Raw genomic sequence first — 115,343 nt, 5'->3', positions numbered from 1 at the left:
GCAAGAATCAAGGTCACTTTACGATCTACATCCGCTTGAATAAATGCTGCTTTTTCTTTACCTTGAGAACGGTGTTCACGCGCGACTGCATCACGTTCTGCACGCATACGTTGATAAATTGAAGAAGATACTTCATCTGGTAAATTAATTTGTTTTACACGCACATCAATCACTTCAATACCCAATTCCGCCGTACTATCTTGCCCTGAATTTAAAGCTTTTTTTGCACCTTCCATTAATTCACCACGCGTACCAGAAACGATATCTTTAATGGTTCTTGTACCAATTTCAGAACGCAAACGGTCATTTACTTTACGACTTAACAAGCTTGAAGCTTGGGTATAATCGCCACCACCAGTAGATGTGTAGAATCGACCAAAATCACTAATCTTCCATTTCACATAAGAATCTACTAGCAAGTCTTTTTTCTCAACAGTAACAAAACGTGTTGCCGAACCATCTAAAGTACGAATACGTGCATCTAAAACTTTAATGCTATCAATCAAAGGCACTTTAAAATGCAAGCCTGGTTCATATACAACCACTTTGTTATCTGCATCACGTTGTACTTTGTTGAATCGCAACATAATACCGCGAGTACCTTCCGTCACGACCACGACACTGGAATACACCACTGCCGCAATGACAAAAATAGCTGGTAATAAAAATTTACGCATTAGTTAAATCTCCCTTGGCGAATCGGCTCAACAGTGCTTGGTAGTTGGCTTGAAGAATGATTAATACGCTCTGGCTGTGATAAAACAGGTGCAGATTCTACCGCTCTTTCTGTTACGGCTGGCGCTTTAGCTGATACTTTTTTACCCATAATTTGTTCTAAGGGTAACACGGTTAAATTGTTACCATTATTGCCATCAAGCATCACTTTTGGCGTATTTGCCATGACTTTTTCCATGGTTTGAATATATAAACGCTCACGCAGTAAATCTGGTGCAGCTTTAAATTCAGGCAACAAACGCTGCAAACGTTCCACTTCACCTCGTGCATCTAACACGATACGATCTTTATAAGCTGTCGCTTCTTCAATAATACGTTGTGCATCGCCACGCGCAATCGGCTCTTTCTCTCGGGCATAGGCTTCTGCTTCACGAATGAAACGTTGTTCATCTTCCTGCGCTTTAATCGCATCATCAAACGCATCTTTTACTTCTTCAGGTGGACGCGCAGATTGGAAGTTCACATCAATAACCTCAAGTCCCATGTCATAGGATTTGATAATGTCATTTAACGCTTTCCACGTATCTTCACGAACAACCGCACGGCCTGTTGTTAAAATATCATTCATTGACATATGGCCGATCACATAACGCAATGCACTGTCAGTCGCTTGACCTAAACTATCATCCGCATTCGTCACGCTAAAACGATATTTTGCAGGATCTTGCACACGATATTGCACGGTCATTTCTACTCGAACCATATTTTCATCTTTAGTCAGCATTGAACCTTGTGTGCGAAGTTCTTTAACTTGCTCTACATTCACTGGCAATACTTTATCTACAAATGTTGGTTTCCAGTTCAAACCTGGTTGAACAATAGAATGTAATTCACCAAAACGAAGCACTACACCACGCTCAGCCTCTTTAATAGTGTAGAAACCACTTACGCCCCAAATAATCGCACCAATCGCCACGGCAAGCGGCACCACTTTTCCAAAATTAAATGGCGTATTGTTTTGAGAACTACCATTATTTTGACCGCTCTTTTTATTTCCACCACCTAATTTTCTGAGAAGGTTATTAAAAATCTCCTCAATATCTGGCGGAGACTGTTCTTGATTCCCACGATTTTGATTGTTATTCCATCCATTATTATTGGATGAATTTCCCGGCTGTTGGTCATTGCTTTGCCCTGGTTTACTCCAAGGATCGCGATCTGAACCGTTCTGTGACATTTCATTCTCCATTTGTCAAAAAATTGTTAAGAGTTTAGCTAAATAAATGGGGCGCGTCTATGAAAATACAAGGCTTTTTAGGCAATAAAAAATCCTTGATTTTACATAAGGATTTTCTTGATTAATTCACATCATAAAGAACGCATTTTTGAAGTTCTTTTATCTGTAAACTTTCCCCACTCCATTCATAAAAGTGCGGTAATTTTTCTTGATGATTGACAAAAGCAGCTAAATAAACAGGGAGTTCGTCAGTAAACCACAACTGCCCCTGCGGACAATAATCTGAAAAAATTTTTTGTTGTTTAGGGAAATGACGAACATTGTATAATTTTACGATCCCAAATCCTTGAGATTTCAATACAGCCTCTCTCAAACACCAACAACGATAAAAAGCGTTCAAAGAATCCTGCTGATGATGAAACCAATCAATTTCTTCTTTTGGTGCAATATGTTCCATCAACGCCGTAAAATTTCTTATTTTAGGAAATTCAATATCAATTCCCACCGCACTTTTTTCTTCATTTCTAATATCTAATATTACCGCCACCCAATCACCAGAATGGCTAATATTAAAATCTATTCGCTCATCAAGAAAATAAGGTCTGCCACTTTCAGTACGATGAATTTGAGATAAAAGTGCGGTGGATTTTCCTGATATTTTTAGAAGTTGGAAAAGTAATAAGTGAGCAAGCCGACGGCACTGATGACGCTGAAAAACACGCGAGCTATCCGTTTCAATTTGATACAGATTTTCTGGAATCAGTTCATCGGGTAACGACTCCAAAGAAAAAGGTTGATTTATATTGCCGTAGGCGATGTAGGTTGTCATAAAATAAAAGCACCATTCAAAGGTGCTTTTATATTAAAAGGATTTAGTTTGTGTGTAAATTAGCGAATCACTAATTCCGCCACAGAAACACCGACCAAGCAAGCAACAACAACCCCAATTAAACCTGGCACCATGAAACTGTGGTTAAAATAATATTTACCAATTTTCGTTGTACCCGTTACGTCAAAGTTTACTGTTGCAATGTCTGATGGATAATTTGGAATAAAGAAATAGGCATAAGTTGCAGGCATTAAACCAACCAAGATTGGCGCAGGAATACCTAAGCCAATACCCACAGGTAATAACATGACTGCAGTCGCAGCTTGGCTATTAATTACGACAGAAACTGCAAATAATGCCAATGCGAACGTCCAAGGATAAGTTTGAACCATATCAGTAATCGCGGCTTTAAATTCTGGCATTGCGTATTGGAAGTAAGTATCGCTCATCCAAGCAATACCATAAATCGCAATAGCAGCTACCATACCTGACTTAAATACCACGCCATTTGGCACGATTTGAGGATTCGTTTTCGTTGCAAGTAAAATCACACCACCGAAACAAAGCATCATCATTTGGATGATTAGCGACATGGAAATCGCTTTTCCGCTACCGATAGTACGAATTTCAGGAATCATCGCAATTGCAACAATCACCACCAATGCTAATAAGAACAAATACACTGATTTTTTAGCACCTTGTGGAAGGGTTTCATTCAATGTTGTGCTTGTGGTATTTAAAATACGTTCGCTCCATACAGGATCTTGTAAACGACGTTGATATTCAGGATCCTGTTCCAACTCTTTACCACGACGCATACTGTATAAGGAAAGCGCTATCGTACCCGCTAAGGTTGCAGGAACTGTCACACAAATAATATCTAACAAACTAATATGCTCAAAACCTGGCATAGCAGTAATTTTACCTAGATAGAAGACAACGGCTGCAGAGAGTGGACTAGATGTGATCGCTAATTGAGATGCTACCGAAGACGCTGCCATTGGGCGCTCTGGACGGATTTTGTTTTTCAATGCAACATCACCGATGATTGGCATAATTGTGTAAACAGAGTGACCAGTACCAAGCATAAACGTTAATAAATACACGACCAATGGGCCTAGTAAAGTGACACGCTTTGGATTTTTACGAAGAATGCGTTCAGCAATTTGTAACATAAATTTCAAACCGCCAGCTGCTTCAAGTATGGATGCACAAGTTACCACTGCAAGGATGATGAGCATTACATCAATTGGTGCTTTCCCTACTGGCATACGGAATACGAAAACTTCGATAGCAAGACCGATACCAGACACGACACCTAAACCGATACCGCCGTAACGGCTTCCCATATAAAGCATTAATAATAAGAATAAAAATTCTAAATAAAGCATAAGTACCTCAAAAATAAAAAAACTGTAAAAATAATACCCTTTTTGAGGAATAAAACTAGATATTTTTTAAATTTTAGAGCAAGAATTGAATTAAAAGGTAATTCAGATCAATTTTACAATGCAGGAATAAGAGAAAAGTGCGGTGATTTTAAAGAGGATTTTTGGGAAAAAATTAGGCGACTTAAAAGTCGCCCAACTTGAAATTATTGATTGTTTTGCACGTAGTCAATCGCAGATTGAACAGTTGTGATTTTTTCAGCTTCTTCATCTGGAATTTCGATATCGAATTCTTCTTCTAAAGCCATTACTAATTCAACTGTGTCTAAAGAGTCCGCACCTAAATCTTCAACGAAAGAAGCTTCAGATTTAACATCTTCTTCTTTAACACCTAATTGTTCAACGATGATTTTTTTCACGCGTTCTTCAATACTCATTTGTTTTTCCTATTTTGTTGGTTTTAACTCATAAAAGAGCGGTTAGTGTATGTATTTTTTATCAACTTGCAACTATTTTATAGGCTGGTCGCACCACAAAATGGGCAATCTGAATACACACATTAAAAATAGTTACGTACCTTTGCATACGCTCAAGGCGTAACCAAGCTACACTGCGAATGGGATTCTAACATTATCTAAAATCTTTGGCTATGATTTTGTGTTTAGAACGCCACTCAAGTCCAAATAAAGAGAAATGCTGATTTTCAGCATTAGCTCATATATAAACCACCATTTACATGCAACGTTGTGCCTGTAATGTAAGCTGCATCATCAGAAGCTAAGAAAGCAACAGCTTTAGCTATGTCTTTTGCTTCGCCTAAACGACCAGCTGGAACATTAGATAAGATCCCCGCTTTTTGTTCATCGGTAAGCACTTCTGTCATATCCGTTGCAATAAAACCAGGTGCAACTACATTTACAGTAATACCGCGCGCAGCCACTTCTTTCGCTAAAGATTTAGAAAAACCAATCACACCCGCTTTTGCCGCACAATAGTTAGTTTGACCGGGGTTCCCCATTGAACCGACCACTGAACCAATATTGATGATACGACCAAAACGTTTTTTCATCATTGAACGTAACATGGCTTTAGAAAGATGATACACCGAAGTTAAGTTAGTTTGCATAATATCAAACCACTCATCATCTTTCATACGCATCAATAAGTTATCGCAAGTAATACCTGCGTTATTCACGAGAATATCAATATCGCCAAAATCATTTTTGATTTGCTCAAGTGCTGCTTCGATGGATTCTTTATCAGTTACGTTTAACACTAAGCCTTTACCTTTATCCCCTAAATATGCAGAAATTGCCTCTGCACCTTTTTCAGATGTTGCAGTACCAATTACAAATGCACCTTTTGAGCTAAGTTCTTCTGCAATCGCACGACCGATACCACGAGTAGCCCCTGTCACTAAAGCAATTTTACCTTGCATTTTTTTCTTCCTTTTACGCTAAAAATTCTTCTACAGCATTGAATGATGCAACATCATTTACAGATATAGCTTGTAAATCACCCACAATGCGTTTGGTTAAACCATTTAATACTTTACCTGGTCCCACTTCAACAAGTGCTTGAACGCCATCTTGCGCTATTTTTTCAACTGTTTCAGTCCAACGAACTGGGCTATATAACTGACGAACAAGTGCGGTACGAATTTCTGCACCTTCAGTTTCAGCTTTCACATCAACGTTATTTAATACCGAGGTTGTTGGTGTATTAATTTGAATATTCTCAAGTGTTACCGCTAATTGCTCCGCTGCTGGTTTCATCAAGGCACAGTGAGAAGGTACGCTCACGGCTAATGGCAATGCACGTTTCGCCCCCGCTTCTTTACATAATGTAGCTGCACGCTCAACTGCAGCTTTCGCGCCAGCGATAACGACTTGGCCTGGTGAGTTGAAATTCACCGCTGATACAACTTCACCTTCTTCCGCTTGTTTACAAGCATTAATAATCGCTTCATTATCCAAACCAATGATTGCATACATTGCGCCAGTGCCTTCAGGCACAGCTTGTTGCATTAATTTTCCGCGCAATTCCACTAATTTAATCGCATCTTGGAAATCCAACACACCAGCACAAACTAACGCAGAATACTCACCTAAGCTATGGCCTGCCATCACTTCTGGTTTTAATTGAGGAAATTTTTCTTGCCATACGCGATAAATAGCGACTGAAGCTGCCAAAAGTGCGGGCTGAGTTTGCCATGTTTTATTGAGTTCTTCAGCAGGGCCTTGTTGAACAAGATTCCATAAATCATAACCAAGCGCATCAGATGCTTGTTTAAATGTTTCAGTAACGATTGGATATTCAGTGGCAAGATCAGCAAGCATACCGACAGTTTGGGAGCCTTGACCTGGGAAGACCATTGCGAATTTTTTCATTATGTTGTTATCCTATGTTTTAATTAAAAATATTTTTCGTTAATTGAAGTCAGGATTTCGCCTGACACTTAACACAAAAAGTGCGGTCAATTTTTACCGCACTTTAAAATCATCAATAATTATATCAAATCAACTAAAATCTCACTAACGCTGAACCCCAAGTCCAACCACCGCCAAAGGCCTCTAATAATAGTAACTGCCCACGTTGAATACGGCCATCTCGAACAGCCTCATCTAAAGCGACAGGCACAGTTGCAGCACTGTTGTTAGCGTATTTGTCTAACGTTACCACCACTTGCGACATATCCATTTCTAATTTTTTAGCTGTCGCTGTAATAATACGTAAATTTGCTTGGTGTGGCACAAGCCAGTCTAAATCTTTTTTATCCAAATTATTTGCTAAAAGTGTTTCTTCCACCACATTTGAAAGTTCACGAACTGCCAATTTGAAGGTTTCGTTACCTTGCATCTCGATATATCCAGATTTTTCTACGCCACGTTCAGGTTGAGCTAAAACAAGGGCATTATGTTTATCTGCTGAAGCATGTAAATGAGTCGAAATAATCCCTTCTTGTTCACTCGCTTCAAGAATTACTGCTCCCGCACCATCACCAAATAGAACAACAGTGCTGCGATCAGTTTCATCTAATTTACGAGAATTGAGATCTGAGCCTATCACTAAGGCTTTTTTCACCTTGCCGGCACGAATAAATTGATCGGCTACGCTCAAGGCATAGACAAAACCAGTACAAGCTGCAGCTAAATCAAAAGAAATCGTATCATCGATATTTAATAAACCTTGCACTTGGCAAGCCGCACTTGGATAAGCGTGTGAATGACTTGTTGTTGCAACAATAATCAGTTCAATATCTTGAGGATTAATCTGGGCAGCTTCGATCGCATTTTTTGCCGCTTCAAATCCCATTGTTGCAACAGTTTCATCTGCCGCTGCGATACGACGTTCACGAATACCGGAACGAGTGACAATCCATTCATCTGATGTATCAACCATTTTTTCCAATTCCGCATTGGTGCGGATGTAGCTTGGTAAATAACTACCAGTAGATAAAATTCTGCTATTCATAATAAATAAAAATTAAGTCATTAATAACGAGCAAGCCCTGCCAAAATTTTTTCTGGAAGTTGCAGGCGGGCTTGTAAGGCAGCATCGGCAATGGCGTGCGCAAAAGCATTCACATTTGCGCTACCGTGACTTTTTACCACCACAGCTTTTAAGCCAATAAGTGATGCGCCATTATATTCATCAGGGTTAATGCGTTTCAAGCGTTGATAACTTTGTTTGAAAAAATATCGCATTATCCACGCCAAAATCGGTTTTAAACGTGATACCTTCGATTGATTTTTAAATAAAGACAACAAATTTTTTGCTGCCCCCTCAAGGGTTTTTAACGCGATATTGCCAGCAAATCCCTCACTAACAATAACATCCACGCGACCATTCAACAAAGCATCACCCTCAATAAAACCAACATAATTAAGTGCGGTAGATTTTTCTAACAAATTTGCGGCTTCGCGAATAGATTGATGTCCCTTAATGGCTTCTACACCAATATTTAATAAACCAATGCGCGGATAAACAAGATGAAGATGATTTTCTGCAAAAATTGCGCCCATTTGTGCAAATTGATAAAGATTTTGCGCATCACATTCCACATTTGCGCCTAAATCCAACATCACAGATTTTTCACCGTTCATTGTTGGAATAAAAGCCACTAATGCCGGACGCGCAATGCCTTGTAAAGGTTGCAACAAAATTTTTGATAATCCCATTAACGCCCCTGTATTGCCAGCACTCACACAACCTTGCGCCTCACCACGTTGCACGCTTTCTAGTGCTAAACGCATAGAAGTTCCCTTGCTATGGCGCAATGCATAAGAAATAGCTTGGTTATTATCAATTTTGTGAGAACAATGTTGAATATGAAGACGATCTAAAAGTGATTGAGGGCTGTTTTCAAGTAAAGGGGAAATTTGTTGCTTATCGCCAAACAGAATAAGAAAAAGCATTGGATCTCGTTCCAACGCCAAAAGGGATGCGGGGATAGTAATACGGGGACCAACGTCCCCGCCCATCACATCTAACGCCAAGGTTAGACGGTTCAAGTGAACACCTATAAGTAAAAATTACTTATTGATCACTTTACGACCACGATAGTAACCGTCTGCAGTTACGTGGTGGCGTAAGTGAGTTTCACCGCTTGCTTTATCTACTGATACAGCAGCAGTTGTTAAAGCATCGTGTGAACGACGCATATCACGACGTGAACGAGATTTTTTGTTTTGTTGAACAGCCATTGGCTATACTCCTAAATTTAATTTACTTTTGCTTTAAATTAGCTAATACAGCGAACGGGTTCGGTTTTTTTGCCAATTCTTCAGGCAATTCGCCAAAAACCTGTTCCTGCGCGGACACTTCACAGTGTTCAGATGAATGCATTGGGACAAGCGGTAGAGCTAAAATAAGTTCGTCTTCCACTGTACCAATTAAATCTATTTCGCCAAACGCATTAAATTCGATTGGTTCATAAATTTCGGGCAAGTCATCAGCTTGATCCCAATTAGCCACTGGACTATAAATAAACTCACACTCCAATGTTTGTTTGTAAGGCAAATTACAACGCTGACATTCAAGCTCGACATCAACCTGTACTTTACCTTTCATCACCACTAATTTTTGTGGATCAACATAAAACGATAATGTTACCTGTGCATCGCTGAGCACGTTTACCACTGATTCCGCCAAACGCTCAAGCTGATTTGCAGCATAATAGCCAACATAATCAAGCCGTCTTTGAGCATCTTTTATGGGATCAACAGTGAGGGGTAGTTTTACCTTTTGCATAGGGCGTGAATATTACCTGTTGTTTCGAAGATAGTCAAAGAGAAATCGTGGATTTTCTAAAATTTACGCTGTAGCAACCGCACTTTTGACTCAATTTTATAATTTTCATCTTAGTTCACGTCGATTTCATTTACAAGAACGTCCAGAAGCAACGCGATTAACGCGATTAAAAAAACACCGCAAACAGCTCAAAAAAAAACAATTAAACTAAAATAGGATAAAAAACATACACCGCAAACATAAAAATGATCTAACATAACAAAACCTTTTTTAGCGCATAAAATAATACCCCAAAGAATATCCTACTGAGAACGGTTATCAATGAATAGCCTATTAGTACATCTCAACTAAAAAAATCAAAAGGAACAAAATAACTATGAAATATAAAAAATCGTCGTTTCTCTTTGTTATTTTACTTCTCGTTCAAGCGACAACTGGTGAATCTGCTACTGCGGATGGACAAGTTCTTGAAAAACAAAGGTTCACAGCGGTAGTAGCCACAAAAAATCAAGAAAATAAAGGAAAAGTATTAGATTATAGTGCAAAGGATGAACCAATTAATGCCTTGGTTGTTGCAGCTTATGAAGGGAAAAATGAAGTCACTGTTAAGGGAAATGGAACAATCAGTGATACTATTGCTAACCAAACCGATGTAGCAGCATCAAAATGGAAAAATTTTGATGGAACGGAAGTGAAAGCACCAGCACACTGGACGATAGTCAAAGACAAACCTATAGGCTATGTGAGCGCAAATAGATATAGGTTACAAAGTGCTGCTGAAAATGCAGGTTTTCTATTAGCCGATAATAGCTATAAGGGGCATAATGATATTACCTTAGAAAATGTGTCGATTAAAACCATAAATTCTAGGCATTCTATCTTTGGAAACCAAACGTTGACCACAGATGGTAAGGGAATGTCTGACACGACGATTACTTTTAAAGGGACGAACTATCTCTTTACAGATGGATCTAAGGTGACTAATAATCCGGAAATGAATGGCATTGAGTTGTTAAAAAGCGATAACACCTTAATGAATGCACCAGGACAAAAAAGCCATACCCATATCAAATTAGAGAAGGATTCTACCCTTAATATTTATACAGTATCTGGTACGACAAAAGCGCGTGGGATTGGTACCACCCACTATAGAAATGTAAATATAACAAATACGGGTCCTAGGAGAACTGTTATTAATCAAACGGAAATGGATTTTTATGGAGCTGTAAATATCAAGGTAGACCGTGGTAACAAGATGAATGCAGAAAATTACGGTGTTTATGTAGGGGGGTTACCGAAAAAAGGTCCGAGAAGTGATGAGGAACCTGATGAATCTTACGATCGTGTTACTTTCTATGGTGATGTGAAAATAGATGTGCAACCTGTACTTGATGAAAACGGAAAACAAAAATCTATCGGGGATGCATTAAATGTAGATGGGAAAAATAGTAAAGCTGAAATTAAAGGAGATGGAAAGGTACAAATCGACGGAGATATTCACGCTCTGAATGGGGGTAAAATTGAATTAAACTTAAAAAATAAAGATTCTTACTTCCACGGAGAAGCTCATATTGGTAAACAAAGATATACTGGTGATCCCGATGATCCTAATAATCTGCCTCATGGACAACCTCTGTTTGAAGAAAACCGTGATGGTCCAGATCCTGATAAAGCTAATACTAAATTTAATTTTACTATGACTAATGGAGCACGATGGGATGCTACAAATACATCAAAATTGAATAACTTTCATATCTCCAATGGTGCTACCGTAAACTTTGGCAATCCTAAGCGGAATATTAATATCTCTGTGGAAAATTTGAAAGGTGATGGTGGTACTTTCAATATGCAAGGTGACATTATGAAAGGCACTGCGGATAGACTGATTGTCCGTGATTCCAGCGAAGGTCATCATAAGGTTAATTATAAAGACGATGGCAGTGCGCCTACCAAGGGAGATGAGCATCTATTACTCGTAGAATTTAAAACACCAGACAAATCAAAAGTCAAAGGGGATTTTGCCTTAAAGACAGGTACTACCGACCAAGGGGCTTATGAGTTTACTTTGACAGATCCAAGTGGTTCCAAAATTGTAAACATCCCTGCCGGTAAAGACTATTACCTAAATCCTACAGGTCGTTTAAGCACTGGTGCACAAGGTGCGGTAATTTTAGGCGATATTATTTATCAATCTAATTTGACTTTAACTGAAAGTTTACATCAACGCTTAGGCGAAATTCATTTCAATAAAAATATCACCAAACAAAGTCAGATTTGGGCAAAAAATATTGATGGCCAATACGTTAGTAAAGGAAGTATTAAAGTTAGCGGATATACCAATAACTACCTAGGCTTAAAAATTGGCTATGATTGGATAAACGCAAGAGGAAATTGGATAAATTATAATGGTCTCTCATTTGGATATATCAGTTCCGCTGCAAAATCACAAACATATCCAGGCAAAATTAAACTTAATGGCACAGAATTAGGCTTATATTCTTCTTGGTTAAACAAGGAAAACGACTGGTATTTTGATTTCTTTACGAAAGCAATAAGTTATAGTGGCGGTTATGACTTAGTTAGCCCGTCAAAAAAATCGGTTAAATCCCCGACAATACGCACTTTTACTTATATACTTTCCGCAGAAACAGGGAAACGTATTAACTTAAGTGAAACAGCTGAACGTGTAATCTATTTACAACCAGAGGCTCAATTATCCTATCATGCTACAAAAGGATATGATTTCACAGTATCAAACAAGCTAATGGTTGAAACGGAAAAAGTAAGAAGTTTAGTAGGACGAATTGGCTTTAGAGCTGGATTAGATTATTTCAACGAAAAAGAGATTCACCCTTATATTAAACTCATGTATAGACGAGAATTTCTTAGTGAAATGAAATATACGTTTAATAAAGTGGCCGTTGAGAAAATATTAAATAAAGGTAATTGGCTAGAATATGGATTAGGCTTGTCTTATATGAATAAAGCTAAAAATACCCAAGTTTATTTTGAAGCACAAAGCTCAACAATTCACCGCTTCAAACAAAATTGGCAAGCTCATATTGGCATAAGATACTTGTTCTAACTAATATTTTACTGTGGCACACGCTTTCAACGTGTGCCAATTTTTTTACCTAGGCTATTAAAATAACGCCCCCAAAACCACCAAAAAAGTTGGCACATTGATAAAAATTGCTATAATCACGCCTCTTTTTTTAACAAGGAAAGATAATGATGACTTCAAATTCTTATTGGCAACGCTTGAAAGTGGCATTTCAATATGTCATGCCGCAAATTTATTTAACTCAAATTGCAGGCTGGTTTGCTAAACAAAAATGGAGTGTGCTAACCCATGTTGTAATTAAAGCTTTTGCGAAAAAATACAACATTGATATGAGCATTGCGCAAAAAGAAAAATTTTCTGATTACGCAAGTTTTAATGAATTTTTTATTCGTCCGTTAAAAGAAAACGCGCGTCCAATCAATCAAAATCCTACCGCACTTTGTTTACCAGCAGACGGTCACATTAGCGAGTGCGGTCATATTGACGATAATCTTTTATTACAAGCTAAGGGGCATTTTTTCAGCCTAGAAGACTTACTGGCAGAAGATAAAGAATTAGTGGAAACCTTTAAAAATGGTGAATTTGCCACTACTTATCTTTCTCCTCGTGATTACCACCGAGTGCATATGCCGTGCGATGGTACACTACGCAAAATGATTTATGTGCCGGGTGATTTATTCTCTGTGAATCCATTTTTAGCCCAACATGTACCGAATTTATTTGCGCGTAATGAACGCGTGATTTGTGTATTTGATACTGAATTTGGCACAATGGTACAAATTTTAGTCGGTGCAACCATCACTGCAAGTATTGGCACAACTTGGGCGGGCGTAATTAATCCACCTCGCCACAATGAAGTGAAAACTTGGACTTATGAAGGCGAAAGTGCAGTCAAATTATTGAAAGGTCAAGAAATGGGTTGGTTCCAACTTGGTTCGACAGTAATTAATTTATTCCAAACAAATCAAGTCCGTTTAGCTGATCATTTAAGCGTCAACGAACCTGTTCGCATGGGCGAAATCTTGGCATATAAAAAATAATTTTTTAACGAAAGGAAAATATCAAATGAATTTTGAACAAGTAAAATTAGAAAGCGTTTCTGAAAAAGGTAGCTACGGTATTGGTTTGCAAATTGGCCAACAATTAGCGGATAGCCAAATGGGAATCACCATTGAAGCTGTAGCGAAAGGTATTTTTGACGCATTAAATCATAATCAACCAGCATTAGACATCAATGAGTTAATGCATTCGGTTCAGGCACTTCAACAACAAGCCGCAGAAGCACAACAAGCACAATTTAAAGCCATTGAAGAAGAAGGCAAAAAATTCTTAGAAGAAAATGCGAAAAAAGCGGGCGTAAACGTAACAGACAGCGGTTTGCAATACGAAATCATGACTGAAGGCAATGGCGCAAAACCATCTGCAACAGATAAAGTGCGTGTACACTACACTGGTACATTACCAGATGGTACGGTGTTTGATAGCTCTGTTGCTCGTGGTACGCCAGCTGAATTTCCTGTAAACGGCGTAATTCGTGGTTGGGTTGAAGCATTACAAATGATGCCGGTAGGTTCTAAATGGAAACTCACTATTCCACACGAACTTGCTTATGGTGAACGTGGCGCTGGCGCATCAATTCCGCCATTCTCGACACTCGTATTTGAAGTAGAATTATTAGATATTCTTTAATCTAAAATAAAAAGGAGGATATTTTTATCCTCCTAAATAAACAATCTGAACGTTCTCACTCTATTCCGCAATCGCCATTGCACAAGCATAAGCCGAGCTCCACGCCCACTGGAAGTTATAACCACCGAGCCAGCCTGTTACATCCAATACTTCACCAATAAAATACAAGCCGCTTACTTGGTTGCTTTCCATTGTTTTAGAAGAAATTACTTTAGTATCTACACCGCCCATTGTCACTTCAGCCGTTCGATAGCCTTCCGTGCCATTTGGAGTAAATTCCCAGTGATGAATAAAATCCACCAGATTTTTTACCCGCACTTTGCTGATGTTAGCAATAACTTCATCTTGCATAAGCCCTTGTTCAATCCAAAGCTCGACCAATTTTTTCGGCAATAATCGAACCAAGATGCTTTTCAACATTTGTTTTGGTGAAGATTGTTTTGCTTGATTAATTTCTTCTTCCAAATTGTGGTTCGGTAATAAATCGATTTCCACTGACTCAGTGGGCTGCCAATAATTAGAAATTTGCAACACCGCAGGGCCTGAAATACCACGATGAGTAAACAAAAGCTGGTTGTGAAACGATTTTCCGCACTGGGCTGTGATCGTGACTGGCAAGCTAATGCCTGAAAGTGCGGTTAAAAATTTATCTATTTCTCGATAAGTAAAGGGCACCAAACTCGCGCGTGGAGGAATAACAGGAATGCCAAATTGTTCCGCGATTTGGTAGCCAAATGGCGTTGCGCCAAGCCCCGGCATAGAAAGCCCACCTGCCGCGACAATCAAATTTTTACATTGCCATTGGGTTGAATTTACCTGTAAAACAAACCGCACTTTTTCATCATTTTGAATCCGTTCAACTTGAGAAACTTCGCTACGCAATAAAATCTTAGCACCATATTTATCGCATTCAGATATCAGCATTTCAACGATTTGTTCTGCGCCATTATCGCAAAATAATTGCCCCAATTCCTTTTCGTGATAAGCAATCCCCTGCTCCGCCACTAAAGAAATAAAATCCCAATTGGTATAACGAGCAAGGGCAGATTTGACGAAATGAGGATTTTGTGAAAGATAATGAGCAGGCGTAACCTCTAAATTGGTGAAATTACAAAACCCTCCGCCTGACATCAAAATCTTACGTCCGATTTTTTTGCCGTTGTCGAAAACTGTCACCGACTTGCCTAGCTTAGCCAACTGTGCGGCACAAAATAATCCTGCCGCCCCTGCACCAATAATAATATTTTCAGAATATTGGCTCACGGATTTTGCCCTTTTTCACCACGTTGTAAAAAATCCAACATCTTCATTCGTTGAATAACGGAACGACGCTCCACTGCCGCATTACCAGAATCTAACAATTGCTGTAAATACGCACTGGCTTGTGGATATTGACGATTTTCTAAGGCAATTGTCGCCAACAAAGAAAGGCTAGATACTTCATTTTTATCTTTTGCCAACGCTTCATTCAAAAGTTGTTCTACTTTTGGGGTCATTTGCTGGCCTGCTTGATAATAAAGTGCGGTGGCTGCCAAGCCTAAAATATTAGGTTTACTGCCTGATATTTTTTCTGCATTAGAATAAGCAACAAGCGCACTATCAAATTCATTATTCTGCACATAGGCTTCCCCAAGTTGAAGCCAAGTTTCCGCATTATTCGGATCAGTTCGCAGTTTATTTTGGATCTTCTCAATCACATTTTCATTTTTGTGTTCATCATTCATTTCAACATTTTGATTATGTTGCTCAATCATTGATTGCTCGCCTTGTTGAACACGACTAAAACGATCAAGAGAAAAATAATAAACGGTTGGAATAGCAATTAATAAAAAGAAAACCACAAAAGAAAGTTTATGATTACTTTTCCCAAAGAAATCTGTCCTTTCTTCCTTTTGCTTAGGATCCAAATGAGGCTCAGCATTAACAGAAAAATATCGCTGTTCTTTTTCCAACGCACTTCCCTTCTCGACTGAAGATAAAGCCGATTTTTTTCTATTTGAGAAATAAAGCAATGCGGCAGCTAAAATTAAAAGAGCGATTGGCAACAGCCACAATAACGCAGTATTCCATTTGAATGGCGGTTTATAATTCACAAAATCACCAAATCTAGCGGTCATTTGATCGATAATTTGCTGATTAGTTTTTCCTTCGTCCACCATTTTGTACACTTCAAGACGCAAGTCATAAGCAATTGGAGAATTAGATTCCACCAAATTTTGGTTTTGACATTGCGGGCAGCGTAAAGATCTTGCCAACTCTACGGCGCGAGTACGATCATCTTGATTTTGGAATTGATAGGTATCCACCATTTCCGCTTGAGTAAACAAGGAAAATGCGAATAAAAGTGCGGTTGCAAAAACAAATGTTTTTTGAACTCGAGTAAAAATATCTAATAGGCTTTTCATTTGTTCTTCAATGCTTCAATTTTTGGCAAAAATACCGTTTGCCAAGTTTCTTTATCCAGTAAACCAGAATGGCGATAACGAATCACACCATTTTCATCCACAAGATAAGTTTCTGGCGCACCATCTACACCTAATTTTAATCCCAATTCCCCATGGCTATCATCAATGGTGAAGACGAACGGATTGCCCATTCGCTTAAGCATTTCAATGCCATTTTGAGGATTGTCGCGATAATCCACGCCCACAATAGGCAACGTTTTTGCAATCTCAATTAACAACGGATGTTCTTCTTTGCAATAACCACACCAACTACCCCACACATTTAGTAAAAATGGCTGTTTAGGAAAATCTTTCGGGCTTACGATTTGCGATGGCTCATGTAAATTAGCCTGATAAAACTCTGGCACAGGTTTATCAATTAAAGCCGACGCAATTTTTTTCGGATCTTGATTTAACCCTGCAATTAATAATACGCACACGCCTAAAAGCAAAAAGAGCGGTGCAAAAAAGATAAGTTTTTTGTTCATTATTTTTCCTGTTTTCTGCGTAATCCGAAAACGCTACAAAGTGCGCCAAAGGCCATTAAAATACCGCCAGCCCAAAGCCAACGAATCAGCGGTTTATAATGTAAGCGGAAAGTAAATTCTCCTTTGCCGAGAGAATCACCCATCACAATATATAAATCCCCCCAGAAACCGCCATCAAGCCCCACTTCACTCATCGTCATTGTTCGCACATCGTAATAACGGCGCTCTGGGATAATTTCTGCATAAGGTTTGCCATTTTCAGTTACATCAAAAAAGGCAACTTCTGCCGTAAAGTTTGGACCGATTTCATTAGAAAATTGACGATAGTGAAATTCATATTGTCCCAGCGTTTGACTTTGTTGCGGTGCTAAACGCACACCAATTTCACTGCCAAAATAACCGCTCATCACCGCACCAATGGTCACAATCGCCACACCACAGTGCGCTAAAATCATACCAAATTGAGACAAACGAATTTGTCGCCAATTTTGCCATAAAGTGACGAACAAAAGCCAAATCGCAAGAGTCAATAACACAAAAGCGAAAGCATGAAAATTTAATGCAGAATTATTGCGTAGCTGTTGCCAAATCATCAAGCCTGCAAGAATTAAAGACGGAATCAACAACCATACACAACGTATCAATAATACGCGCTCAAATTGCACCCAACGAATGGTAAGGGAAATCACCATCAAGATTAAAACTACCGTAATAATTGGGAAGAAAATACTATTAAAATAAGGACTTCCCACTGAAATTGAGCCCCAATTCATTGCTTGGAATAACATCGGGTAAAAGGTGCCTAAAAAAGTAGAAACAGTGGCAATGGTAAGCAAAATATTCAGCAATAAAATGCCACCAGATTTAGAAACGAACTGAAATTTCATCGCACTTTCTGATGAACTGCCCGCTCGTAAAGCAAATAAACCAAAGGCTAACACTGTCAAAACAAAGAAAATTAATAACAACACATAACCGCGCGTGTTATCCAATGCAAAAGCGTGCACAGAAGTGAGTGCGCCAGAACGAACAATAAACGTGCCTAATATGCTAAAGGCAAAAGCAAGCAGAGAAAAAAGCGTTGTCCAATAACTAAATACGCCTTGTTTTTCCGTTGCCATTAAACTGTGTAATAACGCCAAACCAAGCAACCAAGGCATTAAAGACGCATTTTCTACGGGATCCCAGAACCACCAACCGCCCCAGCCGAGCTCGTAATATGCCCACCAAGCACCAAGCACAATGCCAATGGTTAAAAATAACCAAGAAAACAACACCCAGCCACGCATTGAACGTGCAATTTTCCGCGCTGACTGGTTATAAATCAACGCACTCAAACTCATTGCAAAATTCACCGCAAAGCCCACATAGCCAACATATAACAATGGTGGATGGAAAATTAATCCCACATCTTGCAACATTGGATTAAGATCGCGCCCTTCTGCTGGTGCAGGGAAAATACGTCCAAATGGATTGGAATAAAATAAGATAAATGCTGCAAAACCGAAGCAAATCAATCCCAATAAAGATAAAGATTGAGCGGAAAAAGTGCGGTCATTTTTTCGATTAAAAAAAGCAAAAGCAGCAAGCCATAAACTCAATGAAAATAACCAAAACAACATTGAACCTTCATGCCCGCCCCAAGTGGCAGCCACTTTAAAAAATGTAGGTAATTGGGAATTAGAATGTGCCGCTACATATTCAAGGGTAAAGTCATCTACCGCAAAAGAATAAGCAAGCAAACCAATTGAGAATGTCGTCGCAAGGGTAAAAATATAACTAAGCGGCCAGGCGGCATTAATTAAAGTAGGATTTTTTTTGAATAACCCAAATTGAGGCACTAACGCAAGAAAAAACGCGCTAGCTGTTGCGAGTAAAAGAAGGAAAAAGCCAAGTTCTGGAAGCATAATGTCGTCGTTTTTTTCGTTGATGCGCAGATAAAGTCGCTAATCAAGTATGTTTCATTAATAAAATTAAAAATAGCACCTTAAATAGGTGCTATTGTGCTTATAAAAATTAATGATTAAATTCAGCACCTAAACAAGGACGAATTTTATTTAACATTTCTTTTATTACGCGTGATGGTGCAGCGATAATATTGCCACTGCGTAAGTAGCCGTTACCTGCATCAAAATCACAGACTAAACCACCCGCTTCACGCACGATTAAATCGCCAGCTGCGCAATCCCATGCTTTTAAGCCCATTTCAAAATAACCATCAATACGGTTTGAAGCCACATAACATAAATCTAATGCAGCAGAACCAGTGCGACGGAAATCCGCGGCATCTTCAATTAAGGCATTCATCATTGCAAATTGAGTTGGCATTAATTTTGGTTGTTTGAATGGGAAACCAGTCGCTAAAATTGAACCTTGAATTTCGCGTTTACTATCTACACGCAAACGTACTTCGTTTAATTTTGCGCCTTCACCACGCACAGCGGTAAATAATTCATTACGGATTGGATCGTAAACAACCCCGACTTCAGTGCGATTTTTTACACGAATTGCGATAGACACGGCAAAATGAGGAAGGCCCGTCATAAAATTGCGGGTACCATCTAGTGGATCAATCACCCATTGTACATCGCTATCTTTGCCTTCAAGCGCACCTGTTTCTTCGCTAATGATGGTGTGGTCAGGATAAGATTTACGAATAATTTCAATGATTTCTGCTTCTGCCGCTTTATCAACGTTTGTCACATAATCATTAATACCTTTTTGTGTGCTTTCGATAGCATCACGGCGTTCATAATTTTTAGCAATCACATTGCCCGCTTTTCGTGCCGCGCGAATGGCGATATTTAACATTGGATTCATATTTCCACCAGATTTTAAAGAACAGAAAAATTCCGCGCCATTATAGCGAGATTTGCCAAAATAACCAGTTGAAAATTATAAAACAATGGTTTTTATAGGTTTTCAGGAAAAGTTTGCGATACAGATCGCAAAAATAGCATGAAGTGATTTTTCCATTAATTATTTACCATTAAAGTGCGGTAGAAAATTGGAGAGTTTTATGCAGAAAGGTGTGACATTAGTGGAATTATTGATTGGGTTAGCAATCATCAGCATTGCGCTGAATTTTGCCGTGCCATTATGGCAAACAGATTCACCTAAAACGATTTTAGCCAAAGAGCAACATCACCTATATTTATTTCTACGCCAAATTCAAGCACGGGCTGAAAATTCATCGGAAGTGTGGTTTTTACTTATCAATCGTAACCTTGCGACACAACAATGGTGCTTAACGGCACAAGTAAAAAATGATCAAACTTGCGATTGTTTAAACCCAACAAACTGCCCGAAAGAGGTTTATGCTCATTTTTACTATCCTTATTTCCCTAAAAAAACGATGATTCAAAGCCAGTACCTTTATCCTAAAGAAATTACAAGATTTTATGGGGCTCGTAATACGAGTGTTACTCGTTGTTTTATTCTACAAGCGGAAAATGAACGTACATTATTTTCATTTTTCAATGTTGGCAGTATTCGTTTGAAAACCAATCAAGCGGCTAGTGCATGCAATCAATCATGAAAACATTATTAAAAGGGCAAACCCTATTAGCACTAATGATTTCTATGGCGTTATCGTCTTTATTATTGCTGAGCATTTCGCATTTTTATGTGCAAATACAAACGCAAAATCAACAGATGTTATTGCATTTAAAACTACAAGCAGAATTACAACGAACATTACAGCTTATTGGTAAAGATCTTCGTCGATTAGGATTTAGAGCATTAAATACAAAAGGAAAAGAAAGCAATTTATCTTTATTTGAATTAGATGAACAAGGCACGTCCATTTTCATTAGCCAAGAAGATAACGCCCCACTTAATAGTTGCGTGTTGTTCTTTTATGATTTAAATAAAAATGGCTGTATTGGCAAAGATTCACCGAAAACCTGTATGAAAAATGGGAAAAATACATCTAAAAACAGTACAGAAGAATTATTCGGTTATAAAGTGAGTAACAAAATGATAAAAACCAAACTGACTTATCAAAGTGTTATTCCAACTAATTGCACAGCAGAAACTTGTAAACGAGCTTTTCAACAATCGGCTTGCAACGCTGGGGGAGGTTGGACGGATTTATTAGACAATAATGAATACGAAGTCACTACCCTACAATTTAATTGGTTAATCGAAGGAAAAGGATTAGAAATTAAGCTGAAAGGAAATTTAAAACAAACCCCAAACATCAGTTATGAAACCTCCCTTGTCGTTGCGCTCTGGAATCAAAAACAATGACAATACAAAAAGGCATTATTACGCTGACTATTCTGATTTTTATTTCAGGTTTATTAACCGTAATCTTATTGTTGGATGACAGTCATTTAAGTTTTTTTCGTGCGCAACAAAATCAACGAAAACACTATGTAGAAAGAACATTACAACTGCAAAAAATGACAGAGGAGAAAAAACAAACTGCCTGTCTTAATTTACCGTTAAATAATAATGAAAGTGTAAAGCAAATCAGCATCACTCTTGATGGTGCCACCGATGCAATTCAATATTTTCTTTGGTGTGAAAGAATGAGCCTATTTAAAAAATCGCCCACAAAAGGCGATAATCAAGGTGCATTGAAAGATTTTATTCACACAGAAAAACTAACGGATTTTCGACCGCGCTTTTCTTCCCCTCCCAGAATTTTAAACGTGAATAAAACACCTAAGCTTTATTGGTTTTCAGATTCTCAAGTGGAAGTTGAAATTAATGGCACTGTGTCTGCTGTATTAATTGCAGAGGGAGATTTAAAACTAACGGGCAAAGGGAGGATTAGTGGCGCGGTGATCACCAACGGAAATCTAACTTTAGATGGGGTGACTTTGGCCTATGGAAAACCTGTCGTAACAACCTTAGTGCAACAATATAGTCAGTGGCAGTTGGCAGAAAAAAGTTGGAGTGATTTTAATGTTCCAGATGAATAAAGGCATGTCGCTCACTACCCTATTATTTTCTTTGGCTTTATTTAGCGTTTTATTTATTGCTTTCAATCAATGGACGGCAAGCCAAAGAAAAAGTGCGGTGAAAACTTATCAAGATTTTCAGGCGATACAGGTTGCGGAGAATCAAGCTCAACGCCAATTTTTAGGATTAGCTTGTGAACAATTAATACAACAAAATGGCTTAACTTTTCGCGTTCAATGTGAAAACGAACGCGTCATTGTGCGTTATCCTATGGGTGAAATTTCGATAAAAACTAAGTAAAATGTGGCTTGTCTTTTTCTAAATCAAATCCTCAAAAGGTTGCCATTGTGTTCATTGTTTACTACTCTAATCAACTCGAAAAACAAAAAGAAATTCTTTCTTCCTTATTCAAATCTTTACCTCCAGAAGATCCTTTTCAGCAAGATATTATCTTGGTGCAAAGCCCGGGTATGGCGCAATGGCTGCAAATTGAATTAGCGAAAGAAACAGGCATTTCAGCTAACTTAAAATTTCCTATGCCAGCAAGTTTTATTTGGCAACTTTATGCTCAAAATTTACCCGCAACGGCATTAGAAAACCCTTTTGATAAAGATTCAATGACATGGCGTTTAATGCGATTAATCCCGACTTTTCTCGAGAAAGAAAGTTTTTCACCTTTACGCAATTATTTAGCGTCCTCGCCACATTCTGAACAATACAAACTTTATCAACTCAGCAGCAAAATTGCTGATTTATTTGACCAATATTTAGTTTATCGACCAGAATGGATTTTTGCTTGGGAAAAAGACGAAGATGAACAAATTACTGCTCAAATACAAAAACAACAACCTAACCTCAACAATACATTGTTTGAGCAAATTCAAGGCAATACACAATGGCAAGGTGAGTTATGGCGTGCATTGGTTGTCGATGTTAAATCGGATGTTGGTGATGCCACACATCGAGCGGCCTTGCATAATCAGTTCTTAGCCTTGCTTGCCGATAAAAAAGCACCGAAAAAATTACCCTCACGCATATTTATTTTTGGTATTCCTGCGCTTCCAACTGCTTATCTCAATATTTTGCAAGCCATGTCATTAGAAGTGGATATTCATTTATTTTTTAATAATCCCAGCCAAGAATATTGGGGTGATATTAGCGATTTACGCCTTAATTATTTGCGTTCTCGCAAGCGTTATCAATTCAATAAACAAGATGAAAATCAACCGCTCTTTTCCGAGAATCAACTTTCTCAACTAGAAAACGCTCAGTTTGATGTCACTTATCAAAAAGAAAACCTTCAAATAGGTAATCCGTTACTGGCTGCTTGGGGAAAAATGGGGCGAGATTTTCTCTATACATTGGTGAGAGATGAAGAACATATTCCAACTTATCCCGTCAATGCTTATCAAGAAATTAAATCGAACCGTTTACTTGGACAATTGCAATCTCAAATTCTGCATTTAGAAAATAAACCGCTAAATATCGCAAAAAATGACCGCACTTTAACCCTACATTCTTGCCACAGTGCTATGCGGGAAGTGGAAGTCTTGCACGATTATTTACTCGATTTATTCAATCAAGATCCTAACCTTACGCCAAAAGATGTGGTTGTTATGGTGGCAGATATAAATCAATACACGCCTTATATTCAGGCAGTTTTCGGGCAACAAAATGGAAATGCCCCACAAATTCCATTTTCACTTTCAGATAATAAACTTTCAGAAAGTGATGTGTTGGTATCAAGTTACTTAACTTTATTACGCTTAAAAGAAAGCAATTTTAGTGCGGAAGATGTGTTAGCGTTGTTGGATATTCCTGCGATGCGAGAACGATTTAATATTTCTCTTGCTGATTTACCATTAGTGCGAGAATGGGTGGCGGATTCAGGAATTCGTTTCGGTCTGCAAAAAAATCAAGATGGCATCAATTTCAATTCTTGGCAGGCTGGATTAGAACGAATGATTTTAGGCTATGCGATGCGTGAAGAACACGGCATTTGGCAAGATAGTTTGGGGTTAAACAGCAGCTATGGCTTAAAAGGTGAACTTGCTGGAAATTTATCTCACTTTTTCACCACACTTTCCTCGCTGCATGAAACCCTGCAACAAGCACATTCCATCGAAAAATGGCAAGAAATTTTAACCGCACTTTTATCAGATTTCTTCGTACAAAATGAAGACACAAGTGACACGATTTTCTATATTCAAGAGAAAATTAATGAATTAGCTGAGCATCTAAAAACGCTCCATTTTACTGAAGAATTACAAGCAGACGTGATTGCCGATGTCATCACAATGAAATTGGAAGATGCGCCAAATAGCCTCAAATTCCTTGCAGGAAAAGTAAACTTCTGCACCTTATTACCAATGCGTTCAGTGCCATTTAAAGTAGTTTGTTTACTTGGAATGAATGATGCGGATTACCCAAGAACACAAACACCAAACAGTTTTGATTTAATGCAATATCATTATCAAAAAGGCGACCGTGTTCGCCGTGATGATGATCGCTATTTGTTCTTAGAAGCCTTATTAGCCGCACGTAATTATTGCTATATCAGCTATGTTGGGCGTTCCATTACAGATAATCAACCGAAAGAACCATCCGTATTGGTAAGCCAACTGTTGGATTATATTAATCAAGGTCAAAGTGAAAATGTCCTTACTGTCATTGAACATCCAATGACCGCATTTAGCCCAGATAATTTCAAAAACAACGAAAAATTTACCCGCTCTTTTGCGACAAAATGGTTGCCAATAGCACAATTTGACGCAAGTGTAAGTAATTCGGAATTTGCGGTCACGATGACAGAAAACCCAGAAAAAATCGAAGAAATTGAACTGGATCGTTTAGTCAGCTTTGTGGAAAACCCAGTGAAATTTTTCTTTGAAAAACAACTTGGTGTTTATTTCCGCGATGAAGATGATCATATTGCTGACAGTGAAAACTTTACCTTAAATGGCTTGGATAATTATTCGTTTAATAATGATTTAATCTATATGGATGAACAAAATTTTGCTGATTATTTTAGACAAGCAGAAGTAAAAGGCGTGTTACCTCGAGCTGAATTTGGAAAAGTTTATGCTGAAAATATTCGAGACAATGTTTTGGAATTTAAAAAGAAAATAGCGGATCTTGGCGAAGCCAAACATGCTTCTATTGATTTAAATATTGCCGTAGATTGGCAAAATAAAAATCAAGAAATTCGTCTATTTGGTTATATGGAGCCTTTATTTGGCGATGATTCACAAGTCATTCAGTGGCATTTTGCAAAATACAAAGATCGCTATTGTATCCGTCCTTGGATTTATTATTTGATTCAATGTGTCACACAAGAAAATGCGGTGCCAGCAAAATTAATTACGCAAGATAAGGTTATCGAATTACCGCCTATTGAGCGTGAAGCCGCTCTCGCTCAATTAAAAATTTACGTAAAAGATTATTTACAAAGCCAAATAGAAATTCAATTGGTGCCAACAGTAAGAAATATAAGTGATTTTATTGTAAGTGATGAAAATTCCGTTTCTGAAAAACTTCAGGAATTAACTGAAAGTAATGGTTTCGGGGCAAAAGCTGATCCATATTGGTCACGCATATTGGCGCAGACCTCAAGATTTGAACAACCTGAAAATATTAAAAAATTATTAAAACAAACAAAAGATTGGTTTGGCTTATTATTCGTACAAAAGAAAACAAGAAAGGCATAAAGCTAATCGTCAAAGAACCGATTTTTTGCTAAGATAACGGCCCTTTTTACGGAGAATTGTCTATGCGCTGTCCATTTTGTTTTACAGAAGAAACCAAGGTAATTGATAGCCGTTTGGTATCGGATGGCTATCAGGTTCGCCGCCGTCGTGAGTGCGGTCATTGTCATGAGCGTTTTACCACCTTTGAAACAGCCGAATTAATCGTACCAAAAATTATTAAAACTGACGGCACTCGAGAGCCGTTCAATGAAGATAAATTACGCAGTGGTATTCAGCATGCGTTGGAAAAACGCCCTGTAAGTGCGGATGATGTTGAACAAGCAATTAACCATATAATTTTTCAATTACGTGCGACGGGTGAACGTGAAGTACCAAGTAAACTGGTTGGAAAACTCGCGATGAATGAGTTAAAAAAACTCGATAAAGTGGCTTATATTCGTTTTGCATCGGTCTATTTGAGTTTTGATAACATTAATCAATTCACCAAAGAAATTGAGAACCTAAAGGATTAATCATGAGCGAATTTTCCGCACAAGATCGCAAATTTATGCAACGCGCCTTGGATTTAGCCGCCAAAGGACAATATACCACCACACCGAATCCATCGGTGGGATGCATATTGGTAAAAAATGGTGAAATTGTGGGGGAAGGCTTCCATTTTAAAGCGGGGCAACCTCATGCTGAACGTGTTGCCTTAGCTCAAGCTGGCGAAAATGCAAAAGGTGCAACCGCTTACGTCACCTTAGAGCCCTGCTCTCATTATGGTCGCACACCGCCTTGTGCATTAGGATTAATCGAGGCTGGTATAGTTAAAGTCATTGCAGCTATGCAAGATCCGAATCCTCAAGTCGCAGGGAAAGGTTTGAAAATGTTGTCTGATGCAGGTATCGAAAGTGCGATGAATTTATTAAACGATCAAGCGGAAAAAATAAATAAAGGCTTTTTAAAACGAATGCGTCAAGGTATGCCTTTTGTTCAACTCAAACTCGCCATGAGTTTAGATGGACGAACAGCAATGGCAAGCGGAGAAAGTAAATGGATTACGGGCCCTGATGCTCGTTCGGACGTTCAAAAAATGCGTGCAAAATCATCCGCACTTTTATCCACTTCTGCGACAGTACTTGCAGATGATCCAAGTCTGAACGTACGCTGGGATGAATTTCCTGAAAATCTTAAAACAGAATATAAAAAAGAAGATCTTCGCCAGCCTGTGCGAGTCATTTTAGATTCACAACATCGCATTCAGCCGACTCATAAACTTTTTTTAACTCATTCTCCCGTTTGGTTAGTCTCTAGTGAAACACGAGATTTAACAGGCTTTCCTGATTTCTGTGAACAAATTATTCTTCCAAAAGAAAATTTACTAAAAGAATTAATGCGAGAACTGGGAAAACGACAAATCAATACCCTTTGGGTAGAAGCTGGAGCAAATTTAGCGGGTAGTTTAATTGATGCAAAATTAGTAGATGAATTGATTATTTACGTTGCGCCCAAATTACTTGGCGACAATGCTCGTGGTTTATGCCAATTACCGAATTTAACTAAACTTGCCGATGCACCATTATGGCAACTCAATGAATTAGAACAAATCGGTGACGATATAAAATTAACTTACACACCGAAAGGAATCTAAATGCTTAAAAAACTTTTCCATTCCGCGCTTTGGGGCTTGGCTGCTGCGGGCGTGATTTTGTTTGCGGTTCCAAGGCTGAATAACAGCAATATTTTCACTTCAGACGATATTATATCGTTCAAAAATGCAGTGCGTATTGCTTCTCCAGCAGTAGTGAATGTTTATAACCGCTCTTTTTCTTCCGCCAGCATTAATGATAATGATCAGCTACAAGTGAATAACTTAGGTTCTGGCGTGATTATGAGTAAAGATGGCTATATTCTGACGAATAAACACGTTATCCAAAATGCGGATCAAATTGTAGTAGCGTTACAAAACGGGAATATTTTTGAGGCTAGTCTTGTCGGTTCAGATAACCTCACCGATCTCGCTGTTCTCAAAATTCGTGCAAATAATCTTTCAACTATTCCACAAAATTCAAATCGTCAGGCTCACGTTGGTGATGTGGTATTAGCAATCGGTAATCCCTACAACTTAGGGCAAAGCGTATCACAAGGTATTATTAGCGCCGTGGGACGTAATGCCGTAGGTGATTCTGTTGGCAGACAAAACTTCATCCAAACCGATGCTTCAATTAACCGCGGCAACTCAGGTGGCGCATTAATTAATTCTGCAGGGGAATTAGTTGGAATCAGCACGCTAAGTATTGGCAAAACCGCCAATGAAATCGCAGAAGGGCTAAATTTTGCCATTCCAATGGATATTGCAAATGATGTTTTACAGAAAATCATACGAGATGGACGTGTGATTCGAGGTTATTTTGGCGTGCAAAGTGACATCAGTTCAAGTAGTGAAGAAGGCATTGTAATCACTGGCGTAAGCCCGAACAGCCCAGCAGCGAAATCAGGTATTCAAGTTGGCGATGTGATTTTGAAATTAAATAATCAAGAAGGCATTTCAGCCCGAGAAATGATGCAAATTATCGCAAATACAAAACCTAATTCAAAAGTTCTCGTCACCATTCTACGATTAGGCAAAATCTTACAACTTCCTGTTGTCATCGAAGAATTTCCAGTAAATTAAAGGTGGATAAAAATCCACCTTTCCAAACAATTCAATAATATAAATTAGAAGCGATAAGATACGCCTAAATTATATCGAATATCACGATAATTATGGGTTCCCATGTAATAACCTACATTTGTCCATACGGAAAGATTATCTGTGATATGCCATTTATCAATCCCGACCTCAATATTTTTCAGATCTTTTATCCCTTTAATTGAAATCGCTTTTTCATCAGTGACTACACTTGTTTGATTTGTATGATGCCACCAATTTAATGCCAAATAAGGTTCGCCATGATTTGGGTGTTTTAATGATTGTTGGTAAAAACGCACACCTAAACGTGTAATGAAATAACGAGGGTTTAACACAGCCAATTCTTCACCCATATCTGGTTTATGGAAGTGATTGTAAATAACCTGACCTTGTGGCTGTACGTAATAAGTATAATTATCCGTTTGCTTTAATAACTTATTGTATCCAGCCTCTAATGAAGCCTGAAGTGCGGTCGTTTTATAATCCGATCTTCCATCACTTGTATTCACTTTAGTTTTTAAGCGATTCACTTGGATCCAGCTATCCACATACCAGTTTGGTTTTTCCCATGTTGCGTAGAGCCCTAGAGAATATCCCTTTGTGCTACTACGTACTCTTTCATCATCTTCAACCAAATAAGTTTCTGATTTTTGATGACCTAAACTCACATAGGCACCTGCTGTAAATTTGCTGGTTCCCTTGTTATATTTCAACGCATCATATCCCAACTGTAGGGTATCTGAATGAGCATCGGCTTTTGAATCTACACCATTAAGCTGATATTTCATATTGTGATGATAAACTCTCACCCAAGCTGTATGCTCCTCTGGTAATTTATCTTTCGCTACGCGATCATGGAATGTGTGAGTAAACAAATTCTGACTTGCAGCAAAGCCCGATACAATGCCTGCCACTTCCTTACGGAAAGTCGGGAGTTGTTCTAAATACCAATTACTATAGCCATCCGTATCATTTGCCACATTATAAAACTTATACTTGTAGCGACCATATTTTGATTCAACGAGAGAAAACGCATTTTCATCCGATGATTGGGTTTTAACCAATTTCACTCGATTTTTCATTTTAGCCACTAACTTTGTCGGATCCCTAAACTCAATTTTAGTCGTACCACTTGCTTTTCCACCGACATCAAGTAAATCGAATTCACTTTTGCCCGCACTTGCGTCCACATTCATTTTTAATAGGTTTTTTTCTCCTGCGCCAGTATAGTCCCCTGAAATCACAAGTTTTGTGCCTTGAAGACCATTATTAAATTCAATGGTGCCGCTATTTTCAACATTGCCTGAAGTAGTTAACGTACCTTTTAAATGTACTGTTCCCTGATTTGTAAAATTTCCTTTTACGTCAGCGTTAGACGTAACATTAATAGCACTATTTTCTGAATTTTTTACTTCTGGACTATCTAATGTTCGACCTGCCAACTCAACATTTGCATTATCAAAAGCGATAGATTGATTGAATTTAGCATCATATTTCTTAATATCCCATTTCCCTTGCATTTCTAAATGCTCGAAACCAACATATTTATTGGCTTCAAAATTATGAATTTCATTCTCTTCGTTATCTTTATCTCTGCTTACGACAAGGGTTTCATTGGTTCCATACGCTTCTAAAATATCTTCAATAATTGTTTTTTCATTGACGATAACACGAGTTTCAGCTTGCTTTCGGTCAAGAGAAGAATTCTTTAAAAGTGTAGAATCTTTTAAATCCACTGTTAATTTTTGTGCACCACTATAACTATATATATTTACTAATGCTTTACCGCGATTAACAAATAAGCCCTTATTAGCCGTAAGGAGAAGCCCATCAATCTCACCTGAATTAATAAAATATCCGTCCTTAAATGTCATTTGTATAAGGCCACTTAGCTTTCCACTATTTACTCCATATAAGTTATTTGCGCTAATACGAGGATATTCTCTAAGTTGATCAGTCATGAAGTTTATCAAATCTTCATATGATCTAAAAACTTCATTGAGCCCAGCATTTATATATTCTCGTTTTGATATTGGACGCCCCCCACGAGTATTATTAAACTCTCCCGTATTAGAAAAAAACAAATCGCGCCCCCAAATACTCAGGTCATCTAATTTACCGCTATTTAAGATAGCGGTCTTACGCCCTGAAATATCATGCTTAGATAAAGAGCTTTTATTTTCTAATACCATTCTTCCATTCGTAGCTATCGTCCCTTGAGCATTTGTTGTTATTTTTCCATTATTTTTAAAATAAAAATCATTTTCAGAAATAAAATGTATTGCAGGTTCATTACTTCCTGTTCCTTTTCCAGTAATATTTCCATTATTTTCAATATAAGCGAGATTATTTACGCCAGAACCATATTGTCCATTTTTTACCCAACGCGTAGAAAAAACTTCGGTATAAGATGAAAGATCTGTATTGTTAATCAACTTCAAATTATTAACATTGGGGAACCCACTTCCTATTTGAAATAAATAATAACCTACATTTTCCGTAGGCGTATTATAATGTGAAAATACACTATGAGTTTCATCCCAATTAACATTAGGTCTTCCTTCAGTCTCAAAGTCATATTTAACTTCTTTTTCTTTTTTCTTAATATCCTCAACAGCCTTATTTATATTATCTGTAATAGATTTTTTTCTAGCCTCATACCCTTCCTCGTTAAGAGGTAAAGGTTTATTTTCTTCCGAATTAGAATCCTGAGAATATGCAGGAAAGGAAAGGAAAGGAAAGGAAAGGAAAGGAAAGGAAAGGAAATTTTCACAAATTTCACTATTAATAATCTATTTAATTCCATAATTTTTTTATCCTTGTTTACTTTAGAGAAAGGCTGGAATTATGACTAAATTTCATACAATAATCAATAATGCTTTTGAACTTTATCCTAAGATTTTTTCTGACATTTCGGGCAAAAGAAACTATTACGTTGCCGTATGACTAAACTTTCAATTTTTGTACCGCACTTCGGACAAGGTTTATCTTTATTGCCATATACCAATAACTGTTGTGCAAAATACCCTGGGCGCCCATCTGGCTGCAAGAAATCTTTAAGTGTGGTTCCACCTTGAATAATGGCTTTTCTCAATACATCTTTAATCGTATTCACTAAGGAAATACATTGATTACGGGTCAAATTTTTAACGAGTTTAAGTGGATGAATACCACAAATAAACAAACTTTCATTCGCATAAATATTACCAACGCCCACCACCACAGCGTTATCCATCAAGAAGGTTTTAAGTGCGGTTGATTTTTGACGAGATTTTTTGAATAAATATTCTGCATTAAATTCATCAGAAAGCGGTTCAGGCCCCAGCTTTAAGAAAAGATGAAAGTCATCTAAATTCTCCGCCCACAACCATGCACCGAAACGACGAGGATCGTTATAGCGTAATAATTTGCCATTGTTCATCACAATATCAATATGATCATGTTTATCTATTGCGCTATCCTGTGGCACAATTCGCACCGAACCTGACATGCCCAAATGCCCGATGATATAACCTTTTTCCGTGTGAATAATCAAATATTTTGCTCGACGAGTGAGATCGACAATTTTTACATTTTTTAGCGTTATCAATTCCTCCGATACGGCCCAGCGCAATTTAGGCTGGCGCACGACAACTTTCTCAATCGTAAAATTCTTAAGATAAGGGCTAATACCACGTAGTGCAGTTTCGACTTCGGGAAGTTCCGGCATGATTTGTTCCTTAATAAATCTGGGATACAAAAAAACCCGAACAATGTCGGGCTTTTTCTAAATAAGCAAAATTATTTGATTTTTGCTTCTTTATAAATAACGTGTTTACGCACTACTGGATCAAATTTTTTGATTTCCATTTTTTCAGGCATATTACGTTTGTTTTTATCAGTTGTGTAGAAGTGACCTGTCTCTGCAGTAGAAACTAAACGGATTTTCTCACGAGCGCCTTTAGCTGCCATTTTTTAGCTCCTTAGATTTTTTCGCCACGAGCACGGATTTCAGCTAATACTGCATCAATGCCTTTTTTATCAATAATACGCATACCTTTCGCAGTTAAACGTAAGGTTACGAAACGGTTTTCACTTTCAACCCAGAAACGGTGAGTGTGAAGGTTTGGAAGAAAACGACGACGTGTCGCATTCATCGCGTGTGAGCGGTTATTACCCACAGCTGGACGCTTGCCTGTTACTTGACAAACTCTAGACATAATAATCTCCAATAATTAAATATAAGCTCGAGCTTACGGTTCGGATTGTTTAAAGCCAGTTAAAACTAGCTTGCTACCTCGTCAGGTCGCGCTAATCCGACCCGCTTACTATATTAAAGGTCGCAAATTATACTGGCTTTGTTTTCATTTCTCAAGTGCAAATGCGATTTTCCTGAATGTAATCGGTAAAAAAATGGTCAACATTATAAAAATTTATAATAAAAAGTTCTCTGCAAAAGAATAGCAATCTGTTTTCCCGACAATTAGGTGATCAAGCACTCTGATTTCCATTAGTTCTGCTGACTCCTGAATTTTTTTAGTAATAAGCTGATCCGAATAACTCGGCTCCGTTATACCCGAAGGATGATTATGCGCCAAAATTAAAGCAGCTGCGTTACAATAAAGCGCCTCTTTAATTATTTCCCGAGGATAAACCGCTGATACATTAATTGTACCTAAAAATAACCGCTCTTTTTTAATCAGACGATGTTGATTATCTAAAAATAAAACCATAAACACTTCCCTTTCCTCATGTTGCAATTCTGTGAGTAAAAAAAGTTTTACCGTTTCAGGATCATTAATAATCGGAGTACTCAACATCTCTTGCTTTAAATACCGTTTGGTCATTTCCGTAATCGCTTGCAATTGAATAAATTGCGTAATGCCTAAGCCTTTTACGGAACAGAAGGCTTTTTCATCTGCAGAAAGTAACGCATGCAAGGAACCAAAATGTGATAAGACATTTTTCGAAAGCTGAATGACTGGGCAGCCTTTTATCCCAGTTCGTAAAAAGATCGCCAGCAATTCATAATCAGCGAGAGTTTCTACACCAAATTTAAGCAATTTTTCCCGTGGCATTAAATCATCATTGTTTTCCATAAAATATTAAACACAAAATAGAAAAAATTTTGACCGCTCTTTCCTTGTTTTACGAGTAACTTATACAAAGTCTGCGATATATATCGCAAAAATAGCATTGGGCATTCAATAAAATTAAAGTAAAATAACGAAATTGTGGCTAAGTACTAACAAAGGTTGAAACATGAAATTAAACGGAAGGCATATTGTAGTCGGCATAACTGGTGGAATTGCAGCCTATAAAACAATAGAGTTGATTCGTTTATTACGCAAAGCAAAAGCCGAAGTTCGTGTAGTATTAACCCCTGCTGCGGCAGAATTTGTTACGCCTTTAACTCTTCAAGCCATTTCTGGCAATGCTATCGCACAATCTTTACTTGATCCACAAGCTGAGCTGGCAATGGGTCATATTGAACTTGCCAAATGGGCTGATGCCATTATTATTGCGCCAGCTAGTGCAGACTTTATTGCCCGTCTTACTGTAGGCATAGCGAATGATTTACTTTCAACAATTTGTCTTGCGACTGATGCGCCAATTTTTCTTGCCCCAGCGATGAATCAGCAGATGTATCGCCAAGCCATTACTCAACAAAATTTGACGACTCTTCAAACACGTGGGATTACGCTTATTGGTCCCAATAGTGGTTTTCAAGCTTGCGGTGATATGGGGAAAGGGCGTATGTCAGAACCAGAGGAAATTTTTACCGCACTTTCTGACTTTTTCTCTCAAAAACAGGATCTACAAGGATTAAATATCGCCATTACAGCTGGCCCAACTCGTGAGGCAATCGATCCTGTTCGTTATATTTCTAACCATAGTTCAGGCAAAATGGGATTTGCAATTGCTGAAGCATTTGCCGAGCGCGGGGCGAACGTCACGCTGATTTCAGGGCCAGTGAATTTAACAACACCAAAAAATGTAAATAGAATTAATGTCATCTCAGCACAAGAAATGTGGCAAGCCTCTCTTGAAAGTGCGGTAAAAAATCAAATTTTTATTGGCTGTGCGGCAGTTGCTGATTACAGAGTAGCTGAAGTTGCTGACCAAAAAATCAAAAAATCCGAGGATGAAATATCTATCAAGTTAATTAAAAATCCCGATATTATCTCAGATGTAGGTCATTTAAAAACACATCGTCCTTTTACTGTTGGATTTGCGGCCGAAACCCAAAATGTTGATGATTATGCAAAAGATAAACTTGAACGCAAAAACCTTGATATGATTTGTGCCAACGATGTATCTGGCGGACAAGTTTTTAACGCTGATGAAAATGCCTTGCAGCTTTTTTGGAAAAATGGTCATAAAAAATTATCGCTAAAATCAAAAGTAGAACTTGCCGCTGATTTAGTCAATGAAATCATCGAACGCTATCAAAAAACCTTATAATTCCAACCGCACTTTTACCTAAAAATGAATTTCAAACGGAGTATTACATGAAAAAAATTGACGTAAAAATTTTAGATTCTCGCATTGGAAATGAATTTCCTCTGCCAACTTATGCAACTGAAGGTTCTGCAGGTCTTGATTTACGTGCATTAATCGATGAAAGCTTTGAAATTCAACCCGGTGAAACCAAATTAATTCCGACGGGGCTATCAATTTATATTGCGGATCCAAATTTAGCAGCAGTGATTTTGCCTCGCTCGGGTCTTGGCCATAAACATGGTATTGTACTTGGCAATCTAGTGGGGTTAATTGACTCCGATTATCAAGGGCCATTAATGGTATCAATGTGGAACCGTGGAAATGAACCATTCAAAATTGAAGTCGGCGATCGCATTGCTCAACTTGTTTTCGTGCCAGTAGTACAAGCTGAATTTAATATTGTAGAAGATTTTCAACAAACCGAACGTGGTGAAGGCGGTTTCGGTCATTCAGGTAAACAATAATTTATGGTAGAAGAACAATTATCTTTATCAGGCGTGGAAGAGATTGCGCCTAAAATTGAAACACCAAAAATTGAAAAAAGAACGGTAAAAGAACGTCGTCAACAAGTGCTTACTGTGTTGATACATATGCTTCATTCCGAACGTGGCATGGAGCGTATGACAACGGCTCGTCTAGCAAAAGAAGTTGGAGTATCTGAAGCTGCGTTATATCGTTACTTTCCAAGCAAAACAAAAATGTTTGAAGCCTTGATCGAGCATATCGAAAATACTCTATTAAGCCGTATTACCGCTTCTATGCGTAACGAAACCCAAACAATGAATCGCATTCATGATATTTTACAAACGATCTTAGATTTTGCCCGTAAAAATCCTGGGTTAACTCGAATTCTAACTGGTCATGCATTAATGTTTGAAGATGCGCAATTGCAAGTTCGAGTCGCACAATTTTTTAATCGTCTTGAAATGCAGTTTGTTAATATTTTACAGATGCGAAAATTGCGTGAAGGACGAGGCTTTAATGTGGATGAACGCATAATTGCTTCACATTTAGTGACATTATGTGAAGGACAATTTATGCGCTATGTTCGTACTAATTTCCGTCTGAATGCAAGCCAGTCTTTCGAACAACAATGGCGTTTTATCGAGCCACTTTTTGCCTAATTGACTTTACCGAGTAAATATATGATTATTCCTTGGCAAGAACTAGAAGCAGAAACATTAGATAATATCGTAGAAAGCGTAATTTTACGCGAAGGAACCGATTACGGTATAGAAGAACTTTCACTCAACCAAAAAAAACAACTTTTACTGACTCAAATTCGCAATGGAATTGCGGTGATTGTATGGTCTGAATTGCATGAATCCATTGACATCAAAAATAAAACGGAATTTTTGAAACAGGAATGTAAGGAGCACGAATGTCAAATGAATTAACCGAAATTGATGAAGTTGTAACCTCCTCTCAAGAAGAAGAGACAACTCAACGAGATCCAGTTTTAGATTGGTTTCTTACTCACTGCCATTTACATAAATATCCCGCAAAATCGACTTTAATTCACGCAGGTGAAGATGCAACGACACTTTATTATGTCATTAAAGGCTCTGTAATGGTGTCAGCAAAAGATGATGAAGGTAAAGAGATGATTCTCACTTATTTGGGGGCAGGACAATTCTTTGGTGAAGCTGGATTATTTGATGAAGGTTCAAAACGATCTGCTTGGGTAAAAACAAAAACAACATGTGAAATTGCTGAGATTTCTTATAAAAAATATCGTCAATTAATTCAAGCAAACCCAGAAATCTTAATGTTTTTAACCGCACAACTGGCTAGACGTTTACAAAATACTTCACGCCAAGTCAGTAACCTTGCATTCTTAGATGTGGCAGGCCGTATTGCTCAAACGCTAATGAACTTAGCTAAACAGCCTGACGCAATGACACATCCTGATGGGATGCAAATCAAAATTACACGTCAAGAAATAGGGCAAATGGTGGGTTGTTCACGAGAAACTGTAGGACGCATTATTAAAATGTTAGAGGATCAGAATCTTATCCACGCTCATGGAAAAACAATCGTTGTATATGGCGCAAGATAATTTTTCATCATAATTTATTCAAAATAAAACCACCCAAAAATCAATTTGGGTGGTTTTTATTTAATTAGAAATAATATTCAAAACATTAATTGACAATTAATATAAAGGATTCTATCATTACTCAAATTCTTACAAATATAGTGGGAAGACAGGATTGGTCTCCTGATATAGTGGCTTTTAAAGGTTTATAACCTTATTGCATAGTTTTATGCCGCAAAAGCTAGAACACCAAGATGCATTTTCTAATCTATGGTGGGCTAGGTAGAAATCCCGCAGGGATGCGTGCAGTAAGCCACTTGCTGTTAAGACCAATTCTGCTTAGTTCCACCACCCTTCTTTCAAATTCCCTAGCTTTTTCTATCTCACCTTAATTAATCTTTTTTCTTTCTAGTAAAACTAATACTTCATAGTGAGATGTTTGCGGAAACATATCAAAAAGTTGAATTTTCAATGGTTTATAACAAGTGAGATACTGTAAATCTTTACCCATTGTCACGGCATTGCAGCTGGAATACAAGATAAAGTGCGGTTGAATTTGGTTAAGAAATTCACTTAATTCCTTTCCAATTCCACGACGAGGCGGATTTACAATCACAAGGTCTGGCTTATTCTCATCTTGATTTTTCATCACACTCGCCGCATCGAGAGATTGGAAATTTACATGTTCTAACCCCAATATTTTGGCGGAATGAGTCGCTGCAAAAATAGCGGATGAGGAGATTTCAATTCCAGTTAACTCAATACTTTTTCCCCATTTTTCCTGTAAAGCTTTAGCGCAATGTAAGCCAAATCCTCCCACACCACAAAATAAATCCCAGACTTTATAAATTGGTAATTCTCTTACCCATTGCTGAGCGGTTGCATATAATCCCGCCGCCACTTTAGGATTGGTTTGAAAGAAACCTTGTGGGCGAATAAAGAGCGGAATACCGTTGAAATTCTCTGGCAAAAATTGTTGTTCTGTCAGAAAAATTTCTTGTTCACCTTCTAAAATGGCCGCGTGCTGTGGTTGTAAATTAATGCTAACTACTTCTAAGTGCGGTAATTTTTCCAATAATTTAGGTAATTCTCGACGAATTAATGGCAATTTATTTTCTGTGCGCAACACAAAGCGCAACATTAATTTTTTTGTTGCAATACTTTCTGTCAGCAAAATATATTTAAGCTCGCCTTTTTGCTTAGCAATATTATAAGGCACTAAACCAGCACGACCGATAAAATCCTTCAGAATAGGAAAAACGAGTGAAAACCGAGTGGGATAAAGGGAACAACCACACAAATCAATCGCACTTTGTGGATCATTAGGATTTTTTAAAATGCCAAGTATCGGGCGTTCAACACTGCCACTAACAACCATTTTAGCTTTATTACGAAAGCCATGTTCATCAGATTCAAAAGGAGCCAACCACTGAGTTCCATCACAATTAATAGGAATCAATTGCTGTTTTAAATGATGTTGTTTTTCAGTTAGCTGCTGACTATAAGGTATTTCAAGCCATTGACAAGAACGACATTTATTTTGTTGATAATATCGACAATCAATCATTTTCTTGCAGCCTGAATATCTAGCCAACGGCTTTGAATATCTGCGAGATTTCGGTGATTCAGTTTCCAACGTAGATCTGAAACCAGATCATTCCAATCGATCACTCTACGTTTAAATAAATTTTGTAAGCGAGCTTGACGAGCCATAAAGTGCGGTTCATTCTCATTAATTTTTAGATTATCTAATACTTGAATGACACCTTCACGTTCATTGCACAGTAACAAAAGATCACAACCTGCATTGAGTGCTTTTTTGCTACGCTCTACAAAATCGCCCATTACGCCAGCACCTTTCATACCGAGATCATCGGAAAAAATTGCACCTTGGAAATTTAATTGTTTTCGTAAGATTTCTTTCAACCAATATTCTGAACCACTTGCTGGTTGACTATCACATTGTCTATAAATGACATGCGCAGGCATAATGGCATCGAGTTTATTTTGTGAAATCAACTGTTGGAAAGGTTGGAGATCGCCACTAAAAATTTCGTCTTTTGCGCGATCATCATAAGGTGTTTCTAAATGAGAATCAGCTAATACATGGCCATGACCGGGGAAATGTTTACCTGTAGATGCCATACCTGCTTGATGCATACCATCAATAAAAGCGGTTGCTAAATTTACCGCACTTTTTACATCAGATGAAAAACTGCGATCACCAATCGCTCGACATTCATGCCCCAAATCCAACACGGGCGCAAAACTCAAGTCAATATCCAAGGCAATCATTTCTGCTGCCATTTGCCACCCCGCTTCTTTAGCAAAACTCACTTGTTCAGTTGTTGACAGTGTTTCTTGAAAAGCCTGCATTGAAGGCAACATCGTGAAGCCATCACGGAAACGTTGAACTCGTCCACCTTCTTGATCCACCGTAATCAATAACGGCTTTTTCACTCGTTGACGAACAGAACGAATTAATTCTTGAATTTGTCCTCTGTCTTCAAAATTTCGAGTAAATAAAATCAATCCCGCAACAAGAGGGTGCGAAAGTAACTCAACTTCCTCTTGTTCCAACTCTTTTCCTTTTAAATCAATTAACAACGTGCTCATAAATTATTTTAAATAAAGGCGGTAATTTTTACTTTCTACAGTGGGTTTAATTAAATCGATCGATTTCTCTTCTTGTGGTTTTAGCAACACTTGAGCGGAATAGCTTTCTTGCTGATTTTCCCAAGTTTGGGTTACCCCTAAATGATCGTACCAATATAAGTAGTAACTTATATTCAAAAGTTGCTGACTTTTGTTTTTTATAAGCGCTGATTTTTGGCTTGTTTCAACTTGAATTAAAGGTGAAAGATTAGATGTGATATTCAAAATCGGCTTCGTTGAATAAGTTAAGTTTTCTACTGAACTTGAACAAGCAGCGAGCATAAGGCTCGCCAAAATTAAAAAATATTTTTTCATTATTTAACTAACATTCTACCTAAAGATTCACCACCGACTAAATGCATATGTAAATGGAATACTTCTTGTCCACCATGTTTATTACAATTCACAATTAGGCGATAACCGTCTTCCGCAATACCTTCTTCTTTAGCGAGCTTAGCCGCCACGCTAAATAATCGACCTAGAGCTACTTCATCTTGCTCCGTTACATCATTCACTGTTGGGATGACTTTATTTGGAATGATCAAAATATGTGTTTTAGCTTGTGGTGAAATATCACGAAACGCAGTGACTAATTCATCTTGATAGACGATATTTGCAGGAATTTCTTTACGGATAATTTTGCTGAAAATTGTTTCTTCTGCCATTATTTGCTCCCTATAAAAAAGTGCGGTGAATTTACCGCACTTTTTATCAAAATTTATCTGAGATTGCAATTTAATCAATTATTGCTGTGCTTCATCATCTTGATTGATGAAAGAATCATTTACTTCAATTTTTGCTCTCTCACGCAATCCTTGCATTAATTGCGCTTGAACTTCAGCCTGACTTGTACGTAATAATTGAGCACTAAATTGGCTTAATTCTTTATCGTTAAGCACGCCGTCTTCTACTTTATTTAGAGCAATAATAACTACATCGCCTTTCTCATTAGGAGCAACTTGGTAAACCGTTTTACCTGATTCTGGTTTAGCAATTGAGAATACGCCATTTGTTAAAATTGGATCTTTATTTTCACTTAAAGTAAAAGTTTGCTCACTTGAGAAATTAATTCCATCCACTTTCGATTCAGCATTTTCGCTTAATGCTTTCACCGCTTGTTGTGCTTTTTCGTTAAGCACATTTTCAGCCTTCTGGCGTTTTAAGAACATTTCAATATCTGCTTTCGCATCTTCCAATGTTCTCACACCTTCAGGTTTGTGCTCTAACACACGTACTACAATAGCGTGATAATCGCCAACATTCAAAGGTTCTGAATTAGCACCACCGTTGGCAATATCAGATTCAAAAACGGCAGAAACTACATTAGGGAAATTTAATTCTGCAGGTACATTTTGACGAGAAAAATAACCGCTCTCTTGAACTTTAACACCTGCAACTTGTGCCGCGGTATTCAGTGATTTGCTATCCTCAAAAGCCTTATCACGCACTTGCTTTTCAATTGCGTAATAACGATTTTCTAACAAGGATTTACGAACTAAATCTGCAACCTGTGCTTTCACTTCATCTAAAGTTTGAGCTTTACGTTCTTGCACTAAAACAATATGGTAATTGCCATCCACATTGATTGGTTGGCTATATTGACCTACCTGCAATGCAGCTGCAGCATCTTCAAAAGCTTTTGGTAATTCATTCGCATTTACCCAACCTAAATCACCACCATTCTCACCAGAAACTTTATCTAAAGATTTAGCTTTAGCTACATCAGCGAAATTTGCGCCTTTTTGTAATTCATCATAAGCAGACTTAGCATCTTGCTCATTTGCAAATTGAATATGTGCTAAACGCTGAGTCATAAATTGAGCTTTATTATCTTGATAATATTGCGCAATTTCTACATCTTTAACTTCGATACCTTTTTCGATTTGGCTACCAGAGAGATCAATATATTGAACCTTCACTTGTTCTGGCTGAACAAAAGATTTTTGATTAGTTTCGTAATAAGCTTTAATTTCATCATCAGATACCGATTGCTTTGCCATTTCATCTGTAAGAGATAATGTTGCTAAACGAGCTGAACGCTTTTGAAAGAAAACTTCCGCGGTATTTTTTGCTTGGGCAGGCACGATAAATTCACTGTTAGCAACACCACTTTGCATTTGTTCAAGGGTTAATGCGCTACGCAAAATAGCCGCATAACCATCTGACGTTAAGCGATTTTGTTGTAATACTTGTTGATAAACACCGTTATCAAATTTGCCATTAACTTGAAAATTAGGATCTGTCACGATTGCTCGTTTAATCATTTCATCGCTCACGCCTAATTTTAATTCTTTCGCATATTGACGAAGCAACTCTTGATCAATCATTCGATTAATGGTGCTTTGACGAAGTGCGGTAACAAATTCAGGAGAATCTGACTGAGCCATAAATGCTTCGCCTTCGCGTTGTGCACGAGCCTCAAATTCTTGGTTGTAGCGATTTAAAAAATCTTGTTGCGAAATCACTTCACCATTAACTTTTGCAGCATAAGTATCATTTGAACTAAAAAGATAGCCAGACATACCGCCGACTAAAAACGATAAAGTAATCAAACCCAAAATAAACTTAGCTACCTTTGAATTTGATAAATTGTGCATTTTTTCAATTAACATTCTATAACCCTTGTTATAAACATAAAATTTTCCCCGATTATAATCTAAACGTAGAAAATTAGCATCTTAAAAAGTGAAAACACCGTGCTCATAAAGCAAGCTAATACCAATTCCAATCAGCACTATGCCACCAAAAATCTCCGCTTTTGATCTCAATTTTTGCCCAAGAAGATGATTGCTCTAGATCTCCTATTTTCCAATGCAGAAAGAGCTAAAAATATTGCCGAGTAAATCATCGGATGTAAATTGACCAGTAATTTCACTTAAATGGGTTTGTACTAAGCGCAATTCTTCCGCTAAAAGTTCTCCTGCATGAAATTCTGTGAGTTGAACCAAACCGATTTGTAAATGCTCTGCAGCTTTCTCAAGTGCATCTAAATGACGACGACGAGCTAAAAAACCCCCTTCCATGCCAGTTTGGAAACCCATTGCTTGTTTCAAATGTTCACGTAAAAGTTGTACACCATCATGCGTTTGAGCGGAAAGACTAATTATTTGATAACCGCCCTGTTCGCTTTCATTTGCTTGCTCACCATTTAAATCAATTTTGTTTCGAACAATAGTGACAGGCAACGTTGTGGGTAATTTTGCTAAAAATTCTGACCGCACTTTGCTTAAATCTGCACTTTCAGGATCGCTACTATCTAACATCAAAATGATACGATCGGCTTGTTCAATCTCCGTCCATGCGCGAGAAATGCCAATGCGCTCGACTTCATCGGTTGCATCTCGAAGACCCGCGGTATCAATAATATGCAATGGCATGCCGTCAATATGAATATGCTCACGCAGTACATCGCGAGTTGTACCTGCAATATCCGTTACTATAGCTGCTTCGCGGCCAGCAAGCGCATTCAGCAAGCTCGATTTACCTGCATTCGGACGACCGGCAATCACCACTTTCATGCCCTCACGTAAAATAGAACCTTGTTTGGCTTCAGAGCGAACATCTTCCAACTGATTAATAATACCGCGTAAGTTTGCTTCAATTTTTCCATCCGCTAAGAAATCAATTTCTTCATCAGGAAAATCAATGCTCGCTTCTACATAGGTGCGCAAATAAATCACAGAATCAACTAATTCATTTACTTTCTTTGAAAATTCACCTTGCAAAGATTTTAATGCTGAGCGTGCGGCTTGTTCTGATGTTGCATCAATTAAATCCGCAATGGCTTCCGCTTGAGCAAGATCCAATTTATCATTCAAAAAAGCTTGTTCAGAAAACTCACCCGGTCTCGCTAAACGGATTCCATCAATTTGTAGAATACGTTTGAGTAATAAATCTAATACAACCTGCCCACCGTGACCTTGCAATTCCAATACATCCTCACCAGTAAATGAATGTGGTGATTTGAAGTAAAGGGCAATCCCTTGATCTAAAACAGTGCCATCAGCATCTTTAAAAGGGAGATAATCAGCCATTCTTGGCTTAGGACATTTTCCCAACACCGCTTGTGCAACTTCTATTGCTAAAGGCCCAGAGACTCTTAAAATCCCAATACCACCACGACCTGGCGCAGTAGCTTGAGCAACGATTGTTTCTTTCATAAAAAACTCTTTAAAATCTAGCCGCACTTTTAATTTAGAAGGATAACGCTTATCCCTGTTTCTTCTAAAAAGAAACTCTATCTCTACAAAATGCGGAATATATTAAGATCAAATAATAAAGAAAGGCACTATTCGTGCCTTTCTTTTTGCCAGTTAGTGACTATTTCTTACGGGAATGTAACCCTTTTTTCTCTAACCCTCGATAAATTAATTGTTGTTGAACAATAGTGATTAAGTTAGATACCAACCAATACAACACTAAACCAGCAGGGAACCATAAGAAGAAGAACATAAAGACTAATGGCATAAAGTTCATCACTTTTTGCTGCATTGGATCAGCCACTGGCGTTGGCGACATTTTTTGCAACAAGAACATTGAGATCCCCATTAAAATAGGGAAAATATAATAAGGATCTTGTGCTGATAAATCTTGAATCCAACCAAAGAATGGAGCATGGCGTAATTCAACAGCTTCCATAAATGTCCAATATAATGCGATAAAGATTGGCATTTGAAGAAGAATTGGTAAACAACCACCGAGTGGATTTACTTTTTCTTCTTTGTAAAGTTTCATCATTTCTTGGCTCATACGTTGACGATCATCACCAAAACGTTCACGCATTTCTTGCATTTTAGGTTGCAACATACGCATTTTAGCCATTGATGTATATTGTGCTTTCGTAAGTGGATACAAAATTGCTTTCACAACGATTGTTACACAGATAATCGCTAAACCCCAGTTAGATACAATCCCTTGAATAAAGGTTAATAACCAGAATAACGGTTTAGCAATAAACCAAGCCCAACCGTAATCAACGGTTAAATCTAAGTGATTTGCCACAGTAGCCATTTGATTTTGAAGTTTAGGGCCAGTCCATAATGAACTTGTAATTGTCTCTTGACCACCAGCAGGAATAGTGACAACAGGACCACGATAACCAATTGAAGCGACATTATTTTTAGTATCTGTAATTGTGTAAAGTTGATTATTTACATCTTGATTAGGAATCCAAGCCGATACGAAATAATGCTGTAATACTGCAACCCAACCGGCTTTAGTATCAATAGAAAGATTATTATCCTTCATATCGCCAAAACTATATTTTTTATAGTTTGTTTCTGAAGAAGAATATGCGCCACCAGTATAAGTTGGCATTGCGACATTACCAGAGCTTTCAACAATAGAATGTTTTAATTGACCATAAGGCTCTACTTCAATAGCTTGACCACTTTGGTTATCAATCTTGTAATCTACGCCTAAATCATAGCTACCACGTTTTAATACGAAGATTTTTTGATAAGTCACACCATCTTTTTCAAAAAGAAGAGGCACTGAAAGAGATGCTTGACCATCTGCTAATTTAAAATTATCACCTTCAATTTGATATTGCGCACGACCAGAACGAGTATCGATACCGTTTTTACCAATTAAACCACTTTGTGCAATATACACATGTTCTTTGGTGTCTTTTAATAACTCAAACGGTGTTTTTGAATCCAATTCAGCATCATATTTTAGTAATTCAGAACTAATTACATCACCGCCTAAAGTATCAACTTTCAAACGGAATACATCGTTTTCAAGGGTAATAATACGGCCATGAGTTTGAGAATCTGCTACAACTTGTGAATTAGAATAAGGAGAACTTGCCGGAACATCAGAATTGGCAGTCATTGAAGTTGTTTGTTCAGTTTGCACAGGTGGATTTTTATCCAACTGCCATTGCTGATAAACAAGGAAAGAAATAAAAATTAGCGCTAACACTAATAGGCTACGTCTTGAGTCCATTATTTTTTCTCATCGTTATTATTGATTTTAGGTGGAACAGGATCGAATCCACCAGCGTTCAAGGGGTGACATTTTAATACACGTTTTAGAGTAAGCCAACTACCTTTTAACAATCCATGTGTTTTTAACGCTTCAATGCCATAGCAAGAACAAGTAGGCACAAACCGACAACGCGGCCCGATAAGAGGACTAATAACAAGTTGATAGAAACGAATAAATCCAATTAAGATTTTTGCACCAAACGAATGTGTCGTTGCCATAATTTTTCTAAGATTTGCACAAAAGAGCTATTATCAAGCTTACCAATACCACCTTTTGCAACAAAAACAAAATCACATGCTGGTAAACAATGTTGCGATAAACGAAAGCTTTCTCGCACTAAGCGTTTAATACGATTACGATCATGAGCTCGTTTTAAATGTTTTTTAGCGACAGTTAAACCTAAGCGAGGGTGCTCAAGATTATTTTTTCTGGCAAGGATGGTTATTTCTGGAGTGCTAGCTCTGAACGGTTGTTCGAAGACATTTTTGAATTGAACGGGAGTTAACAAACGTAACTCCCTTGAAAAGTTCAGCTTAACCACTAAGAACGGTGATTATGCAGATAAACTTTTACGACCTTTAGCACGACGACGCGCTAAAACTTGACGGCCATTTTTAGTTGCCATACGAGCACGGAAACCGTGAGTACGACTACGTTTTAATACAGAAGGTTGAAATGTACGTTTCATTGTAATCTACCTAAATCCAGATTATGAGTTAATAAAAATAGAGCGCAATTTTAATCATAAAATACGCGTTCGTCAAATAAGAAACGGAAATTTTTCGGGAAAAACTCTCGGACTTCCAAAATCGGGGGATTATACGGATTTTTATATAAATCTCAAGCCGATTTTTTAGAAGATCTTTCCACGTATTTATTGTAAAATCTCCGCCAATTCTTACCGCACTTTTCTCTATTACAAAAACAACAAGGATCCTTTTGTGAATCTCTCAAATCTTTGGCAAAGTTGCCTGTTACAACTTCAAGATCAAGTTTCAGCCAGTGATCTCAGCACTTGGCTTCGTCCTTTACAGGCTGATGTGGTGGCAGATAACCACATTGTTTTATATGCTTCTAATATGTTTGTGAAAGGTTGGGTGGAAACTCATTATCTCGCACAAATCCAGCAAATTTGTCAAACACTTGCACAAAATCCCGAACTGCGTATTTCTTTAAAAGAAGGGGTCAAACCTGCACCTAAAGTAGTAGAAAGTGCACCAAGTGGCAATCCTAAAACAGAAAGTGCGGTAGATTTTCAAGCTGAATCTAGTGCTTCAGTAAAATTTGAATCGCATCTCAATACTAAACACTTATTTGATAATTTTGTTGAAGGTAAATCGAACCAGCTCGCACGCGCAGTCGGTCAAAAACTTGCTCAAGCACCAGGCGAACCTTCGGCCAATCCTTTCTTTTTATATGGTGGTACAGGCTTAGGTAAAACTCACTTGTTACACGCGATTGGCAACGGCATTTTAGCCAATAAGCCGAATGCGCGTGTGCTTTATATTCACGCAAATAACTTTATGCAACATATGGTAAAAGCAGTGCGTGATAATAAAATGGATCAGTTCAAAAAATTCTATCGTTCTCTCGATGCACTTTTAGTGGATGACATTCAATTTTTCGCTGAAAAAGAAAAAACTCAAGAAGAATTCTTCCATATATTCAATAACTTATTTGAAACTGGTCGGCAAATCATCTTAACATCAGATCGTTATCCTAAAGAAATTGAAAAAATTGAAGAACGTTTAAAATCACGTTTTGGCTGGGGCTTAACAACAGCCATTGAGCCGCCCGATCTTGAAACTCGTGTAGCGATTTTATTGAAAAAGGCGGAAGAACATAATATGAACTTGCCAGAAGAAGTTGCTTTCTTCATTGCTCAACGCTTGCGTACCAACGTGCGTGAACTCGAAGGTGCGTTAAATCGCGTAAAAGCAATGCAAGACTTCAAAGGTGGCGACATTGATATTGATTTCGTGCGTGACACCTTAAAAGATATTTTGGCTCTGCAAGAACGTCTGGTTACTATTGAAAATATTCAAAAAGTGGTGGCTGAATATTATCGAATTAAGGTTTCAGATTTAAAATCAAAAAGCCGTGCACGTTCAGTCACTCGTCCACGCCAAATTGCAATGGCATTAGCAAAAGAATTAACAAACCGCAGTTTGCCTGAAATCGGTCGCGCCTTTGACCGTGATCACACAACCGTATTAAACGCTTGCCGCGAAGTACCAAAATTCCGCGAGCAAGACAATAGCATTCAAGAAGATTGGGCGAATTTAATCCGCACTTTGTCCGCATAAAAAGGAGAACGCAATGCAATTTAGTATTTCAAGAGAAAATTTATTAAAACCGTTGCAACAAGTATGTGGCGTATTGAGTAATCGCCCAAATATTCCAGTATTAAACAACGTGCTGTTGCAAATTGAAGATAATCGATTGACTATCACGGGCACAGATTTGGAAGTCGAACTCTCTAGTCAAACTCAGCTTTCATCGTCTTCTGAAAATGGCACCTTTACGATTCCAGCAAAAAAATTCTTAGATATTTGCCGCACTTTATCTGATGATTCAGAAATCACGGTTACTTTTGAAGAAGACCGTGCATTAGTACAATCTGGGCGTAGCCGCTTTACGCTGACAACCCAACCTGCCGAAGAATATCCCAACCTCACGGATTGGCAGTCTGAAGTAGATTTTGAACTACCGCAAAATACCTTGCGCCGTTTAATTGAAGCCACTCAATTTTCCATGGCAAACCAAGATGCCCGCTATTTCTTAAATGGTATGAAGTTTGAAACAGAAGGCAATTTATTGCGTACAGTGGCGACAGATGGCCATAGACTTGCAGTCTGCACCATCTCGCTTGAGCAAGAATTACAAAATCATTCTGTGATTTTACCGCGTAAAGGCGTGTTAGAACTGGTTCGTTTATTAGAAACAAGCGATGAACCAGCACGTTTACAAATCGGTACTAACAATTTACGTATTCATCTAAAAAACATTGTATTTACATCAAAATTAATTGATGGTCGTTTCCCTGACTATCGCCGAGTGCTGCCTCGTAATGCAACGAAAATTGTCGAAGGCAGCTGGGAAATTCTTAAACAAGCCTTTGTTCGCGCATCAATTTTATCGAATGAGCGTGTGCGTAGCGTGCGTTTAAATTTAAGCGAAAACCAACTAAAAATTACCGCCTCCAACACCGAACATGAAGAAGCGGAAGAAATCGTGGATGTCAATTACAATGGCGAAGAATTAGAAGTGGGCTTTAATGTCACCTATATTCTTGATGTGCTAAATGCGCTTAAATGCAATCAAGTTCGCATGCGCCTAACTGATGCCTCTTCTAGTTGCTTAATCGAAAACTGCGAAGACAGCAGCAGCGAATATGTAATTATGCCAATGCGTTTATAATATGGCGATTTCGCGCTTACTGGTCGAAAAATTTCGTAACTTAACAGCCGTGGATCTTGATTTTGATCCCGGCTTTAACTTTTTGGTCGGCAACAATGGCAGCGGGAAAACAAGCTTATTAGAAGCCATTTTTTATCTTGGTCACGGACGCTCATTCAAAAGTGCGGTAACAAATCGCATCATTTCTTACGACGAACCTCACTTTACCTTATTTGGACAAATCCAAGAAAGCCAACATCAATGGTCTGTGGGATTACAAAAACTTCGTCAAGGCAACACGTTAGTAAAAATTAACGGAGAAGATGGCAATAAAATTTCCGATCTTGCGCATCTTTTGCCAATGCAATTAATCACCCCAGAAGGCTTAACCTTACTCAATGGTGGACCAAGTTATCGCCGAGCATTTTTGGATTGGGGACTTTTTCACCATCAAACAAGTTTTTATACTGCTTGGAGCAATCTTAATCGATTACTCAAACAAAGAAATTCAGCGCTTGCACAAAATCAACCCTACTCCGCTATTAAAGTTTGGGATGTCGAGCTTGCCAAACTCGCGCATCAAGTGAGTCAATGGCGTGCCGACTATGCAGAAGCGCTACGCCCTGAAATCGAGCAAACTTGCCAACTTTTCCTCCCTGAATTAGAAATTAATGTCAGCTTTCATCAAGGCTGGGAAAAAAATACAGATTACGCAGAGGTTCTTGAGCAAAATTTTGAACGAGATCGCGCTTTAAATTACACATTTTCAGGCCCTCAAAAAGCCGATTTTCGTTTCAAAGCGCAAGGATTGCCAGTAGAAGATGTACTTTCTCGTGGACAGCTTAAACTTTTAATGTGCTCATTAAGACTGGCTCAAGGCGAGCATTTAATGAAAGAAAAACAACGCCATTGTATTTTTTTGATCGATGATTTTGCATCAGAATTGGATCAATATAAGCGAGCACTGTTGGCAGAACGATTACAACAAAGTGGATCACAAGTATTTGTTACCGCCATTACTCAAGAACAATTAAAAGAGATGCAAGTCGAAAACAGAAAAATGTTTTCAGTCGATAATGGAATCATTAAAACCTTAGATTAGCTCCCAAAGTGCGGTGAAAAATAATTGAATTTTTAAAAGTTAGACATAATTATCATTAGCCAGTAATTTATTGGTGAATATAATTCACTTTTTGAACAAATTATGGTAGAAAAGCGCCCCTAAAATAAAACTGACAAATTAACACCGCAACACATCTTCAAGATTTGAATCACCTCATAGCCGTATATAAAACTGGTCCTATCAAATCTACTTTTTAAAATCAATTTATAAGGACAGCCAACATGCTAAATAAAAAATTCAAACTTAACTTTATTGCCCTAACTGTCGCCTATGCGCTAACCCCTTATACAGAAGCCGCATTAGTTAGAGACGATGTGGATTATCAAATATTCCGTGATTTTGCAGAAAACAAAGGAATGTTCTCTGTGGGGGCAACAAATGTGCTGGTAAAGGATAAAAATAATAAAGATTTGGGCACTGCCTTACCTAACGGTATTCCGATGATTGATTTTAGTGTGGTAGATGTAGATAAACGAATTGCCACGTTGGTGAATCCACAATATGTAGTAGGCGTGAAACACGTTGGTGGTAATGTGGATGAACTTCATTTTGGGAATTTAAATGGAGAGAGAAGGTATGGAAACTCCATTCAACATCGAGATGTATCATCAGAAGAAAATAGATACTTGACCGTTAATAGAAATGATTTTCCATCCACTCCTAATGCAAAAGATGAGCAAAAACGTCGTGAAGATTATTACATGCCACGATTAGATAAATTTGTAACAGAGGTTATACCTATAGAACCTTCAACTTCGAATAGCACTAAAGGCGAATATAACAATACAGAAAAATACTCATCTTTCGTTAGAATTGGAAGTGGAACACCTTTTGTCTATAAAAAGGGAGCTAATTATAGCTTAATTTTAGACCATCGTGAGGTTGGAGGTAGCGACTTAAATTTAGTTGGTGAAGCTTATAGATATGCTATCGGCGGAACACCTTATGAAGTTAATCACGAAAATGATGGACTAATTGGATTTGGAGTTGCCAATAGATATAGGGATCCTAAGACCTTATTATCACAAGATCCACTGACCAATTATGCTGTTTTAGGAGACAGCGGATCCCCACTTTTTGTTTATAACAAAGATAAAGGTAAATGGCTTTTCCTTGGAGCCTATGATTTCTGGGGGGATATAACAAAAAATCTTGGCAAGAATGGAATATTTATAAATCTGACTTTGCTAAAACTGTTTATAGCAGAGATACTGCAGGTTCATTGACCAATCCTAATACAGAATATAATTGGAAAACTATAAATAACAAATCAAGTGTCATTTCTAATAGTTCTGAAACGTTGAATGTTGATTTATCTGATGGAAAAAATAACCCTAATCATGGCAAAAATGTTACGTTTAATGGAAGTGGAACAATTACCTTAAACAATGATATTGATCAAGGTGCTGGCGGATTATTTTTTGAAGGTGATTATGAAGTTAAAGGCACTTCAGATAATTCTACTTGGAAAGGAGCGGGTGTATCTGTCGAAAAAGGAAATACCGTTGTATGGAAAGTGCATAATCCTCAATATGATCGATTAGCTAAAATTGGTGAAGGTACTTTAGTTGTACAAGGAAAAGGAGAAAACAAAGGGCAACTAAAAGTAGGAGATGGAAAAGTTATCCTAAAACAAGAGGCTGATTCTTCGGGAAAAGTTAAAGCTTTCTCTATGCTTGGAATTGTAAGCGGTCGCCCAACTGTTGTTCTCACAGATGAAAAACAAGTAGATCCTAGCTCTATTTACTTTGGATTTAGAGGGGGACGATTAGATTTAAACGGTAATTCACTTAAATTTGATCACATTAGAAATATTGATGAGGGAGCTAGATTAGTTAATCACAATACCAGTAAATCCTCTAATGTAACTATTACTGGGGATAATTTGATTACTGAACTAGGCAAGATAACTATATATCGCCCACAACCTGAAGAGGTAGAACAACCTTTTCTTAATCGAACCGCGAAATATGGACAAAACCTTTATTACAGTAATTATTGCTATAAATATTACACATTAAAAAAATCAGGTAGCCTCCGCGCTGAAATGCCTTGCAATGGAAAAGAAAGTAATCAAGATTGGCTATATATGGGTGAAAATGAAACAGATGCCAAAATAAATGTAATGAATCATATCAACAATGAGCGTATGAATGGTTTTAATGGCTACTTTGGTGAAGATGATGGTAAAGGTACAAATGGTGAATTAAATATCACTTTTAGCGGTAAAACCGATCAAAATCGCTTTTTATTGACAGGCGGAACAAACCTTAACGGTGAATTAAAAGTTGAAAAAGGTACATTATTCCTTTCTGGCAGGCCTACACCACACGCAAGAGATATTGCTAATATTTCTTCAACGGAAAAAGATCAACACTTTACTGAAAATAATGAAGTGGTGTTAGAAAATGACTGGATTGACCGCACTTTTAAAGCAACCTCAATGAAAGTGAGTGGCAATGCCACCCTTTATTCAGGACGCAATGTTGCAAATATTACGTCTAATGTCACAGCCTCAGATAGTGCGCAAGTGCATATTGGCTATAAAGCTGGCGATACGGTTTGTGTACGTTCTGACTATACGGGCTATGTGACTTGCCATAATAGCAATTTATCGGAAAAAGCCCTCAATAGCTTTAATGCCACCAATGTATCTGGCGATGTTAATTTAACTGGAAGTGCAAACTTTACCTTAGGCAAAGCCAATTTGCATGGCTCAATTCAGGCAGGTGGAAACAGCCAAGTACGTTTAACCGAAAATAGTAAATGGTATTTAACTGGCGATAGCAATGTTAATCACTTAAATGTAGACGATGGACATATTCATTTAAATACAGCAGAGAATGAAAACAGTGTGAAAAAATATAACACGCTGACTGTGAATAACTTATCAGGCAATGGGCATTTCTATTACTTGACTGATCTTACTGATAAGCAAGGCGACAAAGTAGTGGTAAAAAACTCTGCTTCAGGTGATTTTAAATTAAATGTGAAAAGTAAAACAGGAGAACCTAATCACAATGAACTCACGCTTTTAGATGCTTCAGATGCTCAAAAAGATAATTTAAATGTGTCATTAGTTGGGAATACCGTTGATTTAGGTGCTTGGAAATATGAATTACGTAAAGATAATGGAATTTATCGCTTATATAATTCAGAAGTTGAAAAAAGATATCAAACCACAAAAGCTACTCAAGTAGATCATAAAAATGAAGAAACAGTTAATGTTGTTGATACTCCTCTACCCACTCCAAATTCTGCGACGACCACAAATGTAGCCCCAAAAAATCAAGATAACGATTTTAATAGAACTGACATAGGACATTCAATTGTTATTGATATACCTGAGCAAGTAATGATTACACATCAAAGCCCAGATGGGGAAATCTTAGCAGAATACGTTGTATTAAAATCTGCATTTAATAATTCACTTGATAAAAATAAAAAATCTTTTAATGGATTAATTGCGACCGAAATGAAATCGAGCGGAAAAAATGCTTATATTATTACTTACAAAAAAGTAGAGGCTGTTGAACCGCAAAATAAACCTGAAGAGACTGAAACTTCCTCTCAGTCTGAAGTAAATAAATCAGAAACAGCTCAACCTGAAAATACAACGGCAGAAACAGTAACGCCTGAAAAACGCCCTGAGGAAACCGCTCCACCAGAAGTGAGTGTGACTGATAATTCTACTCAGCCTGAAGCAGGCAAATCAGAAAAAGCTCAACCTGAAAATACAGCGGCAGAAACAGTAACACCTGAAAAACGCCCTGAGGAAACCGCTCCACCAGAAGTGAGTGTGACTGATAATTCTACTCAGCCTGAAGTAAATAAATCAGAAACAGCTCAACCTGAAAATACAACGGCAGAAACAGTAACGCCTGAAAAACGCCCTGAGGAAACCGCTCCACCAGAAGTGAGTGTGACTGATAATTCTACTCAGCCTGAAGTAAATAAATCAGAAACAGCTCAACCTGAAAATACAACGGCAGAAACAGTAACGCCTGAAAAACGCCCTGAGGAAACCGCTCCACCAGAAGTGAGTGTGACTGATAATTCTACTCAGCCTGAAGCAGGCAAATCAGAAAAAGCTCAACCTGAACTGCGAGATCTCATTAGTAAAAACACCAATGCTGTACTTTCTGACTCAATGGTAAAAGCACAATTTATTGCATTAAATGTTGGAAAAGCGATTTCTCAACATATTAATCAACTAGAAATAAATAATGAGGGGCAATATAGCGTTTGGGTATCTAATTCTTCGATGAACGAAAATTATTCCTCAAGCCAATATCGTCGTTTTAATTCTCAAAGTGTAAGAAGCCAATTAGGCTTAGATAAATCTGTGACGAGAAATATTCAACTAGGTGGTATATTGACTTATGTTCGGAATAGTAACAGCCTTGATGAGGCAACAAGTAAAAATACTCTAGCACAAGTTAATTTCTATTCTAAATATTATGCGGATAATCATTGGTATTTGGGCATTGATTTAGGCTACGGCAAGTTCCAAAGCAACCTACAAACCAATAATAATGCTAAATTTGATCGTTATACCACACAAATAGGCCTAATAGCCGGCAAAGCGTTTAACATAGGGAATTTTGGGATTAAACCAAGTGTAGGTATTCGTTATGGCTACTTATCAAGCTCTAATTTTGCATTAGGTCAAGATCGCATTAGAGTAAACCCTATATCCGTCAAAACAACCTTTGCTCAACTTGATTTAAGTTATACCTATAACTTCGGCGAGTTTTCCATTACACCAATTTTGTCTGCTCGATATGATGTAAATCAAGGCAACGGAAAAATTAATGTAAATGGATATGATTTTGCTTACAACGTTGAAAATCAACAACAATACAATGCTGGCCTTAAATTTAAATACCATAATGTAAAATTAAGTTTAATTGGCGGATTAACAAAAGCGAAACAAGCAGAGAAACAAAAAACTGCTGAAGTAAAACTAAGTTTTAGTTTTTAATACGCCTCTTTGAATTAGCGTTCTAGATGGCAAAGCCCTATGTATGATTTGCACCCCAAAAGTTGAACGAAACAATCAACTGATTAAGGTGCAAATTTTTTATGGTTAAATCCCCCGTCATTTAAACAATAAGTGATCAATTTTTGATCTTTAACACAGTAAAAATTGCTTTCAGTGTAAAATAAAAGGACTAAGCCCTGTGAGTTACAGAACTCAGTCCTTAATTTAACAATCTAACTTTTTGAGAGTTAATCAGTTATACACCTTTATTGTATCGAGTAAAACTTATCCTGTGAAATTGGCAAACCACCCTAAATTTGCGCCGACTTGTGCCACAATGTTTAACACACCGAATAAGATCACAAAGCCAATCATAAAATTACTGCCATACACTTTATAAGTCGCATTTGGGAATTTTTGGCGACTTGCTTTAACAAGCAGTGCCGGCACGATTGCAGCCCAAATGGTTGCAGCTAATCCCGCATAACCAATGGCAATCACAAAGCCATAAGGGAATTGTAAACTTAACAATAGCGGTGGTAAAAATGTCACTAATGTGGTTTTTGTTCGTCCTAACAAGCTATCGTCAAATTTAAACAGATCCGCAATATAATCAAATAGGCCTAAAGTTACGCCTAAGAATGATGTGGCAATCGCCATATAAGCAAAGAAATTTAATGCGACGGCAAGGTATTCTACTTCAATATATTTATGTAATGCCTCTAGTAATGCGGAAACATCGCCGCCTTTTTCAATTACCGGAGCAAATTCATTGCGAGGTAAATTACCTTGCACAGCAAGTTGCCATAAAATATAAATTACGAGTGCTAATCCCGTACCGATGAAGATTGATTTCATGACTCGGCGACCATCACGGTTGTAATATTTTACTAAGCTAGGCACATTTCCGTGGAAACCAAAGGACACTAAACAAACTGGAAGTGCGGTGAATAAATAAGGTAAATATGTTTGTTCGCCTTCAGTAACGGTATTGAATAAAACTTCTGTTTTTACAGAGCTTAATAAACCGGTAGTAGAAAGGAAAAAAGCGACCACCATCCCGACAATTAACACGGTTGTGAAACGGTCCACAGCTTTGGTTGAAAGCCACACGAAGGCTGCAAGGATAAGGCAGAAAATTAAAGATCCTGAAGTTCTTCCAATATCCACCGCACTTTCAGCAGAGCCGAATGCTTGGTTGAGCAGATTTTGAGTAATGCCTCCGCCAGAGGTGATGTAGGCATAAGTCAGAATATACAAGACGAAGGCAACGGAAAGACCATTGATAATATTCCAACTTTTTCCTAATAAATCTTTAACGATGGTGTCAAAACTTGAACCTGTTGGATAATGTAGATTAGCTTCTAGGATCATTAATCCTGATGTTGTCATACAAAACCAAGTATAAATTAAAGCGAGAATCGAACCAATAAACCATACACCAGCCGTTGAAGTTGGGTTAGCCAGCATGCCTGCACCAATAGCTGTACCCGCGATGATCATCGCGCCGCCTAAGAGAGAAGGTAATTTTTGTTGTGTCATAAAATGCCCCTAAAATAAACTTACACTATTATAGTAGTGCAAAAGGAAAGTTCAATATATTTATATCGACAAAAAATAATAAATTCATATAATCTGCGTTAGTTCAAAAAAGGATCACTTATGAAAAAACAACTTAAAAGTTTTGCTTTTACGCTATTAGCTAGTTCACTTATCACTGCTTGTGCTGATTCGGCTTCTATAAATCGAGAGGCAGCGAGTAGTTATGCACAAGAAATGGGAAAAATTCGTACTCAGGGGGCAATTGATACTTCATCAAATACCGCAAAACGAATTCACCATGTGTTTCATAAAATGGTGAATTATGCAAACCAGGCTAATGAGACTGGACAGCAATTTAACTGGCAAATTAATGTGATTAAGTCAAAAGAATTGAATGCTTGGGCTATGCCTGGCGGTAAAATGGCGTTCTATACTGGGTTAGTTGATACCTTACAACTTAATGATAACGAAATCGCGGTGGTAATGGGGCATGAAATGGCTCATGCATTAAAAGAGCATGGTAAAGCTAAAACTAACTTTGGAACCGTTAGTAATATTGTTGGGGCCATTGGAGGGACAGCATTATCCATTGCAGTTGGGACAGATGTGACTGATTTGGTTTCGCTTACTAAAGATTTTGCTTTAGACAAACCTTATTCTCGTAGTGCTGAAACTGAGGCAGATGAAGTGGGATTAATGTTAATGGCTCGTTCTGGATACAACCCACAGGTAGCGCCAGGATTGTGGCAAAAAATGGCAAAAGTGTCTGGTGGTTCTCGAGGTGCTCTTGATGTGTTAGCTTCTACTCATCCTAGCGATCAGTCTCGTCAAGAAAACTTACAACGTTTATTACCTGAAGCAATGGAGCTTTATAAAGCCGCTAAAGATAAAAATGGCTAAATAAATTTAGTCAAAAAAATGATCTGCCCCAAAATCTGGACGATTAATTCAAGGACTGACAACGATATCGTATCGGACTCCGTCCTTTTAATTTCAGTTGGATCCGACGGTGGTTATAATAGTCCAAGTAATCCCTTACCTATTCACCTATCTATTCTTTCGTTTTATTGAGTTATACCCTGCTCAGCAAGTATTCTACGATAAGCACTCATCTGATACTGCCAGCCTTGGTCTGAATGTTAAATCAAGCTCTCAACCTTATTCTGGCGTTTGCCCGCCATGTTTAACATTGACTTGTGCCCCATCTTTTGCTTTACCGTTACCCATTTTTGATTCGGGGCAATATGGCCTATTGTGCCTCGATAGGTCATGAATTTCTTGCGTTTTCTTAACCGCACTTGGCGTCCGAGTACCGCATTAGAAGTTGGATTTTCTTGTGATTTATCGTTGCCAGACAGGCTGAACACTTCGGTAGCCATAATCAGGATGATTGGCTTTGATGCGTTTAATGGCCTTTTCAGCTGCGCCCCCTTATCCAGTTTAATCTGAAGTTTAGCAAAAAATGCACTACGTGCTAACCGTACAAATCCTAAAAGCCATTTTAATGGGTAATGCGTTCTTAACCTTTGGATAATTTCCTTTACTCGGTTTCGTCCTGAAATCTGCTCCTTCTCAATTCATTTAGGTAGGCTTCAAGCTGTAAAATTCTCAGGCGTAAACGCTCTTCTTCAGTTTTGGGTGGCGGTGGCATTTTTGCATATTTGGGTTTCATCGGCGGTCGTCCTGATGGTTTACGGAGAATAAGTTCTTTTATGCCACTTTTTTCAAACCTTTTTAACCACGTCCCGACTAGGGCGTTGGAAGGAATATTGTAAAAACGCGCAGCTTCTCTAATACTCATTTTTCCATTCAAAATAGGGTGGAGAGCCTGTAATTTAAATTCTATTGTGTAATGTTTACCCATAAAAAAATCTGCACCTCAATTGTTGGTTGTTGAGACCAACTTTTAGAGTGCAGATCAAATTTTCACCGTTCTTTTTTCTTAAATAGAATTAGATTTGTGTTAAATCTACGTTTTTAGTTTCTTTTGACGCTAATAATGCCAATAGCGTCATGAGTGCATTGATTGCTAAATAAATACCTACGCCCATCACGCCAAATGATGCATTAATTTTTAAAGAAATCATCGCCGCAATCGTTGCACCAATAATTGATGCTAAATTATAAGCAAGAGATGCGCCTGAATAACGGACTTCCGTTGGAAATAATTCTGGCAATAGCGCAGCCATTGGACCAAATGTCATCCCCATGATCGCCATACCAATTACTAAAAATGCAAATACGCTCATTGGGGTACCATTTTCTAAGAAGAATGGCATGGTTAAACCGAGCACACCAACAGCCACCGTCACCCAAATCAACCATTTACGGCGACCAATTTTATCGGCATAAACACCAGAAATACTGATAAAAATACCAAATACAATAGCACTAATTAATAACAAGCCAGTAAATGTATTTGCTGGGATACCTAAGCCAAGCGCATAACCTGCTTCAGAAAGCTTTGGTGCTGTTCGAGAATATGCCTGAGCAAAAGCCGTCATAATGTAAAACAGAGAATAAGTTGCCACCATGATAAATGTGCCAATAACCATTGGTTTTAAGTGTTTAGTAAAAACAACACTCACTGGTGCATTCAATTTTTTCCCTTTTTGCTCCGCTTCCACAAATACATGGCTTTCGTGTAAAGTTAAGCGAACATATAAGCCGACAGCGACCAATAAAACGGAAGATACAAACGGAATACGCCATGCCCATTCCACAAGAGCATCTTGCCCGAGGAAATAGCTGACTAAGAAGAATGTTGCATTTGCTACAAATAAGCCGATTGGCGCACCTAATTGAGGGAAAGTACCGTACCAAGCTCGTTTGCCTTCTGGCGCATTTTCTGTGGCGACTAAAGCTGCACCACCCCATTCGCCCCCAAGTCCAATACCTTGACCAACACGGCATACGCAAAGCAAAATTGGCGCCCAGATACCGATTTGAGCATAGTTAGGAAGTAAACCAATTACTACTGTTGAACCGCCCATTAAAACAAGGGAGGCAACCAAGGTTTTTTTACGACCAATTTTATCACCAAAGTGACCGAATAATGCAGAACCAATTGGACGTGCAAAGAATGCTAAAGCAAGCGTAGAAAGAGAAAGTAAATCATTAGAAAGCGGATCATCGCTATGGAAGAATTGCGTATTGAAAACTAATACAGCGGCAGCCGCATAGATATAATAATCAAAAAATTCGATTGCCGTACCGACCATCGAGGCTAACGCCACTTTCATCGGATTATTACGAAGTTGTGTAGACATTGTGTTTCCTTAGTAGTTTATTATAAAGAGAAAGGATTGAATCCTAGCATTTTAACTAAGGTCTAGCAATTTTTAATACACAATTTTCTATTTTTTCAGAGAAATATTCTGAACTTTCTAAATGTGAGTTATGCCCAGCGGAAGGAATGGTTACTAAATTAATTTGATTTTCTTTGGCTAAAACTTGGAACTTATGATCTCGTTCGCCACAAAAATAAAAAAATGGCAAAGAACTTAACCGCACTTTTTCACTAAAATCAGGTTGTTTGGATAGACTTGTCGCCAGCAGCATCTTGCCAATATTTTCACCGCAATTTGATTTTCGTTTTTCAACTAATTGCAGTCTTTCTTCTTCAGTTAAATGAGAAAACACGGGCTGTTGATACCAATCATTTAATACATTTTCTGGCGATTCTTGCATAAAACGTTGAGCCCAAGCAAAATCATGTTGAAAACGAATTTGCTTTTCTTCGTCAGTTTTTAAACCTAGATTCGCGCCTTCTAAAATAACACCTTGCAAATTAGATCGTTCCACCTGAGCTTGCAGTGCATAATACAAAGCAATCCTTCCACCTAGAGAATACCCAACAAGAAAATACGGTTCATTTTTCACCGCACTTTTAATTTGCTGAGCCAAATACTCCGCCGTATCTTCAAAATTTGTGACTTCAATATCTTTAGCTTGCCCGTGAAAAGGTAAATCTAGCGCAATACAATTAAAGAGCGGTAGATTTTCAATGACTTTTTGCCAATCGTTTTTTGTACCAAGAAGTCCGTGAAGAAAAATGATGTTTATCATTGAAGGGATTATTGATAGAAAATAATAAAATATGGCGGACTAAAGCCCGCCTACAGAATACTTAAGCACCAATTACTGCGTGACTAATTTGCTCGATTAAGCGTTTATACAAACTGCTGCCATCACTCGGATTCGTTTTAATTTCAATTAACGTTGCCTTGCGACGACTATAAGCCTGTTTAATAACGGAATTGAGATCCGCCCAAGTATAAGGATGAGCGTATTTGAGATCGAACATTGCCGCGATTTGAGAAAAATCGCCATTATGCGGTAATCGATAGAACTGATCTTTGACTTGTTCATCCACAGGTAACATATCAAAAATCGCACCACCATTATTATTGATCACAAAGATTACCGTTGGTTGCATAACGTTTTTGAATAATGCGAAAGAATTTAGATCATATAAAGTGGACGTATCGCCAATCACCGCAACAACAGGTTTATTTGAACCAATACCTATTCCCGCAGCAGTAGCCAACAAACCATCAATTCCACTCGCGCCACGATTGGTATAAACAGGATAGCTTTCTGGTAATTGCGTTAGCGCATCAACCAGACGAACAAGTAAACTATTACCTAAAAATAAAACACCGTTATAAGGTAAAAGTGTTGGTAAACGTAATGCAAGCGAGGCTTCCGTTAAATTTCCACCTACTTGCTGTTCAATAAAGGTCGCACAGAACTTAGATAAAGCTAACGGCTCAAGCAACCAAGGCTTTTGGCGTAAAGGTGGATGCGCACGCAACCAATGATGTGCTTTAGCGTTGAATCTTGTCAATGAATGATGGTAAGGATCTAATGCTTTGCCGCTTTGTTCAACCAACCAAAATTCACCTTTAAACGCCTGTAAGAATTGATTAATTCGTTTACTGATAAAGCGTGCACCAAATTGAATCACAATATCAGCTTGCAGAAGTTTTTCACGAACAGTTTGGTTTGCGAGCCAAATATCTTCATAAGGCGTCGTTGGAACAACACCAGATTGAATATCCGTCAGTAACACCCAGCCCATGGCACTTGCCCAAGAGTTAATGCCCATCGCTTGTTCTGCAGGTAATTGACCAACCACAACGACACCACGTTTGGTACGCCAATGATCCCAGTTCTCATGCATTAATACTTCGTTCTGTTGCGCTTCCACATTCATCCAAGGCTTAGTTTGAATTAACCAGCGCTGTAACGACAGCAGCCAAGGGTGAGAATCTACTTCCTCATCAGTTGCATCATAAAGTGGCTCGGCAAATGGCACATTAATATGAACAACGCCACCTTGTGTTTTTTGTTGAAAGGCAGCCTGTTCAAGTAAAGAAATCAACCACTGCGCAGAATAATCTGCGTTCGGTTTAGGTAAATTAACATTTGCAACTGGATACTGACCAAACATATTTTGCTGCAAAATGGCCTGATTTGCACCGCACTCCCAAAGTTCTGGTGGACGATCAGCAGTTAAAACAAATAAATTCACACCCGTTTGGCGTGCTTCAATAATGGCAGGATAAAGGTTTGCAGTCGCCGTGCCTGATGTCACAATAATGGCAACAGGTGATTGAGTTGCTTTGGCAATACCAAGTGCAAAAAAACCTAAACCGCGTTCATCAAAATGTGTATGACAAGTGACTGAACCCGCATTTTGCAAACGTACGGCTTCAAGAGTTAAAGGTGTCGAACGCGAACCTGGCGCGATACAAACGTGAGAAACGCCTTGGCGCACCAAGGTTTCTAAAATCACTTTCGACCAACAACGATTAAACACGCTTACCGACATTTTTTTCTCCGTTATCATTTTTCTTCTGCAAACAAGGAAATTAACCCTGCTGCTTTACGTTCAATTTCTTTCCATTCTTCCAATGGCTGCGAGCCTGCCACAATGCCCGCGCCAGCAAATACACGAATACGATGACCTTCAATAAAGGCAGAACGAATCGCTACACAAAACTCTGAACATGCATCGCTCATCACGCCCAATGTTCCCGCATACCAGCCTCGATCAAAGGTTTCAATTTCTGACAAAATCATCTTGGCTTGTTGCTGTGGCAAACCCGATACCGCAGCTGTAGGATGAATCGCTTTTAATATATTTACATCTGCATAATGTGCGGTCAAATTTGCACGAATTTTACGAATCAAATGTTGCACTTTACGTAACGGTTTCAATTCCACATTGCTTACATCAAAACTTTCTACTTGCTTACGTAAATTCTGCGAAATATCTTCTACAACCAACCAATTTTCTTTTAAATTTTTCTCGTCATTTAACAACCAATTAGCTTGAGATTGCGTCTCTTCTTCGCTTTCAGAAACCGATGCTGTCCCCGCCAAAGCTTCGGTTAGCAACAAGTTATACTCACGAGCAAATAGGCGTTCTGGTGTAGAACCAACAAAAATCGAATGAGGATGTTCAGCCCATAAAAAATGATAACAACCTTGATTTTGTTTTTCGCTTTCTGCTAAAAAATCGTACGCATTAATCACTTGCTTTAAATGAAAAGTGGTTTCATTGGCTAATACAATTTTTGTCAGTTCCCCACTTTTAATTTCTACCAAAGCCTGATTTACCCAATCACACCAAGTTCTTTCGTTAGCTCGAGGCTCTGTATGCAAAGGAATCTGTTTTGGCAAAGCAGAAAGTGCGGTGATATTTTCAAAAGTTTTGAGGTGGACTAAAGTATCATTCGCACTTTGCTTATCTTTCACAAAAAATGATACCAATGCACCTTTCTCATCCTGTTCAACAAGCATTTTAGGTAATACAAATTGTGCAGTGCCTTGAAATTGCAAACCGCCTACCAATGGGAAACCACTTTCTTCAATAAACTCTTGCGCTAAATTTAACTGTGAAAATGACTGAGCTGACCCAAAGGCAGCCAAGGATTTTGCTTCATCACGAAAATGTAAATAAAATTGTGGATACGCAGATTGACCTTTCAGCCACGCCAACAAATCGACCTTGTCCAGTTTCACCTGAAAACGGACAAGTTCATTCGTTGATTGCTGTAAATATGCGTGAATTTGCGATTTTAACTCGCCTATTGCCTGCGCTAAATAACTCATTAGATTTTGTTTTAAATACACAAAAAATTAGCCGTATTCTACCGCAGATTGTTAATGACAAAAAATTTTTTTACAAAATCTTTTCAATATTGAAAATTCAGCGTAAATTAACCGCACTTTTCTCGAAAAATTTATTAGAAACAAAAGGATTTCACTATGCGATTATTCCCAAAATCCGACAAATTAGAACACGTATGTTATGACATTCGCGGGCCTGTGCATAAAGAAGCACTACGCTTAGAAGAAGAAGGCAATAAAATTTTAAAACTTAATATCGGCAACCCCGCACCTTTCGGCTTTGAAGCACCCGATGAAATTTTGGTTGATGTATTACGTAATTTGCCGTCAGCTCAAGGCTACTGTGATTCAAAAGGGTTATATTCTGCTCGTAAAGCCATTGTTCAATATTATCAATCAAAAGGTATTCACGGTGCGACAGTCAATGATGTGTATATTGGTAATGGCGTATCTGAGCTTATCACAATGGCCATGCAAGCATTACTCAATGATGGTGATGAAGTACTTGTGCCGATGCCTGATTATCCGCTTTGGACTGCTGCGGTAACACTTTCTGGCGGCAAGGCTGTTCATTACCTTTGTGATGAAGAAGCAAATTGGTTCCCCGCTATTGATGATATTAAAGCGAAAGTGAATGCGAAAACTAAAGCCATTGTTATCATCAATCCAAACAATCCAACTGGCGCTGTGTATAGCAAAGAATTATTACAAGAAATTGTAGAAATCGCTCGCCAAAATAATTTGATTATCTTCGCTGACGAAATCTACGACAAAATTTTATACGATGGCTCGGTACATCATCACATTGCCGCGCTTGCTCCTGATTTATTAACGGTTACGTTGAATGGTTTATCAAAAGCTTATCGAGTTGCGGGATTCCGTCAAGGTTGGATGATTTTAAACGGCCCAAAACATAATGCGAAAGGTTATATTGAAGGCTTGGATATGCTGGCATCAATGCGCTTATGTGCTAACGTACCAATGCAACATGCAATTCAAACCGCACTTGGTGGCTATCAAAGTATTAATGAATTTATTTTACCAGGCGGCCGATTACTTGAGCAACGCAATAAAGCCTACGATCTCATCACTCAAATTCCAGGCATTACTTGCGTGAAACCAATGGGTGCGATGTATATGTTCCCAAAAATTGATGTGAAAAAATTCAATATTCACAGTGATGAAAAAATGGTGCTGGATTTACTCCGCCAAGAAAAAGTGCTACTAGTGCACGGTAAAGGATTTAATTGGCATTCGCCAGATCACTTCCGTGTTGTTACTCTTCCTTATGTAAATCAACTTGAAGAAGCCATTACAAAATTAGCAAGATTTTTGTCGGATTACCGTCAATAATGTATGCTTTGACAAAATTATAAATAGGACAAATAATCTGCTCCTAAAGTTGGACTAAATAACCAACTCACTAAGGTGCAGATTTTTTTATTAACTAAATATCTTATCTTTCAAACAACAAGTGAAGGATTTTTATCTTCAACATAGTAAAAATTGTTTTCTCATCTAAACATATTTTCAACCGCCCGAACAAATATTAAATCGTCGAATTCTCCTTAATGTCCAATATATTTATCATACGTTGGACTTTCTTATGATTGATGTTGAGGAAGACTTAGAGCTAGAGTAATAAGAGGATAAACGTAACATTCATGATTATCACGATAATCCGTATAATTTGTTGTGATATCGTCTTATCTTTATCGATTTGTTCTTTCAAATGATAAAAGAAAATACTGAATAATCCCCCCATTAAATCAAGCAATATCTGAAGTGAAAAGCCATTATTCAATAATTGGACAGATTTTATTGCACTGTAGCGCAACCAAAGAAGGTAATATCAAATGAGAGGTTATCAATAAATCCTATTGAAAAACGGTATTCAACAAAGTATGTCGAGAAAAAGAAATTGTTTAGATAATACGGTGGCGGAGAGCTTCTTTGGGCAGTAAAAAAGGAAGACTACAATGGAAAACAATTTGATACTTTTGATCAACTAGAAAAATAATTCATGAGTGCATTCATTATTACAATCATGAGCGTACTCAGTGTAAACTAAAAGGACTAAGCCCCATGGAGGATAGAACTCAGTCCTTAATTTAATAGTCTAACTTTTAGGGTTAAATAAAAATCACCGCACTTTTATCTTTTTTAGCGCAAGAACGCTGGAATGTTTTTCTCGTATTCTGAGATTTTGTCTTCATGTTGGAGGGTTAAGCCGATGTTATCCAAGCCGTTTAACAAACAATGGCGGCGGAATTCATCCAGTTCAAAGTGATAGACTTTGTCACCTACAGTGACGGTCATCGCTTCCAAATCCACATGGATTTGTTTGCCTTCATTTGCCCACACCCATTGAAAGATTTCCTCTACTTCTTCTTCGCTTAAACGAATCGGTAACATGTGGTTGTTTAAGCTGTTGTTATAGAAAATATCTGCAAAACTTGGTGCGATCATCACTTTGAAACCGTAATCAGCTAACGCCCAAGGTGCATGTTCACGAGACGAACCACAGCCAAGGTTTTTACGTGCTAATAAAATGGTCGCACCTTGATATTGTGGATAATTCAATACGAAATCTGGATTTGGTTTAGTGCCTTCTACATCCAAATAACGCCATTCGTGGAATAAGTGTTTGCCGAAACCCACGCGGGTAATGGCTTGTAAAAATTGTTTTGGAATAATCGCATCCGTATCCACGTTTGCCGCATCCAATGGCACTACTAAGCCTGAAAGTTGTTTAAATCCTACCATTTTCTGCTCCTTAGTTTAATGTGATGTCACGAATATCAACGAATTTACCGAACATGCCGGCAGCTGCCGCCATGGCAGGGCTTACTAGGTGAGTGCGACCATTACGGCCTTGGCGACCTTCAAAGTTACGGTTCGAAGTAGAGGCACAACGTTCCCATTCGCCTAAACGGTCATCGTTCATCCCTAAGCACATGGAACAGCCCGGATTACGCCATTCTGCACCCGCTTCGATAAAGATTTTATCCAAACCTTCTTTTTCCGCTTGTTCTTTCACTAAACCGGAGCCTGGTACCACTAAAATACGTTTTACGTTATCGGCTTTTTTGCGGCCTTTCATGACAGCCGCTGCCGCACGTAAATCTTCGATACGAGCATTGGTACAAGAACCGATAAATACTTGATCTACAGGGATATCTTTTAAATCAGTGTTAGCGTCTAAGCCAATATAATTCAAGGCTTTTTCTGCTGAAGCACGAGTCACGGGATCGGTCATTTCTGCTGGGTTTGGCACTGGCTGATCGATACCGATTACTTGGCCTGGGTTTGTTCCCCAAGTTACCTGTGGCGCAATATCTTTCGCTTCTAATGTGATGACCGTGTCAAATTTCGCATCATCATCGGATTTTAAGGTTTTCCAATAAGCAACTGCATCATCCCAATCTTTCCCTTTCGGGGCATGTGGACGGCCTTTTAAGTATTCGAAAGTGGTTTCATCTGGTGCGATTAAGCCAGCTTTCGCGCCCATTTCGATTGCCATGTTGCACACCGTCATTCTGCCTTCCATGGAAAGATCGCGAATAGCCTCACCACAGAACTCCACCACATGGCCTGTGCCGCCTGCCATAGTGGTTTTACCGATAATGGCAAGAATAATGTCTTTGGCGGTAATGCCCGGCGCCACTTTGCCTCGCACTTCAATTTTCATGCTTTTTGCACGGGCCTGTTTTAAGGTTTGTGTGGCTAAAACGTGTTCTACTTCGGAGGTACCGATACCAAATGCCAAGGCACCGAATGCACCGTGGGTAGCGGTATGGGAGTCACCACAGACAATTGTCATACCTGGCAAAGTTAAGCCTTGTTCCGGTCCCATCACATGCACGATACCTTGTTCTTTCGTGGTCATGTCGAATAATTGAATACCGGTCGCTTTCGTGTTTTTTGCAAGTTCCAATACTTGAATTTTTGCTTGGCCTTCAAGTTTGTTCACATCGCGTACTTGGGTAGAAATACTGTGATCCATAGTGCCGTAAGTTTTACTTACTTGACGTACTTGACGGCCTGCGACACGTAAACCGTCAAAAGCTTGCGGACTGGTCACTTCATGGATTAAATGACGGTTAATATACAAAATCGGCGTTTCGCCTTCCGCTTCGTACACCACGTGGGAATCGAATAATTTTTCGTAAAGAGTTTTTGCCATAATTTTTCTCAATTCGTTAGAGGCTTTTGTTAGAGTAAGTGCGGTCAAAATCCGAGGTATTTTTAAACCGCACCTTCATTGTTTTTTTATTAGATTGCGTTAGCAATTAATGTACCCATTTCCGCAGTTGAAACAGGCGCGGAATCATCAGCTAAATCTCCCGTACGGTGACCGCTTGCTAAGACTTTTTGCACAGCATTTTCAATCGCATCTGCCGCATCATTTAAGTTGAAGCTATAACGCAACATCATCGCGGCAGAAAGAATTTGTGCGATTGGGTTAGCAATGCCTTTGCCTGCAATATCTGGTGCAGAACCGCCAGCAGGCTCATATAAGCCGAAACCTTCTTCGTTGAGGCTGGCAGATGGTAACATTCCCATAGAACCTGTGATCATCGCTGCTTCATCAGAAATAATATCGCCGAAAATGTTAGAGCAAAGTAAAACATCAAAAGATTCTGGTGCTTTGATTAATTGCATTGTGGCGTTATCGATATAGATATGCTCTAAAGTCACTTCAGGATAGTCTTTTGCCACTTCGGTCACGGTTTCACGCCATAAGATTGAAGCTTGTAATACGTTGGCTTTATCCACAGAAGTGACGTGTTTACGACGTTTCATTGCCGCATCAAAAGCCGCACGCGCAATGCGTTCGATTTCATATTTGTAATAAACTTCGGTATCGAATGCTTTGGTTTGTGCACCTTCACCTTCACGGCCTTTAGGCTGACCGAAATAAATCCCACCCGTTAATTCTCGTACAACCACCATATCAAATCCTTTTGCCGCAATATCTGCACGTAATGGACAGAATTTTTCGAGTCCTTTATAAAGGGTTGCAGGACGAAGATTGCAGAATAATTTGAAATGTTTACGCAATGGTAATAATGCACCACGTTCTGGTTGTTGATCTGGTGGTAAATTTGTCCATTTCGGACCACCCACAGAACCAAACAAAATCGCGTCAGCATCATCACAACCTTTTAAGGTTTCGGGTGGTAATGGGCAACCACAATGATCAATTGCAGCACCGCCCACATAAAACTCATTGAAGTTAAGTTTAAAACCGAATTTTTCTTGGACTTTGTTTAACACTTTAATAGCTTCAGCCATCACTTCCGGGCCGATACCGTCTCCTGGTAGAACTGCGATGTTGTATGATTGCATATTGTTTTTCCTATTTTTTCACACTAAAGTGCGGTTAATTTTCTTCATATTTTCTCCTCTCTTTTGTAAAGAGAGGAATTGGGTTAATGATGTTTGTGGCTTTTAATGTCTGCCACTTTATGTGCGCGATAAATGGCATTAATCGCATGCACTAACGCTAACGCGGAAGATTCAACAATATCTGTTGCTAAACCAACACCATGGAATTTACGGCCTTCATGTTCCACCACAATATCCACTTGCCCTAATGCTTCTGCGCCCTCGCCTTTAGCGGTTAAGTTATAGTGAGACATTTTGATTTCTAAACCCGTTAAATTTAAGATGGCATTATAAACCGCATCCACTGGGCCATTACCGCCAATTGAAGACGTACTTAATTTTTCGCCATCTAACTTCAATTGAACAAAGGCTGTGGCTGGATATTCTTTCGTTGAGTGTGCAGAAAGTTTATCTAATACCAAACGATCTTCATCGCCCTGTTGCATATCAATAAACGCCAATGCTTCCAAGTCATAATCAAACACTTGACCTTTTTTATCCGCCAATTTTAAGAACGCGTCATACAATTTATCCAAATCGTAATCTTGTTCGTTATAGCCCATATCCGTCATATGACCTTTTACCGCTGCGCGACCTGAACGTGCGGTTAAATTCAATTTTTCTTTTTTCAAACCGATCGTTTCTGGAGACATGATTTCGTAGGTATTTTTGTTTTTCAACATACCATCTTGATGGATGCCAGAAGAGTGCGCAAAAGCATTTGAACCCACAATGGCTTTATTCGGTTGAATCGGCATATTGCAAAGCTGGCTGACCATTTGGCTCACACGATGAATTTCTTGGGTATTAATACGAGTATCCACGCCCATAAAATCCTGACGCACTTTCATTGCCATGACCACTTCTTCAAGAGAGGTATTGCCCGCACGTTCACCAATTCCATTAATGGTACATTCAATTTGGCGCGCACCATTTTGTACTGCTGTTAAAGAATTAGCGGTTGCCATGCCTAAGTCATTGTGGCAATGCACAGAAATCACTGCTTTATCGATATTCGGTACACGATTGCGCACTTGAGCAATAATGTTGCCATATTCATTTGGTAAGCAGAAACCTACCGTATCGGGAATATTTACCGTAGTTGCACCCGCATTAATTGCGGCTTCAACAATACGGCAGATATTGTCGATACCGGTACGGCCGGCATCTTCGCAAGAGAACTCAACATCATCCGTATAATTACGTGCTCGTTTCACTGCTGCAACGGCCATTCCTACCACATCATCAAAAGAACGTTTTAATTTCGCTTCAACATGCAATGCAGAACTTGCAATAAAAGTATGAATACGGAATGCTTCAGCAACTTTCAATGCTTCGTATGCGGCATCAATGTCTTTATCTACGGCTCGAGATAACGCGGCAACACGAGCGTTTTTAATATGGCGCGCAATGGTTTGAACAGACTCAAAATCCCCTTGAGAAGAAACGGGGAACCCCACTTCCATTACATCCACGCCTAAGCGTTCAAGTGATAAAGCAATCTGCAACTTTTCTTTTACCGTCAAACTTGCTTTTAACGCCTGTTCCCCATCACGCAAGGTGGTATCAAAAATAATAACGCGATCTGTCATAACAATGTCCTTACTAAATATCCTTCTGAAATCACTCCAAAAGTGCGGTGCATTTTCCTGTATTTTTTAGACAAAAAACCCGCAACTTATAAAGTGCGGGTTTAAAATTGGGTATTTACATCTGACTGTTTTTCATCCACAACTTAGCCGCACACCGAATGTGAGAGCAGCAGGTTGAGAGATAAAGAAACAATATGATACATAAATAAAAATCCTTCTGTGTAAAACGTTTTCCATATTACGAATAAAAAACTGACTGTCAAACTATTTTTTAGCGTTTTATATCAAAAATAATCATTAATATACAATATGAAATATACATTTAACTAACAAATCTAAAATAAAAAGAATATTCAACCAAATCAATTGCAATCAGCGAATTTTTATTATTGAATTTTTTACATTTTCAAAATAAGAAAAATTTTGCAATTTTTTACTCATCAAAAAGAATTTTTGCGATCTACATCGTAAAATGCTTTCAAGTTAATCGTTTCTTTCACTCGTTTTTTCCATACTAAATTTTCAAATCAAAAAGGAAAAAGCATGCAAGATATTACCTACACACTACTCCGCCTAATGCAAGTCCCTAAACTTGGCGGAGTTGGCATTGATAAAATTTTATCCAATATTACGCTAGATGAGTTGCTCAATTATGATGATGTTGCTTTCCGACAAATGGGATGGGGAGCCATTCAAATTCGTCGTTGGTTCAAGCCTGAAGCAAAATTTATTGAGCCTGCGCTAGAGTGGTCTCAAAAAGAGGGGAATCATTTGGTAAATTCTTTTTCCCCCTTTTATCCCTTTCTATTGAAACAGATAGCAAGCTTTCCTCCTCTGCTATTTGTAAAAGGAAATTTGACCGCACTTTCACAACGTCAAATTGCGATGGTGGGAAGTCGCTACTGCACGGCTTATGGTGAATATTGGGCTAAATATTTTGCTACGGAACTTTCATTGGCTGGCTTTACGATTACCAGTGGACTCGCATTGGGAATAGATGGGCATTGCCATCAAGCAGTTGTTGATATTCAAGGACAAACCATTGCAGTTTTAGGAAGCGGATTAGAACAAATTTATCCCGTAAAGCATCGCAAACTTTCAGAGCTCATTTTGCAAAACAACGGTACATTAGTTTCTGAGTTTTTACCAAACCAAGCACCTATTGCGACAAATTTCCCTCGTCGTAATAGAATTATTAGCGGGCTTTCAGTCGGGACATTAGTGGTGGAAGCCACAGAAAAAAGCGGCTCTCTGATTACCGCTCGGTATGCATTGGAACAAAACCGAGAGGTTTTTGCTGTGCCAGGCAATATTCAAAGTGAATTTAGCCAAGGTTGTAATCGCCTCATCAAACAAGGCGCAATGTTGGTGGAAAATGCAAAGGATATTTTGGAAACTCTCTACCAACATTCTATCCATAGCCAAACTGAAATCGATTTTGACCAGATCGCTGTGCCTAATTACACGCCTCCACCCGATCCTCGGCGATTAGTAGAAGCACCAAGTCACCCGAAACTTTACTCGCGTATCGGTTACACGCCTGTGAGCATTGATGATTTAGCTGAAGAATTTAACTTGAGTGTAGATGTTTTACTTGTTCAGCTGCTCGATCTTGAATTGCAAGATCTCATCATGAGTGAAAATGGGCTATATAAACGCGTTTAGTGTAAATTTTTATGCTAATATACGCCCATTCTTTTTTCATAAAAGGACGATTATGTTAGCCATTATCTCCCCTGCAAAAACCCTTGACTTTGAAAGTGCGGTAAAAAATTTTCCTGTTTCTCAACCGCACTTTACTGATTACAGCGAACAACTTATTGAGGTTTGTCGTAAACTTTCTCCGCAAGATCTTTCATCGCTTATGTCTATCAGCGATAAGTTAGCCGGTCTAAATGCCGCACGCTTTGCAGAATGGACAAAATTTCACAATGAAAACAATTCCCGCGCTGCATTATTTGCATTTAAAGGCGATGTTTATACTGGTTTAGATGCAGACTCACTTTCGGAAGATGATGTCCTTTTTGCGCAATCCCATTTACGTATGCTTTCTGGCCTTTATGGACTTTTAAAACCACTTGATTTAATGCAACCTTACCGATTAGAAATGGGCACAAAATTAGCCAATCCGAAAGGAAAAGATCTGTATGCCTTTTGGGGAAATGTGATTACCCAAGCGGTTCAACAAGCTATAGATGAACAAGGTGATAATGTTCTGATAAATTTAGCCTCTGATGAATATTATAAATCTGTTAAAGAAAACCAACTTAAAGCCAAGATAATCAAGCCTGTTTTCTTAGACAATAAAAATGGAAAATACAAAGTAATCAGCTTTTATGCTAAAAAAGCTCGAGGCTTAATGTGCCGTTATCTTATTCAAAATCGTTTAACCAACATTGAACAATTAAAAGAATTTGATTTAGGTGGTTATTGGTTTGATTCAGCATCATCCACTGAAACCGAATTTGTATTTAAGCGAGATATCAATGAATAAAATTTTTGTTATATTGACCGCACTTATACTCTCTGGCTGTGCAACTAAACTGACTCAATTAAATGTTCCTACGCAGTTAGAGCACAATGGTAAAAATTATGCCCTTACCGGCAGCCAAGATTTAGAAACCATTGCTCGCTATGTTTATATCGCTAAGCCAGATACGCTAGAAAATTGGCAATCTGAAATTGAAATTCTCTTTGATCGCAATCAACCAGCGCGTTCAATTAAAGAGCGGATCGCATTAAGAGAACGCATTTATCGTAATACAGGCGTAAAAGATTTCCATTTCGATGCTATTCCAGAAAATTCGACGAATCCAAATGAATTAAATGGATATGTCATCTATTCGCCAACAAAGGAAAATCCATCTTGGCAAGTCAATGTGATGAAAGGACGACAATTACCACAATGTGGCTTTGTTCAGTATCAATATTCACAAAAAGTACAGCAACCAACACTTTCTAAACATTTATCCGTCAATAAAGTGCAACAACATTTGCAAAAATACGTTGTGGATATAGAAAGAAAGCACTTACAAGATTTGAAGTGGCAACTATTCTGTCAGAAATAATGTAAAAAATTATGCCGGATCAAAATCTCATCAGATTTTACTAGAGCAGATACCTCTAATGATGTAATCTTATGCCAGTTTCCAATTACGGTTAAAAGTAGGTAAATATGATTAAAAAAATTGCAGTTTTAACAAGTGGTGGTGATGCGCCAGGTATGAATGCCGCAATTCGTGGCGTAGTACGTTCTGCACTTGCAGAAGGATTAGAAGTATTTGGTATCTATGATGGTTACCAGGGCTTATACAACAATAAAATCAAACAACTAAACCGCTACAGCGTATCAGATGTGATTAATCGTGGCGGTACTTTCTTAGGTTCTGCACGCTTTCCTGAATTTAAGGATCCCAATGTTCGTGCGAAGTGCGCAGAAATTTTACGTTCTCACTGCATTGATGCACTTGTGGTTATCGGCGGTGACGGTTCTTATATGGGCGCAAAATTGTTAACCGAAGAACATGGTTTCCCTTGTGTTGGCTTACCTGGCACGATTGATAATGATGTTGCAGGTACTGACTATACCATCGGCTATCAAACCGCATTACAAACTGCAGTCGATGCTATCGACCGTTTACGCGATACATCAAGCTCACACCAACGTATTTCCATCGTTGAAATTATGGGGCGCCATTGTAGTGACTTAACAATTTCTGCAGGCATCGCTGGCGGTTGTGAATATATCGTCGCATCAGAAATTGAATTTAATCGAGAAGAATTAATTCAACAAATTGAACGTAGCATTATTCGTGGTAAACGCCATGCAATCATTGCAATCACTGAACTTTTAACCGATGTTCATTCTCTCGCAAAAGAAATTGAAGCTCGCGTTGGGCACGAAACTCGTGCAACTGTTTTAGGGCATATTCAACGTGGCGGTTCTCCTTGTGCATTTGACCGTATTCTTGCTTCACGTATGGGCGCATACGCGGTAGATTTATTGCTACAAGGTAAAGGTGGCTACTGCGTAGGCATCCAAAATGAACAACTTGTTCACCATGATATTATTGATGCAATTAATAATATGCATCGTGAATTTAAGGCTGATTGGCTTAAAGTGGCAAAACGTTTGGAATAATCGTTTATTCACTTTATATAAATCACCAAAACTTAATTCATCTTTTTTATCTCACTTAAACAGACACAGCAATGTGTCTGTTTTTTCTTACAAAAGTGCGGTGATTTTTTCTTGAATTTTCTATAAATCATTTCACTTTTAAAGTTTGAAAATAAACGCGACTGTCAGTTCTCCCTAGATGATCTTTTTTGCTATAAAAATAGATATCCGATAAAATGCGCCAAGAAAAATAAGGTATAAAAATTATGACAAAGAAAAAAGTAAAACCAGGATCAAATACTATCGCACTGAATAAACGTGCGAGACATGATTACTTTATAGAAGATGAAATTGAAGCAGGTCTTGAACTACAAGGCTGGGAAGTCAAATCCATGCGAGCAGGCAAGGCAAACATTAGTGATAGTTATGTCATTTTTAAAAATGGAGAAGCCTTTTTATTCGGTGCAAGCATTCAGCCATTAAATGTTGCATCAACGCATATTGTTTGTGATCCAACTCGCACTCGTAAGTTATTATTAAATAAACGCGAATTAGCATCCCTATTTGGCAAAGCAAACCGAGACGGTTTTACCATCGTAGCGCTTTCTCTTTACTGGAAAAGTGCATGGGCAAAAGTCAAAATTGGTTTAGCCAAAGGTAAAAAACAACATGATAAACGCGATGATATTAAAGAGCGTGAATGGAAAGTAACAAAAGATCGCATTATGAAAAATGCACATCGAGGATAATATATAGCAAAAAGCCCGAAATTATTCGGGCTTTTTATTCATATCCTATGACTATTTAACAGTCGGAACTTTTAATTCTGGCTCATCTGGTTTTTCAATTGGTGCAAAGGTTTTATCTTTATTCGCATCAATAATCTTTTGGGTATCATTGGCTAATGCTGTTAACCCCATTTTTTCATACGCTTCTTTCATCAAAGATAAACCTTCATAAGTTGCTTTAGCATCAGGATATTGTTTCAACATTCCAACTACACGGTTTGACACTGCAACCCAAGCATCACGTTTTGCATAGAATTTTGCAATATCTAACTCATGACGAGCAAGCGCATCTTTAATATAAGCCATACGCGCTAAAGCATCTTGAGCATAAGGGCTATTAGGGAATACACGAACTAAATTTTGGAAATTAGAAAAAGCAGTACGCATAGAAGTGGTTTCACGTGTCGCACGATCAATTCCAAAGAAATCTTGAATGAAATTATCACCTGTTGCGGCATTGGTTAACCCAGCCATATAGACTGCATAGTCTTGGTTAGGACTTTGTGGGAATTGATGTAAAAAGCTATCTACCGTCAATAATACTTGCGTATAATCTTGCGCTTTATAGTTTGCATAAATTAAATCTAGCATCGCCTGTTCTTGATAAATACTACCAGGAAAACGTTCAGTCGCTGCTTTTAAATAACGAATAGCTTCAGAATAACCGCCTTCTTGTAATGATGTAACACCTTTAGTGTACAACTCATTTACTGATGCTTGCTCCACATCTTTTGAACCACTTGAACATCCAACAACCAATGCTGCCACGGCAAGCAATGCCAAAGATTTTATTTTACGCATTGTTTTTTCCTTAATTTTTACGAAAATCAATAAATAAGATACAATTGTCTGCTATTGTATAGAACATTAATCAATAAGCCAACTTTTAAAATTTTTGAGAGCTATTTATGCCACAAATTACCCTTTCGGCTGAAGTGCAGCCAGAACAAATGGGACAGCGTTTAGACCAAACACTTGCAGAGTTGTTCCCTGAATATTCTCGCTCCCGATTAAAAACGTGGATTGAAGCCGATCTCGTAAAACTTAATGATCGCATTGCCAATATTCCGCGTGAGAAAGTGCTCGGAGGAGAAAAAATAGAAATCACCGTAGAAGTGGAAGATGAGACACGTTTTGAACCAGAAAATATTCCATTGAATATCGTGTATGAAGATGACGACATTATTGTGATTAACAAGCCCAAAGATCTTGTCGTACACCCTGGTGCTGGCAATCCAAATGGAACCGTGCTTAATGCGCTACTCTATCATTATCCGCCGATTGCAGAAGTACCGCGAGCAGGAATTGTGCATCGGTTAGATAAAGATACGACAGGCCTAATGGTTGTTGCGAAAACTATTCCAGCACAAACTAAGTTAGTACGCGACTTACAAAAACGCAAAATTACGCGTGAATATGAAGCAGTAGCATCAGGCATTATGACGAAAGGTGGCACAGTCGATCAACCTATGGCTCGTCATGCAACCAAACGTACTTTAATGGCGGTTCATCCAATGGGAAAACCAGCTGTCACCCATTATCGTATTATGGAGAATTACCGTAACTACACCCGTTTACGTTTACGTTTAGAAACGGGTCGTACGCATCAAATCCGTGTTCATATGGCACATATTGCCCATCCATTACTAGGCGATCAGACCTATGGCGGACGCCCTCGTCCACCAAAAAATGCGAGTGAAAACTTTATGGAAGTATTGCGTAATTTCAAACGCCAAGCTTTACATGCGGTCATGTTACGCTTAGCTCATCCCATTACAGGTGAAATGATGGAATGGTATGCACCATTGCCTGATGATTTCGTTGAATTGCTTAATGCACTCAAAGCCGACTATCTCGAACATCAAGATGAGTTAGATTATTAATATGCAAGTGATTAACCCAAATTGGAACGTTCCAAAGAATATTCATGCCTTTACCACCACTCGTGAAGGGGGCGTGAGCTCGACGCCTTATTTTAGTTTCAACTTAGGCGATCATGTCGGTGATAACAAAAGTGCGGTAAAAACTAACCGCACTTTATTAGTAGAAAAATTTGGTTTGCCACAAACACCTATATTTCTAACTCAAACACACAGTACTCGAGTGATGCAATTACCTTATTCAGGACAAAATATTGAAGCGGATGCAGTTTATACAAATGTTCCTCATCAAGTTTGTGCTGTTATGACTGCAGACTGTTTGCCCGTTCTATTTACTACAGCATCTGGAAATGAAGTGGCCTCAGCACATGCTGGCTGGCGTGGTTTATGCGATGGCGTATTAGAAGAAACTGTCAAATGCTTTCAGACCAAACCTGAAGATATTATCGCGTGGTTTGGTCCTGCAATTGGCCCAACAGCATTTCAAGTTGGCATTGATGTTGTAAAACAGTTTGTTGCGGTAGATGAAAAAGCCAAACTCGCCTTTCAACCTGATGCAATAGAAGAAGGTAAATACCTAGGTAATCTTTATAAAATCGCGACTCAACGATTAAACAATCTAGGCATTACGAAAATTTATGGTGGAAATCACTGTACATTCAATGAAAAAGAATTGTTCTTCTCTTATCGCCGTGACAACCAAACGGGCCGAATGGCAAGTGTCATTTGGTTTGAATAAATAGTCTAAAAGCGCATAAAATGCGCTTTTAGTATCTTTGTTTTATATTCTTTCTTCGATAATACCACCGCCCAAACAAACTTCACCAAGGTAAAATACAGCAGATTGTCCTGGTGTGACGGCTGATTGAGGTTCATCGAAAATCACTCGAATAGTTTCATCATCAATAGGTTCAATCACACAAGGAATATCTTGTTGGCGATAACGCGTTTTCACCGTGCAACGTAATGACTCTCGAATTGGTTCGCGATCAACCCAATGTAATTGGCTAGCAATCAAACCTTTTGAAAATAAACGAGGATGGTCATGCCCCTGAGCGACAATAAGTTCATTATTTTCCACATCCTTATCTACCACATACCAAGCCTCATCACCCGCATTTTTTAAACCACCAATGCCTAATCCTTTACGCTGTCCCAACGTGTGATACATCAAACCATCATGGCGACCAATAATTTTACCCTCAACAGTACGAATATCACCAGGTTGAGCCGGTAAGTAACGAGCTAAGAAATCCTTAAATTTACGCTCACCAATAAAACAAATACCGGTAGAGTCTTTTTTCTTTGCCGTAATTAAGCCAAGATCTTCAGCAATAGCGCGAACAATGGGTTTCTCAATTTCACCAACGGGGAATAAACTTTGTCCCACTTGTTTATGGCTTAAGGTATAAAGAAAATAACTTTGATCTTTATTGGCGTCTAGACCACGTAATAATTTTGCATTTTCATCATCACCAGCTCTACGTACATAATGCCCTGTTGCAATGTAATGGGCACCAAGATCTTCAGCGGCATATTCTAAAAATGCTTTAAATTTAATTTCTTTATTACACAGAATATCTGGGTTCGGCGTGCGCCCTGCTTTATATTCAGTTAGAAAATGCTCAAAGACATTATCCCAATATTCTGCAGCAAAATTAATTTTATGTAGTTTGATACCCAATTTATCACATACAGCCTGAGCATCTGCAAGATCAGCAGCGGCAGTACAGTAATCCGTATCATCATCTTCTTCCCAGTTTTTCATAAACAGGCCTTCCACCTGATAGCCTTGCTGTTGAAGAATAAACGCTGACACAGAAGAATCCACTCCACCAGACATACCACAAATGACTTTTTTTGTCGCATTTCTCGCAAGCTGCTCTTGCGTCAATTGAGGAAAGTGTTGATTATAAGTATTTGAAATTAACATAATTCTCCCGTAACTTCGGTTAAGGCGAAGCACATTGGTAATTGAATGAGAAAACGGCAAAATAATTTTGCCGTTAAGTTTATTTTGCACATAAAGTGCGGTCATTTTTGAGCAAGTTATTTCACTTCATAAAATTGCGAATCATCATCTTTTTTCGCGAATTTTTGCTCATATTCAGCTTTCGCTTGTTCATCGCCCGCATCTAATTTTGATTGAAGCGTGTCACACGGTTTATCACAATCACAAGCTTTAGCAATACCAAGGGTAGATAAACCACCGCAGCTGCCTTTTAAACTTTGTTTTTTGATAATAAATCCGATAGACATCAACAATATAATTGCGACGAAAGCGATTAAAGTAAAAAATAAAGTTTGCATAACTATTCTTTTGTTTCTGTTAATTTTTTGAAAGCAGAGGATGATTTTGTGACAAAACCATTATCTGTTTTAATGATTAAGTAAACAGCAAGATTATTTTTCTCTGCCACTTCTAACGCCTTGTCTTCACCCAGCACAAATAACCCTGTTGATAAGCCATCTGCAGTCATTGAGGTTGGTGCAAGTACCGTAATTGAGGCTAAATGATGCTGAATTGGATAACCTGTTTTCGGATCAATTTCATGAGCAAAGCGTTTACCATTTTCTTCAAAGTAAATACGATAATCGCCAGAACTTGCCATTCCCATATTGTCTAATCCAATGACAGCTTCAACCGCTCTTTCACCTGTTGTAGTTGGTTTTTCAATTGCGATCTGCCAAGGTTTGCCTTCAATATTTTTTCCTTTCACACGAATTTCACCGCCGATTTCAACCATGTAATTCTGAGCATTTAGTTGTTCTAACTTTTCAGCGACCTGATCAACGCCAAAGCCTTTAGCAATCGAGGACAAATCGACATAAACTTGAGGAAGTGCTTTGCTTAATGTCGGTTTTGCACCACTCATATCGAGGGCAATTTTATCAATACCAACCCAAGCTTGGCGCTCAGCTAATTGTTCTGGTGTAGGTTGTTTTTCTGGACGTTTTTCAGGGCCAAATCCCCATAAATTCACAACTGGGCCAACAGTTACATCCAATGCACCTTCAGTCACTTTATTTAAACGAATCGCTTCGGCCAATACTTTGGCAAAATCTGCTGAAATCTCAATCGGTGTATTCACTTGGGTATTTTGATTGAAACGACTCAGTTCCGAATCTTTTTTGTAAGTGGACATTTTCGCGTTCACATCTTTTAAGATAGCTTCAATTTCTTCATGCGTCTTTTCAGATGTTGCGTTCATTGAGCCTTCATCAAGGTATTTAACATGATAAGTTGTTCCCATTGTTTTACCACTTAATGAGATAACTTTTGTTTCTTTTTGACAGGCTGCAAGACTTAATGCCATTGCCACCGCCACGATACCGCTTATTAATTTTTTCATCTGGATTTCCTACATCTGTGAATTACTGGCAAACTCAACAAAACTTACCTGTAATCATAGATAATTTTCTAAAAACACCTTAAATTTTGACCGCACTTCATCACAAAGTGCGGTCAGTTTTTATGATGAATTGATTAACTAAAATCAACCACCAAAATCATCTAATAAAATGTTTTCATCTTCAACACCAAGATCCTTCAACATTTTAATTACAGCTGCATTCATCACTGGAGGTCCACACATATAGTATTCACAATCTTCTGGTGCTTCATGATTTTTCAAGTAGTTTTCATAAAGTACATTGTGAATAAAGCCTGTATAGCCAGTCCAATTATCTTCAGGCAATGCGTCCGATAATGCAACATACCATACAAAGTTTGGATTTTCAGCTTGTAATTGGTCAAAATCTTCTTGATAGAAAATTTCACGTTTAGAACGTGCACCATACCAGAATGACATTTTACGTTTAGAATGAAGACGTTTTAACTGGTCAAAAATATGAGAACGCATTGGCGCCATACCCGCACCACCACCGATAAATACCATTTCTGCATCAGTTTCTTTCGCAAAGAATTCCCCAAATGGACCAGAAATAGTAACTTTATCACCTGGTTTTAATGACCAAATGTAAGAAGACATTTGACCAGGAGGTGCATCTGGTTGACGTGGCGGAGGCGTTGCAATACGTACGTTAAGCATAATGATGCCTTTCTCTTCTGGGTATGAAGCCATTGAGTAAGCACGAATAATATGCTCGTCCACTTTAGAGACATAACGCCATAAATCATATTTATCCCAGTCTTCATGGTATTCTTCAGGAATATCGAAATCCTTATAGTTCACCACATGTGGATCAGCTTCGATTTGAATATAACCACCCGCGCGGAAAGGTACTTCTTCGCCTTCAGGAATCGCTAATTTAAGCTCTTTAATAAAGGTGGCTTTGTTATCGTTAGAAATAACGGTACATTCCCATTTTTTCACGCCGAAAATTTCTTCTGGAAGTTCAACGTCCATATTGCCTTTTACATTCACTTGGCAAGCTAAACGATAGCCTTCTTTTGCTTCACGTTTATTAATATGAGAAAGCTCAGTTGGGAGAATTTCACCACCGCCACTTTTTACTTTCACAATACATTGGCCACAAGAGCCACCACCACCACAAGCAGAAGAAACGAAGATACCTTTACTTGCTAAAGCACCAAGTAATTTGCCGCCAGCTGGTAAAGTGATCGCTTTTTCAGGATCGTCATTAATACCGATAGTAATATCACCAGAATCGACTAATTTTGATTTCGCAAATAAGATGATCGCCACTAACACTAATACAATAACCGTGAATGCGGCAATACCGAGTGCAAGAATTACTGAATCGCTCATGGATTACACTCCTTATAATTGAATACCAGAGAAAGACATAAAGCCTAACGCCATTAAACCAACAGAGATAAAGGTAATACCTAAACCTTTTAATCCTGCAGGAATATCCGCGTATTTCATTTTCTCAGTTAAGCCAGCAAGCGCAACAATCGCTAACATCCAACCTAAACCTGAGCCAAAACCGTACACGATAGATTCAGGGAAATTGTAATCACGTTGAACCATGAAAGATACCCCACCAAAAATCGCACAGTTTACTGCGATTAACGGTAAGAAAATCCCTAATGCGTTATAAAGAGATGGCATAAATTTATCTAACACCATCTCAAGAATTTGTACTAAACCAGCAATAACCCCAATGAAGGTAATGAAGTTCAAGAATGATAAATCTACACCTTCAATTAAAGCATTTTCTTTTAATACATTTGCATAAATTAATTGGTTTACCGGCACTGCGATACCAAGAACGAAAGTTACCGCAATACCAAGACCAAACGCAGTTGATACCTTTTTAGATACCGCTAAGAAAGTACACATTCCCAAGAAGAAGGAAAGTGCCATATTTTCAATGAAGACTGCCTTAACGAATAGGCTAATATAATGTTCCATTGATTACTTCTCCTGTTGCTCTGGTTTCCAAGTTCTTAATCCCCAGATAACAAATCCAATGATAAAGAATGCACTTGGTGCAAGTAGGAATAAACCATTTGCTTGGTACCAACCACCATTCTGAATGGTTTCAAAAATAGTCATACCAAATAATTTACCTGAACCGATAAGCTCACGGAAAAATGCTACGATAATTAACATCGCACCATAACCTAAACCATTACCGATACCATCTACAAAACTTTCAACGGGAGGCGACTTCATCGCAAATGCTTCAGCACGTCCCATTACGATACAGTTAGTAATAATCAAACCAACGAATACCGAAAGTTGTTTAGATAAACCATAAGCGTAGGCTTTTAATATTTGGTCAACAACGATTACAAGTGATGCAATAATCGCAAGTTGCACAATAATACGAATACTGTTTGGAATGTAGTTACGAATCAAAGAAACAAAGAAACTTGATAACCCTGTTACCAAACTCACCGCAATCGCCATTACAACAGCTGTTTCTAATTTTGTTGTTACCGCTAATGCAGAACAAATACCCAAGATTTGTAATGCAATTGGGTTGTTCTTAACAACCGGAGCTAACAACAGATCTTTATAATTTGCTTTTTCAGACATTAGTTTGCTCCCGCATGAAGTTTTTCAAGATATGGACCAAAACCGTTCGCACTAAACCAATAATCAAACGTACCTTGTACACCGTTACCAGTTAAAGTCGCGCCTGATAAACCATCAATACTATGCTCATCTTGTGGAGCTTGCCCTTTCACGATATGAATTGCAGGTTGATGTTGTTCATCAAACAATTTTTTACCTTTAAATAAACTTGCCCAGTTTGGATTTTCAATCTCACCACCCAATCCTGGTGTTTCACCATGTTGGTAGTAAGTGATTCCATTAATAGTATTACCATCTGGTTGAACAGATACTAAACCATACATCACTGACCACAAGCCTGTTCCATAAATAGGTAAAATAACTTGTTGAATTTTACCTTGTTCATCTTTTACAAGATAAACTTCAGTCGTTTTGCTACGAGAACGAATACGTGCTTTATCGGCATCAGCAGGAATAGCTTGTTGGCTATCATCTGCTTGTTGTGTGTATTCACCCGTTGCTAAATCAACGAAACGAGGCTCGATAAATTTTGCATAAGTTTCTTTTACATTAGTGTTTTCTTGTAAAAGGCCAGCTACATTTAAGATATTTTTTTGTTTATCGAGTAACTTTTGTTCTTCTTGTGCAGGCTTTAACATTACTGCGGAACCAGCAACAATAATGGAACAAACTAAACTCAGTAGCAATACGACAAGGATTGTGCCGCCTACGCTGTCTTTATTAAACTTAGCCATTTGTTCTTGCTCTCCGACGTTTGATATTTGCTTGAACAACGATGTAATCGAAAATTGGTGCAAATAAGTTTGCAAATAAAATCGCTAACATCATGCCTTCCGGATAAGCTGGGTTTACAGTACGAATTAATACAGCCATTACACCAATTAATGCACCATACCACCACTTACCTGCATTGGTAAAGGATGCTGAAACAGGGTCTGTTGCCATAAATACCATACCTAATGCAAATCCACCTAAAACAAGGTGCCAATGCCAAGGCATTGAGAACATTGGGTTAGTATCAGAACCCACTAAATTGAATAGAGTTGAAGTTGCAATCATACCAATCATCACACCAGCAATGATGCGCCATGCCGCAATACGAGTGAACACAATCACTGCGCCACCAATTAAAATTGCAAGCGTAGAAACTTCACCCATTGAACCAGGTAAGTTACCAACAAAAGCATCCATCCAAGTGATTGGAGTACCAGTTACCGTATGTTGTAATGCACCTTGACCACCTTGTGACCATTGTGAAAGTGCGGTTGCACCAGAGAAACCATCAGCAGCAGTCCAAACAGTATCACCTGAAATTTGAGCTGGATAGGCGAAGAACAAGAAAGCTCGGCCTGCAAGTGCAGGATTCATAAAGTTACGGCCTACGCCACCAAAAATTTCTTTTGCAACAACGATACCAAAAGTGATACCTAATGCTGCTTGCCATAATGGCAATGTAGGTGGAACGATCAACGCAAATAAAATGGTTGAAACGAACATCCCTTCATTTACTTCATGACCTCGCACCACTGAGAACAATAATTCCCAAATTGTACAAACGGTAAACACCACTAAGTAAATTGGTAAGAAGAAGATCGCTCCCAGCGCCATTTTAGAGCCCCAAGTTGCATTGGCAGTTAAATCTAAACCTAATGAACTTGCAAGTGCATAGTGCCAATCGTTAGCAATTAGTTGTTCTAAATTGCCTAATTGATTTAACGCTGGAATCGCTTGGTTACCCACATTGTACATCCCGTAGAAAATCGCAGGGAACAACGCAAGGAAAACCGTAATCATCATACGTTTTGAGTCTAACGCATCACGAACGTGAGTGTTTTTGTGCGTTACTGTACCTGGTGTATAAAGCAAGGTATAAATCGATTCAAAGATCGGATAAAGCTTGCTGTATTTACCACCTGGTAAAAACGCGGGTTCCATTTTTTCAAAAAGATTCTTCAAACCCATTTTTAACCTTCCTTCTCAATCTTATCTAGTACTTGACGCAAGATTGAACCGTATTCATATTTGCCTGGGCAAACGAAAGAGCATAATGCTAAGTCTTCTTCGTCTAATTCAAGACAACCTAACGCTTGAGCTCCATCGGTATCGCCCACGATTAAATCACGTAATAATAATGTCGGTAAAATATCCAACGGCATAACACGCTCATAGCTACCAATTGGTACCATTGCACGCTCACCACCATTTTCAGCCGTAGTGAAGTTGAATAACTTCTTACCGAAGTGACCTAACACTGTACGAGTAATTGAATATTTATTTGATTGCGGTGTAATCCAGCCAAGGAATTCTTTCTCATTACCTTCAGCAATTACCGATACTTGCAATGCATAACGACTTAAATAGTCATGAGCACCTTTTGCAGTTTGGCCACAAAGCACTGAACCAGAAATTACGCGATTTTCACCCGCACTTAATTCATTTTGGGTTAATTGAGAAAGATTAGCACCAATTACAGTGCGAATTAAACGAGGTTCTTTCACTTGCGGACCTGCAAGAGAAATAACACGTTCAACATAAAGCTCACCTGTTGTAAATAATTTACCCACTGCGATCACATCTTGATAATTGATGTGCCATACAGTTTTACTTACACCAACAGGATCAATAAAGTGGATATGAGTACCAACAAGACCTGCAGGGTGAACGCCACCAAAATCATGAATCTGTAAATTTTCAAGATCAACGGTTGGGATATTCGTATCACCTGCTTTACACAAGTGTAACGGTTTTGAAGGGAATAAACGACTTAATACCGTTAAACCGTTCGTGAAATCTTGCCAAAATTCTTTTAGCACGATTGCAGGATCTGCGGCTAATGGATTGGTATCCATTGCATTCACGAAAATTGAGGCTGGTTCACTATCAATCGCAGGCACTTTGCTAAATGGACGAGTACGTAATGCAGTCCATAAACCTGATTCAACAAGGTTTTGTTTTACTTGTTCAGAAGAAAGCGTATTCAATTGTTCTGCACTATATTTTGCGAAAGTGATTTGCTCATTTCCTTCCACATTAATTACGACAGATTGTAATACGCGCTTCTCACCACGATTGATTACAGTGATAGTACCACTTGCAGGGGCTGTAAAAATCACACCTAGATTTTTCTTGTCTTCAAAAAGCACTTGGCCTTTCTTTACAACATCGCCTTCTCGCACCTTCATCGAAGGACGCATCCCCACATACTCCTCACCTAGAATCGCAACTTGATTCACAACATTTCCGTTGTGGATTACTTGTGCTGGTTTTCCCGCAATTGGGAGATCCAAGCCTTTCTTAATTGTAATCATACTGTTTGCACTACTTTTCAAGGTTAAAAATACAATTGCAAATAAGCAAGTTAAATGCAATCTCGTGTTTGAGCGTGGCAAAATGCCTATAAAAAGACATTAATGCCACAAAAATAAAAAACTCAAATCGGTTAACTTCACGATAAACATCCTTATCGAGAAATTGAATTTGGATAAAATTAAACGCCTTATTCTAGCGAAAATCTGCTTTTTTCGCTACTTAAACGCCTACTTTTTTGTAAAAACCTTTTGCGATATATCAAAAAAATGTTACATCTTCATAACATAAAAAATTAATGTCCAACGCCTGCGCATTTCGTGGAAGCGGGAATTTTCTCATTTAACTCACCCCATTCCTCTACGGTAAATAAGTGCAACGCTAACGCATGAACACCGCTATTAAGCTCATCTGCAAGCAATTGATAAACACGTTGATGACGCTGTACTTTACGCATTCCTTCAAAAACATTACTCACAATCACACATTTAAAATGAGATTCCGTACCACGACCAGAACTATGTAGGTGACTTTCATTTTCTACACTAAAAAAGTGCGGTTGAAATTCTAGTTGAATTTTTTGTTCGATAGTTTGTTGAACAGACATCATAAATCTCCACAAAATCACAATGAAACGCTATACATTAGCAATGAAGTTTGCAAGAATAACACAGTTTTAACTGGCTCATTGGGGAAATTATGACATTATCAAACAAAATCAAAACATTATCAGCAGTAAGTATTGCAGCCGCTACGCTGTTCCTTGCTGGCTGCCAAGCACAATCAAATACATTAACGTTCACACCACCAGCACCGAATGCCACAATGAACATTAATCAAAATGCGATTGTGTATGTAACAACGAAAGATAGCCGCACAACGCAAGATATCGCGAGCTATACCAAACGTGGAGAACTCATTAAATTAAATTCATCACCAAGTGTTACACAATTATTCCAACAAGTGATGCAACAAAATCTTATTAGTAAAGGTTTCAGAATTGGGCAATCCAATGGATCAAATGCGTGGGTAACTGTGGATGTGCGTGAATTTGCTACGCAAGTAGAACAAGGTAATCTTCGTTATAAACTCAATACCAAAATTCAAGCGACTGTTTATGTTCAAGGCGCGAGAGGTTCATATAACAAAGCATTTAATGCTACTCGTTCACAAGAAGGCGCATTAAACGCGGATAATGACGAAATTCAAAAAGTTCTATCTCAAACATTTAACGATATTGTGAATAACATTTATCAAGATCAAGAAGTATCCGCTGCGATTAACCAATATGCTAATTAATCACATAGCTAATTAGATATGCTCTTAAGTGGGGAAGGTTAATATAACCTTCCTCATTTTTTATATTAGCGAAAAATAACATTGATGTAATTAACGGTTTCGGAAAATTTGTCGATGCGCATACTATTGAAGTAACACTTGCTGATGATACAAAAGAGCAAGTAACCGCAGATCATATTTTAATCGCAACAGGTGGTCGCCCATATCATCCAAACATTAAAGGACAAGAATACGGCATTGATTCAGATGGTTTCTTTGCATTAACCGAATTACCAAAACGCGCTGCTGTTATTGGGGCTGGCTATATTGCCGTTGAACTTTCAGGTGTATTAAACAGCCTAGGCGTGGAAACGCATTTATTAGTACGTCGCCATGTGCCAATGCGTAATCAAGATCCATTAATCGTAGAAACATTAGTGGAAGTGCTTGAGCAAGATGGTATTCAATTACATACCAATTCTACGCCATCTAAAATTGTTAAAAATGCAGATGGTTCTCTTACAGTAAAATGTGATGGTCAATCTGATGTTATTGTGGATTGCGTTATTTGGGCGGCCAGTCGTGTTCCTGCGACAGATAAAATTGGCTTAGAAAATACCGGCGTAGAAACGAATGAGCACGGCTATGTCAAAGTAGATAAATATCAAAATACCAATGTGAAAGGCATTTATGCGGTAGGCTATATTATCAAATATCGGCCTTATTTTTTACCTATCATTTTGCATAAAATCTAAAGAATACTTTATTGCGTCAATAATTGAATCCCCGTGATTTTTGTTCGGGATCCATTTAAATGCTGCATGATTGCCTTGGGCTTGTAATTTTTCCGCTAATTGTTGAGCATTAAATGGTCGCATCTTCTTTCGTTGCTCAATGCGTTGTTGCTGCTCCTCTGTCATTTTAGGATCTTGTTCCGGATATTCTTCATATTTGCCTAAAGTGATTAAAATATGCTTAGGATGAGATGTAATCCAAGATTCATTTTTAGACAAAAACGCACCGTTTCCCCACCAAAGTGATGGACTCGCCAAGGTGTAATATTGGAATAAATCCGGCTGATGAAACAGCACGTAAAGACCAAATAATCCCCCAAAGGAATGCCCAAAGAAATATTGTTTTTTAGGATTAATGTCGTAATTTTTCTCAATACTCGGTTTAATTTTAGTTTGGATAAAACGTAAAAAATCTCCCGCGCCACCACCTTGCTTAAACTCATCACCTTGTGCTGGAAATGTGTAATCTCTTTGACGCTCTTCAATGGCATAGGCTTTTTCTGAAACATAGCCAATGCCTACAATCAACGGTAAAGGTAAATTAGCATTCACTGCATTTACCGCTAAAGGAAATTGCGCATTGCCATCAAGTGTATAAAGCACCGATAAATTATGCTGTCGTCTTTTCGGCTCGGCGATAAATAAACGATAACGTTTATTCTCAAACACTAAATCTTGTTGATGAATGTGATAAAGTGCGGTTATTTTCGGATTTATTTTAGAAATAGAAAAATCAGGTGCAGCCATAGCTATATTGATCGCCCCTAAATAGAAAAAAAGAATTTTAAATAAAGTACTCATAAGAAAAAGAAAGCTACATTTAGACGGTGCTAAATGTAGCTTATTTTCGTGCTAATTAGAATGTAACATTCAGATTCGTCCAAAAACGTCGGCCTTCTTCAACCGTCCAGCTTCCCCCATTCGTATTCACGCGTTCACCAATTTCATTGCCAATATTAAGCACTGCTAAGCTTAAGGATACATTAGGGTTAAATTTGTAAGTTGTCCCTAAATCTACTGTGGTGTAAGCTGCGCGGGTTCGATAGTGATTTTTGCTATCGCCATTACGTGGGTTTGCCCATATTTGTTTGCCTTTATAAGCAATACGCGTATAAGCACTCAAGGCATCATTCATTTGCCAGTTTAATTTAGCACTCGCTGCATGTTTTGGTGTATTATCAAGCGGTAAGCCACGTAGGCTCATTTTGGATGCAGAAATATCTTCATCAGATTGGCGTTTAGAGTGTTGATATGTGTAACTCATATCAACATTCCAATGTTCATTGAATGGAATATGAGTGGCAATTTCAGTGCCTTTAATATTCGCACGTCCAACATTAGCATACTCATAAAGTTTTGCCTTCATAACTGGATCAGTTAAACCGGTATAATGGCTCGTTAATTTATTTTTAAAATCCGTATTAAATAAGGTAATGCTCGCATTATAACCATTATCATTGGTGTAAACTAACCCAATTTCTTCGTTCACACTGGTTTCCGGTTTTAAATCTTTATTACCATAAATAACCCCTGCGCCAGCCTCTGTGGATGTCACATAACTTTCACTGATTTCACGAATACTTGGTGCTTTAAAAGCTTTACTTACACCGCCCTTTAACGAGAAATTATCATTGATATGATAAACAGCATAAACTCTTGGGCTCCAATGTGAACCATATTTTTCATGATGATCAAGGCGAGATCCCAGCGTTAATAAAATGTCTTTGCCAATATCAATGCGATCTTCTAAGAAAAGTGCGGATTGCTTTACGCTATTTTTACTACTTTCAAATACGGCCCTTGAGGCTTTACGGCCACTTGGTAAAGTTTTTGTTACAACACGTGTTACCGAGTCATCTTGTAATTTAGCTTGTTGAACCTGTCCGCCAAATACAAAGAAATGATTGGATAAAGGCAACATAAATTTTGCATCAAAGACATTATTTTCGATTTCTGGTTTACGGGTATTCATCACCCCATTAACGCTGACTTCGCGTTTTGCAATTTCTTGTGAAAAACTTAATTCTGATGTCATCACATCCCAATCAGCTTGATGTGTGATAGACCAATGATTACGGCTTGCACGAGTAGAACTTGGATTATTAGGCGTGACTGTTGTGCCACGTGTTGTGGTCAAATCAATAGTTTTCCCCGGTGTTTCATCTTTTTCTAAACGATGGCGCCCCGCCTCAAAAATAAAGGTTTGTTTATCAACCGGCGTAAAAGTCAATTTCGCATTCAAATTTTGATCTTTATTTTTATTCGATGCGCCAATCAAGTTATCTTCTTGACGATAGTTCCCCCCACCATAAACCTGAAGACCTAATATATCCTTAACAAGTGGACCTGACACAAAGAAATCACCATGATAACCATCACCAAAGTCTGACTTATCATGTACGGTAAATCCTGTCGAAATCGATCCTGTCCATTCTTTTGCTGCATTTTTCGTGATGATATTTACCACGCCCCCCATCGCATCTGAGCCGTAGAGCGATGACATTGGTCCACGAACAACCTCAATTCGTTCAATTGCACTAACAGGCGGAATAAATCCCCCTTCAAATCCGCCATTGCCATTTGGGCGGGATTCACGCGTATTTTGACGACGACCATCCACCATAATTAAAGTGTAGTCCGCCGGTAAGCCGCGAATAGCAATATCGGTTCGGTTTGCATTACTCCCACTTACATTTACTCCAGGAATATCTTGCAACGCGTTCTCTAAGCGATTAGAAGGATGCGATCTTAATTTCGCTTGATTCACCACGCTAATACTTGCCGGTGCATCACGTAATTCTTGCGTCGTACCTGAGGCTGTAACCACAATCGCATCAAGGTTTTCAGTATTTTGCTCCGTAGCTGCCGCATTGGTTGCAAGGGCAGCAAGAATTGACAGACTTAAAAGTGAAAGTTTTATTTTGAATGGGTTCATAGTTTGTCCTTAAATTTGTGATGATTAATGTTCAAAAACAATGGGAAAATCGACCGCACTTTTGCGACCGATTTTGCCTAGAATGTCCAATCGAGTTTCATCATAACTGTGCGTGGGCGACCATAGAAATTGTTCATCCCACGAGTGCGGTTGTAATTGTTCTCGAAATAGATTTTATCCGTTAAGTTCGTCCCAATTAGGCTTAACTTAGCGTGCGGATTAAATTCATATTGAATATTCGCATCCCAAAGCGCGTAACCAGCTTGATGGATGCCATATAAACTGCTTGTTGGGCTTTGTGCAGAAGCACCACCACCGATGGTTAATTTTGTATTTGGGATATGATAAGAAGTCGCCAAGCGGAACATTTGAACCGGTGTGAAGTTACTGAAGTTATAAGGATCCGCTTTTGTGTTTTTCTCTAGACGTTCAGCATTCACTTCTTGAGCATTTTTATATTTGCTCTTGTTGTAAGTGTAACCTAAAAAGAGTTGCCAGTTTTCGGTGAGATTGCCTGCAGCTTCGATTTCAAAGCCCTTGCTTTCAACTCTTCCTATTGGTTTCGCAATAGTTTGGAAAGAGCCTTGTCTACCAGTAGAATCAGGCACAAAACCAAAATCGACAACGGTTCTATTCTTTTGCTCTAAGGTAAATAAAGCCAATGACGCATTTAAACGATTGTCCAAAAATACTCCTTTCCAACCTACTTCGTAATTTGTTCCAACAAGGGGTGGCAAGGTTGTTTTTGTTGTGACATCAACATTATCTTGTTGCTTAAAGATTTTGGTATAACTCACATAAATGCTGTGATTATCAGTAAGATCATAAGTTATCCCCAAATAAGGCGTAAACTTATGCCCCGTCATACTGGCTTTATAATGTTCATTATCCGCTTTAACATTACTGGCTGACTGGAAGTTTGTGATAGGTTCACCATAACGAACAGGCATTTCTTTCTGCTGTGAAGTGGTGAAATGTACAAAACTTAACCCAGTTAAGACATGCAATTTATCTGTGGCATTAAAGCGGTTACTTGCTGTAATGGTGTGAGTTTGATTTTTGTTAAAATATTTAGCGTAATTATATTGTGCCAAAATATGATCATCTGGAATTTTAACGTGTTTATAAACAGGCGTAGTACCTGAAAAACCAACAAAAATAGGATCGCCTTTTTCATCAACTTCCTGAATCTTGTTGCCATTGGCATCAAGTTCATAAACTGGCTCTAAAGCAGGTACTTTATTACCAAAATCATCAATTTTATAAATTTGTTTGCCACTGGCATCAAGCATAGGTTTATATTTGGTTTTAATGGCATTTTTACAATCCGGTTCATAGATACTCACATTTCCATATTCATTATATTTATCCCAATCCGGCTCACGATTTCCTTTTTCTGTTGGTAGTTTATTGCTACCTAATGGATGTACTTCACATAAGCCATCAAATTGGGAATGAATAGTTCCGGTACTTGGACGTACTCTATATTTCTTTTGGAAAATTTCAAGGTAAGTTGATTCTATATTTTCATTGTTATAAGCATAACCAAGATAAAAATCGTGGCTTCTATCAAAGAGTTCATAACTGCCTTTTAAATTTAATTTAATACCATATTGTTTATCCTTTTTTTGATATCTCATTGGCATATAGTTAAATCGACGATTTATCACATCTCGATTATTATAGGCTGAATCATATAAACGATTAGGGAAGCGTTCATTTGCATTATCACTAATTCCCTGAGCGGCAAGCACTTTATTAATAAAATCTTGTTTGTATTCTTCATCAGTCAAGGCAGGATAATAACCATCGCAGAAGAAATCCAATGTTCCCTCATCAATACATTGCTGGCGTAGTAAAGCGCGGTCATTTATACGTTTATTTTTATATTGCAAAATCTTGTTGATTAAAACCATTCTTTAAATAATCTGCTTTTTTAGATTCAAACTCTGCTTTGGCGTCTTTACGATATGAAGCTAGTTTTTCCAATGCTTTATCTTTAGGTTCAAAGGGAATTACTTCGCCTTTTTCAGTTAAAAAGCTTGTAGCATCTGCGCCAGAAACCCCTGCAGCATGTTCATCTTTAATAAAATATTGCCCCACTTTGGCATCGGAATTATTTTGTGTATAAGAAAGTTCTAAACTTAATTCCCAATCATTATCTAAAAATAATTTTGTTTCAGAGAAAAGATTATATTTATCGCCTTTTAATCGAGACCAATTTTCGCCTAAGTATGTACTTCGTGGAAATTTAAGAGGATCTTGGCAAGCTGGGCGAGAAGAAAATGCCGCAACTTTTGGATTCTCACAAGGCAACATAACACCGGCAAAATCCGGTACTTCATTAATTTTTTGATACATACCGCCAAGGGTAAATAAACCTTTATCACGGATATTGCTCTCAAATACGCCATAAACCATTTGTTTACTGCCTTTTACATCTTGCTTGAAAGAATATGATTTTTCATCCACGCCCACTAAACGCCCACGTACGTTTTTTTCTTTATTCATTGGACCTGACACATCAAGCATAGTGCGAACACTGCCACGGTGATCTACGGTAATTTCACCTAAATGTTGGAATTTATCTGTTGGGCGTTTGCGAATAAGATTAATGGTTCCGCCTGGTTCGGAATTGGATTGAGTTAAACCAGTTGCACCGCGTACTACTTCAATATGATCGTAAACGGCTAGGTCTGTGCTCGGCACCACATCAATTTTAGCAGTATAACCTGAACGCCCGCCTACATTGGTAGTGATACCATCTTCACCAATTTGATCCACATAGAAACCACGAGAGAGAAAACGGGTTTGTAAACCAGAATCATGCACAACATTCACACCAGTAGTGTTTTTCATTGCGTCTTCAAGGGTATGAATCGCGCGATCATCAAGTTGTTTTCTTGTTACCACACTCACAGATTGTGGCGTGTCTTTACCAGAAATACGCAAGCCAGTGGCTGTATTCATTGATTTGATAGTATAGCTTTTACTGCCAGCTGTGGAGTTAACAGGGCTTTCATCAACAACATTGATTTGCTCTAAGCTTTCAGCCTGAGCAAAGGGATGAAAAGCAAATATCGCTAAAGAAATGAGGCTTAAAGAAAAGCCTTGGATAGGGAGGGGATTTATTTGTTTGTCAAAGACTACATTATTCGGCATAACTTACTCCTGTTGTTTTCTTGTGTTCCATACATTTCTCCATTTGCTTACGTCACTGAATAATTATAAAAAAGAAAGAATAGAGAACAGCCTAAAATTACATTAATGATAATGATTTGCATTACCTTAGTAAAGTGTAAATTTAGATTTTTGAGTGAAAAAGAAAATCGGCGACTAAAAGAACCGCCGACTTATCAAAAAAGAAAAATATTGCGTTTATTTCACCGCTTTTTCAAGCTCCGCAGCAATAATCTCCATGGATTCCAATCCTCCAAAAGCCAAATACCAATTTGCGGCATCTAAATACACGATGTGGTTGTTTTTAAAGGCTTTTGTTTGTTGGATGAGGGAATTATCAAGCACTTTTTGTGCGTTGTTTACTTTGTCGGTGACTGCCGCTGTGCGATCCACCACAAGTAAATAATCCGGATTTTTTTCTAAAATATATTCAAAACCAACGCTCATTCCGTGAGTGGAAGATTTAATGTTCGGATCCGCTGGTTTAAAACCAAATTTTTGATACACCATGCTGTAACGCGAGTTGTCGCCAAATACGCTGATTTTGCTTTCATTTACTAACACGAGCAACGCCGTTTTGCCTTTCACATCTTTTGCCACTTGCGCTACTTTGTTTTCTAAAGCATCCAATTTTTCTTTTGCCACGGTGTCTTTATTGAAAATTTTACCAAGCGCGGTCACATTTTCTTGGAAACTGGGATAGTAATTGGCGTAGTCATTTTGTACATAGAACACCGGCGCGATTTCTTTCAATTTATCCAACAATCTTTGTTGGCGCGACGCGGCGATAATTAAATCCGGATTGAGTTCGTTGATGGCTTCAAATGCCGGTTCAGGTAGGGTACCGACGTTTTTGAATTTGTCCTGGTTGAACTCAGCCAAATACACTGGAATATGCCCTGCTTTCGGGAAGCCCACGATTTGACCAGCATCACCTAAGGCACGGATAGTATCCGCTACACCGAAATCCAGCACCACCACTTTTTGTGGATTTTGTGGCACTATTTGTTCACCGGCTGCATTTTTTACGGTGATCTCTTGTGCGTTTGCCGTTGCCGCTGCGAAAACTGCAATGGTAAGTGCGGTGAGTTTTTTCAATGTTTTCATAGTGTTTCCTTGTGTAATGTTATTAAGGTAAAGAATACCTCGCTCACCCTGTTTACAGAGGATGGGCGCAAGTTGAGAGGGGAACCCTATATGGCCCCTTCCGCTCTTTGGGCACGTTATTTGCTACGTTCATCCCATAGGGATCGTTGGCAAAGCCAACGCTCAAAATGCTATGTATTTTGTCCCCCACAAGCAGTGGGATGGCAAGATAATTTTTATTTAATAAAAGATCATTCCTGACGAAAATAAACCGCAATCCTTCTCCCTTCAATTTCTTGAATCGGAATCGTCATTTCGTAAATATCCTGCAGCACTGGTGATTGCATCATTTCTTCCACAGAACCTTGCGCAACGAGCTTACCTTGTTTCATGGCGATAATGTAATCAGAATAACAGGACGCAAAATTGATATCATGAATCACAATCACGACGGTTTTATTCAGCTCCGTAACGAGTTTATGCAGCACCTGCATAATTTGCACGGAATGTTTCATATCCAAATTATTGAGCGGTTCATCGAGCAAAATATAATCTGTATCCTGCGCTAAAGTCATCGCAATATAAGCGCGCTGGCGTTGTCCACCACTTAGGTTTTCAATGTATTGATGGCGAATTTCATCTAAATTCATATAAGCAATAGCGTTGCTGATAAAAGTGCGGTCGTTTTCGGTGAGATTTCCTTTAGAGTAAGGAAAACGACCGAATGCCACCAATTCTTCCACGGTAATGCGCAAATTAATGTGATTGGATTGTTTTAAGATGGCTAATTGGCGCGCAATGTCAGTACTTTTTTGTTCATTCAGTAACTGATTATTCAGATACACTTCGCCGCTATCGGCTGCTAACAATCGGCTGATAATGCCTAGAAGGGTGCTTTTTCCTGCCCCATTCGGGCCGATAAAAGATGTAATTTTCCCAGTGGGAATGGTGAGTGATACATCATCCACCACTTTTTTTGAACCGTAAGATTTATAAATATGTTTGATTTCTATTGCCATTTTTTATTTGCTCTCAATAACAGAGAAAGGAAATATATGCCGCCCACAAAATTAATGATCACGCTCAGTGGTGTGCTGAAAGTAAACACTTGCGCCAATAAAAATTGTCCGCTTACTAAGGTAAAAACGGAAAGTAACATGGCTGCCGGAATAAGGAATTTATGACGATAATCACGCATAAATTCAAAGGTCACATTCATCACCAGCAAGCCTAAAAACGTCAATGGTCCCACAAGTGCGGTGGAAACAGACATTAAAATTGCCACAATAATCAGTAGTTTTTTTATCATCGGTTGATAATCCACGCCCAAATTAATCGCCTGTTCGCGCCCTAGTGCCAGCACATCCAAGTATTTCCAATAACGCAAGCTAAACAGTATGACGACAATCAAAATCACCAACGCTAACCAAAGAATATGAGTATTGATTCGGTTGAAACTAGCAAAGCCAATATCTTGCGATATTTGGAATTCATTGGGGTCAATCAATACTTCTATAAAGGTCGTCAGACTGCCAAAAAACGTGCCAAACACAATTCCGACGAGCAATAAAAAGAAAATATTCTGTGATTCCTTTTTGAATAGAAAATGATAGAGCGCAAGCATAAAGCCAATCATTACGCCGGTGCTGCCGAGAAAAAGCGTAATCGGATTGAGGGAAAGTAGTGTGTTTGAACCGAATAAAAATAAAATTCCTGTTTGGATTAATAAATACAGTGAGTCCACCCCTAAAATGCTCGGCGTGAGAATGCGATTATTTACCACTGTTTGGAAAAGCATCGTAGCTAATGCAATCGCAATGCCTGTCACGATAATCGCCGTTACCGATAAAGCGCGATTGGTTAAAGCATATTGCCAGCGGTTTGGTAAATGATAGCCAAGATATAAGGCAATGCTCACGAGCACCAGAATCCCTAAAATCACTAAATGAAGGAACGATGATTTACGCATAACGCTCCCGTTTCAGTAAGAAATATAAGAAAATGCCGCTGCCAATCACGCCAACGACAGCATTAATAGAAATCTCGTAAGGGTAAATTAGGCTGCGCCCCAAAATATCGCAGAACAACACAAAAACAGCACCTAAAAGTGCGGTGTGAGAAAGATTTTTTTTCAAGTTATCACCCAAATATAATGTGACGAGATTCGGCACAATCAAGCCTAAAAAAGGAATTACCCCGACAGATACAATAATCATCGACGACACCGTTGCCACAATCATCAGGCCAACATAAAGCACTTGGTTATAATTTAAGCCGAGATTGGTAGCAAAATCTTTCCCCATTCCGACGATAGAAAAACGATGCGCAAACAGATAAGACACAATCAACATAGGGATGCTGAAATAAAGCAACTCGTAGCGGCCGCTCATGACAAGAGAAAAATCTCCTTGTAACCAGCCAGAAAGGTTCTGCAACAAATCTTGTTGATAGGCGATAAAAGCAGTGATCGAACTAATGATATTGCCGAACATCATCCCTACTAAAGGTACAAAAATCGTATCTTTGAACTTCAGGCGGGATAGGATCATCATAAATAACAGCGAGCCAAGGAAAGACACCAGTACCGCGATAGTGGTTTTCAGCAGTATCGAGGCACCTGGAAAAAATAGAATCGCCAGCAAAATCCCAAGACGCGCGCTATCCATTGTGCCGGCGGTTGTTGGCGATACAAAACGATTGCGGCTCAGTTGCTGCATCACCAAGCCACAAATACTCAACGACGCGCCCGCAATCAAAATACTCACCAAACGCGGTACGCGACTATCAAGAAAAATCTGCCATTGATTACCTTTAAAATGCAGCAAGCCCTGTAAATTAACCGTACTTATGCCAAGAAAAAGAGAAATAGCGGAAAGTAAAACTAATAGAAAAACTAAGTATCGCCGTTTAAACATCTTAAAATGAGAATGATTCGTAATGAAAAAAGGATAACATATCAAAGTTAAAAAAGAAAAGAGGATAGTACGATTATTAATAATAACCAATTACATCAATTTATAGCATTCTTCATAAAAATTAGGCAAAATACGGAAAATTTTTAAGTTCAAAAAAGGATCAAGCTATGACTAAACATTATGATTACATCGCTATTGGCGGTGGCAGTGGCGGTATTGCTTCTCTAAATCGTGCTGCAAGCTATGGAAAAAAATGCGCAATCATTGAAGCCAAACATCTTGGGGGCACTTGTGTAAATGTAGGTTGCGTACCTAAAAAAGTAATGTTTTATGGTGCACATATTGCAGAAGCAATTAACAATTATGCGCCAGATTATGGTTTTGATGTTGAAGTGAAAAAATTTGATTTTTCAAAACTGATTGAAAGTCGCCAAGCCTATATTGGTCGTATTCATACATCTTATAACAATGTATTAGCGAAAAATAACATTGATGTAATTAACGGTTTCGGAAAATTTGTAGATGCTCATACTATTGAAGTAACACTTGCTGATGGTACAAAAGAACAAGTAACCGCTGATCATATTTTAATCGCAACTGGTGGTCATCCATATCGTCCAAACATTAAAGGACAAGAATTCGGCATTGATTCAGATGGTTTCTTTGCATTAACAGAATTACCAAAACGCGCTGCTGTTATTGGTGCAGGCTATATTGCCGTTGAACTTTCTGGTGTATTAAACAGCCTAGGCGTGGAAACGCATTTATTAGTGCGTCGCCATGCGCCAATGCGTAATCAAGATCCATTAATCGTAGAAACATTAGTGGAAGTGCTTGCGCAAGATGGAATTCAATTACATACCAATTCCACGCCATCTGAAATTGTTAAAAATGCAGATGGATCTCTTACAGTAAAATGTGATGGTCAATCTGATGTTATTGTAGATTGCGTTATTTGGGCTGCAGGTCGTGTTCCTGCGACAGATAAAATTGGCTTAGAAAATGCTGGCGTAGAAACGAATGAACGCGGCTATGTCAAAGTAGATAAATATCAAAATACTAATGTGAAAGGCATTTATGCGGTAGGCGATATTATCGAAAACGGCATTGAATTAACACCAGTTGCAGTTGCAGCGGGTCGTCGCCTTTCTGAGCGTTTATTCAATAATAAACCGACTGAACATTTAGATTACAATTTGGTTCCAACCGTTGTATTCAGCCATCCACCAATCGGCACTGTAGGTTTAACTGAACCTCAAGCTATTGAACAATATGGTGCTGAGAATGTTAAAGTATATAAATCCTCTTTCACAGCAATGTACACTGCAGTCACTCAACATCGCCAACCGTGCAAAATGAAATTGGTTTGTGTGGGTAAAGATGAAAAAGTTGTGGGTTTACATGGTATTGGTTTCGGTGTAGATGAAATGATTCAAGGATTTGCCGTAGCAATCAAAATGGGCGCAACAAAAGCTGATTTTGATAACACCGTGGCTATTCACCCAACGGGTTCAGAAGAATTCGTGACCATGCGTTAATCTTTAGAGCAAACAAAAAAGGGTTGTAAATTATCGCTCAGCCCAAAAAGTTAAACTATTAAATCAAGAAGAACTAAGCTCTCTAATTAATGAGCTTAGTTCTTTTAGTTTACACTGAATACGCTTATGATTGTAATCATGAATCGTTTTTCGACCAGCTCAAAAGTATCAAATTATTTTACATCGCAGCACGCTGTTTTTAACAGCCCCAAAAGTTCTCTATGGCCACATTATCTGAACAATTTCCTTTTATCGACATACTTTGTCGAATACAATTTTCAACAGGATTTCTTGATAACTTCTCATTTGATATTGCCACACTTGAGCAAAATGTAAAATAGGTATTGTTCCCTAAAGTCTTGATAACGCTTTCTATATCATTCAGATAATTTGCTCAGAATTAAGGCTCATTAATAAATCATTAATTGTCAATAAATAAAGCTTACCTTCGATACCTTTAAATTCACGGAGGTTTGTTACCCATTTTTAATTCTGTCAGCTTGTAGCAATTTTCTCTCTTATATTTCTCTTAATGTCCAATATATTCATCATACTTTGGACTTTCTTATGATTGATATTGAGTTTTTAGTGTAAAGTAACACAAGATAACCATAACATTCATGATTATCACGATAAATCCGCATAATTTGTTGTTATATCGTTGTATCTTTATTGATTTTTTCAAATGATAAAAGAAAACATCGCGTGCTAAACCCAATATCTGAAGCGGAAAGTTCCACCTTAATGCCTTTACGACAGAGACTTTTTCTGTATTTTTTGTTGGTTGAGAGCCTACAACTTTTTAGAATCGTATTCTCCGTACGGAGTTTAAGGTTCTCTAATTCCAACATCATCTCTCATATTTTGGGCTTAGGTGGCATTTTGGCGTAGTTAGGTTTCATACTCGGACGAGCTTTAGATTTCGGCATTAAGCCGTTTATATCTTGTCTTTCAAAGGGAGGAGCATGAGTGATTATACTTGAATTGGCAATACAGATTGGCACATTCCGTATTGAACCGCTTGAATAACTGTGAGTTTAAACTCTGAGAATACATTTGTTTCTCACTCACTACTGACAATCCATTGGTTCCACTATGATTAGATTGTTTAATCCAGTGTCTTAATGTTTTATCAGCAAAATAAAAATATTTTTGTAAGTGAACTATTTTTACCACTTTAAATATAAAAATCACTCACCTGTTGTTTGAAGGATTAGTTGTATTTAGTCACGAAAAATCTACACCTTAATCAGTTGGTTGTTTAGCCCAACTTTTGGGGTGCAGATCAAATCAAGGATTTAGTCTTATATTCGATAAATTGAATTAAAACTTTTGTATTTAAGTACAAACAATTTTAACTGCAAGTCCGCCTTGAGATGTTTCACGGTACTTGGCGTTCATGTCTTTGCCTGTTTCATACATTGTTTCAATCACTTTATCCAAGGTTACTCTTGGATTAGTGGTACGGCGTAAAGCCATACGTGATGCATTGATTGCTTTAACTGAAGCAATCGCATTGCGTTCGATACAAGGTACTTGAACTTGACCACCGACAGGGTCGCAAGTTAATCCTAAGTTATGTTCCATTGCAATTTCAGCAGCGATGCATACTTGCAGTGGATTACCACCCAAAATTTCAGCTAGTCCTGCAGCAGCCATTGAACAGGCTACCCCCACTTCACCTTGACAACCCACTTCGGCCCCAGAAATCGAGGCATTCATTTTATAAAGTGAACCAATCATTCCTGCTGCTAATAAATAGCGTTCAATGATTTCAGGTGTTAATGGTGAGATGAACTTCTCATAGTAAGCTAATACTGCTGGAATAATCCCACATGCGCCGTTTGTCGGTGCTGTGACTACACGTCCACCTGCTGCATTTTCTTCATTGACAGCAAGCGCAAACATATTGACCCAGTCGATCACACGCATTGGATCGTTGGACAAATTAGTATTTGCTTGCAACATACGATAAAGAGATGCGGCACGACGTGGCACTCGTAATGGCCCAGGTAAAATCCCTTCAGTATGAATACCGTGTTCAATACAAGCTTGCATCGTCTTCCAGACATTCTCTAGATGAGCACTGACAGCTTCTTTGCCATGCAAGGCAACTTCATTTTCCAACATAACAGTCGAAAGCATTAAGCCGTTATCACTGCAATGTTTTAAAATATCTTCTGCATTTTTGTAAGGATAAGGCACTTGGACAGTGTTTTTTTCTTCTTGACCAAAATGGGCTTCATCGACAATAAAACCACCACCGATCGAATAATAGGTTTGGCGATAAATTTCTGTGCGATTTTCATCAAGAGCGGTAATTGTCATGCCATTTTCGTGCAATTTTAAAAAAGTGCGGTGGAAAATGAGATTATTTTCAAAATCAAATTTTACCGTTTTTTGACCAACATTAATTGGTAAAAGCGCAGTTTGTTTCACTTTCTCGATGAAACCTGAAATCATATCGATATCCACATTATGTGGTAAATAACCCGCTAACCCCATAATGATGGCGATATCTGTACTGTGACCTCTTCCTGTCATCGAAAGAGAACCATACACATCCACATGAATTTCAGCGGTTTGTTCAAACTGATTTCGTTCAATTAAGTCGTCTATAAATTGTTTGCCGGCTTTCATCGGGCCGACAGTGTGGGAACTGGATGGCCCAATTCCCACTTTAAACATATCAAATACGCTAATCATAAATTTCTCAAAATTCGCTAAACTTTAAAGGGCGCTTATAATAATCCATAAACAACCGCAGAGATAGCGATTAATCCCATAATCGTTACAAAAACATTACTGAAACGTCCGCTGTAGCGTTTCATTGCTGGGATTTTGCGAATCGCGTACATTGGCATGATAAACAAAATCATCGCAATGATTGGGCCGCCAAGAGATTCGATTAAGCCTAAGATACTAGGATTAATAATCGCAACGCCCCATAACGTTAATAAGAAGAAAAGTGCGGTCGCATAATTGAGTTTTTTACGATTTACAGATTCACCTTTCATTTTCAAATATAAGCCTTCTAAGCCTTCACGTGCGCCCATATAGTGACCGAAGAATGAGCTAGTAATCGCTAAGAATGCGACAAGCGGGCCAAAATAAGAGATATATGGATTATCAAATTTATTCGCTAAGAAAGACAAGATACTGATATTTTGTGCTTTTGCTGCTACTAATTCTTCAGGTGTTAATGTTAATACACAGCTAAATACGAAGAACATTACGAAGAATAACAAAATTGTTGAGGTGCCTTTTTCTGTATGGCCGATATGGCGTTCTGCACCATCGAACGTTTTGTATTCACGGAATTGTGAGCAAGTAAAAGATGAAATTGCTGGTGAATGGTTAAATGAGAATACCAATACAGGAATCGTAAGCCACAATGTGGTGACAAAACCGCCTGCTGTTGGGAATTCATGTAACATCGCGCCATTCCATTCCGGAATTAAGTAAATAGAAAGTGCGAATAAAATTAATACTAACGGGTAAACAAGCCATTCCGTGATTTTTAACATCACTTTTTCATTAAATAGCATGACGGAAATCAATACTGCAATTAATACAAAAGAGAGAATAGCTCGGTTTGGTGATGCCATACCAAGTTGATTCACAATGAAAGAATCGACTGTGTTAGTAATACCATTTCCGTAAATTAAAAGAATGGGAAAAATCGCGAAGAAATAAAGTAGGGTGATAAGTTTACCCGCTGTTTTACCAAAGTGTTCTTCCACTACTTCAGTAATATCGCTGCCAGGATTTTTTGATGAAAGTACAAAATAGGCTAAACCACGGTGAGCAAAATAGGTCATTGGTCCGACGATAATTGCCATTAAAACTAACGGCCAAAATCCACCCATCCCTGCGTTAATTGGTAGGAATAAGACTCCCGCGCCAACCGCCGTACCGAAAAGGTTTAACATCCACGTTGCATCAAATTTGTTCCATTTGAGTTTTTCTGTTGGTTTCATAGTTTGCTCCAAAGCATAAATTACTTAAATTTGTCAATTTGCAGAGCAAAATCCGCTCTAACTAAATTTGAGTATTATGTTATGCCGATAAATAGAGAATCTCAAAGAGTAAATTCTAAAATTGTGATCAAGTTAAAATTTTTTTATAAAAAGTGCGGTAATTTTCAGCGACAAAAAAAATCGGTGCGATCACGACACCGATTGCGTATAAAAATAAATGAAATTAGAACCGCACTTTTTTCAATCTTAAGGCGTTCATCAATACGGAAATTGAACTCATCGCCATCGCGGCGCCTGCAATGACTGGATTTAGAAAACCTAAAGCAGCAAGGGGGATGCCGAGAATATTGTAAATCAAAGCAAAAAATAGATTTTGTTTGATATTTTTCAAGGTTGCTCTTGCAATAAAAAGCGCATCCACAAGTTGATTCATCGAATGTTGCATAAGTGTTGCGGAGGCCGTCTGTTCTGCAATATCTGAACCTGATTTCATCGCAAAACTGACGTTTGCAGCGGCCAAAGCAGGCGCATCATTTATTCCATCACCTACCATTGCTACAACATGACCTAGAGCTTTCAGCTTTTGAATTTGTTCCGCCTTATCTCTAGGGCTGAGTCCACCAAAGGCTTTCTTAATGCCGAGTTGTTTAGCTATGTAATCCACGACAGATTGTTGATCGCCACTCATAATTACAACATTAATATTTTGCTGTTGTAAGCGTTGAATGGCGTGCAAACTATCGTTTTTTAAGGTATCCGTCAGCGCAAATGCACCAACTGGTTCATCATTTATAGATACCGCGACAATGCTCGCAATTTGCCAGATATCCTCTAAATTTTTAGGCAAGATTAAACCGCAATAATCGGGTTTACCGACTTTTATTGTTCCCACTTGTTCTAATTCGGCTTGAATGCCCTGACCCACTTCCATCTTTGAAAAAAGTGCGGTAGGAATTTCTAACATTTTTTGTTCTGCTGCTTGCACAATAGCTTTTGCAATTGGGTGGTTAGCTTGTCGTTCAACGGCTGCGGCAAAACGATACAAATCGTCTTCAGAATATACAGCACTTTGTGGTTGCCATAGTGCTGAAATTTCAAGCTCTCCCTTTGTTAGTGTGCCAGTTTTATCAAGTACAACGGTATCCACATGGGCAGTTCCCTCCATTGCTGCTGCATCTTTAAACCATACGCCAGCATTAACCGCTTTACCTAAACCAACCATTATGGATGCTGGTGTGGCTAATCCCAAGGCACAAGGGCAAGCAATTACAAGCACGGATACTGCGTGAATAAGTGAAGACACACTATCATTCGTCAGAACGTAGGTGAGTGCGAAAGTAACAAGTGAAATCAGTAATACAGCAGGTACAAACACTGACGCAACTTTGTCAGCAAATCGTGCAATTGGCGCTTTTGAACCTTGCGCATCTGATAATGCATTCATCATATCGCCAAGTAAGGTTTGGCTACCAAGCTGATTCGCTTGATAGATGATAGAACCTTCAGTTACCATCGCCCCCGCTAATACTTTTCCACCTTTCTGTTTTTCTTCTGGACGAGATTCACCCGTTAAATGACTTTCATCACACCACCCATTTCCACTTTCAATTATACCGTCTGCTGCAATACGCTCGCCTTGATTGGCACGAATGATCTCGCCAATATTGACTTGGTCAAGGGCAATTTCAGTCCATTTGTCATTACGTAGTGCAGTGACTTTTTTCGGTGTCAGTTGCAAGAGCATGCTTAAGCTATTTAGGCTGTGCTTTTTAGTGCGATCTTCAAGAAATTTTCCAAGACTGACAAAACCAATCACCATAACAGAAACTTCAAAGTACACATGTCCCATTGCATGATTGTCGTGGTAAAACAACATGAAAGCAGAATAAAGATAAATGGTGAGTGTTCCTGTACTGACAAGGACATCCATATTGGCAAGTCCACCACGAATACTACCGATTGCTCCGCGATAAAATGGAATAGCTAACCAAAGTTGCACAATGCTCGCTAATGCAAATTGCCAAATAGGTGGCAACATTAAGTTATATGAGCCACTCATCATGCCAAGCATACCAATCAGAAATGGAATATTGATTATCCAAAGTATGATTAATCGCCAAGGGATTGATATATTTTTTTCTTCTATTGGTAATTCGTTGGCTTGTTTGATATGAGCAGAAAAACCTGTTTTATGAATAATCTCGATAATTTGAGTTTCGCTTGCTTGCGTAGCGTCAAATACAACTTGTGCTTCTTCGGCAGCAAAATTTACGCCTGCTTGTTGCACAAATGGTTTTTTATTTAAAACTTTTTCAATACGATTGGCACAAGATTGGCAGGTCATCCCACCAATCTGAATCGAAATTTTTTTACTCTGTGGCGTCAAATCCGGCATCTTCAATTACCTCAATCAACTGTGCAACATTAACTCGATTTTCATCAAAAGTAATATTTGCTTTACCCTCTAATTGCACATCAGCAGATTGTACACCATCTAATTCAGTTAAAACTTGAGTAAGACTTTTTACGCAACAGCCGCAATGTATGCCTTTTATGTTTAATGTGATAGTTTTCATTTTTACTCCTTGTTAGTTGTTTTATTGATGAATGCGATTGGCACAAGATTGGCAGGTCATCCCACCAATCTGAATCGAATTTTTTTTACTCTGTGGCGTCAAATCCGGCATCTTCAATTACCTCAATCAACTGTGCAACATTGACTCGATTTTCATCAAAAGTAATATTTGCTTTCCCTTCTAGTTGCACATCAGCAGATTGTACACCATCTAATTCAGTTAAAACTTGAGTAAGACTTTTTACGCAACAGCCGCAATGTATGCCTTTTATGTTTAATGTGATAGTTTTCATTTGTACTCCTTGTTAGTTGTTTTATTGATGAATGCGATTGGCACAAGATTGGCAGGTCATCCCACCAATCTGAATCGAAATTTTTTACTCTGTGGCGTCAAATCCAGCATCTTCAATGACCTCAATCAACTGTGCAACATTGACTCGATTTTCATCAAAAGTAATATTTGCTTTACCCTCTAATTGCACATCAGCAGATTGTACGCCATCTAATTCAGTTAAAACTTGAGTAAGGCTTTTTACGCAACAGCCGCAATGTATGCCTTTTATGTTTAATGTGATAGTTTTCATTTTTACTCCTTGTGAGTTGTTTTATTGAGGGCTACACTATAAACCTTTACGTAAGGTTAAGGTCAAGAAGTTTTTTATGAATATTAGTGAAGTCGCAAAATTAGTAGGTTTATCTACAAAACAAATCCGTGATTATGAAAAAATGGGTTTAATTAAACCCGCTGTGCGCAGTTTGTCAGGCTATCGAAATTATGGAGAAAGTGATTTAGAAAGGTTGCATTTTATTCGTCACTCACGCAATGTTGGGTTTTCGTTACATCAAATCGCACAATTATTAGCACTACAAGATAATCCTAAGCGTAGCTGCCGAGAAGTGAAAGTGCTAACGGCTCAACATATTGCGATGTTGAATCAACAAATAGAGCAGTTACAAAAAATGGTACAAGAATTACAGCGTTGGCATGATAATTGTCAGGGCAATGACAGCCCTGAATGTTCAATTTTGAATGGCTTGAACGGATAAGTGAAAAGTGCGGTTAATATTCCCAACTTTCTGGATCGACACCTAATTCACGCATAAGCACTTTGGCATCTTCGGGAATTTCATCATTACGCTCTTTCATTAAATCTGCATCGGTGGGCAAAGGTTGACCGGTGAATGCATGCAAAAATGCTTCGCAAAGTAATTCACTGTTGGTTGCATGACGTAAACTTTTTAATTGGCGGCGAGTGCGTTCATTTGTCAAAATTTCTAATACTTTGATTGGAATAGATACAGTGATTTTTTTTACTTGCTCGCTTTTTTTGCCATGTTCTGCATAAGGGCTGATATATTTTCCGTCCCAATCCGCCATAATTTCCCTTAGAGCTTATCGATAACCTTACAAATTTTCCGTATTCTAATTAAAAATCAAATAAATAACAATCTAGACGGCTAAACTTCCAAAACAAGTTCTTAAAAAAGTGCGGTAATTTTTTATATTAAATGCTAATAAAAGCTAGACAGCACAGGGTTTTAATGGTAATTTACGCGCCATTCAAAGAGCATAGGCTCGCCATTCGAATCATCAATTCTTATTAATTCCAATATTTATTCATTATGCATTTAACTGAACTTAAAAATACGCCTGTTTCTGATCTTGTGAAACTTGGCGAAGAACAAATGGGCTTGGAGAATTTAGCTCGTTTGCGTAAACAAGATATTGTCTTTGCAATTTTAAAACAGCACGCCAAAAGTGGTGAAGATATTTTCGGCGGCGGCGTGTTAGAAATCTTACCGGATGGTTTTGGTTTCCTTCGTTCTGCTGACAGTTCCTACCTTGCAGGCCCTGATGATATCTATGTTTCCCCAAGTCAAATTCGTCGTTTTAATCTTCAAACTGGTGATAAAATCGAAGGCAAAATTCGTCCACCAAAAGAAGGCGAACGCTATTTTGCACTTTTAAAAGTTGATCAAGTTAATGATGACAAACCTGAAGTTTCTCGTAGCAAAATCTTATTTGAAAACTTAACGCCATTACATGCTAACTCTCGTTTAAGAATGGAGCGAGGCAATGGCTCAACAGAAGATTTAACCGCACGTATTTTGGATTTAGCATCACCAATTGGTAAAGGTCAACGTGGTTTGATTGTTGCACCGCCAAAAGCAGGTAAAACCATGTTGCTGCAAAATATTGCGCAAAGTATCACGCATAATTATCCTGATGTGGAGCTTATCGTACTATTGATTGATGAACGACCAGAAGAAGTAACAGAAATGCAACGTTCTGTAAAAGGCGAAGTGATTGCTTCTACTTTTGATGAGCCTGCAACTCGTCACGTTCAAGTGGCAGAAATGGTAATCGAAAAAGCGAAACGTTCAGTAGAGCATAAAAAAGATGTGGTCATTTTGCTTGATTCCATTACACGTTTAGCACGCGCTTACAATACAGTAACCCCCGCTTCAGGTAAAATTTTATCTGGTGGTGTGGATGCTAACGCATTGCATCGTCCCAAACGTTTCTTTGGTGCTGCACGTAATGTGGAAGAAGGTGGTAGTTTAACGATTATTGCGACTGCGCTAGTAGATACCGGTTCGAAAATGGATGAAGTTATTTTTGAAGAATTTAAAGGTACAGGTAATATGGAATTACACCTTTCTCGTAAAATTGCAGAAAGACGCGTATTCCCAGCCATTGACTTTAAACGCTCTGGTACTCGTAAAGAAGACTTACTCACAACATCTGATGAATTACAAAAAATGTGGATTCTTCGTAAGATTCTTAATCCAATGGATGAAGTGGATGCAATGGAATTCTTGATTGATAAGCTGATGATGGCGAAAACCAACGAAGAGTTTTTTGAAGTGATGAAACGTTCGTAAAAGCAACCGCACTTCTATGAAGAACAAGGGGAAAATATTATGTTTTCCCCTTTTTTAATACCAGTAATATTTGACGAAATAAATGATGACAGCCGATAAGTTCATAAAAGGGGCAAAAGGTAAAAATTCTTTTTTCTTCTTATGAATAAGCGAAAAACATATTCCAAGCACTGAGGCTAATAATAAAAAGTGCGGTAAGGTTTCTAAATGAATAAAACTTCCTAATGCCATTGCTAGCCAATAATCTCCCCGTCCAAAGGCTTCTTTTCTGTAATAACATTTTGCAATCCAATAGATTGCGTAGAAAACAATAAAAAAACTAGCCGCACTTTTTATGCTTTCAGATAACGTAAGCAATGAAAAGGCATTGTCTGCGCCAAACAAACCGAGAGTAAGTAACCATAAACAGGGAGTCGTAGAAATAAGTTGATAATCCCAATCAAGATAACTAATTGCCCAAAGGATAATAAGTGTGAGCCCTAGCCATATAGCGAAAATAGAGTCCTTGAAGGCAATTTGTAAAAATATAAATCCTACCCCAACACTTAAAAAATATCTCAAAATATGACCGCACTTTTTTTGTTGAATAGAGGAAAAGCTAGGCTGAAATGACAGAAAGTTTTGTGGAAATAATTCAACGTAAGTCGCATAAATCTCTTGCTGCAAACGCGTAATAAAACCAGATAGGTAGAACCACAATGCGATCCCTAAGATGCCGCCTAATAAAAACATTGCGAAGTAAATCATTGAATAACAGAGCCCATATTAAAGATAGGTAAATACATTCCCATCATAATAATTCCAATCAGACTGCCGATGATCACCATCATTAATGGTTCTAGCATTTGCGAGAGTAAGTCAATTTGATGATTAAGTTTTTCTTGGTAATTTTCAGCAATATACTCGAGCATCAAAGCGAGTTTTCCGCTTTGCTCGCCAATTTGTAACATTTGTTGTGCTTCCATCGGGAAAAGATCGCTACTTACACTATTAGAAAACGCATAGCCTTGAGAAACCCATTGCAAAATTGACCGCACTTCTTTATCTAATACGATGTCATTTACAAGCGTTTTCTTGGTTTGCCACGTTTGTGTGCGAGGGAGAAAACTGTCTAGTGCCTGATTAAGCGGTACGCCAGCTTGCAACATAATTTGTAAACTTTGACTAAAGTTCACTAAACGTGAAAGCTTTTGAATTGTGCCAAAAATAGGCGTGATAGAAATAAGTTGATTTTTCTTTTGATGAAACCAAGTCTGGCGTTTTAGATAGAAGTTATAAAATAGAAAAAAACTCAAAGCGAAAAATAGCAAAATGCCAGTATTTTGTTTAAGAAAATTGGATATAGAGAGCAATATTGCGGTTATTGTTGGTAATTCGGCATTATTGCCATTGTACATTTCAGCAAATTGAGGCACGATAAAAAGCAGTAATGCGAGCGTTAGTAATAATGAAATTCCCAATACCATTGAGGGGTACAACATAATTTTCTGTAATTTACGTTGTAATGCTAAAGATTGGCTACGATGCGTGGCTATTTTTTTACAAACTACGGAAAGTTTACCCGTCATTTCTCCCACTTGAATCAGTTGAATTTCTTGTTGAGTGAGATATTTCCCTTGTTGTTCAATGGCTTGTGAGAATGCTAAACCAGATTCAATGGATTGAAGCAGTCGTTCAAGCCATTCATTGAGCATAATTTGAGTACAATTTTGTTGCAAAATTTGCAGACTGTTTTTTAACGGAATTGCGGACTGTAGCAATGTTGCTAATTGATTGAGTAATTCACTGATTTCTGAATTTTTGGGCTTTGCCCCAAATTGCCAGTTTTGTTGTAATTTGATGTGAGTAAGCCCGCGGCTTATTAATTGAAAGTGTGCTTGTTGTTTCGTATCCGCAATAATTGAGCCTTTTTGTTTCTGATTTAATGTGTTACTACCTTGATAATAAAATAGTTTTTTAGTCATGAGTTTTTACCTAGCACACGTTCAATTTCTTTCTCATCTGTTATGCCTTGGCTAACTTTTTCTAAACCACTCGCATGTAAATTTTTAAAATCCGTTTGATAGCCATTCTGTTGCCAATGTAGAAATTGATACACGCCGATTCGACCTCGATAACCTTGATGGCAATCACAAGAATTTATTAAATTTCCACCGCACTTTGGACAGATTTTTCGTACAAGACGCTGCGCAATAACGAGCAGTAAACTGTTTTCAATTTCATGCTGTTGAATACCGAGTTGTTGTAAGCGAGAAATGGCAGATATTGCATCATTAGTATGTAAAGTTGAAAGCACTAAATGCCCAGTTTGGGCGGCACGTAGTGCAATCATTGCACTTTCTTCATCGCGAATTTCACCCAGCATAATGATGTCGGGATCTTGGCGTAAAAAAGCGCGCAATAGACGGCTAAAATCTAGTCCTATTTGTGGATTAATTTGGCTTTGAATAATGCCATCAAGCTCAATTTCAATGGGATCCTCAGCGGTCATAATATGTTTATCTGGTATATTCAGCCACTGAAGTGCGGTGTAAAGTGAGATACTTTTCCCACTTCCTGTTGGGCCAGTTACTAAAATTAATCCTTGTGGCTGGCTAAGCGCACGTTGAAATGCTTGTTGCTGATTTTCTGTCATACCTAATTCAGAAAAGCTAAGTTCTACTGGTTTATTTTGCTGTGCTCTCAGGACAACTTTCTCTCCCCAATGAGTTGGTAACGTTGAAAGACGGAAATCAAGAATATCGGAAAACGTTGTTTTAAATTGAAATCGTCCATCTTGTGGAAGGCGGGTTTCGCTGATATCTAATTTAGCGAGCAGTTTTAGGCGAGAAATAATTCGATTCGCTAAATTTTTGCTAAGTGGAGGCTGAGCTTGTAAAACACCGTCAATTCTAAACCGTACTTGGAAATGATCCGATAAGGTCTCCAAATGAATATCTGAGGCATTGTTTTGTAAGGCAGATTCAAAAATCTGATTAAGTAAGCGGATAACAGGTTCATCATCTTCTTGTTCAAAATGGGTTTCTTGATGTTGATAGAATTTAACTTGCTCTTCCACTTGCATTTGGCGCGGAGTAAGTTGTTGTAACAGTTCTTTGAGTTGGCTGCTTTCTAACAAAATTGGTTCGACAGGTTTTCCTGTTATAAACGCAATGGTTTCACAAGCTGAAAGATTGGAGAGAGAATCAACCCCTAGCCAAAGACGATTATTTTCTTCTTTAAGTGGCAAAGCAAAATACCTCAAGAGCAAGGATTGTTGCTGCTGATTGCGTTCCCATAAATCTGGCGAGATCGTAAATACCTCGCCATTTTGAGCAATTACACGCTGAGTATGAAGTAAAGCATAGCTCGTCATTGTGCGACACTTCCGCAAAAATTTGCAGGAAATAAAGAGGCATCCGTTCCTTTGCAGGTTGTTGTCCAAGTTACACCTGCTGCAGCATTACCTGTAGCTTGCAAAATATATTCCATATTTGCCAATGTGCCATTCCCTTTTACTGTAATGCCACCCGATTGAGTTTTCACTGAGGCTACATAGCCTTTTGCTGTTGTAATATCAGCTGCAATACCATTTTTTCCCCCTGTACAGTTTGTTGTTTCATTTGTGCTATATACACATAATTCCACATCAGCCTTATAAGGTGCAGAAGCTTGCAGTAATTCGGATACCGCTGCTTTTTTGGTATAATTTTGATAAGAAGGAATAGCGATAGTGGCTAAAATCGCGATGATGGCGATGACTATCATCAATTCAATTAAGGTAAAGCCTTTTTTCAAGGTAGTTTGTGTAGTTAGTTTCATTTATTTTCCTTTCGTTAAGCCTTTATTGGCTGAAATATTGTGAAAAGGGAAAATTGTTTTGTAAAACAGACCGCACTTTTTCTGCGATCCTGATCGCAAAAATAGGAAAAATGTATGCGAAAAATAAAAGATATTGAGAAAGGATTTCTGACTGCTTGTCGACAAATTCCATCTCCGCATTTTGATGAACGTCCAGATTTACAAGATATTTCACTTCTTGTGATCCATTACATTAGCTTACCTCCAGAACAATTTGGTGGCGGATATGTGGATGATTTTTTTCAAGGAAAATTAGATCCTAAGATTCATCCTTATTTTGAAGAAATTCATCAAATGCGTGTTTCTGCCCATTGCTTGATTGAACGAGATGGGCGAATCACGCAATATGTTAATTTCAATCAGAGGGCTTGGCATGCTGGATTATCTAGCTTTCAAGGGCGAGAAAAATGTAATGATTTTGCCATTGGAATTGAGTTAGAAGGTAGTAATGAACAACCTTTTACTAATGAGCAGTATTTGGCATTGCAAGAGCTTACTAACTTAATCATGAAAAGTTATCCTAAGATTACGAAAGAGCGAATTGTTGGGCATTGTGATATTTCGCCAGGGCGCAAGATCGATCCCGGTCAATATTTCGATTGGGAACGTTATTTTGCCAGCCTAAAATAATTTGTTTAAAAATTAGACATTAAAATTTAGAGACTTCTGTGTATTACAAATATTGTTATGATTTATTTTTAAGTGATTGAATTAAAATGGAAAAAATTTCTCTTGGAATTGTCTTAGAAAGGTTTTTTTGAGTTATACAACATTATGGATTTTCTCAGTCACAATTTTATCCACAGAAATATTGAATAACTCAAAGAGATTGTTAAAAGATCTTTGGTGAATGGCGTCCCTTTAAAAATTGTATTTTTTTACCGCACTTTCTTCTATTTTTGTATGTAAAAAGTGCGGTTTATTTTTTCTTTAGATTTTTAGATCGAAAATAACTCAATTTATTTTTTAAGTTTGATGAGATAAGGATCCCGCTCTGTTTTTACGTGATCAATTCACAATCAGAAATCCGTTATTCACAATGTTATCCACAATCTGTGTATTTTATTGTGTAATCCGCCCGTTGGTTGATAAAAACACTGATTTATGAAACAATCTGCAGACTATTTTTATATGAAAAATTTAAGGTAAAACGATAGTGATCGATTTTGATGGCTACCGTCCAAATGTGGGTATTGTGATTTGTAATCGCAACGGGCAAGTGCTTTGGGCGAAGCGCTGTGGGCAAAATTCGTGGCAGTTTCCGCAAGGTGGCATTAATGATAATGAAAGTGCCGAGCAAGCGATGTATCGCGAACTGTACGAGGAAGTTGGTCTACAGCCTAAAGATGTGCGCATTTTATATGTATCTAAGCATTGGTTGCGTTATAAATTACCAAAACGTTTGTTGCGTTATGACAGCAAACCGATGTGTATAGGGCAAAAACAACGCTGGTTTTTGTTGCAGCTTGTTGGCGATGAAAAAAATATCAATATGCAAACAACCAAATCGCCAGAATTTGATGGATGGCGTTGGGTGAGTTTTTGGTATCCTGTTCGTCAAGTCGTGTCGTTC

At 38.2% G+C, this 115,343-nt stretch carries 107 protein-coding genes and 4 pseudogenes (2 of these 111 only partly in view); 37 read left to right on the top strand and 74 right to left on the bottom strand.

Annotated features, from left to right (window positions below; all coding sequences use genetic code 11):
- From hflC to yceD, 11 genes are all read right to left on the bottom strand, one after another.
- Positions 1 to 677 carry the 5' portion of a protease modulator HflC gene (gene hflC, locus DV428_RS04180; RefSeq protein ID WP_005639909.1) on the bottom strand. It extends 211 nt beyond the left edge of the window, so 677 of the gene's 888 nt are visible here — the first part of the coding sequence; the start codon lies at positions 675 to 677; the stop codon falls past the left edge of the window.
- The gene (hflK, locus tag DV428_RS04175; RefSeq protein ID WP_162790770.1) at positions 677 to 1,912 is read right to left on the bottom strand and encodes an FtsH protease activity modulator HflK; all 1,236 of its coding nucleotides are present in this window, start codon (positions 1,910 to 1,912) and stop codon (positions 677 to 679) included. The genes hflC and hflK overlap by 1 nt, the downstream gene beginning before the upstream one ends.
- Before the next feature lie 121 nt (positions 1,913 to 2,033).
- Entirely contained in the window at positions 2,034 to 2,741 is a 708-nt protein-coding gene (locus DV428_RS04170; protein WP_114908784.1) for a 4'-phosphopantetheinyl transferase family protein, read from the bottom strand.
- A gap of 59 nt (positions 2,742 to 2,800) precedes the next feature.
- Positions 2,801 to 4,132, bottom strand: a complete 1,332-nt coding sequence (locus DV428_RS04165) for an anaerobic C4-dicarboxylate transporter (protein ID WP_053466053.1) — start codon at positions 4,130 to 4,132, stop codon at positions 2,801 to 2,803.
- 203 nt (positions 4,133 to 4,335) lie between these two features.
- Positions 4,336 to 4,566, bottom strand: coding sequence for an acyl carrier protein (gene acpP, locus DV428_RS04160; RefSeq protein ID WP_005627318.1), 231 nt, complete (start codon positions 4,564 to 4,566; stop codon positions 4,336 to 4,338).
- A gap of 272 nt (positions 4,567 to 4,838) precedes the next feature.
- Positions 4,839 to 5,567, bottom strand: a complete 729-nt coding sequence (gene fabG, locus DV428_RS04155; RefSeq protein ID WP_114908783.1) for a 3-oxoacyl-ACP reductase FabG — start codon at positions 5,565 to 5,567, stop codon at positions 4,839 to 4,841.
- Between the two features lie 13 nt (positions 5,568 to 5,580).
- Complete coding sequence (gene fabD / locus DV428_RS04150) at positions 5,581 to 6,519, bottom strand: ACP S-malonyltransferase (RefSeq protein WP_114908782.1); 939 nt, start codon at positions 6,517 to 6,519, stop codon at positions 5,581 to 5,583.
- A gap of 133 nt (positions 6,520 to 6,652) precedes the next feature.
- Positions 6,653 to 7,603, bottom strand: coding sequence for a beta-ketoacyl-ACP synthase III (locus tag DV428_RS04145; RefSeq protein ID WP_114908781.1), 951 nt, complete (start codon positions 7,601 to 7,603; stop codon positions 6,653 to 6,655).
- Positions 7,604 to 7,623: 20 nt separating this feature from the next.
- A complete protein-coding gene (plsX, locus tag DV428_RS04140; RefSeq protein WP_114908780.1) occupies positions 7,624 to 8,643 on the bottom strand; it encodes a phosphate acyltransferase PlsX in 1,020 nt (339 codons plus the stop codon).
- A 21-nt stretch (positions 8,644 to 8,664) separates the two neighbouring features.
- A complete protein-coding gene (gene rpmF / locus DV428_RS04135; RefSeq protein ID WP_005544470.1) occupies positions 8,665 to 8,835 on the bottom strand; it encodes a 50S ribosomal protein L32 in 171 nt (56 codons plus the stop codon).
- Positions 8,836 to 8,857: 22 nt separating this feature from the next.
- A complete protein-coding gene (gene yceD, locus DV428_RS04130; RefSeq protein WP_046942523.1) occupies positions 8,858 to 9,382 on the bottom strand; it encodes a 23S rRNA accumulation protein YceD in 525 nt (174 codons plus the stop codon).
- A 376-nt stretch (positions 9,383 to 9,758) separates the two neighbouring features.
- Between yceD and DV428_RS04125 the strand changes: the two genes are divergently transcribed.
- From DV428_RS04125 to bamJ, 3 genes are all read left to right on the top strand, one after another.
- The gene (locus DV428_RS04125) at positions 9,759 to 12,467 is read left to right on the top strand and encodes an autotransporter outer membrane beta-barrel domain-containing protein (protein WP_114908779.1); all 2,709 of its coding nucleotides are present in this window, start codon (positions 9,759 to 9,761) and stop codon (positions 12,465 to 12,467) included.
- A 149-nt stretch (positions 12,468 to 12,616) separates the two neighbouring features.
- Positions 12,617 to 13,486: an archaetidylserine decarboxylase gene (gene asd / locus DV428_RS04120; protein ID WP_162790814.1), complete on the top strand. Its 870-nt coding sequence runs from the start codon at positions 12,617 to 12,619 to the stop codon at positions 13,484 to 13,486.
- Between the two features lie 25 nt (positions 13,487 to 13,511).
- Positions 13,512 to 14,135 carry a BamJ family beta-barrel-assembly machinery protein gene (gene bamJ / locus DV428_RS04115; RefSeq protein WP_114908777.1) on the top strand — a complete coding sequence of 208 codons (624 nt, stop codon included), beginning with the start codon at positions 13,512 to 13,514 and terminating at the stop codon, positions 14,133 to 14,135.
- A gap of 60 nt (positions 14,136 to 14,195) precedes the next feature.
- On the opposite strand, the gene DV428_RS04110 is transcribed toward bamJ, so the two are convergent.
- The 5 genes from DV428_RS04110 to suhB all read right to left on the bottom strand — a co-directional run bounded on the left by DV428_RS04110 (position 14,196) and on the right by suhB (position 19,887).
- Entirely contained in the window at positions 14,196 to 15,398 is a 1,203-nt protein-coding gene (locus tag DV428_RS04110) for a BaiN/RdsA family NAD(P)/FAD-dependent oxidoreductase (protein WP_114908776.1), read from the bottom strand.
- On the bottom strand, positions 15,395 to 16,540 hold the full coding sequence (nrfF, locus tag DV428_RS04105) for a heme lyase NrfEFG subunit NrfF (RefSeq protein WP_114908775.1): 1,146 nt from the start codon (positions 16,538 to 16,540) through the stop codon (positions 15,395 to 15,397). The genes DV428_RS04110 and nrfF overlap by 4 nt, the downstream gene beginning before the upstream one ends.
- Positions 16,537 to 17,067 (bottom strand): DsbE family thiol:disulfide interchange protein, encoded by a 531-nt coding sequence (locus tag DV428_RS04100; protein ID WP_114908774.1) that lies wholly within the window; start codon positions 17,065 to 17,067, stop codon positions 16,537 to 16,539. Before DV428_RS04100 ends, nrfF begins: the two co-directional genes overlap by 4 nt.
- Entirely contained in the window at positions 17,067 to 18,974 is a 1,908-nt protein-coding gene (gene nrfE / locus DV428_RS04095) for a heme lyase NrfEFG subunit NrfE (protein WP_114908773.1), read from the bottom strand. Before nrfE ends, DV428_RS04100 begins: the two co-directional genes overlap by 1 nt.
- A gap of 109 nt (positions 18,975 to 19,083) precedes the next feature.
- On the bottom strand, positions 19,084 to 19,887 hold the full coding sequence (gene suhB, locus DV428_RS04090; RefSeq protein ID WP_046941986.1) for an inositol-1-monophosphatase: 804 nt from the start codon (positions 19,885 to 19,887) through the stop codon (positions 19,084 to 19,086).
- Between the two features lie 199 nt (positions 19,888 to 20,086).
- On the opposite strand from suhB, the gene DV428_RS04085 reads away from it, so the two are divergent.
- The 8 genes from DV428_RS04085 to degS all read left to right on the top strand — a co-directional run bounded on the left by DV428_RS04085 (position 20,087) and on the right by degS (position 28,341).
- The gene (locus DV428_RS04085) at positions 20,087 to 20,605 is read left to right on the top strand and encodes a type II secretion system protein (protein WP_053466044.1); all 519 of its coding nucleotides are present in this window, start codon (positions 20,087 to 20,089) and stop codon (positions 20,603 to 20,605) included.
- The gene (locus tag DV428_RS04080) at positions 20,599 to 21,318 is read left to right on the top strand and encodes a PulJ/GspJ family protein (protein WP_053466076.1); all 720 of its coding nucleotides are present in this window, start codon (positions 20,599 to 20,601) and stop codon (positions 21,316 to 21,318) included. Before DV428_RS04085 ends, DV428_RS04080 begins: the two co-directional genes overlap by 7 nt.
- Positions 21,315 to 21,998: a DUF2572 family protein gene (locus DV428_RS04075; RefSeq protein WP_114908772.1), complete on the top strand. Its 684-nt coding sequence runs from the start codon at positions 21,315 to 21,317 to the stop codon at positions 21,996 to 21,998. The genes DV428_RS04080 and DV428_RS04075 overlap by 4 nt, the downstream gene beginning before the upstream one ends.
- Positions 21,991 to 22,278, top strand: coding sequence for a DUF5374 domain-containing protein (locus DV428_RS04070; protein ID WP_162790813.1), 288 nt, complete (start codon positions 21,991 to 21,993; stop codon positions 22,276 to 22,278). Before DV428_RS04075 ends, DV428_RS04070 begins: the two co-directional genes overlap by 8 nt.
- 47 nt (positions 22,279 to 22,325) lie before the next feature.
- A complete protein-coding gene (recC, locus tag DV428_RS04065; protein WP_114908770.1) occupies positions 22,326 to 25,685 on the top strand; it encodes an exodeoxyribonuclease V subunit gamma in 3,360 nt (1,119 codons plus the stop codon).
- Between the two features lie 62 nt (positions 25,686 to 25,747).
- Entirely contained in the window at positions 25,748 to 26,197 is a 450-nt protein-coding gene (gene nrdR / locus DV428_RS04060) for a transcriptional regulator NrdR (protein WP_046949673.1), read from the top strand.
- Positions 26,198 to 26,199: 2 nt separating this feature from the next.
- Positions 26,200 to 27,318 carry a bifunctional diaminohydroxyphosphoribosylaminopyrimidine deaminase/5-amino-6-(5-phosphoribosylamino)uracil reductase RibD gene (gene ribD / locus DV428_RS04055; protein ID WP_114908769.1) on the top strand — a complete coding sequence of 373 codons (1,119 nt, stop codon included), beginning with the start codon at positions 26,200 to 26,202 and terminating at the stop codon, positions 27,316 to 27,318.
- Entirely contained in the window at positions 27,319 to 28,341 is a 1,023-nt protein-coding gene (degS, locus tag DV428_RS04050) for an outer membrane-stress sensor serine endopeptidase DegS (RefSeq protein WP_114908768.1), read from the top strand.
- 44 nt (positions 28,342 to 28,385) lie between these two features.
- Here the strand turns inward: degS and DV428_RS04045 are convergent, their stop codons facing one another.
- From DV428_RS04045 to radC, 5 genes are all read right to left on the bottom strand, one after another.
- Positions 28,386 to 30,800 (bottom strand): autotransporter family protein, encoded by a 2,415-nt coding sequence (locus DV428_RS04045; protein ID WP_153066473.1) that lies wholly within the window; start codon positions 30,798 to 30,800, stop codon positions 28,386 to 28,388.
- Positions 30,801 to 31,252: 452 nt separating this feature from the next.
- The gene (gene mutM, locus DV428_RS04040) at positions 31,253 to 32,068 is read right to left on the bottom strand and encodes a DNA-formamidopyrimidine glycosylase (protein ID WP_114908766.1); all 816 of its coding nucleotides are present in this window, start codon (positions 32,066 to 32,068) and stop codon (positions 31,253 to 31,255) included.
- A 71-nt stretch (positions 32,069 to 32,139) separates the two neighbouring features.
- Positions 32,140 to 32,310, bottom strand: coding sequence for a 50S ribosomal protein L33 (gene rpmG, locus DV428_RS04035; RefSeq protein ID WP_005613503.1), 171 nt, complete (start codon positions 32,308 to 32,310; stop codon positions 32,140 to 32,142).
- Between the two features lie 11 nt (positions 32,311 to 32,321).
- Positions 32,322 to 32,558, bottom strand: coding sequence for a 50S ribosomal protein L28 (gene rpmB, locus DV428_RS04030; RefSeq protein WP_005542826.1), 237 nt, complete (start codon positions 32,556 to 32,558; stop codon positions 32,322 to 32,324).
- Positions 32,559 to 32,771: 213 nt separating this feature from the next.
- The gene (radC, locus tag DV428_RS04025; RefSeq protein WP_005631435.1) at positions 32,772 to 33,437 is read right to left on the bottom strand and encodes a RadC family protein; all 666 of its coding nucleotides are present in this window, start codon (positions 33,435 to 33,437) and stop codon (positions 32,772 to 32,774) included.
- A 163-nt stretch (positions 33,438 to 33,600) separates the two neighbouring features.
- On the opposite strand from radC, the gene coaBC reads away from it, so the two are divergent.
- The 5 genes from coaBC to crp are packed head-to-tail and all read left to right on the top strand — an operon-like array spanning position 33,601 to position 36,901.
- Complete coding sequence (gene coaBC / locus DV428_RS04020; RefSeq protein WP_114908765.1) at positions 33,601 to 34,803, top strand: bifunctional phosphopantothenoylcysteine decarboxylase/phosphopantothenate--cysteine ligase CoaBC; 1,203 nt, start codon at positions 33,601 to 33,603, stop codon at positions 34,801 to 34,803.
- A 47-nt stretch (positions 34,804 to 34,850) separates the two neighbouring features.
- A complete protein-coding gene (gene dut / locus DV428_RS04015) occupies positions 34,851 to 35,306 on the top strand; it encodes a dUTP diphosphatase (RefSeq protein ID WP_005631431.1) in 456 nt (151 codons plus the stop codon).
- A 3-nt stretch (positions 35,307 to 35,309) separates the two neighbouring features.
- On the top strand, positions 35,310 to 35,966 hold the full coding sequence (gene slmA, locus DV428_RS04010; protein WP_005636931.1) for a nucleoid occlusion factor SlmA: 657 nt from the start codon (positions 35,310 to 35,312) through the stop codon (positions 35,964 to 35,966).
- A gap of 21 nt (positions 35,967 to 35,987) precedes the next feature.
- The gene (locus DV428_RS04005) at positions 35,988 to 36,239 is read left to right on the top strand and encodes a YheU family protein (protein WP_005631427.1); all 252 of its coding nucleotides are present in this window, start codon (positions 35,988 to 35,990) and stop codon (positions 36,237 to 36,239) included.
- Positions 36,224 to 36,901: a cAMP-activated global transcriptional regulator CRP gene (gene crp, locus DV428_RS04000; protein ID WP_005633332.1), complete on the top strand. Its 678-nt coding sequence runs from the start codon at positions 36,224 to 36,226 to the stop codon at positions 36,899 to 36,901. Before DV428_RS04005 ends, crp begins: the two co-directional genes overlap by 16 nt.
- 367 nt (positions 36,902 to 37,268) lie before the next feature.
- On the opposite strand, the gene rlmC is transcribed toward crp, so the two are convergent.
- The 10 genes from rlmC to rpmH form a co-directional block, all read right to left on the bottom strand.
- Complete coding sequence (rlmC, locus tag DV428_RS03995; protein ID WP_114908764.1) at positions 37,269 to 38,447, bottom strand: 23S rRNA (uracil(747)-C(5))-methyltransferase RlmC; 1,179 nt, start codon at positions 38,445 to 38,447, stop codon at positions 37,269 to 37,271.
- Entirely contained in the window at positions 38,444 to 39,496 is a 1,053-nt protein-coding gene (gene nagZ, locus DV428_RS03990) for a beta-N-acetylhexosaminidase (protein ID WP_114908763.1), read from the bottom strand. The genes rlmC and nagZ overlap by 4 nt, the downstream gene beginning before the upstream one ends.
- 3 nt (positions 39,497 to 39,499) lie before the next feature.
- Complete coding sequence (locus DV428_RS03985; protein WP_114908762.1) at positions 39,500 to 39,850, bottom strand: YcfL family putative periplasmic lipoprotein; 351 nt, start codon at positions 39,848 to 39,850, stop codon at positions 39,500 to 39,502.
- Complete coding sequence (gene hinT / locus DV428_RS03980) at positions 39,850 to 40,200, bottom strand: purine nucleoside phosphoramidase (protein WP_114908761.1); 351 nt, start codon at positions 40,198 to 40,200, stop codon at positions 39,850 to 39,852. The genes DV428_RS03985 and hinT overlap by 1 nt, the downstream gene beginning before the upstream one ends.
- Before the next feature lie 78 nt (positions 40,201 to 40,278).
- Positions 40,279 to 42,147, bottom strand: a complete 1,869-nt coding sequence (gene ppiD / locus DV428_RS03975; RefSeq protein ID WP_114908760.1) for a peptidylprolyl isomerase — start codon at positions 42,145 to 42,147, stop codon at positions 40,279 to 40,281.
- A 189-nt stretch (positions 42,148 to 42,336) separates the two neighbouring features.
- Positions 42,337 to 43,695, bottom strand: a complete 1,359-nt coding sequence (gene mnmE, locus DV428_RS03970; protein ID WP_114908759.1) for a tRNA uridine-5-carboxymethylaminomethyl(34) synthesis GTPase MnmE — start codon at positions 43,693 to 43,695, stop codon at positions 42,337 to 42,339.
- 160 nt (positions 43,696 to 43,855) lie between these two features.
- Positions 43,856 to 45,484, bottom strand: a complete 1,629-nt coding sequence (gene yidC, locus DV428_RS03965) for a membrane protein insertase YidC (protein WP_114908758.1) — start codon at positions 45,482 to 45,484, stop codon at positions 43,856 to 43,858.
- Positions 45,484 to 45,744 carry a membrane protein insertion efficiency factor YidD gene (gene yidD / locus DV428_RS03960; protein ID WP_005631409.1) on the bottom strand — a complete coding sequence of 87 codons (261 nt, stop codon included), beginning with the start codon at positions 45,742 to 45,744 and terminating at the stop codon, positions 45,484 to 45,486. The genes yidC and yidD overlap by 1 nt, the downstream gene beginning before the upstream one ends.
- Positions 45,708 to 46,067 (bottom strand): ribonuclease P protein component, encoded by a 360-nt coding sequence (gene rnpA / locus DV428_RS03955; protein ID WP_114908757.1) that lies wholly within the window; start codon positions 46,065 to 46,067, stop codon positions 45,708 to 45,710. The genes yidD and rnpA overlap by 37 nt, the downstream gene beginning before the upstream one ends.
- 12 nt (positions 46,068 to 46,079) lie before the next feature.
- Complete coding sequence (gene rpmH / locus DV428_RS03950; RefSeq protein WP_005539760.1) at positions 46,080 to 46,214, bottom strand: 50S ribosomal protein L34; 135 nt, start codon at positions 46,212 to 46,214, stop codon at positions 46,080 to 46,082.
- A gap of 253 nt (positions 46,215 to 46,467) precedes the next feature.
- On the opposite strand from rpmH, the gene dnaA reads away from it, so the two are divergent.
- The 4 genes and pseudogenes from dnaA (at position 46,468) to DV428_RS03930 (ending at position 55,032) form a co-directional block, all read left to right on the top strand.
- On the top strand, positions 46,468 to 47,832 hold the full coding sequence (dnaA, locus tag DV428_RS03945) for a chromosomal replication initiator protein DnaA (protein WP_005645860.1): 1,365 nt from the start codon (positions 46,468 to 46,470) through the stop codon (positions 47,830 to 47,832).
- A gap of 13 nt (positions 47,833 to 47,845) precedes the next feature.
- Positions 47,846 to 48,946 (top strand): DNA polymerase III subunit beta, encoded by a 1,101-nt coding sequence (gene dnaN, locus DV428_RS03940; protein ID WP_009499821.1) that lies wholly within the window; start codon positions 47,846 to 47,848, stop codon positions 48,944 to 48,946.
- A gap of 1 nt (position 48,947) precedes the next feature.
- Complete coding sequence (gene recF, locus DV428_RS03935; RefSeq protein WP_114908756.1) at positions 48,948 to 50,027, top strand: DNA replication/repair protein RecF; 1,080 nt, start codon at positions 48,948 to 48,950, stop codon at positions 50,025 to 50,027.
- A 242-nt stretch (positions 50,028 to 50,269) separates the two neighbouring features.
- Positions 50,270 to 55,032, top strand: a pseudogene (locus tag DV428_RS03930) (S6 family peptidase).
- A gap of 285 nt (positions 55,033 to 55,317) precedes the next feature.
- On the opposite strand, the gene mtr reads toward DV428_RS03930, so the two are convergent.
- On the bottom strand, positions 55,318 to 56,574 hold the full coding sequence (gene mtr, locus DV428_RS03925) for a tryptophan permease (RefSeq protein WP_114908755.1): 1,257 nt from the start codon (positions 56,572 to 56,574) through the stop codon (positions 55,318 to 55,320).
- Between the two features lie 120 nt (positions 56,575 to 56,694).
- Between mtr and DV428_RS03920 the strand changes: the two genes are divergently transcribed.
- Complete coding sequence (locus DV428_RS03920) at positions 56,695 to 57,474, top strand: M48 family metallopeptidase (protein WP_114908754.1); 780 nt, start codon at positions 56,695 to 56,697, stop codon at positions 57,472 to 57,474.
- A gap of 43 nt (positions 57,475 to 57,517) precedes the next feature.
- Here the strand turns inward: DV428_RS03920 and DV428_RS09830 are convergent, their stop codons facing one another.
- The 7 genes from DV428_RS09830 to DV428_RS03885 form a co-directional block, all read right to left on the bottom strand.
- Positions 57,518 to 57,601 (bottom strand): IS3 family transposase, encoded by an 84-nt coding sequence (locus DV428_RS09830; RefSeq protein ID WP_114908753.1) that lies wholly within the window; start codon positions 57,599 to 57,601, stop codon positions 57,518 to 57,520.
- 112 nt (positions 57,602 to 57,713) lie between these two features.
- Positions 57,714 to 57,953: a hypothetical protein gene (locus DV428_RS03910; RefSeq protein ID WP_114908752.1), complete on the bottom strand. Its 240-nt coding sequence runs from the start codon at positions 57,951 to 57,953 to the stop codon at positions 57,714 to 57,716.
- Positions 57,954 to 58,114: 161 nt separating this feature from the next.
- Positions 58,115 to 58,438: a helix-turn-helix domain-containing protein gene (locus DV428_RS03905; RefSeq protein ID WP_114908751.1), complete on the bottom strand. Its 324-nt coding sequence runs from the start codon at positions 58,436 to 58,438 to the stop codon at positions 58,115 to 58,117.
- Positions 58,439 to 58,526: 88 nt separating this feature from the next.
- On the bottom strand, positions 58,527 to 59,843 hold the full coding sequence (locus DV428_RS03900) for an MFS transporter (RefSeq protein ID WP_005634220.1): 1,317 nt from the start codon (positions 59,841 to 59,843) through the stop codon (positions 58,527 to 58,529).
- 55 nt (positions 59,844 to 59,898) lie between these two features.
- Positions 59,899 to 60,642, bottom strand: a complete 744-nt coding sequence (menH, locus tag DV428_RS03895) for a 2-succinyl-6-hydroxy-2,4-cyclohexadiene-1-carboxylate synthase (RefSeq protein WP_114908750.1) — start codon at positions 60,640 to 60,642, stop codon at positions 59,899 to 59,901.
- Positions 60,643 to 60,703: 61 nt separating this feature from the next.
- Positions 60,704 to 62,410 carry a 2-succinyl-5-enolpyruvyl-6-hydroxy-3-cyclohexene-1-carboxylic-acid synthase gene (gene menD, locus DV428_RS03890; protein WP_114908749.1) on the bottom strand — a complete coding sequence of 569 codons (1,707 nt, stop codon included), beginning with the start codon at positions 62,408 to 62,410 and terminating at the stop codon, positions 60,704 to 60,706.
- Between the two features lie 14 nt (positions 62,411 to 62,424).
- Positions 62,425 to 63,696, bottom strand: coding sequence for an isochorismate synthase (locus tag DV428_RS03885; RefSeq protein WP_162790769.1), 1,272 nt, complete (start codon positions 63,694 to 63,696; stop codon positions 62,425 to 62,427).
- A gap of 156 nt (positions 63,697 to 63,852) precedes the next feature.
- Here DV428_RS03885 and DV428_RS03875 point away from each other — a divergent pair, with 156 nt between their 5' ends.
- Positions 63,853 to 65,067 carry a pyridoxal phosphate-dependent aminotransferase gene (locus tag DV428_RS03875; RefSeq protein WP_005631251.1) on the top strand — a complete coding sequence of 405 codons (1,215 nt, stop codon included), beginning with the start codon at positions 63,853 to 63,855 and terminating at the stop codon, positions 65,065 to 65,067.
- 497 nt (positions 65,068 to 65,564) lie between these two features.
- A pseudogene (locus DV428_RS03870) lies at positions 65,565 to 65,829 on the top strand (transposase); the annotation flags it as partial.
- A 48-nt stretch (positions 65,830 to 65,877) separates the two neighbouring features.
- On the opposite strand, the gene leuD reads toward DV428_RS03870, so the two are convergent.
- The 4 genes from leuD to leuA all read right to left on the bottom strand — a co-directional run bounded on the left by leuD (position 65,878) and on the right by leuA (position 70,697).
- Positions 65,878 to 66,480 (bottom strand): 3-isopropylmalate dehydratase small subunit, encoded by a 603-nt coding sequence (gene leuD / locus DV428_RS03865; RefSeq protein WP_065264446.1) that lies wholly within the window; start codon positions 66,478 to 66,480, stop codon positions 65,878 to 65,880.
- 10 nt (positions 66,481 to 66,490) lie between these two features.
- Positions 66,491 to 67,900 (bottom strand): 3-isopropylmalate dehydratase large subunit, encoded by a 1,410-nt coding sequence (gene leuC / locus DV428_RS03860; RefSeq protein WP_114908747.1) that lies wholly within the window; start codon positions 67,898 to 67,900, stop codon positions 66,491 to 66,493.
- 89 nt (positions 67,901 to 67,989) lie between these two features.
- On the bottom strand, positions 67,990 to 69,066 hold the full coding sequence (gene leuB, locus DV428_RS03855) for a 3-isopropylmalate dehydrogenase (protein ID WP_114908746.1): 1,077 nt from the start codon (positions 69,064 to 69,066) through the stop codon (positions 67,990 to 67,992).
- A gap of 83 nt (positions 69,067 to 69,149) precedes the next feature.
- Positions 69,150 to 70,697 carry a 2-isopropylmalate synthase gene (gene leuA / locus DV428_RS03850; RefSeq protein ID WP_114908745.1) on the bottom strand — a complete coding sequence of 516 codons (1,548 nt, stop codon included), beginning with the start codon at positions 70,695 to 70,697 and terminating at the stop codon, positions 69,150 to 69,152.
- A 543-nt stretch (positions 70,698 to 71,240) separates the two neighbouring features.
- On the opposite strand from leuA, the gene dprA reads away from it, so the two are divergent.
- From dprA to smpB, 5 genes are all read left to right on the top strand, one after another.
- Positions 71,241 to 72,362 carry a DNA-processing protein DprA gene (gene dprA / locus DV428_RS03845; protein ID WP_114908744.1) on the top strand — a complete coding sequence of 374 codons (1,122 nt, stop codon included), beginning with the start codon at positions 71,241 to 71,243 and terminating at the stop codon, positions 72,360 to 72,362.
- A gap of 52 nt (positions 72,363 to 72,414) precedes the next feature.
- Entirely contained in the window at positions 72,415 to 73,191 is a 777-nt protein-coding gene (gene yaaA, locus DV428_RS03840; RefSeq protein ID WP_114908743.1) for a peroxide stress protein YaaA, read from the top strand.
- Positions 73,184 to 73,765 carry a hypothetical protein gene (locus tag DV428_RS03835; protein WP_114908742.1) on the top strand — a complete coding sequence of 194 codons (582 nt, stop codon included), beginning with the start codon at positions 73,184 to 73,186 and terminating at the stop codon, positions 73,763 to 73,765. Before yaaA ends, DV428_RS03835 begins: the two co-directional genes overlap by 8 nt.
- Positions 73,766 to 73,872: 107 nt before the next feature.
- Positions 73,873 to 74,838 (top strand): 6-phosphofructokinase, encoded by a 966-nt coding sequence (gene pfkA / locus DV428_RS03830; protein WP_114908741.1) that lies wholly within the window; start codon positions 73,873 to 73,875, stop codon positions 74,836 to 74,838.
- A gap of 245 nt (positions 74,839 to 75,083) precedes the next feature.
- Positions 75,084 to 75,566, top strand: a complete 483-nt coding sequence (gene smpB / locus DV428_RS03825; RefSeq protein WP_005633362.1) for an SsrA-binding protein SmpB — start codon at positions 75,084 to 75,086, stop codon at positions 75,564 to 75,566.
- A 51-nt stretch (positions 75,567 to 75,617) separates the two neighbouring features.
- On the opposite strand, the gene DV428_RS03820 is transcribed toward smpB, so the two are convergent.
- Positions 75,618 to 76,406 (bottom strand): outer membrane protein assembly factor BamD, encoded by a 789-nt coding sequence (locus DV428_RS03820; RefSeq protein ID WP_046938737.1) that lies wholly within the window; start codon positions 76,404 to 76,406, stop codon positions 75,618 to 75,620.
- A 107-nt stretch (positions 76,407 to 76,513) separates the two neighbouring features.
- Here DV428_RS03820 and rluD point away from each other — a divergent pair, with 107 nt between their 5' ends.
- Positions 76,514 to 77,488 carry a 23S rRNA pseudouridine(1911/1915/1917) synthase RluD gene (gene rluD / locus DV428_RS03815; RefSeq protein ID WP_114908740.1) on the top strand — a complete coding sequence of 325 codons (975 nt, stop codon included), beginning with the start codon at positions 76,514 to 76,516 and terminating at the stop codon, positions 77,486 to 77,488.
- 1 nt (position 77,489) lies between these two features.
- Positions 77,490 to 78,224 (top strand): peptidoglycan editing factor PgeF, encoded by a 735-nt coding sequence (gene pgeF / locus DV428_RS03810; RefSeq protein WP_114908739.1) that lies wholly within the window; start codon positions 77,490 to 77,492, stop codon positions 78,222 to 78,224.
- A 42-nt stretch (positions 78,225 to 78,266) separates the two neighbouring features.
- Here pgeF and mnmA read toward each other — a convergent pair whose 3' ends face one another.
- The 10 genes from mnmA to DV428_RS03760 all read right to left on the bottom strand — a co-directional run bounded on the left by mnmA (position 78,267) and on the right by DV428_RS03760 (position 87,370).
- The gene (gene mnmA, locus DV428_RS03805; RefSeq protein WP_114909574.1) at positions 78,267 to 79,418 is read right to left on the bottom strand and encodes a tRNA 2-thiouridine(34) synthase MnmA; all 1,152 of its coding nucleotides are present in this window, start codon (positions 79,416 to 79,418) and stop codon (positions 78,267 to 78,269) included.
- Positions 79,419 to 79,534: 116 nt separating this feature from the next.
- The gene (gene nqrM, locus DV428_RS03800; protein WP_005629187.1) at positions 79,535 to 79,795 is read right to left on the bottom strand and encodes a (Na+)-NQR maturation NqrM; all 261 of its coding nucleotides are present in this window, start codon (positions 79,793 to 79,795) and stop codon (positions 79,535 to 79,537) included.
- Between the two features lie 2 nt (positions 79,796 to 79,797).
- Positions 79,798 to 80,838, bottom strand: coding sequence for an FAD:protein FMN transferase (locus DV428_RS03795; protein WP_114908738.1), 1,041 nt, complete (start codon positions 80,836 to 80,838; stop codon positions 79,798 to 79,800).
- A gap of 144 nt (positions 80,839 to 80,982) precedes the next feature.
- Entirely contained in the window at positions 80,983 to 82,218 is a 1,236-nt protein-coding gene (gene nqrF / locus DV428_RS03790) for an NADH:ubiquinone reductase (Na(+)-transporting) subunit F (RefSeq protein ID WP_114908737.1), read from the bottom strand.
- Between the two features lie 12 nt (positions 82,219 to 82,230).
- A complete protein-coding gene (gene nqrE, locus DV428_RS03785) occupies positions 82,231 to 82,827 on the bottom strand; it encodes an NADH:ubiquinone reductase (Na(+)-transporting) subunit E (protein WP_005631374.1) in 597 nt (198 codons plus the stop codon).
- 3 nt (positions 82,828 to 82,830) lie between these two features.
- Positions 82,831 to 83,457 carry an NADH:ubiquinone reductase (Na(+)-transporting) subunit D gene (gene nqrD / locus DV428_RS03780; protein WP_005629349.1) on the bottom strand — a complete coding sequence of 209 codons (627 nt, stop codon included), beginning with the start codon at positions 83,455 to 83,457 and terminating at the stop codon, positions 82,831 to 82,833.
- Entirely contained in the window at positions 83,457 to 84,191 is a 735-nt protein-coding gene (locus DV428_RS03775) for a Na(+)-translocating NADH-quinone reductase subunit C (protein ID WP_114908736.1), read from the bottom strand. The genes nqrD and DV428_RS03775 overlap by 1 nt, the downstream gene beginning before the upstream one ends.
- Positions 84,184 to 85,419, bottom strand: a complete 1,236-nt coding sequence (locus tag DV428_RS03770) for an NADH:ubiquinone reductase (Na(+)-transporting) subunit B (protein ID WP_114908735.1) — start codon at positions 85,417 to 85,419, stop codon at positions 84,184 to 84,186. Before DV428_RS03770 ends, DV428_RS03775 begins: the two co-directional genes overlap by 8 nt.
- A gap of 2 nt (positions 85,420 to 85,421) precedes the next feature.
- The gene (locus DV428_RS03765; RefSeq protein WP_114909573.1) at positions 85,422 to 86,765 is read right to left on the bottom strand and encodes a Na(+)-translocating NADH-quinone reductase subunit A; all 1,344 of its coding nucleotides are present in this window, start codon (positions 86,763 to 86,765) and stop codon (positions 85,422 to 85,424) included.
- 293 nt (positions 86,766 to 87,058) lie between these two features.
- Positions 87,059 to 87,370, bottom strand: a complete 312-nt coding sequence (locus DV428_RS03760; RefSeq protein ID WP_114908734.1) for a BolA family protein — start codon at positions 87,368 to 87,370, stop codon at positions 87,059 to 87,061.
- Between the two features lie 92 nt (positions 87,371 to 87,462).
- On the opposite strand from DV428_RS03760, the gene DV428_RS03755 reads away from it, so the two are divergent.
- Together DV428_RS03755 and DV428_RS03750 are read left to right on the top strand one after the other, a co-directional pair.
- Positions 87,463 to 88,062: a YajG family lipoprotein gene (locus DV428_RS03755; RefSeq protein WP_005629168.1), complete on the top strand. Its 600-nt coding sequence runs from the start codon at positions 87,463 to 87,465 to the stop codon at positions 88,060 to 88,062.
- A 62-nt stretch (positions 88,063 to 88,124) separates the two neighbouring features.
- Positions 88,125 to 88,754: pseudogene (locus DV428_RS03750) on the top strand (FAD-dependent oxidoreductase); the annotation flags it as partial.
- A 15-nt stretch (positions 88,755 to 88,769) separates the two neighbouring features.
- Here DV428_RS03750 and DV428_RS03745 read toward each other — a convergent pair.
- The 8 genes from DV428_RS03745 to DV428_RS03715 all read right to left on the bottom strand — a co-directional run bounded on the left by DV428_RS03745 (position 88,770) and on the right by DV428_RS03715 (position 98,951).
- Positions 88,770 to 89,636, bottom strand: a complete 867-nt coding sequence (locus tag DV428_RS03745) for an alpha/beta hydrolase (RefSeq protein WP_114908733.1) — start codon at positions 89,634 to 89,636, stop codon at positions 88,770 to 88,772.
- A 55-nt stretch (positions 89,637 to 89,691) separates the two neighbouring features.
- Positions 89,692 to 91,770: a TonB-dependent receptor domain-containing protein gene (locus DV428_RS03740; RefSeq protein WP_114908732.1), complete on the bottom strand. Its 2,079-nt coding sequence runs from the start codon at positions 91,768 to 91,770 to the stop codon at positions 89,692 to 89,694.
- A 77-nt stretch (positions 91,771 to 91,847) separates the two neighbouring features.
- The gene (locus DV428_RS09655; protein ID WP_244188318.1) at positions 91,848 to 93,686 is read right to left on the bottom strand and encodes a TonB-dependent siderophore receptor; all 1,839 of its coding nucleotides are present in this window, start codon (positions 93,684 to 93,686) and stop codon (positions 91,848 to 91,850) included.
- Entirely contained in the window at positions 93,655 to 94,932 is a 1,278-nt protein-coding gene (locus DV428_RS09650; protein ID WP_208623868.1) for a TonB-dependent siderophore receptor, read from the bottom strand. The genes DV428_RS09655 and DV428_RS09650 overlap by 32 nt, the downstream gene beginning before the upstream one ends.
- A 216-nt stretch (positions 94,933 to 95,148) precedes the next feature.
- Positions 95,149 to 96,057, bottom strand: a complete 909-nt coding sequence (locus DV428_RS03730; RefSeq protein ID WP_114908731.1) for a siderophore ABC transporter substrate-binding protein — start codon at positions 96,055 to 96,057, stop codon at positions 95,149 to 95,151.
- A 230-nt stretch (positions 96,058 to 96,287) separates the two neighbouring features.
- The gene (locus tag DV428_RS03725; protein WP_114908730.1) at positions 96,288 to 97,055 is read right to left on the bottom strand and encodes an iron ABC transporter ATP-binding protein; all 768 of its coding nucleotides are present in this window, start codon (positions 97,053 to 97,055) and stop codon (positions 96,288 to 96,290) included.
- A complete protein-coding gene (locus DV428_RS03720) occupies positions 97,046 to 98,005 on the bottom strand; it encodes an iron chelate uptake ABC transporter family permease subunit (RefSeq protein ID WP_114908729.1) in 960 nt (319 codons plus the stop codon). The genes DV428_RS03725 and DV428_RS03720 overlap by 10 nt, the downstream gene beginning before the upstream one ends.
- A complete protein-coding gene (locus DV428_RS03715; protein ID WP_114908728.1) occupies positions 97,998 to 98,951 on the bottom strand; it encodes an ABC transporter permease in 954 nt (317 codons plus the stop codon). Before DV428_RS03715 ends, DV428_RS03720 begins: the two co-directional genes overlap by 8 nt.
- A gap of 167 nt (positions 98,952 to 99,118) precedes the next feature.
- Here DV428_RS03715 and gorA point away from each other — a divergent pair, with 167 nt between their 5' ends.
- On the top strand, positions 99,119 to 100,489 hold the full coding sequence (gorA, locus tag DV428_RS03710) for a glutathione-disulfide reductase (RefSeq protein ID WP_114908727.1): 1,371 nt from the start codon (positions 99,119 to 99,121) through the stop codon (positions 100,487 to 100,489).
- Between the two features lie 63 nt (positions 100,490 to 100,552).
- On the opposite strand, the pseudogene DV428_RS03705 reads toward gorA, so the two are convergent.
- The 7 genes and pseudogenes from DV428_RS03705 to DV428_RS03670 all read right to left on the bottom strand — a co-directional run bounded on the left by DV428_RS03705 (position 100,553) and on the right by DV428_RS03670 (position 107,628).
- Positions 100,553 to 101,687 (bottom strand): annotated as a pseudogene (locus DV428_RS03705) (transposase family protein).
- A 140-nt stretch (positions 101,688 to 101,827) separates the two neighbouring features.
- Entirely contained in the window at positions 101,828 to 103,195 is a 1,368-nt protein-coding gene (locus DV428_RS03700) for an L-serine ammonia-lyase (RefSeq protein ID WP_114908726.1), read from the bottom strand.
- 35 nt (positions 103,196 to 103,230) lie between these two features.
- Positions 103,231 to 104,469 carry an HAAAP family serine/threonine permease gene (locus DV428_RS03695; RefSeq protein ID WP_005634295.1) on the bottom strand — a complete coding sequence of 413 codons (1,239 nt, stop codon included), beginning with the start codon at positions 104,467 to 104,469 and terminating at the stop codon, positions 103,231 to 103,233.
- Between the two features lie 223 nt (positions 104,470 to 104,692).
- Positions 104,693 to 106,864: a heavy metal translocating P-type ATPase gene (locus DV428_RS03690; protein ID WP_114908725.1), complete on the bottom strand. Its 2,172-nt coding sequence runs from the start codon at positions 106,862 to 106,864 to the stop codon at positions 104,693 to 104,695.
- A complete protein-coding gene (locus DV428_RS03685; RefSeq protein ID WP_005631184.1) occupies positions 106,839 to 107,045 on the bottom strand; it encodes a heavy-metal-associated domain-containing protein in 207 nt (68 codons plus the stop codon). The genes DV428_RS03690 and DV428_RS03685 overlap by 26 nt, the downstream gene beginning before the upstream one ends.
- Before the next feature lie 85 nt (positions 107,046 to 107,130).
- Positions 107,131 to 107,337 (bottom strand): heavy-metal-associated domain-containing protein, encoded by a 207-nt coding sequence (locus DV428_RS03675; RefSeq protein WP_005631184.1) that lies wholly within the window; start codon positions 107,335 to 107,337, stop codon positions 107,131 to 107,133.
- A gap of 84 nt (positions 107,338 to 107,421) precedes the next feature.
- Positions 107,422 to 107,628 (bottom strand): heavy-metal-associated domain-containing protein, encoded by a 207-nt coding sequence (locus DV428_RS03670; RefSeq protein ID WP_005631184.1) that lies wholly within the window; start codon positions 107,626 to 107,628, stop codon positions 107,422 to 107,424.
- 76 nt (positions 107,629 to 107,704) lie between these two features.
- On the opposite strand from DV428_RS03670, the gene DV428_RS03665 reads away from it, so the two are divergent.
- Positions 107,705 to 108,091, top strand: a complete 387-nt coding sequence (locus DV428_RS03665; RefSeq protein WP_111696423.1) for a Cu(I)-responsive transcriptional regulator — start codon at positions 107,705 to 107,707, stop codon at positions 108,089 to 108,091.
- 13 nt (positions 108,092 to 108,104) lie between these two features.
- Here DV428_RS03665 and metJ read toward each other — a convergent pair whose 3' ends face one another.
- Positions 108,105 to 108,422 (bottom strand): met regulon transcriptional regulator MetJ, encoded by a 318-nt coding sequence (gene metJ / locus DV428_RS03660; RefSeq protein ID WP_005634287.1) that lies wholly within the window; start codon positions 108,420 to 108,422, stop codon positions 108,105 to 108,107.
- 245 nt (positions 108,423 to 108,667) lie between these two features.
- Between metJ and rho the strand changes: the two genes are divergently transcribed.
- A complete protein-coding gene (gene rho / locus DV428_RS03655; protein WP_005629550.1) occupies positions 108,668 to 109,930 on the top strand; it encodes a transcription termination factor Rho in 1,263 nt (420 codons plus the stop codon).
- Positions 109,931 to 109,984: 54 nt separating this feature from the next.
- Here rho and DV428_RS03650 read toward each other — a convergent pair whose 3' ends face one another.
- From DV428_RS03650 to DV428_RS03635, 4 genes are read right to left on the bottom strand one after another with little or no spacing between them, the layout of a single operon-like run.
- Positions 109,985 to 110,677: a prepilin peptidase gene (locus DV428_RS03650; protein ID WP_114908724.1), complete on the bottom strand. Its 693-nt coding sequence runs from the start codon at positions 110,675 to 110,677 to the stop codon at positions 109,985 to 109,987.
- A complete protein-coding gene (locus tag DV428_RS03645) occupies positions 110,674 to 111,894 on the bottom strand; it encodes a type II secretion system F family protein (RefSeq protein ID WP_114908723.1) in 1,221 nt (406 codons plus the stop codon). The genes DV428_RS03650 and DV428_RS03645 overlap by 4 nt, the downstream gene beginning before the upstream one ends.
- Complete coding sequence (locus DV428_RS03640; protein ID WP_114908722.1) at positions 111,891 to 113,285, bottom strand: GspE/PulE family protein; 1,395 nt, start codon at positions 113,283 to 113,285, stop codon at positions 111,891 to 111,893. The genes DV428_RS03645 and DV428_RS03640 overlap by 4 nt, the downstream gene beginning before the upstream one ends.
- Positions 113,282 to 113,731 (bottom strand): prepilin-type N-terminal cleavage/methylation domain-containing protein, encoded by a 450-nt coding sequence (locus tag DV428_RS03635; RefSeq protein ID WP_114908721.1) that lies wholly within the window; start codon positions 113,729 to 113,731, stop codon positions 113,282 to 113,284. Before DV428_RS03635 ends, DV428_RS03640 begins: the two co-directional genes overlap by 4 nt.
- 114 nt (positions 113,732 to 113,845) lie before the next feature.
- Between DV428_RS03635 and ampD the strand changes: the two genes are divergently transcribed.
- Positions 113,846 to 114,400, top strand: coding sequence for a 1,6-anhydro-N-acetylmuramyl-L-alanine amidase AmpD (ampD, locus tag DV428_RS03630; RefSeq protein ID WP_114908720.1), 555 nt, complete (start codon positions 113,846 to 113,848; stop codon positions 114,398 to 114,400).
- 526 nt (positions 114,401 to 114,926) lie between these two features.
- Positions 114,927 to 115,343 carry the 5' portion of an RNA pyrophosphohydrolase gene (rppH, locus tag DV428_RS03625; RefSeq protein ID WP_111696429.1) on the top strand. 174 nt of this gene lie beyond the right edge of the window, so the window shows 417 of its 591 coding nt (coding positions 1-417); the start codon lies at positions 114,927 to 114,929; its stop codon lies beyond the right edge, outside the window.

The organism is Haemophilus haemolyticus, from assembly GCF_003352385.1.
Classification (GTDB): domain Bacteria; phylum Pseudomonadota; class Gammaproteobacteria; order Enterobacterales; family Pasteurellaceae; genus Haemophilus; species Haemophilus haemolyticus_I.
This window is presented reverse-complemented; position numbering and strand designations above follow the sequence as displayed.

What these genes read in the sequence shown, in the direction of transcription:
- hflK (WP_162790770.1), bottom strand. Translation starts at nt 1,912, where the DNA reads ATGTCACAGAACGGTTCAGATCGCGATCCTTGGAGTAAACCAGGGCAA.
- DV428_RS04170 (WP_114908784.1), bottom strand. Translation starts at nt 2,741, where the DNA reads ATGACAACCTACATCGCCTACGGCAATATAAATCAACCTTTTTCTTTG.
- DV428_RS04165 (WP_053466053.1), bottom strand. Translation starts at nt 4,132, where the DNA reads ATGCTTTATTTAGAATTTTTATTCTTATTATTAATGCTTTATATGGGA.
- acpP (WP_005627318.1), bottom strand. Translation starts at nt 4,566, where the DNA reads ATGAGTATTGAAGAACGCGTGAAAAAAATCATCGTTGAACAATTAGGT.
- fabG (WP_114908783.1), bottom strand. Translation starts at nt 5,567, where the DNA reads ATGCAAGGTAAAATTGCTTTAGTGACAGGGGCTACTCGTGGTATCGGT.
- fabD (WP_114908782.1), bottom strand. Translation starts at nt 6,519, where the DNA reads ATGAAAAAATTCGCAATGGTCTTCCCAGGTCAAGGCTCCCAAACTGTC.
- DV428_RS04145 (WP_114908781.1), bottom strand. Translation starts at nt 7,603, where the DNA reads ATGAATAGCAGAATTTTATCTACTGGTAGTTATTTACCAAGCTACATC.
- rpmF (WP_005544470.1), bottom strand. Translation starts at nt 8,835, where the DNA reads ATGGCTGTTCAACAAAACAAAAAATCTCGTTCACGTCGTGATATGCGT.
- yceD (WP_046942523.1), bottom strand. Translation starts at nt 9,382, where the DNA reads ATGCAAAAGGTAAAACTACCCCTCACTGTTGATCCCATAAAAGATGCT.
- DV428_RS04125 (WP_114908779.1), top strand. Translation starts at nt 9,759, where the DNA reads ATGAAATATAAAAAATCGTCGTTTCTCTTTGTTATTTTACTTCTCGTT.
- asd (WP_162790814.1), top strand. Translation starts at nt 12,617, where the DNA reads ATGACTTCAAATTCTTATTGGCAACGCTTGAAAGTGGCATTTCAATAT.
- bamJ (WP_114908777.1), top strand. Translation starts at nt 13,512, where the DNA reads ATGAATTTTGAACAAGTAAAATTAGAAAGCGTTTCTGAAAAAGGTAGC.
- nrfF (WP_114908775.1), bottom strand. Translation starts at nt 16,540, where the DNA reads ATGAAAAGCCTATTAGATATTTTTACTCGAGTTCAAAAAACATTTGTT.
- DV428_RS04100 (WP_114908774.1), bottom strand. Translation starts at nt 17,067, where the DNA reads ATGAACAAAAAACTTATCTTTTTTGCACCGCTCTTTTTGCTTTTAGGC.
- nrfE (WP_114908773.1), bottom strand. Translation starts at nt 18,974, where the DNA reads ATGCTTCCAGAACTTGGCTTTTTCCTTCTTTTACTCGCAACAGCTAGC.
- suhB (WP_046941986.1), bottom strand. Translation starts at nt 19,887, where the DNA reads ATGAATCCAATGTTAAATATCGCCATTCGCGCGGCACGAAAAGCGGGC.
- DV428_RS04085 (WP_053466044.1), top strand. Translation starts at nt 20,087, where the DNA reads ATGCAGAAAGGTGTGACATTAGTGGAATTATTGATTGGGTTAGCAATC.
- DV428_RS04075 (WP_114908772.1), top strand. Translation starts at nt 21,315, where the DNA reads ATGACAATACAAAAAGGCATTATTACGCTGACTATTCTGATTTTTATT.
- DV428_RS04070 (WP_162790813.1), top strand. Translation starts at nt 21,991, where the DNA reads ATGAATAAAGGCATGTCGCTCACTACCCTATTATTTTCTTTGGCTTTA.
- nrdR (WP_046949673.1), top strand. Translation starts at nt 25,748, where the DNA reads ATGCGCTGTCCATTTTGTTTTACAGAAGAAACCAAGGTAATTGATAGC.
- ribD (WP_114908769.1), top strand. Translation starts at nt 26,200, where the DNA reads ATGAGCGAATTTTCCGCACAAGATCGCAAATTTATGCAACGCGCCTTG.
- degS (WP_114908768.1), top strand. Translation starts at nt 27,319, where the DNA reads ATGCTTAAAAAACTTTTCCATTCCGCGCTTTGGGGCTTGGCTGCTGCG.
- mutM (WP_114908766.1), bottom strand. Translation starts at nt 32,068, where the DNA reads ATGCCGGAACTTCCCGAAGTCGAAACTGCACTACGTGGTATTAGCCCT.
- rpmG (WP_005613503.1), bottom strand. Translation starts at nt 32,310, where the DNA reads ATGGCAGCTAAAGGCGCTCGTGAGAAAATCCGTTTAGTTTCTACTGCA.
- rpmB (WP_005542826.1), bottom strand. Translation starts at nt 32,558, where the DNA reads ATGTCTAGAGTTTGTCAAGTAACAGGCAAGCGTCCAGCTGTGGGTAAT.
- radC (WP_005631435.1), bottom strand. Translation starts at nt 33,437, where the DNA reads ATGGAAAACAATGATGATTTAATGCCACGGGAAAAATTGCTTAAATTT.
- coaBC (WP_114908765.1), top strand. Translation starts at nt 33,601, where the DNA reads ATGAAATTAAACGGAAGGCATATTGTAGTCGGCATAACTGGTGGAATT.
- dut (WP_005631431.1), top strand. Translation starts at nt 34,851, where the DNA reads ATGAAAAAAATTGACGTAAAAATTTTAGATTCTCGCATTGGAAATGAA.
- slmA (WP_005636931.1), top strand. Translation starts at nt 35,310, where the DNA reads ATGGTAGAAGAACAATTATCTTTATCAGGCGTGGAAGAGATTGCGCCT.
- DV428_RS04005 (WP_005631427.1), top strand. Translation starts at nt 35,988, where the DNA reads ATGATTATTCCTTGGCAAGAACTAGAAGCAGAAACATTAGATAATATC.
- crp (WP_005633332.1), top strand. Translation starts at nt 36,224, where the DNA reads ATGTCAAATGAATTAACCGAAATTGATGAAGTTGTAACCTCCTCTCAA.
- rlmC (WP_114908764.1), bottom strand. Translation starts at nt 38,447, where the DNA reads ATGATTGATTGTCGATATTATCAACAAAATAAATGTCGTTCTTGTCAA.
- nagZ (WP_114908763.1), bottom strand. Translation starts at nt 39,496, where the DNA reads ATGAGCACGTTGTTAATTGATTTAAAAGGAAAAGAGTTGGAACAAGAG.
- DV428_RS03985 (WP_114908762.1), bottom strand. Translation starts at nt 39,850, where the DNA reads ATGAAAAAATATTTTTTAATTTTGGCGAGCCTTATGCTCGCTGCTTGT.
- hinT (WP_114908761.1), bottom strand. Translation starts at nt 40,200, where the DNA reads ATGGCAGAAGAAACAATTTTCAGCAAAATTATCCGTAAAGAAATTCCT.
- ppiD (WP_114908760.1), bottom strand. Translation starts at nt 42,147, where the DNA reads ATGTTAATTGAAAAAATGCACAATTTATCAAATTCAAAGGTAGCTAAG.
- mnmE (WP_114908759.1), bottom strand. Translation starts at nt 43,695, where the DNA reads ATGAAAGAAACAATCGTTGCTCAAGCTACTGCGCCAGGTCGTGGTGGT.
- yidC (WP_114908758.1), bottom strand. Translation starts at nt 45,484, where the DNA reads ATGGACTCAAGACGTAGCCTATTAGTGTTAGCGCTAATTTTTATTTCT.
- yidD (WP_005631409.1), bottom strand. Translation starts at nt 45,744, where the DNA reads ATGGCAACGACACATTCGTTTGGTGCAAAAATCTTAATTGGATTTATT.
- rpmH (WP_005539760.1), bottom strand. Translation starts at nt 46,214, where the DNA reads ATGAAACGTACATTTCAACCTTCTGTATTAAAACGTAGTCGTACTCAC.
- dnaN (WP_009499821.1), top strand. Translation starts at nt 47,846, where the DNA reads ATGCAATTTAGTATTTCAAGAGAAAATTTATTAAAACCGTTGCAACAA.
- recF (WP_114908756.1), top strand. Translation starts at nt 48,948, where the DNA reads ATGGCGATTTCGCGCTTACTGGTCGAAAAATTTCGTAACTTAACAGCC.
- mtr (WP_114908755.1), bottom strand. Translation starts at nt 56,574, where the DNA reads ATGACACAACAAAAATTACCTTCTCTCTTAGGCGGCGCGATGATCATC.
- DV428_RS03920 (WP_114908754.1), top strand. Translation starts at nt 56,695, where the DNA reads ATGAAAAAACAACTTAAAAGTTTTGCTTTTACGCTATTAGCTAGTTCA.
- DV428_RS03910 (WP_114908752.1), bottom strand. Translation starts at nt 57,953, where the DNA reads ATGGCTACCGAAGTGTTCAGCCTGTCTGGCAACGATAAATCACAAGAA.
- DV428_RS03905 (WP_114908751.1), bottom strand. Translation starts at nt 58,438, where the DNA reads ATGGGTAAACATTACACAATAGAATTTAAATTACAGGCTCTCCACCCT.
- DV428_RS03900 (WP_005634220.1), bottom strand. Translation starts at nt 59,843, where the DNA reads ATGTCTACACAACTTCGTAATAATCCGATGAAAGTGGCGTTAGCCTCG.
- menH (WP_114908750.1), bottom strand. Translation starts at nt 60,642, where the DNA reads ATGATAAACATCATTTTTCTTCACGGACTTCTTGGTACAAAAAACGAT.
- menD (WP_114908749.1), bottom strand. Translation starts at nt 62,410, where the DNA reads ATGTCGGTAAGCGTGTTTAATCGTTGTTGGTCGAAAGTGATTTTAGAA.
- DV428_RS03885 (WP_162790769.1), bottom strand. Translation starts at nt 63,696, where the DNA reads ATGAGTTATTTAGCGCAGGCAATAGGCGAGTTAAAATCGCAAATTCAC.
- DV428_RS03875 (WP_005631251.1), top strand. Translation starts at nt 63,853, where the DNA reads ATGCGATTATTCCCAAAATCCGACAAATTAGAACACGTATGTTATGAC.
- leuD (WP_065264446.1), bottom strand. Translation starts at nt 66,480, where the DNA reads ATGGTAGGATTTAAACAACTTTCAGGCTTAGTAGTGCCATTGGATGCG.
- leuC (WP_114908747.1), bottom strand. Translation starts at nt 67,900, where the DNA reads ATGGCAAAAACTCTTTACGAAAAATTATTCGATTCCCACGTGGTGTAC.
- leuB (WP_114908746.1), bottom strand. Translation starts at nt 69,066, where the DNA reads ATGCAATCATACAACATCGCAGTTCTACCAGGAGACGGTATCGGCCCG.
- leuA (WP_114908745.1), bottom strand. Translation starts at nt 70,697, where the DNA reads ATGACAGATCGCGTTATTATTTTTGATACCACCTTGCGTGATGGGGAA.
- dprA (WP_114908744.1), top strand. Translation starts at nt 71,241, where the DNA reads ATGCAAGATATTACCTACACACTACTCCGCCTAATGCAAGTCCCTAAA.
- yaaA (WP_114908743.1), top strand. Translation starts at nt 72,415, where the DNA reads ATGTTAGCCATTATCTCCCCTGCAAAAACCCTTGACTTTGAAAGTGCG.
- DV428_RS03835 (WP_114908742.1), top strand. Translation starts at nt 73,184, where the DNA reads ATGAATAAAATTTTTGTTATATTGACCGCACTTATACTCTCTGGCTGT.
- pfkA (WP_114908741.1), top strand. Translation starts at nt 73,873, where the DNA reads ATGATTAAAAAAATTGCAGTTTTAACAAGTGGTGGTGATGCGCCAGGT.
- smpB (WP_005633362.1), top strand. Translation starts at nt 75,084, where the DNA reads ATGACAAAGAAAAAAGTAAAACCAGGATCAAATACTATCGCACTGAAT.
- DV428_RS03820 (WP_046938737.1), bottom strand. Translation starts at nt 76,406, where the DNA reads ATGCGTAAAATAAAATCTTTGGCATTGCTTGCCGTGGCAGCATTGGTT.
- rluD (WP_114908740.1), top strand. Translation starts at nt 76,514, where the DNA reads ATGCCACAAATTACCCTTTCGGCTGAAGTGCAGCCAGAACAAATGGGA.
- pgeF (WP_114908739.1), top strand. Translation starts at nt 77,490, where the DNA reads ATGCAAGTGATTAACCCAAATTGGAACGTTCCAAAGAATATTCATGCC.
- mnmA (WP_114909574.1), bottom strand. Translation starts at nt 79,418, where the DNA reads ATGTTAATTTCAAATACTTATAATCAACACTTTCCTCAATTGACGCAA.
- nqrM (WP_005629187.1), bottom strand. Translation starts at nt 79,795, where the DNA reads ATGCAAACTTTATTTTTTACTTTAATCGCTTTCGTCGCAATTATATTG.
- DV428_RS03795 (WP_114908738.1), bottom strand. Translation starts at nt 80,838, where the DNA reads ATGAAAAAATTAATAAGCGGTATCGTGGCGGTGGCAATGGCATTAAGT.
- nqrF (WP_114908737.1), bottom strand. Translation starts at nt 82,218, where the DNA reads ATGAGCGATTCAGTAATTCTTGCACTCGGTATTGCCGCATTCACGGTT.
- nqrE (WP_005631374.1), bottom strand. Translation starts at nt 82,827, where the DNA reads ATGGAACATTATATTAGCCTATTCGTTAAGGCAGTCTTCATTGAAAAT.
- nqrD (WP_005629349.1), bottom strand. Translation starts at nt 83,457, where the DNA reads ATGTCTGAAAAAGCAAATTATAAAGATCTGTTGTTAGCTCCGGTTGTT.
- DV428_RS03775 (WP_114908736.1), bottom strand. Translation starts at nt 84,191, where the DNA reads ATGGCTAAGTTTAATAAAGACAGCGTAGGCGGCACAATCCTTGTCGTA.
- DV428_RS03770 (WP_114908735.1), bottom strand. Translation starts at nt 85,419, where the DNA reads ATGGGTTTGAAGAATCTTTTTGAAAAAATGGAACCCGCGTTTTTACCA.
- DV428_RS03765 (WP_114909573.1), bottom strand. Translation starts at nt 86,765, where the DNA reads ATGATTACAATTAAGAAAGGCTTGGATCTCCCAATTGCGGGAAAACCA.
- DV428_RS03760 (WP_114908734.1), bottom strand. Translation starts at nt 87,370, where the DNA reads ATGTCTGTTCAACAAACTATCGAACAAAAAATTCAACTAGAATTTCAA.
- DV428_RS03755 (WP_005629168.1), top strand. Translation starts at nt 87,463, where the DNA reads ATGACATTATCAAACAAAATCAAAACATTATCAGCAGTAAGTATTGCA.
- DV428_RS03745 (WP_114908733.1), bottom strand. Translation starts at nt 89,636, where the DNA reads ATGAGTACTTTATTTAAAATTCTTTTTTTCTATTTAGGGGCGATCAAT.
- DV428_RS03740 (WP_114908732.1), bottom strand. Translation starts at nt 91,770, where the DNA reads ATGAACCCATTCAAAATAAAACTTTCACTTTTAAGTCTGTCAATTCTT.
- DV428_RS09655 (WP_244188318.1), bottom strand. Translation starts at nt 93,686, where the DNA reads ATGGTTTTAATCAACAAGATTTTGCAATATAAAAATAAACGTATAAAT.
- DV428_RS09650 (WP_208623868.1), bottom strand. Translation starts at nt 94,932, where the DNA reads ATGCCGAATAATGTAGTCTTTGACAAACAAATAAATCCCCTCCCTATC.
- DV428_RS03730 (WP_114908731.1), bottom strand. Translation starts at nt 96,057, where the DNA reads ATGAAAACATTGAAAAAACTCACCGCACTTACCATTGCAGTTTTCGCA.
- DV428_RS03725 (WP_114908730.1), bottom strand. Translation starts at nt 97,055, where the DNA reads ATGGCAATAGAAATCAAACATATTTATAAATCTTACGGTTCAAAAAAA.
- DV428_RS03720 (WP_114908729.1), bottom strand. Translation starts at nt 98,005, where the DNA reads ATGCGTAAATCATCGTTCCTTCATTTAGTGATTTTAGGGATTCTGGTG.
- DV428_RS03715 (WP_114908728.1), bottom strand. Translation starts at nt 98,951, where the DNA reads ATGTTTAAACGGCGATACTTAGTTTTTCTATTAGTTTTACTTTCCGCT.
- gorA (WP_114908727.1), top strand. Translation starts at nt 99,119, where the DNA reads ATGACTAAACATTATGATTACATCGCTATTGGCGGTGGCAGTGGCGGT.
- DV428_RS03700 (WP_114908726.1), bottom strand. Translation starts at nt 103,195, where the DNA reads ATGATTAGCGTATTTGATATGTTTAAAGTGGGAATTGGGCCATCCAGT.
- DV428_RS03695 (WP_005634295.1), bottom strand. Translation starts at nt 104,469, where the DNA reads ATGAAACCAACAGAAAAACTCAAATGGAACAAATTTGATGCAACGTGG.
- DV428_RS03690 (WP_114908725.1), bottom strand. Translation starts at nt 106,864, where the DNA reads ATGCCGGATTTGACGCCACAGAGTAAAAAAATTTCGATTCAGATTGGT.
- DV428_RS03685 (WP_005631184.1), bottom strand. Translation starts at nt 107,045, where the DNA reads ATGAAAACTATCACATTAAACATAAAAGGCATACATTGCGGCTGTTGC.
- DV428_RS03675 (WP_005631184.1), bottom strand. Translation starts at nt 107,337, where the DNA reads ATGAAAACTATCACATTAAACATAAAAGGCATACATTGCGGCTGTTGC.
- DV428_RS03670 (WP_005631184.1), bottom strand. Translation starts at nt 107,628, where the DNA reads ATGAAAACTATCACATTAAACATAAAAGGCATACATTGCGGCTGTTGC.
- DV428_RS03665 (WP_111696423.1), top strand. Translation starts at nt 107,705, where the DNA reads ATGAATATTAGTGAAGTCGCAAAATTAGTAGGTTTATCTACAAAACAA.
- metJ (WP_005634287.1), bottom strand. Translation starts at nt 108,422, where the DNA reads ATGGCGGATTGGGACGGAAAATATATCAGCCCTTATGCAGAACATGGC.
- rho (WP_005629550.1), top strand. Translation starts at nt 108,668, where the DNA reads ATGCATTTAACTGAACTTAAAAATACGCCTGTTTCTGATCTTGTGAAA.
- DV428_RS03650 (WP_114908724.1), bottom strand. Translation starts at nt 110,677, where the DNA reads ATGATTTACTTCGCAATGTTTTTATTAGGCGGCATCTTAGGGATCGCA.
- DV428_RS03645 (WP_114908723.1), bottom strand. Translation starts at nt 111,894, where the DNA reads ATGACTAAAAAACTATTTTATTATCAAGGTAGTAACACATTAAATCAG.
- DV428_RS03640 (WP_114908722.1), bottom strand. Translation starts at nt 113,285, where the DNA reads ATGACGAGCTATGCTTTACTTCATACTCAGCGTGTAATTGCTCAAAAT.
- DV428_RS03635 (WP_114908721.1), bottom strand. Translation starts at nt 113,731, where the DNA reads ATGAAACTAACTACACAAACTACCTTGAAAAAAGGCTTTACCTTAATT.
- ampD (WP_114908720.1), top strand. Translation starts at nt 113,846, where the DNA reads ATGCGAAAAATAAAAGATATTGAGAAAGGATTTCTGACTGCTTGTCGA.